At 63.3% G+C, this 115,343-nt stretch carries 100 protein-coding genes and 1 tRNA gene (1 of these 101 running past the window's edge); 71 read left to right on the top strand and 30 right to left on the bottom strand.

Annotated features, from left to right (window positions below; genetic code table 11):
• Together A6723_RS03615 and A6723_RS03620 are read left to right on the top strand one after the other, a co-directional pair.
• A partial coding sequence (locus tag A6723_RS03615; RefSeq protein ID WP_065348180.1) for an IS30-like element ISPpu17 family transposase occupies positions 1-858 on the top strand: 858 nt, incomplete at its 5' end.
• Positions 859-932: 74 nt separating this feature from the next.
• Positions 933-2,219 carry an OmpP1/FadL family transporter gene (locus tag A6723_RS03620; protein ID WP_020302086.1) on the top strand — a complete coding sequence of 429 codons (1,287 nt, stop codon included), beginning with the start codon at positions 933-935 and terminating at the stop codon, positions 2,217-2,219.
• 60 nt (positions 2,220-2,279) lie between these two features.
• Here the strand turns inward: A6723_RS03620 and A6723_RS31080 are convergent, their stop codons facing one another.
• Both A6723_RS31080 and A6723_RS03625 read right to left on the bottom strand, forming a co-directional pair.
• A complete protein-coding gene (locus A6723_RS31080; RefSeq protein ID WP_175405522.1) occupies positions 2,280-2,909 on the bottom strand; it encodes a hypothetical protein in 630 nt (209 codons plus the stop codon).
• 92 nt (positions 2,910-3,001) lie between these two features.
• A complete protein-coding gene (locus tag A6723_RS03625; RefSeq protein WP_054910718.1) occupies positions 3,002-3,313 on the bottom strand; it encodes a hypothetical protein in 312 nt (103 codons plus the stop codon).
• 424 nt (positions 3,314-3,737) lie between these two features.
• On the opposite strand from A6723_RS03625, the gene A6723_RS03630 reads away from it, so the two are divergent.
• The 20 genes from A6723_RS03630 (at position 3,738) to A6723_RS03725 (ending at position 27,494) form a co-directional block, all read left to right on the top strand.
• The gene (locus A6723_RS03630) at positions 3,738-6,068 is read left to right on the top strand and encodes an LTA synthase family protein (RefSeq protein ID WP_065348181.1); all 2,331 of its coding nucleotides are present in this window, start codon (positions 3,738-3,740) and stop codon (positions 6,066-6,068) included.
• 283 nt (positions 6,069-6,351) lie between these two features.
• Complete coding sequence (locus tag A6723_RS03635; protein ID WP_024762237.1) at positions 6,352-7,125, top strand: ABC transporter ATP-binding protein; 774 nt, start codon at positions 6,352-6,354, stop codon at positions 7,123-7,125.
• Between the two features lie 14 nt (positions 7,126-7,139).
• A complete protein-coding gene (locus A6723_RS03640) occupies positions 7,140-7,892 on the top strand; it encodes an ABC transporter substrate-binding protein (RefSeq protein ID WP_024762236.1) in 753 nt (250 codons plus the stop codon).
• A 55-nt stretch (positions 7,893-7,947) separates the two neighbouring features.
• Positions 7,948-8,643 carry an ABC transporter permease gene (locus A6723_RS03645; protein WP_054910720.1) on the top strand — a complete coding sequence of 232 codons (696 nt, stop codon included), beginning with the start codon at positions 7,948-7,950 and terminating at the stop codon, positions 8,641-8,643.
• Entirely contained in the window at positions 8,640-9,332 is a 693-nt protein-coding gene (locus A6723_RS03650) for an ABC transporter permease (RefSeq protein ID WP_024762234.1), read from the top strand. The genes A6723_RS03645 and A6723_RS03650 overlap by 4 nt, the downstream gene beginning before the upstream one ends.
• Before the next feature lie 66 nt (positions 9,333-9,398).
• Positions 9,399-10,619, top strand: a complete 1,221-nt coding sequence (locus A6723_RS03655) for a methyltransferase (protein WP_054910721.1) — start codon at positions 9,399-9,401, stop codon at positions 10,617-10,619.
• Positions 10,620-11,008: 389 nt separating this feature from the next.
• Positions 11,009-11,482, top strand: a complete 474-nt coding sequence (locus A6723_RS03660) for a MarR family winged helix-turn-helix transcriptional regulator (RefSeq protein WP_024762232.1) — start codon at positions 11,009-11,011, stop codon at positions 11,480-11,482.
• A gap of 2 nt (positions 11,483-11,484) precedes the next feature.
• Positions 11,485-12,966 carry an efflux transporter outer membrane subunit gene (locus tag A6723_RS03665; protein WP_054910722.1) on the top strand — a complete coding sequence of 494 codons (1,482 nt, stop codon included), beginning with the start codon at positions 11,485-11,487 and terminating at the stop codon, positions 12,964-12,966.
• A gap of 14 nt (positions 12,967-12,980) precedes the next feature.
• On the top strand, positions 12,981-14,165 hold the full coding sequence (locus tag A6723_RS03670; protein WP_054910723.1) for an efflux RND transporter periplasmic adaptor subunit: 1,185 nt from the start codon (positions 12,981-12,983) through the stop codon (positions 14,163-14,165).
• A 13-nt stretch (positions 14,166-14,178) separates the two neighbouring features.
• Positions 14,179-15,717 (top strand): DHA2 family efflux MFS transporter permease subunit, encoded by a 1,539-nt coding sequence (locus A6723_RS03675; RefSeq protein WP_054910724.1) that lies wholly within the window; start codon positions 14,179-14,181, stop codon positions 15,715-15,717.
• 75 nt (positions 15,718-15,792) lie between these two features.
• A tRNA-Thr gene (locus tag A6723_RS03680) sits at positions 15,793-15,868 on the top strand.
• 333 nt (positions 15,869-16,201) lie between these two features.
• Positions 16,202-17,176: a glycosyltransferase family 2 protein gene (locus A6723_RS03685; RefSeq protein ID WP_054910725.1), complete on the top strand. Its 975-nt coding sequence runs from the start codon at positions 16,202-16,204 to the stop codon at positions 17,174-17,176.
• Between the two features lie 4 nt (positions 17,177-17,180).
• Positions 17,181-18,239, top strand: a complete 1,059-nt coding sequence (gene rfbB, locus A6723_RS03690; RefSeq protein ID WP_054910726.1) for a dTDP-glucose 4,6-dehydratase — start codon at positions 17,181-17,183, stop codon at positions 18,237-18,239.
• Complete coding sequence (gene rfbD, locus A6723_RS03695) at positions 18,236-19,144, top strand: dTDP-4-dehydrorhamnose reductase (RefSeq protein WP_054910727.1); 909 nt, start codon at positions 18,236-18,238, stop codon at positions 19,142-19,144. The genes rfbB and rfbD overlap by 4 nt, the downstream gene beginning before the upstream one ends.
• Positions 19,141-20,022 carry a glucose-1-phosphate thymidylyltransferase RfbA gene (gene rfbA, locus A6723_RS03700; protein ID WP_054910728.1) on the top strand — a complete coding sequence of 294 codons (882 nt, stop codon included), beginning with the start codon at positions 19,141-19,143 and terminating at the stop codon, positions 20,020-20,022. The genes rfbD and rfbA overlap by 4 nt, the downstream gene beginning before the upstream one ends.
• Entirely contained in the window at positions 20,022-20,579 is a 558-nt protein-coding gene (rfbC, locus tag A6723_RS03705) for a dTDP-4-dehydrorhamnose 3,5-epimerase (protein ID WP_054910729.1), read from the top strand. Before rfbA ends, rfbC begins: the two co-directional genes overlap by 1 nt.
• Positions 20,579-21,397, top strand: a complete 819-nt coding sequence (locus A6723_RS03710) for an ABC transporter permease (RefSeq protein ID WP_054910730.1) — start codon at positions 20,579-20,581, stop codon at positions 21,395-21,397. The genes rfbC and A6723_RS03710 overlap by 1 nt, the downstream gene beginning before the upstream one ends.
• The gene (locus A6723_RS03715) at positions 21,387-22,697 is read left to right on the top strand and encodes an ABC transporter ATP-binding protein (RefSeq protein WP_054910731.1); all 1,311 of its coding nucleotides are present in this window, start codon (positions 21,387-21,389) and stop codon (positions 22,695-22,697) included. The genes A6723_RS03710 and A6723_RS03715 overlap by 11 nt, the downstream gene beginning before the upstream one ends.
• The gene (locus A6723_RS03720) at positions 22,694-26,407 is read left to right on the top strand and encodes a glycosyltransferase (RefSeq protein ID WP_054910732.1); all 3,714 of its coding nucleotides are present in this window, start codon (positions 22,694-22,696) and stop codon (positions 26,405-26,407) included. The genes A6723_RS03715 and A6723_RS03720 overlap by 4 nt, the downstream gene beginning before the upstream one ends.
• Positions 26,408-26,417: 10 nt before the next feature.
• Positions 26,418-27,494, top strand: a complete 1,077-nt coding sequence (locus A6723_RS03725) for a glycosyltransferase family 1 protein (protein ID WP_054910733.1) — start codon at positions 26,418-26,420, stop codon at positions 27,492-27,494.
• On the opposite strand, the gene A6723_RS03730 is transcribed toward A6723_RS03725, so the two are convergent.
• Positions 27,491-28,552, bottom strand: coding sequence for a hypothetical protein (locus A6723_RS03730; protein ID WP_054910734.1), 1,062 nt, complete (start codon positions 28,550-28,552; stop codon positions 27,491-27,493). The genes A6723_RS03725 and A6723_RS03730 overlap by 4 nt on opposite strands.
• A gap of 68 nt (positions 28,553-28,620) precedes the next feature.
• Between A6723_RS03730 and A6723_RS03735 the strand changes: the two genes are divergently transcribed.
• The 15 genes from A6723_RS03735 (at position 28,621) to A6723_RS03800 (ending at position 46,625) form a co-directional block, all read left to right on the top strand.
• Positions 28,621-30,423, top strand: coding sequence for an ATP-binding protein (locus A6723_RS03735; protein WP_054910735.1), 1,803 nt, complete (start codon positions 28,621-28,623; stop codon positions 30,421-30,423).
• Positions 30,420-31,805 (top strand): sigma-54 dependent transcriptional regulator, encoded by a 1,386-nt coding sequence (locus A6723_RS03740; protein WP_054910736.1) that lies wholly within the window; start codon positions 30,420-30,422, stop codon positions 31,803-31,805. The genes A6723_RS03735 and A6723_RS03740 overlap by 4 nt, the downstream gene beginning before the upstream one ends.
• A 130-nt stretch (positions 31,806-31,935) precedes the next feature.
• The gene (locus tag A6723_RS03745) at positions 31,936-33,357 is read left to right on the top strand and encodes a UbiA family prenyltransferase (RefSeq protein ID WP_054910737.1); all 1,422 of its coding nucleotides are present in this window, start codon (positions 31,936-31,938) and stop codon (positions 33,355-33,357) included.
• On the top strand, positions 33,357-34,679 hold the full coding sequence (locus A6723_RS03750; RefSeq protein WP_054910738.1) for an FAD-binding oxidoreductase: 1,323 nt from the start codon (positions 33,357-33,359) through the stop codon (positions 34,677-34,679). Before A6723_RS03745 ends, A6723_RS03750 begins: the two co-directional genes overlap by 1 nt.
• Positions 34,676-35,416 carry an SDR family oxidoreductase gene (locus A6723_RS03755; protein ID WP_054910739.1) on the top strand — a complete coding sequence of 247 codons (741 nt, stop codon included), beginning with the start codon at positions 34,676-34,678 and terminating at the stop codon, positions 35,414-35,416. The genes A6723_RS03750 and A6723_RS03755 overlap by 4 nt, the downstream gene beginning before the upstream one ends.
• Before the next feature lie 203 nt (positions 35,417-35,619).
• Positions 35,620-36,294 (top strand): hypothetical protein, encoded by a 675-nt coding sequence (locus A6723_RS03760; protein ID WP_054910740.1) that lies wholly within the window; start codon positions 35,620-35,622, stop codon positions 36,292-36,294.
• A gap of 17 nt (positions 36,295-36,311) precedes the next feature.
• Positions 36,312-37,058, top strand: coding sequence for an NAD(P)-dependent oxidoreductase (locus A6723_RS03765; protein WP_256235561.1), 747 nt, complete (start codon positions 36,312-36,314; stop codon positions 37,056-37,058).
• 15 nt (positions 37,059-37,073) lie between these two features.
• Positions 37,074-37,268: a hypothetical protein gene (locus tag A6723_RS32330; RefSeq protein ID WP_256235563.1), complete on the top strand. Its 195-nt coding sequence runs from the start codon at positions 37,074-37,076 to the stop codon at positions 37,266-37,268.
• 30 nt (positions 37,269-37,298) lie between these two features.
• Complete coding sequence (locus A6723_RS03770; protein ID WP_256235565.1) at positions 37,299-38,426, top strand: NAD(P)/FAD-dependent oxidoreductase; 1,128 nt, start codon at positions 37,299-37,301, stop codon at positions 38,424-38,426.
• Between the two features lie 74 nt (positions 38,427-38,500).
• Positions 38,501-38,920 carry a GtrA family protein gene (locus A6723_RS03775; protein ID WP_054910741.1) on the top strand — a complete coding sequence of 140 codons (420 nt, stop codon included), beginning with the start codon at positions 38,501-38,503 and terminating at the stop codon, positions 38,918-38,920.
• Between the two features lie 673 nt (positions 38,921-39,593).
• Positions 39,594-41,045: an arginine-ornithine antiporter gene (gene arcD, locus A6723_RS03780; protein ID WP_054908064.1), complete on the top strand. Its 1,452-nt coding sequence runs from the start codon at positions 39,594-39,596 to the stop codon at positions 41,043-41,045.
• Between the two features lie 16 nt (positions 41,046-41,061).
• The gene (gene arcA / locus A6723_RS03785; RefSeq protein ID WP_045215707.1) at positions 41,062-42,318 is read left to right on the top strand and encodes an arginine deiminase; all 1,257 of its coding nucleotides are present in this window, start codon (positions 41,062-41,064) and stop codon (positions 42,316-42,318) included.
• Between the two features lie 126 nt (positions 42,319-42,444).
• Complete coding sequence (locus A6723_RS03790; RefSeq protein WP_054908065.1) at positions 42,445-43,455, top strand: ornithine carbamoyltransferase; 1,011 nt, start codon at positions 42,445-42,447, stop codon at positions 43,453-43,455.
• Between the two features lie 72 nt (positions 43,456-43,527).
• On the top strand, positions 43,528-44,460 hold the full coding sequence (gene arcC / locus A6723_RS03795) for a carbamate kinase (RefSeq protein ID WP_054908066.1): 933 nt from the start codon (positions 43,528-43,530) through the stop codon (positions 44,458-44,460).
• 266 nt (positions 44,461-44,726) lie between these two features.
• Complete coding sequence (locus tag A6723_RS03800) at positions 44,727-46,625, top strand: beta-ketoacyl synthase (protein ID WP_054908067.1); 1,899 nt, start codon at positions 44,727-44,729, stop codon at positions 46,623-46,625.
• Between the two features lie 169 nt (positions 46,626-46,794).
• Here A6723_RS03800 and A6723_RS03805 read toward each other — a convergent pair whose 3' ends face one another.
• Positions 46,795-47,619 (bottom strand): HDOD domain-containing protein, encoded by an 825-nt coding sequence (locus A6723_RS03805; protein ID WP_139092894.1) that lies wholly within the window; start codon positions 47,617-47,619, stop codon positions 46,795-46,797.
• Positions 47,620-47,812: 193 nt separating this feature from the next.
• Here A6723_RS03805 and A6723_RS03810 point away from each other — a divergent pair, with 193 nt between their 5' ends.
• Together A6723_RS03810 and A6723_RS03815 are read left to right on the top strand one after the other, a co-directional pair.
• Positions 47,813-48,352, top strand: coding sequence for a type 1 glutamine amidotransferase domain-containing protein (locus A6723_RS03810; RefSeq protein WP_054908068.1), 540 nt, complete (start codon positions 47,813-47,815; stop codon positions 48,350-48,352).
• 81 nt (positions 48,353-48,433) lie between these two features.
• Complete coding sequence (locus A6723_RS03815; protein ID WP_054908069.1) at positions 48,434-49,630, top strand: class I SAM-dependent rRNA methyltransferase; 1,197 nt, start codon at positions 48,434-48,436, stop codon at positions 49,628-49,630.
• Positions 49,631-49,753: 123 nt separating this feature from the next.
• Here A6723_RS03815 and A6723_RS03820 read toward each other — a convergent pair whose 3' ends face one another.
• The gene (locus A6723_RS03820; RefSeq protein WP_054908070.1) at positions 49,754-50,083 is read right to left on the bottom strand and encodes a hypothetical protein; all 330 of its coding nucleotides are present in this window, start codon (positions 50,081-50,083) and stop codon (positions 49,754-49,756) included.
• A gap of 376 nt (positions 50,084-50,459) precedes the next feature.
• Between A6723_RS03820 and ilvD the strand changes: the two genes are divergently transcribed.
• Positions 50,460-52,298 (top strand): dihydroxy-acid dehydratase, encoded by a 1,839-nt coding sequence (gene ilvD / locus A6723_RS03825; RefSeq protein WP_054908071.1) that lies wholly within the window; start codon positions 50,460-50,462, stop codon positions 52,296-52,298.
• Positions 52,299-52,362: 64 nt separating this feature from the next.
• On the opposite strand, the gene A6723_RS03830 is transcribed toward ilvD, so the two are convergent.
• A complete protein-coding gene (locus tag A6723_RS03830) occupies positions 52,363-52,824 on the bottom strand; it encodes a prepilin-type N-terminal cleavage/methylation domain-containing protein (protein WP_054908072.1) in 462 nt (153 codons plus the stop codon).
• A 268-nt stretch (positions 52,825-53,092) separates the two neighbouring features.
• On the opposite strand from A6723_RS03830, the gene A6723_RS03835 reads away from it, so the two are divergent.
• Positions 53,093-54,484: a nucleobase:cation symporter-2 family protein gene (locus A6723_RS03835; RefSeq protein WP_054908073.1), complete on the top strand. Its 1,392-nt coding sequence runs from the start codon at positions 53,093-53,095 to the stop codon at positions 54,482-54,484.
• A 49-nt stretch (positions 54,485-54,533) separates the two neighbouring features.
• On the top strand, positions 54,534-55,001 hold the full coding sequence (locus tag A6723_RS03840) for a metallophosphoesterase family protein (protein ID WP_139092890.1): 468 nt from the start codon (positions 54,534-54,536) through the stop codon (positions 54,999-55,001).
• Positions 55,002-55,207: 206 nt separating this feature from the next.
• On the opposite strand, the gene A6723_RS03845 is transcribed toward A6723_RS03840, so the two are convergent.
• Positions 55,208-56,581, bottom strand: a complete 1,374-nt coding sequence (locus A6723_RS03845) for a GTPase/DUF3482 domain-containing protein (protein WP_054908074.1) — start codon at positions 56,579-56,581, stop codon at positions 55,208-55,210.
• Positions 56,574-57,950, bottom strand: coding sequence for a DUF2868 domain-containing protein (locus tag A6723_RS03850; protein WP_082450605.1), 1,377 nt, complete (start codon positions 57,948-57,950; stop codon positions 56,574-56,576). Before A6723_RS03850 ends, A6723_RS03845 begins: the two co-directional genes overlap by 8 nt.
• 179 nt (positions 57,951-58,129) lie before the next feature.
• On the opposite strand from A6723_RS03850, the gene A6723_RS03855 reads away from it, so the two are divergent.
• From A6723_RS03855 to A6723_RS03865, 3 genes are read left to right on the top strand one after another with little or no spacing between them, the layout of a single operon-like run.
• Complete coding sequence (locus A6723_RS03855; protein WP_054908075.1) at positions 58,130-59,152, top strand: hypothetical protein; 1,023 nt, start codon at positions 58,130-58,132, stop codon at positions 59,150-59,152.
• A complete protein-coding gene (locus tag A6723_RS03860; RefSeq protein ID WP_054908076.1) occupies positions 59,149-60,216 on the top strand; it encodes a hypothetical protein in 1,068 nt (355 codons plus the stop codon). The genes A6723_RS03855 and A6723_RS03860 overlap by 4 nt, the downstream gene beginning before the upstream one ends.
• Positions 60,217-60,236: 20 nt before the next feature.
• Positions 60,237-60,749: a dihydrofolate reductase gene (locus A6723_RS03865; RefSeq protein ID WP_054908077.1), complete on the top strand. Its 513-nt coding sequence runs from the start codon at positions 60,237-60,239 to the stop codon at positions 60,747-60,749.
• Positions 60,750-61,004: 255 nt separating this feature from the next.
• On the opposite strand, the gene A6723_RS03870 is transcribed toward A6723_RS03865, so the two are convergent.
• On the bottom strand, positions 61,005-62,795 hold the full coding sequence (locus tag A6723_RS03870; RefSeq protein ID WP_054908078.1) for an acyl-CoA dehydrogenase C-terminal domain-containing protein: 1,791 nt from the start codon (positions 62,793-62,795) through the stop codon (positions 61,005-61,007).
• A 2-nt stretch (positions 62,796-62,797) separates the two neighbouring features.
• A complete protein-coding gene (locus tag A6723_RS03875; RefSeq protein ID WP_054908079.1) occupies positions 62,798-64,033 on the bottom strand; it encodes a 3-hydroxyacyl-CoA dehydrogenase in 1,236 nt (411 codons plus the stop codon).
• Between the two features lie 104 nt (positions 64,034-64,137).
• On the opposite strand from A6723_RS03875, the gene A6723_RS03880 reads away from it, so the two are divergent.
• Complete coding sequence (locus tag A6723_RS03880; RefSeq protein ID WP_054908080.1) at positions 64,138-65,037, top strand: LysR family transcriptional regulator; 900 nt, start codon at positions 64,138-64,140, stop codon at positions 65,035-65,037.
• A gap of 214 nt (positions 65,038-65,251) precedes the next feature.
• On the opposite strand, the gene A6723_RS03885 is transcribed toward A6723_RS03880, so the two are convergent.
• The 5 genes from A6723_RS03885 to hslO form a co-directional block, all read right to left on the bottom strand.
• The gene (locus A6723_RS03885) at positions 65,252-65,854 is read right to left on the bottom strand and encodes a nitroreductase family protein (RefSeq protein WP_054908081.1); all 603 of its coding nucleotides are present in this window, start codon (positions 65,852-65,854) and stop codon (positions 65,252-65,254) included.
• Between the two features lie 145 nt (positions 65,855-65,999).
• Complete coding sequence (locus A6723_RS03890; RefSeq protein WP_054908082.1) at positions 66,000-67,499, bottom strand: NAD(P)/FAD-dependent oxidoreductase; 1,500 nt, start codon at positions 67,497-67,499, stop codon at positions 66,000-66,002.
• 134 nt (positions 67,500-67,633) lie between these two features.
• Positions 67,634-69,559: an ATP-dependent DNA helicase RecQ gene (locus A6723_RS03895; RefSeq protein ID WP_054908083.1), complete on the bottom strand. Its 1,926-nt coding sequence runs from the start codon at positions 69,557-69,559 to the stop codon at positions 67,634-67,636.
• A 244-nt stretch (positions 69,560-69,803) separates the two neighbouring features.
• Complete coding sequence (locus tag A6723_RS03900) at positions 69,804-71,345, bottom strand: phosphoenolpyruvate carboxykinase (protein WP_054908084.1); 1,542 nt, start codon at positions 71,343-71,345, stop codon at positions 69,804-69,806.
• 168 nt (positions 71,346-71,513) lie between these two features.
• Positions 71,514-72,407, bottom strand: a complete 894-nt coding sequence (gene hslO, locus A6723_RS03905) for an Hsp33 family molecular chaperone HslO (protein ID WP_054908085.1) — start codon at positions 72,405-72,407, stop codon at positions 71,514-71,516.
• 118 nt (positions 72,408-72,525) lie between these two features.
• Here hslO and A6723_RS03910 point away from each other — a divergent pair, with 118 nt between their 5' ends.
• Positions 72,526-73,326 (top strand): phosphatase PAP2 family protein, encoded by an 801-nt coding sequence (locus tag A6723_RS03910; RefSeq protein ID WP_054908086.1) that lies wholly within the window; start codon positions 72,526-72,528, stop codon positions 73,324-73,326.
• A gap of 46 nt (positions 73,327-73,372) precedes the next feature.
• On the opposite strand, the gene A6723_RS03915 is transcribed toward A6723_RS03910, so the two are convergent.
• Entirely contained in the window at positions 73,373-73,765 is a 393-nt protein-coding gene (locus A6723_RS03915) for an RNA-binding S4 domain-containing protein (RefSeq protein ID WP_045215645.1), read from the bottom strand.
• 134 nt (positions 73,766-73,899) lie between these two features.
• On the opposite strand from A6723_RS03915, the gene A6723_RS03920 reads away from it, so the two are divergent.
• The 3 genes from A6723_RS03920 to A6723_RS03930 all read left to right on the top strand — a co-directional run bounded on the left by A6723_RS03920 (position 73,900) and on the right by A6723_RS03930 (position 76,577).
• The gene (locus A6723_RS03920) at positions 73,900-74,343 is read left to right on the top strand and encodes an ATP-dependent zinc protease (protein ID WP_256233677.1); all 444 of its coding nucleotides are present in this window, start codon (positions 73,900-73,902) and stop codon (positions 74,341-74,343) included.
• On the top strand, positions 74,340-75,245 hold the full coding sequence (rimK, locus tag A6723_RS03925; protein ID WP_038803545.1) for a 30S ribosomal protein S6--L-glutamate ligase: 906 nt from the start codon (positions 74,340-74,342) through the stop codon (positions 75,243-75,245). The genes A6723_RS03920 and rimK overlap by 4 nt, the downstream gene beginning before the upstream one ends.
• 402 nt (positions 75,246-75,647) lie before the next feature.
• Complete coding sequence (locus tag A6723_RS03930; protein WP_054908088.1) at positions 75,648-76,577, top strand: LD-carboxypeptidase; 930 nt, start codon at positions 75,648-75,650, stop codon at positions 76,575-76,577.
• 138 nt (positions 76,578-76,715) lie between these two features.
• Here A6723_RS03930 and A6723_RS03935 read toward each other — a convergent pair whose 3' ends face one another.
• Together A6723_RS03935 and ompR are read right to left on the bottom strand one after the other, a co-directional pair.
• Positions 76,716-78,035 (bottom strand): ATP-binding protein, encoded by a 1,320-nt coding sequence (locus tag A6723_RS03935; protein ID WP_054908089.1) that lies wholly within the window; start codon positions 78,033-78,035, stop codon positions 76,716-76,718.
• Between the two features lie 117 nt (positions 78,036-78,152).
• Positions 78,153-78,893 (bottom strand): two-component system response regulator OmpR, encoded by a 741-nt coding sequence (gene ompR / locus A6723_RS03940; protein ID WP_054908090.1) that lies wholly within the window; start codon positions 78,891-78,893, stop codon positions 78,153-78,155.
• 223 nt (positions 78,894-79,116) lie between these two features.
• Between ompR and A6723_RS03945 the strand changes: the two genes are divergently transcribed.
• The 4 genes from A6723_RS03945 (at position 79,117) to A6723_RS03960 (ending at position 84,013) form a co-directional block, all read left to right on the top strand.
• Positions 79,117-81,456 carry a Tex family protein gene (locus A6723_RS03945; RefSeq protein WP_054908091.1) on the top strand — a complete coding sequence of 780 codons (2,340 nt, stop codon included), beginning with the start codon at positions 79,117-79,119 and terminating at the stop codon, positions 81,454-81,456.
• 36 nt (positions 81,457-81,492) lie between these two features.
• Positions 81,493-81,855, top strand: coding sequence for a PaaI family thioesterase (locus A6723_RS03950; RefSeq protein ID WP_371914040.1), 363 nt, complete (start codon positions 81,493-81,495; stop codon positions 81,853-81,855).
• Between the two features lie 166 nt (positions 81,856-82,021).
• Complete coding sequence (gshA, locus tag A6723_RS03955; protein ID WP_054908093.1) at positions 82,022-83,608, top strand: glutamate--cysteine ligase; 1,587 nt, start codon at positions 82,022-82,024, stop codon at positions 83,606-83,608.
• A gap of 138 nt (positions 83,609-83,746) precedes the next feature.
• Positions 83,747-84,013 carry a hypothetical protein gene (locus tag A6723_RS03960; protein WP_054908094.1) on the top strand — a complete coding sequence of 89 codons (267 nt, stop codon included), beginning with the start codon at positions 83,747-83,749 and terminating at the stop codon, positions 84,011-84,013.
• Here the strand turns inward: A6723_RS03960 and argA are convergent, their stop codons facing one another.
• Entirely contained in the window at positions 84,014-85,312 is a 1,299-nt protein-coding gene (gene argA, locus A6723_RS03965; RefSeq protein ID WP_024762181.1) for an amino-acid N-acetyltransferase, read from the bottom strand.
• Between the two features lie 170 nt (positions 85,313-85,482).
• Positions 85,483-86,622: an acetylornithine deacetylase gene (gene argE / locus A6723_RS03970; RefSeq protein ID WP_054908095.1), complete on the bottom strand. Its 1,140-nt coding sequence runs from the start codon at positions 86,620-86,622 to the stop codon at positions 85,483-85,485.
• Between the two features lie 187 nt (positions 86,623-86,809).
• Between argE and A6723_RS03975 the strand changes: the two genes are divergently transcribed.
• Positions 86,810-88,174, top strand: coding sequence for an inorganic triphosphatase (locus A6723_RS03975; RefSeq protein WP_054908096.1), 1,365 nt, complete (start codon positions 86,810-86,812; stop codon positions 88,172-88,174).
• Between the two features lie 55 nt (positions 88,175-88,229).
• Positions 88,230-90,014 (top strand): GspE/PulE family protein, encoded by a 1,785-nt coding sequence (locus tag A6723_RS03980; RefSeq protein WP_065348183.1) that lies wholly within the window; start codon positions 88,230-88,232, stop codon positions 90,012-90,014.
• Between the two features lie 22 nt (positions 90,015-90,036).
• On the opposite strand, the gene A6723_RS03985 is transcribed toward A6723_RS03980, so the two are convergent.
• Complete coding sequence (locus A6723_RS03985) at positions 90,037-91,260, bottom strand: glycosyltransferase family 4 protein (RefSeq protein ID WP_054908100.1); 1,224 nt, start codon at positions 91,258-91,260, stop codon at positions 90,037-90,039.
• 302 nt (positions 91,261-91,562) lie between these two features.
• Here A6723_RS03985 and A6723_RS03990 point away from each other — a divergent pair, with 302 nt between their 5' ends.
• Both A6723_RS03990 and A6723_RS03995 read left to right on the top strand, forming a co-directional pair.
• On the top strand, positions 91,563-92,489 hold the full coding sequence (locus tag A6723_RS03990; protein WP_054908101.1) for an SPFH domain-containing protein: 927 nt from the start codon (positions 91,563-91,565) through the stop codon (positions 92,487-92,489).
• Positions 92,489-92,935, top strand: coding sequence for an NfeD family protein (locus tag A6723_RS03995; RefSeq protein WP_054908102.1), 447 nt, complete (start codon positions 92,489-92,491; stop codon positions 92,933-92,935). Before A6723_RS03990 ends, A6723_RS03995 begins: the two co-directional genes overlap by 1 nt.
• 131 nt (positions 92,936-93,066) lie before the next feature.
• Here the strand turns inward: A6723_RS03995 and lgt are convergent, their stop codons facing one another.
• Both lgt and A6723_RS04005 read right to left on the bottom strand, forming a co-directional pair.
• On the bottom strand, positions 93,067-93,867 hold the full coding sequence (gene lgt / locus A6723_RS04000; RefSeq protein WP_054908103.1) for a prolipoprotein diacylglyceryl transferase: 801 nt from the start codon (positions 93,865-93,867) through the stop codon (positions 93,067-93,069).
• 20 nt (positions 93,868-93,887) lie between these two features.
• Positions 93,888-94,670 carry a sulfite exporter TauE/SafE family protein gene (locus A6723_RS04005; protein ID WP_054908104.1) on the bottom strand — a complete coding sequence of 261 codons (783 nt, stop codon included), beginning with the start codon at positions 94,668-94,670 and terminating at the stop codon, positions 93,888-93,890.
• Between the two features lie 114 nt (positions 94,671-94,784).
• Here A6723_RS04005 and A6723_RS04010 point away from each other — a divergent pair, with 114 nt between their 5' ends.
• Positions 94,785-95,531, top strand: coding sequence for an NRDE family protein (locus tag A6723_RS04010; RefSeq protein ID WP_054908105.1), 747 nt, complete (start codon positions 94,785-94,787; stop codon positions 95,529-95,531).
• Here A6723_RS04010 and A6723_RS04015 read toward each other — a convergent pair.
• The 3 genes from A6723_RS04015 to A6723_RS04025 form a co-directional block, all read right to left on the bottom strand.
• Positions 95,528-96,553, bottom strand: a complete 1,026-nt coding sequence (locus A6723_RS04015; protein ID WP_054908106.1) for a sensor domain-containing diguanylate cyclase — start codon at positions 96,551-96,553, stop codon at positions 95,528-95,530. The genes A6723_RS04010 and A6723_RS04015 overlap by 4 nt on opposite strands.
• 85 nt (positions 96,554-96,638) lie before the next feature.
• Entirely contained in the window at positions 96,639-98,918 is a 2,280-nt protein-coding gene (ptsP, locus tag A6723_RS04020; protein WP_024762172.1) for a phosphoenolpyruvate--protein phosphotransferase, read from the bottom strand.
• Between the two features lie 30 nt (positions 98,919-98,948).
• Complete coding sequence (locus A6723_RS04025; RefSeq protein WP_017520843.1) at positions 98,949-99,428, bottom strand: RNA pyrophosphohydrolase; 480 nt, start codon at positions 99,426-99,428, stop codon at positions 98,949-98,951.
• Between the two features lie 147 nt (positions 99,429-99,575).
• On the opposite strand from A6723_RS04025, the gene A6723_RS04030 reads away from it, so the two are divergent.
• Together A6723_RS04030 and A6723_RS04035 are read left to right on the top strand one after the other, a co-directional pair.
• On the top strand, positions 99,576-100,229 hold the full coding sequence (locus A6723_RS04030; RefSeq protein ID WP_054908107.1) for an HAD family phosphatase: 654 nt from the start codon (positions 99,576-99,578) through the stop codon (positions 100,227-100,229).
• A 29-nt stretch (positions 100,230-100,258) separates the two neighbouring features.
• Positions 100,259-100,792, top strand: a complete 534-nt coding sequence (locus A6723_RS04035; RefSeq protein WP_054908108.1) for a hypothetical protein — start codon at positions 100,259-100,261, stop codon at positions 100,790-100,792.
• 22 nt (positions 100,793-100,814) lie between these two features.
• Here the strand turns inward: A6723_RS04035 and A6723_RS04040 are convergent, their stop codons facing one another.
• The 3 genes from A6723_RS04040 to ilvA form a co-directional block, all read right to left on the bottom strand.
• A complete protein-coding gene (locus A6723_RS04040; RefSeq protein WP_054908109.1) occupies positions 100,815-101,282 on the bottom strand; it encodes a DUF2269 domain-containing protein in 468 nt (155 codons plus the stop codon).
• 10 nt (positions 101,283-101,292) lie between these two features.
• A complete protein-coding gene (locus A6723_RS04045; protein WP_054908110.1) occupies positions 101,293-101,760 on the bottom strand; it encodes a DUF2269 domain-containing protein in 468 nt (155 codons plus the stop codon).
• A gap of 68 nt (positions 101,761-101,828) precedes the next feature.
• Positions 101,829-103,355: a threonine ammonia-lyase, biosynthetic gene (gene ilvA / locus A6723_RS04050; RefSeq protein WP_139092895.1), complete on the bottom strand. Its 1,527-nt coding sequence runs from the start codon at positions 103,353-103,355 to the stop codon at positions 101,829-101,831.
• Positions 103,356-103,545: 190 nt separating this feature from the next.
• On the opposite strand from ilvA, the gene rpiA reads away from it, so the two are divergent.
• From rpiA to A6723_RS04065, 3 genes are all read left to right on the top strand, one after another.
• Positions 103,546-104,217 (top strand): ribose-5-phosphate isomerase RpiA, encoded by a 672-nt coding sequence (gene rpiA / locus A6723_RS04055; protein WP_024762169.1) that lies wholly within the window; start codon positions 103,546-103,548, stop codon positions 104,215-104,217.
• A 91-nt stretch (positions 104,218-104,308) separates the two neighbouring features.
• Positions 104,309-104,641 (top strand): YegP family protein, encoded by a 333-nt coding sequence (locus tag A6723_RS04060; protein ID WP_054908112.1) that lies wholly within the window; start codon positions 104,309-104,311, stop codon positions 104,639-104,641.
• A 213-nt stretch (positions 104,642-104,854) separates the two neighbouring features.
• A complete protein-coding gene (locus A6723_RS04065) occupies positions 104,855-106,798 on the top strand; it encodes an autotransporter outer membrane beta-barrel domain-containing protein (RefSeq protein ID WP_054908113.1) in 1,944 nt (647 codons plus the stop codon).
• Between the two features lie 21 nt (positions 106,799-106,819).
• Here A6723_RS04065 and A6723_RS04070 read toward each other — a convergent pair whose 3' ends face one another.
• Entirely contained in the window at positions 106,820-107,743 is a 924-nt protein-coding gene (locus tag A6723_RS04070; RefSeq protein ID WP_054908114.1) for an SdiA-regulated domain-containing protein, read from the bottom strand.
• 149 nt (positions 107,744-107,892) lie between these two features.
• Here A6723_RS04070 and A6723_RS04075 point away from each other — a divergent pair, with 149 nt between their 5' ends.
• From A6723_RS04075 to A6723_RS04105, 7 genes are all read left to right on the top strand, one after another.
• Complete coding sequence (locus A6723_RS04075) at positions 107,893-108,909, top strand: AraC family transcriptional regulator (protein WP_054908115.1); 1,017 nt, start codon at positions 107,893-107,895, stop codon at positions 108,907-108,909.
• A 404-nt stretch (positions 108,910-109,313) separates the two neighbouring features.
• Positions 109,314-110,363 carry an ABC transporter ATP-binding protein gene (locus tag A6723_RS04080; protein WP_054908116.1) on the top strand — a complete coding sequence of 350 codons (1,050 nt, stop codon included), beginning with the start codon at positions 109,314-109,316 and terminating at the stop codon, positions 110,361-110,363.
• Positions 110,360-111,274, top strand: coding sequence for an ABC transporter permease (locus A6723_RS04085; protein WP_054908117.1), 915 nt, complete (start codon positions 110,360-110,362; stop codon positions 111,272-111,274). Before A6723_RS04080 ends, A6723_RS04085 begins: the two co-directional genes overlap by 4 nt.
• Positions 111,271-112,059 carry an ABC transporter permease gene (locus A6723_RS04090; RefSeq protein WP_045215587.1) on the top strand — a complete coding sequence of 263 codons (789 nt, stop codon included), beginning with the start codon at positions 111,271-111,273 and terminating at the stop codon, positions 112,057-112,059. Before A6723_RS04085 ends, A6723_RS04090 begins: the two co-directional genes overlap by 4 nt.
• Positions 112,060-112,102: 43 nt before the next feature.
• Positions 112,103-113,152 carry an extracellular solute-binding protein gene (locus tag A6723_RS04095; RefSeq protein WP_054908118.1) on the top strand — a complete coding sequence of 350 codons (1,050 nt, stop codon included), beginning with the start codon at positions 112,103-112,105 and terminating at the stop codon, positions 113,150-113,152.
• Positions 113,153-113,539: 387 nt separating this feature from the next.
• On the top strand, positions 113,540-114,925 hold the full coding sequence (locus A6723_RS04100) for an APC family permease (protein WP_054908119.1): 1,386 nt from the start codon (positions 113,540-113,542) through the stop codon (positions 114,923-114,925).
• 189 nt (positions 114,926-115,114) lie between these two features.
• Positions 115,115-115,343 carry the start of a histone deacetylase family protein gene (locus A6723_RS04105; RefSeq protein WP_045215578.1) on the top strand. It continues 803 nt past the right edge of the window, so the window shows 229 of its 1,032 coding nt (coding positions 1-229); it begins with the start codon at positions 115,115-115,117; its stop codon lies off the right edge, out of view.

A 115,343-nucleotide genomic window follows, 5' to 3' on the forward strand; every position in this document is an offset into this window, starting at 1 on the left:
CATCCCTCGACGATCAGTCGCGAGGTTCGCCGCAACAGCACCCAGAATATCTACAAGGCTGTTTCTGCGGCCCATGAAAGTGATGCTCGTCGAGCGGGTGCGCGCAAGTTTTGCAAGCCGGCGACATGGCTCAGCCATCATCTCCCGGTGTGGCTCAAGCATGGCATGAGTCCGGAGCAGATCGCCCAGCGGTTGAAGCAGGAGCAGCCAAGCCGGGCGGTCAGCCATGAGTGGATTTATCGGTTCATTGCCGCCGAACAGCGCGCCGGTGGTGAGCTTTATACCTATCTGCGACATCGCCGAAAGCGCTACCGGAAACGCTATGGAAGCCACGATCGGCGCGGGCAGCTGCGTAATCGCGTGTCAATCAGTGAACGCCCAGCCGAGGTCGAAAGCCGCGAGCGCCTGGGGGACTGGGAGGGCGATACGGTACATGGACTGGGCGGTAACCTGGTGACCCTGGTTGATCGCAAAAGCGGCTATCTGAGCGCCTATCCGGTCAAGCGCAGAACGCGCCGGCAGGTAACGCGGGCGATCAATCTGATGCTTCAGGGCCATGCCGCTCACACGCTGACGCTGGATAACGGAAGGGAGTTTGCCGGGCATGAACGCATCGCGCTACGGAGCCAGTGCCAGGTCTTTTTTGCAGACCCCTATTCATCCTGGCAACGTGGCACCAATGAAAACACCAACGGTCTGCTCCGCCAGTATTTCCCCAAGGGCAGCGACTTCAGCAAGCTGACCGTCGAAGCCGTCAATCGGACAGTAGCGAGGATCAATCTACGCCCGCGCAAGCGCTTGGGCTGGAAGACGCCGTACGAAGTGCATACAGGGGTGAGCGTTGCACTTATGTGTTGAATTCAGGCAGGCTATGGCGTTGCGAGCATTTTATTGGTAATTTCGTCGGCGCTGACCACCAAGGATTAATAATAATGAAAAAAGTGCTTCTCAAGAACACCATCGGTTTCGCTGTGGCCGTGGCATCCACTCAACTCTTCGCCGCTGGATTCGCTCTTAACGAACAAAGCATCAGCGGGATGGGCACTGGTTTTGCCGGCCGCTCTTCTTCTGCCGATGACGCCAGCACTGTATTTGGTAACCCAGCCGGTATGGCACGCCTTAAGCGGGAACAAGTGACCGTAGGCGCGGCTGCCATTCTCGCCAAGTCAGATATCAGCAGAGACGGCAGCAATTCCCCAGGCGGCAGCTTCGATGGCGACATGGTTCCCACCGTTGGCGTACCGATGGGCTATTACGTCAAGCCAATTGATGATCAATGGGCGGTCGGATTTGGTATTTACGCACCGTTCGGCCTGGCCACCGATTATGAAAACGGATTTGCCGGCCGTTACTTCGGTAGCTACAGCAAAGTTTCGGTTGTGACTCTGCAGCCGACCGTCAGCTACGCCTTCAATGACAAGATTTCGATCGGTTTCGGTCCGACCATCAACCGTATTGACGGCACATTGAAGTCTGATGTCCGCAGCAACTTTGCTGGTACGAACGACGGCGAAGTGAAAATCAGCGGGGACGACACTGCCGTTGGCTACAACATCGGCGTCATGATCCAGGCCACTGACAGCACGCGTCTAGGTCTAACCTACCACTCGATGGTTGATTACAAGCTCGACGGCAAAACAAGGATCACTGGTGCTCCGTTCAGCGTTTTCAGTGGCACCAAGTTTGATGCCTCACTGAAAATCAAGACCCCTGAGTCCGTGGATTTCTCGGTTACCCACGAGCTGACCGACGACGTGACCCTTTACGTCGGCAGCACCTGGACCCGCTGGAGCCGCCTGGAGGACATCACAGTCAACAATAGTGGCGTACCTGCGCAGTTGGGCGGCAGCTCTGGCGCAATTGGCACTATCAGTGAGCCACAGAACTGGCACGACACTTGGGCCCACGCCATCGGTGCTAGCTACAAGGTCAACAAAGAATGGACTCTGCGTACCGGCCTCTCGGTCGACCAGTCGCCTACCAACAACGAAGATCGTTCGCCACGGATCCCGACCGGCGACCGCACCGTGTTCAGCCTTGGTGCTGGCTGGAGCCCAACCGAAGACATCACTGTCGACATGGCATACTCCTACCTGATGGAGGAAGACGTTAAAGTCAGCAGCTCGAAGCCTCTTGCCCCAGGTGTAAACACCACCTACAACGCCAAGTATGAAAACAGCGCACACGGCCTCGGCCTCGGCCTGACCTATCGCTTCTAAGCGTTAGTTGGTCTAACAAAAGCCCCAGCCATGTGCTGGGGCTTTTTTTAATCCTTTGGCTTAGGCTTGAAACGAATTGGCTTCTGAACCAGGGACTAGCGGAAATTGAGTCAATTGTCCGGTCTCACCTGGTTGTGCGCTTGGCAATGCTTCCATCTTCCCGCTGGTTAAGCCCCGACTGAGCGAGAGGAAAAGGGCAGTTGGGGCGCCATTTCTTGGTCCTCGGCAAATAGGTATTCCCAGGGAGCGACGACATTGACCGACCGATCCTTTTGTAAATGCGCCGCCGAGCAAGGCCGCGACCTCTGAGTCTTTAATTTTGCCCAGTAACGCAATGCGTTCGGCCGTCCAGACCTTATGGTGCCGCTTGATCCCCAACTTCTTTCGAAGTATTGAAAGTGTGGTTGATGAGTAGCCAAACCTGGCCACCAAATCACGATCGGCTACCTTCCCAAGCAAGGACAACATTTCTTCGGGGTACTTAGGCACATTTACACTCGAAATGCCCCGGGCTTTGCGCTCTTTCTTCAGGTAGTGCAGGGTGAAACCGAACTCAGTGGATAGGTCCTGATCAGATCGCACCCCCAGCTGACTGACCAGCTCCTGCGGCAATTTTACTATCTCGCGTTTTTTTGCGTTGGGCGTTTGAGTTGGTGTGGTTGCAGGCTTAACCGTGGAGGCTATGCCCATTTTTTTTCGAAGTGCACAGACGGTTGCGAAGTAAAGCGGCCTTCATGGCAACCTCCTTGTCTTTAGGAAAGAATCAGTCCCGTCTCCACGCTTCAGCGGTCGTAGGTTTTCCCACCCGTAGAAACCAAATACAAGGAGCGAGAGTAGGGCAGACGAGCCAGTATCGTTGTGTTGTTCACAACAGCGGCCATTGTGAAGCCGCGGCACAGAAGGCTAACGCCACCCTGAATGCGCTCACACATTGCGTCGGCGCTATCGATGAAATTCGTCTTGTTCAAACGAAGCATGATGACTGTACGCCCTTCGGGCACTGCGCCGATTGGCGGCACCACGAAGATCGTGATCTGGGTGTAGATGGCAATCGCAACGATCACCACAATCGCTAAGCCGATGAGCTTCTTCATGGAGACCTCCGTGTCCGCAAGAGGCATTCTGCCATTACAAAATCACCAACGTCATCAACTGAACGCTTGAAGCGATTACAAGGTCACCCGCACAAAAGTGAGTAGATTTGTGAGTAGAAACCATCCGACAAATGGCTGAACCCTACAGCCATGCTGCCCATAGAGAATTGTTCGATTCCGTCCCTGGCACCAAGCCTTCCGAAAAGCCCCTGAAATCGCGAGATTTCAGGGGCTTTTTCATTCCCGTCCGAACAAGTCACTCCCTCGCCCCGGCACGCCCCCGCGATTCGTATCGAATGTTTGCCTAAGTACAGTGTCTACTGGCGCATAGCACACCGATCTTTCAGAATCATGACCATCCGGACGATTTCCACACTTTGAGTGGGATACCCTCCGGGATTCGATGTTTGGTAGCGGAGTCACTGTGCGCAAACTCATTAGCTGGTGGAATTCCCGGGGCAACCTGGTTTCTCTGTCTGCCCTTTTCCTGCTGATCCCGCTGATCGGCCGCTACAGCCTTGGCTGGGGCTCCCCGCTGGGCTACCTGTCGGACCTGGCACTCGGCACACTGCTGGTCGTCGCGCTGCATAATCGACGACTGTTCATCGCGATTCCGGTGATGCTGGTCTGGGCGCTGTCGGTGATCGGCACCGCCGAACTGGTCAGCGCCGTGGGCCGTATGCCCGCACCGGAAGACCTGCACTTCCTTGCCGACCCGACCTTCGTCGCCAACTCCACCGAGGGCGGTGGTCTCAACCACCTGCACCTGGCGATCCTGATCGGCGCCGGCATCCTGCTCAGCGCATTGCTCTGGCGCCGCCGCGAGAAGCCGCTGCCGCGCTACGCCTATGCCGTGCCGGCGGTCCTGCTGGCTAGCCACGCCGCCGTGCAGTACTTCCAGCCCAGCGATGCGGAAATGTGGAAGCAGTTCAACCTGCCGCACCAGCTTGTCTCCCGCGCTGTCACCAGCGGCGAGATGGCCTATCAGGACTGGCGCGACCGCGACCTTCCGGAAGTCCGCCCGGACGTCACCGGCCTGACCCAGCACGATCTCAACGGCACGCCGCTGCTGGCCGGCCGCGGCCAGGCGAAGAACGTGCTGATCATCGCCATGGAAGGTATTCCAGGCGCCTACGTGGCCACCAACCGTGCCGCACTGAGCAGCAGCTACGAAGAATCGATGATGCCGCGCCTGAGCACCTGGGCCGAGCGCGCCATGACCACCCCGGACTACGTAGTGCATAGCCACCAGACCATCCGCGGTCTCTACGCCATGCTCTGCGGCGACTACAGCAAGCTGGACAACGGCACACCCAAGGGCGTCGAGCTGCTGGGCAACCCGACCCGCGCCGCCGAATGCCTGCCGGCGCAGATGCACCAGGCCGGCTTCAGCACCCACTTCCTGCAGGGGGCCGGGCTGCGCTTCATGGCCAAGGACAAGGTCATGCCGGCCATGGGCTTCGACAAAACCCTGGGCCGCGACTGGTTCAAGAAGAAGCCCTACCTGGAGTTCGCCTGGGGCATGGACGACAAGGCCTTCTTCGAAGGGGCACTGGACTATGTCGGCCAGCTGCGCCAGAAGAAACAACCGTGGATGCTCACACTGCTCACCGTCGGCACCCACCAGCCGTATTCGGCCACTCCGGAGTACCTGGCCAAGTACCCGACACCGCGACAGGCGGCCGTCGCCTACCTGGACGACGCCGTCGATGCCTTCCTCAAGGGCCTGGAAGAAAAAGGCGTGCTGAAGGACACCCTGGTGATCGTTACCTCCGACGAATCCCATGGCATCGACAACGTGCGCCTTGCCTCGGCCTGGGGCCTGAACCTGATTCTTGCACCGGAACAGGCCGCGCTGCCGCCCGTGAAGGCCGGCGTCTACGGTCACGTCGACATGGAATCCTCGGTGCTCGACTACTTCGCCATCAAGGCGCCACAGGATATCGCCGGCCGCTCGCTGTTCCGTGAATACTCCAATGGACGGGAGATGGTCTCCTTCACCAACGGCATGCAGCGTTACCACGACGGCAAGGGCAACTTCACCGAGTGCGACTTCCAGCAGGTCTGCCGGCGCTACCAGAGTGACGGCTTCATCGCCGACAGCGCCAAGTTCGTCGGGCGCTACAGTGGCCGCGATGCCCGCCTGATGACCGCTCGCGCCGATATCCTCGACCAGTCGGTGACCAAGGCGCAGTCGGCCCGCGAGTACCAGTTCGCGACCAAGGAACGCATCCGCCTGAAGCCGCAGATCGACAACGAGTACACCGACAACCTGATCGGCGCGCAGTATCTGGAGTTCCCGGCCAACACCCACACCACGGTGAGCCTGAAGATCCGCGCAATCCAGATGGACGCCAATGGAGCGAAAGTGACGCTCAGGACGCGCTCCTTCGAGAAGCCGGTACCGATCGAGATTCCCGAGCTCCCGCTGGTCAAGCGCAACCAGCCGCTGGAAGTAACCTTCGGCTTCGATAACGAGGAAGCGCGCAAGGCGTTCTCCTTCCACCTGCTGGCCGAAGGCAAGGGCATCATCGAGATCACCGATTTCCACGTGCTGACGCAACCGCGCAAATCCTCGATCAATGCGACCGAGGCTGGCGGTACCGGCCTGGCCGACGCCAAGCCATTGCCGATCCCGCGCCTGTCCGGGCATCCGAACCTGATGGCCAGCCAGCCACCGGAATCCCAGGACGACATCACGCCCGCCGAGGCGGTGGAAGATCCGAGCCCGCAACTACGGCAGATGATGCAGTGATCCGAACCGGCGGCCCAGAGGCCGCCGGACTTTTACTGGCCGGTACAAACTGGCACTATCCCGCCCCCGCGCCACCATCGGACGCCCTCATCCGGCGCGCCTAGTTCAGCCCAGGCGACAACGCCGAGCGGCAATGCGACAACTTGCCACTACAGCCGACGACCGCGGCAGATAGGCGCTTGGCGCACTCCGGAGTGCATGTTAGGTTGCCCCTCGCCAGGATGGCCCCGATTCTGCAGTGACCTGCTGCGAAAGCGTCCGAATAACAATAGAGGAGCCCCCAATGGCCACGGCCATACCCGCACTGGAAATCCGTAACCTGCACAAGCGTTACGGTGACCTGGAAGTGCTCAAAGGCATTTCCCTGACCGCCCGCGACGGCGATGTGATTTCCATTCTCGGCTCCTCCGGTTCCGGTAAATCCACGTTCCTGCGTTGCATCAACCTGCTGGAGAACCCCCACCAGGGCCAGATCCTGGTCGCCGGTGAAGAACTCAAGCTGAAGAAATCCAAGGACGGCTCGCTGGTCGCCTCGGACGGCAAGCAGATCAATCGCCTGCGCAGCGAACTGGGCTTCGTCTTCCAGAACTTCAACCTCTGGCCGCACATGAGCATCCTCGACAACATCATCGAGGCGCCACGCCGTGTGCTGGGCAAGACCAAGGCCGAGGCCACCGAGATCGCCGAGGCCCTGCTGGCCAAGGTCGGCATCTCCGACAAGCGCCACAGCTTCCCCGCACAGCTTTCCGGCGGCCAGCAGCAGCGCGCCGCCATCGCCCGTACGCTGGCGATGCAACCCAAGGTCATCCTCTTCGACGAGCCGACTTCGGCACTGGACCCGGAAATGGTCCAGGAAGTGCTTAACGTAATCCGCGCGCTTGCCGAGGAGGGTCGCACCATGCTGCTGGTGACCCACGAAATGAACTTTGCCCGCCAGGTTTCCAGCGAGGTGGTGTTCCTCCACCAGGGCCTGGTAGAAGAGCAGGGACCGCCGCAGCAGGTATTTGACAACCCGCAATCGGCACGCTGTAAACAATTCATGTCCAGCCACCGCTAACGGAGCATCACTGCATGAACAACTATAAGAAGATCGTTCTGGCTATCGCGGCCACCTTTGCACTGGGGAGCCAGGCCATCGCCGCGGACAAACTGCGCATCGGTACCGAAGGCGCCTACCCGCCCTTCAACGGTATCGACGCCAGCGGCCAGGTCGTCGGTTTCGACCTCGACATCGGCAAGGCGCTGTGCGCCAAGATGAAGACCGAATGCGAAGTCGTCACTTCGGACTGGGACGGCATCATTCCGGCCCTGAACGCCAAGAAGTTCGACTTCATCGTCGCTTCCATGTCGATCACCGACGAGCGCAAGCAGGCAGTCGACTTCACCAACCCCTACTACACCAACAAGCTGCAGTTCGTGGCGCCCAAGTCCACCGACTTCAAGACCGACAAGGGCTACCTGAAAGGCAAGGTGATCGGTGCGCAGCGCGCGACCATCGCTGGCACCTGGCTCGAGGACAACATGTCCGACGTCGTCACCATCAAGCTGTACGACACCCAGGAAAATGCCTACCTCGATCTGTCCTCGGGCCGCCTCGACGGCGTGCTGGCCGACAAGTTCGTGCAGTACGACTGGCTGAAGAGCGACGCCGGCAAGGACTTCGAGTTCAAGGGCGAGCCGGTATTCGACAACGACAAGATCGGCATCGCCGTACGCAAGGGCGACCCGCTGCGCGAGAAGCTGAACGCCGCTCTGAAGGAAATCGTCGACGACGGTACCTACAAGAAGATCAACGACAAGTACTTCCCCTTCAGCATCTACTGATGCACGTGCCGCGCCGCCCTTGCCGGGCGGCGCGCGCCTTCAGGCGTGACTCCCCATGATTTTCGACCTGCACGGCTTTGGCGATCAGTTGATCGCCGGCACCTGGATGACGCTCAAGCTCTCGCTCGCCGCAGTCTGCGTGGGACTGGTCCTCGGCCTGCTCGGCGCCGTCGCCAAGACCTCGAACAACAGCTTCCTGCGCATGCTCGGCGGCTTCTACACCACCGTGGTGCGCGGCGTACCCGAGACGCTCTGGGTACTGATGATCTATTTCGGCACCGTGGCCGGCCTGAACGCCATCGGTGACCTGTTCGGCTACCCCGAATTCGCCCTGTCGCCCTTCGCCGCCGGCACCTGTGCCCTGGGCCTGTGCTTCGGCGCCTACGCCACCGAGGTGTTCCGTGGCGCGCTACTAGCGATTCCCAAGGGCCACCGCGAAGCCGGCCAGGCGCTGGGGCTCTCCGCCCCGCGCATCTTCTGGCGTATCGTGCTGCCGCAAGTGTGGCGCGTGGCGCTGCCGGGCCTGGGCAACCTCTATCTGATTCTGCTGAAGGACACCGCGCTGGTCTCGCTGATCACCCTCGACGAAATCATGCGCAAGGCCCAGGTCGCTTCCAACGCGACCAAGGAACCCTTCACCTTCTACATGACTGCGGCCTTCATCTACCTGGGCCTGACCGTCTTCATCATGGCCGCCCTGCACTTCCTTGAGCGTCGCGCCGGCCGCGGCTTCGTGAGGAACGAGCTATGACCGATCTCGAGCTGATCCTCAAATGGCTGCCGAAGATGCTCCAGGGCGCCACCCTGACCCTGGAGCTGCTGGCCATCGCCGTGGTAGCCGGCCTGTGCCTCGCCGTACCGCTGGGCATCGCCCGCGCCTCGCGGCACTGGTACGTGCGCGCCGTGCCCTACGCCTACATCTTCTTCTTCCGCGGCACACCGCTGCTGCTGCAGCTGTTCATCGTCTACTACGGCTTCGCCCAGTTCGAAAGCGTGCGCAAGGGGCCGCTCTGGCCATACCTGCGCGACCCGTACTGGTGCGCCCTGCTGACCATGACCCTGCACACGGCCGCCTACATCGCCGAAATCCTACGGGGCGCCATCCACGCCATCCCGGTGGGTGAAGTAGAGGCGGCCCGCGCGCTGGGCATGTCCCGCCGCCAGGCGCTGTTCCACATCATCCTGCCGCGCGCCGCGCGCATCGCCATGCCGGCCTACAGCAACGAGGTGATCCTCATGCTCAAGGCCAGCGCCGTGGTCTACACCGTGACCCTGTTCGACATCATGGGCATGACCCGCACCATCATCGCGCGCACCTACGAGGCCATGCTGTTCTTCTGCCTCGCCGGGGTGTTCTACCTGGTCATCACCCTCCTGCTGACCCGCATCTTCCGCCTGCTGGAACGCTGGCTGAAGGTCGACTCCATGCAAGGCCGCTGACCGGCGCGCCGCTCCCCCACGGGGTCGCTATAATGCGCGCCCCGTGGCTTTCTCCCGCTTCGCACCGTGCTCCCGAACGACACTCCCCTGACCGGCCCCGACCTGCTCCAGCGCTTCCTGGCTCTGGATGCCTACCTGCTGGAGCACCAGGCGCTATGGCGGCCCAAACCGTTCACGGCGCTGGAGCTGCCTTGGGAGCACGAGCACCCCGAACTGGCCACCTGGCTGCGCAATCGCAGTCTCGAAGACGCCGATACGGTGCACAACGCGCCGCAGCAACTCGACGCCCCCGCCCCCTTCCCCACGTTGGCTGCCAGGGCCGCCGAACTGTCCGTCGTCGGCGCGCTCCCGGCAACGCCTATGGGGAAGCTGCCGAACCTGCTGACGGTCGATGTACCCGGCCGCAAGTGGCAGCAGATCGAAGCCTTCGCCAGCTGCCTGCACTTCACCGAGGCGCCGCAGCAATGGCTCGACTGGTGCGCCGGCAAAGGTCATCTGGGCCGCCTGCTGGCCCGCGACGGCAAGCCACTGTTGAGCCTGGAATTCGACAGTGCACTGGTTGAAGATGGCCAGCGCCTGAGTGATCGGCTTCAGTTGCAGGCCCGGCATCACCAGCAGGACGTGCTCGCCCCGAACGCTCACGAGCACCTCCAAGCCGGGCACACTGCCGTCGCCCTGCACGCCTGCGGCGACCTGCACGTGCGCCTGTTGCAGCTCGCCAGCACTCACGGCTGCCGCCAGCTTGCGGTTGCACCCTGCTGCTACAACCGCATCGATAGCGAACACTACCAGCCGCTCTCAAACGCCGCGCAAAGCTCCACGCTCCGACTCTCGCGCGAAGACCTCCGCCTGCCGCTGGCCGAAACCGTGACCGCCGGTGCCCGCGTGCGCCGTCAGCGCGATGCTTCGATGGCACGTCGACTGGCATTCGACCTGCTGCAGCGGGAGGTCCGCGACAGTGACGACTACCTGCCCGTCCCGCCCGTATCACCGACCTGGCTGGACAAATCCTTCGCCGATTACTGTCGTGATCTCGCCGCGCTCAAGGGCCTCCACCTGCCTGCCGTGGTCGACTGGCTCCATTTGGAGGCCCGAGGCTGGCAGCGACTGGCCCAAGTCCGCAACCTCGAACTGGTGCGCGGACTGTTCCGCCGGCCCATGGAGCTCTGGCTGCTGCTCGACCGCGCCTTATTCCTCGAGGAGCAGGGCTATCGCGCCACCCTGGGCGCCTTCTGCGCCACGCGAATGACCCCGCGCAACCTGCTGTTGCTGGCTGAACGCATCTGAGACGGGCGTTCCAGAGCTTCACCCACAGGCCCTGTGGATAACTCTGTTCGTAACCCAGGAAAAACGCCACCTTCCTTACCGGCCAGACCGTCTCGCTGCGATCTGATCATTTTCTGTACACGAAAAATAATTCTTTAGAAAACAGAAACTTACGAACTTTCGTGATTGCCATCACAAGGCATATGCGATTTGTGCCCTAAAGCTTTCTCCGTTGTGCATAAAGAGCCGCCAAGGTCGTAGGAAATCAACCATCCCTGTTGCCAATCACGTCCCAATTGCGCTTCGTCGAACGGATTGTTGCGCAATCGCGACAATCGCACCTTGTCAATCGCTGCCTAGGCAGTATCATTTCGAAACATTTCACTGCCTAAGCAGCTATCTGTTTTGACATGAATCACTACGACGTCGCGGACTTTCCGTTCAAAGGCTCCATCGGCCAGTTGCTGGGCGCCACCGCCATCCTCAAGGATCGCCTGCTGGACAAGCACCTGGCGCACCTGGACATCACCGCCGCGCAGTTCAAGGTGCTGTTCTTCATCGGCAACGACCGCGCCAACACCCCGGCCGAGCTGTGCCGCGAGCTGTCGATCGACAGCGGCTCCATGACCCGCATGCTCGACCGCCTGTCGCGCAAGGACCTGCTGCTGCGCCAGCCCTGTCCCAACGATCGCCGCAGCGTGCGCCTGAGCCTGAGCGCTGCGGGCCAGGCGGTGAACGACGAGGCGCCGCGCATCGCTGCCGCGGCCATGAACGAACTGGTCGGCGGACTTTCCAGCGACGAACTGCAGACCCTCACCGGCCTGCTCGACAAGATCCTGCGCGCCCACGGCGCCGCGGCCAGCTGCCCGGCGCAGGAGAAGTGAAGATGAAACCTCCTCGTATTGCCCTGCTGCCGGCGGCCGTGTTCGCTACCGTGCTCGGCCTTGCAGGCTGCGCCAACTATTCGGGCCTGAGCGCCAGTGGCAAGGCCGTTGATCCCGCCAGCCTGAAGGCCGGCGTCAGTCTCGACGGAACTCCGCTGTCGCCCGCCGCCTGGCCCAGCGAACGCTGGTGGACCGGCCTGGGCGATGCGCAACTGGACAGCCTGATCGACGAAGCCCTGCGTGGCACCCCGGACCTGCAAATCGCCGACGCCCGCGCCCGCCAGGCCACAGCGGCCGCCCAGGCGCAGGACGCCGAGCGCATGCCCAGCGTGAAGGGCACTGCCAGTTATGCCGGCATCCGCGCGCCGGAAAGCGTCCTGCCGGCGCCGACCGGCGGTCGCTACTCGGCGGTGAAATACCTGTCGGCGAGCTTCAGTTACGACCTCGACCTGTGGGGCGGTCAGCGCGATGCCTGGGAGGCCGCACTCGGCCAGGCCAACGCCGCCGAAGTCGACCGCCAGGCCGCATCGATCACCCTTTCCACCAACGTCGCCCGTGCCTACAGCGAACTGGCCCACGCCTTCGTTGCGCGCGACCTGGCCCGCGACGAGCTGGACCGCTCCCAGCATCTCTTCCAGCTCAGCCAGAAGCGCATGGACGCGGGCCTCGACAGCAAGGTTCAGTTGCAACAGACGCAAACCCAGGTCGCCAGCGCCAAGCAGCAATTGGCAGCGGCGGAACAGGACATCGCCAGCGATCGCATCGCCCTGGCCGTCCTGCTCGGCCAGGGCCCGGACCGCGGCCAGGAACTGCAGCGCCCGCAGGAGCTCAAGCCTGGCGCGCTGACCCTGCCGTCGAACCTGCCGGCTGAACTGCTGGGCCGCCGCCCGGACATCGTTGCCGCACGCTGGCGCGTCGAAGCCGCGTCGAAAAGCATCGATTCGGCGAAGACCGAGTTCTATCCCAACCTGAACCTGGGCGCGATGGTCGGCCTGGCTGCCTTGCACACCAGCGACGTATTGAAGGCGCCGAGCCGCTTCTTCCAGATAGCCCCGGCAATCTCCCTGCCGATCTTCGACGGCGGCCGCCTGCGCGCCAACCTCGCCGGGAAAGACGCCGACTACGACCTGGCTGTCGCCCAGTACAACAAGACCCTGGTCAATGCCTTGGGCGAAGTCACCGACGACCTCGGCAAGCTGCGCTCGCTGGAGCAGCAGATCGACGACCAGCGCGATGCCCGCGACATCGCCAAATCCAACTTCGACCTGGCCATGCGCCGTTATGGCGAAGGTGTCGGCAACTACCTCGACGCCCTCAGCGTGCAACAACAGTTGCTCCTCGCCGAACGCCAACTGGCCAGCCTGGACGCCCAGCGCATCGACCTCTCGGTGCAACTGATCCAGGCCCTGGGCGGTGGCTATCAGCCCGACACCACTTCCACTCCCGCCCCGCTCGCCCAGGCGAACGCGGCCGCCGCGCACTGAACGAGGCACCCGACATGAGCACCGCAACGCAAGAAACCCCGAGCAGCAATCCCAAGCGCAAGCGCTGGCTGCTGATCCTGCTCGCCGTCGTCATCCTGGCCGGCCTCGCCAGCGTCGCCTGGGAAATCCTCTACGGCCGCTGGCACGAAGACACCGACGATGCGTACGTGAACGGCAACATCGTGCAGATCACCCCGCAGATCACCGGCACCGTAGTCAGCATCGGCGCCGATGACGGCGACCTGGTGCACAAGGGCCAGGTACTGGTGAAATTCGACCCCAGCGATGCCGACATCGCCCTGCAGCAGGCTGAAGCCAATCTCGCGCGTACCGTTCGCCAGGTGCGTGGGCTGTTCAGCAACGTCGACGGCTACAAGGCCGACGTGGCCGCCAAGAAAGTCGCCCTGACCAAGGCCGAGGCGGACTTCAAGCGCCGCCAGCACCTGGCCAGCGACGGCGCCATCTCCCAGGAAGAACTGGCCCACGCCCGCGACGCGCTGGACACGGCGCGCAGCTCGCTGACCACCTCCGAACAGCAACTGGACACCAATCGCGCGCTGGTCGACGACACCGTGATTGCTTCCCACCCTGACGTGAAGGCTGCCGCTGCCAAGCTGCGCCAGGCGTACCTGGACGATGCACGTGCGGTGATCATCGCGCCGGTCACCGGCTACGTCGCCAAGCGCACCGTGCAGGTCGGCCAGCGCGTGCAGCCGGGCGCCGCGCTGATGGCGGTGATTCCGCTGGACCAGGTGTGGATCGACGCCAACTTCAAGGAAACCCAACTCAAGCACATGCGCATCGGCCAGCCGGTAGAGATCCGCTCGGATCTTTACGGCAGCGAAGTGAAGTACTCCGGCACCGTCGACAGCCTCGGCGTCGGCACCGGCAGCGCCTTCTCCCTGCTGCCGGCGCAGAACGCCACCGGCAACTGGATCAAGATCGTCCAGCGCGTACCCGTGCGCATCCGCGTCAACGCCGAGGAGCTGGCGAAGAATCCCCTGCGCATCGGCCTGTCCATGGACGTCAACGTCAGCCTGCACGACCAGAGTGGCCCCGCTCTAGCCCAGCAGGCGCCGCACGAGGCGGTGTTCTCCACCGACATCTACCAGGAACAATTGGCCTCCGCGGACCAGCTGATCGAGAAGCTGATCCAGGCCAACCTGGCCGACGCCAGCCACAGCACCGCGCAGCGCTGATCCGACCGCCGCCATGAGCCAGCAGAACAGCAGCAGTTTCAGCCCACCCAGCCTGGTCATGGCCACCATCGGCCTATCGCTGGCGACCTTCATGCAGGTGCTCGACACCACTATCGCCAACGTCGCCTTGCCGACCATCTCCGGCAACCTAGGGGTCAGCTCCGAGCAGGGCACCTGGGTCATCACCTCGTTCGCGGTGAGCAACGCCATCGCCCTGCCGCTGACCGGCTGGCTCAGCCGGAAGATCGGCGAAGTGCGGCTGTTCATCGCCGCCACCCTGCTCTTCGTGATTGCCTCGTTCCTCTGCGGCGTCGCGCAGCAGATGGGCATGCTGGTGGGCTTCCGTGCCATCCAGGGCTTCGTTGCCGGGCCGCTCTACCCGATTACCCAGACCCTGCTGATCTCCATCTATCCCCCAGCGAAACGGGGGATGGCACTGGCACTGCTGGCGATGGTGACGGTGGTAGCGCCCATTGCCGGGCCCATCCTCGGCGGCTGGATCACCGACAGCTACAGCTGGCCGTGGATCTTCTTCATCAACGTGCCCATCGGCCTGTTCGCCGCCATGGTCGTCTACCAGCAACTGCGCGCCCGCCCGGTCGTGATCAAGCACGCGCCGATGGACTACATGGGCCTGGCGATGCTGGTGATCGGCGTCGGGGCGTTGCAAATCGTGCTCGACAAGGGCAATGACCTGGACTGGTTCGAATCCGGCTTTATCATCGGTGGCACGGTCATCGCGGTGATCGCCCTGGCGGTCTTCGTGATCTGGGAGCTGACCGACAAGCACCCGATCGTCAATCTGCGACTGTTCGTGCACCGCAACTTCACGGTAGGAACCATGGCACTGGTTGGCGGCTACGCCGGCTTCTTCGGCATGAACCTGCTGCTGCCGCAGTGGCTGCAAACGCAGATGGGTTACACCGCTACCTGGGCGGGCCTGGCGGCAGCGCCGATCGGCATCCTGCCGGTCTTCCTGTCGCCGCTCGTCGGCCGCTACGCGAACAATTTCGATCTTCGCCTGCTGGCAGGCCTGGCCTTCCTGGCGATGGCGGCGACCTGCTTCATGCGCGCCGACTTCACCACTGACGTCGACTACATGCACATCGCCCTGGTGCAACTGTTCATGGGCCTTGGCGTGGCATTCTTCTTCATGCCGATCCTGAGCATCCTGCTCTCCGACCTGCCGCCGGACCAGATCGCCGACGGCTCGGGCCTGGCGACCTTCCTGCGGACCCTCGCCGGCAGCTTCGCCGCGTCCCTCACCACCTGGATCTGGAACCGCCGCGCCACCATGCACCACGCCTACCTGACCGAGAACATCAGCCAGTACGACCCGGCCACCCGCGCCACCGTCGAACAACTGGGCGGACCCGGCCAGCACAGCGCCGCCCTGCTCGAACGCATGGTGGAAAGCCAGGCCTACATGATCAGCACCATCGATTACTTCACGCTGCTCGGCTGGCTGTTCCTCGCCATGCTGGTCATCATCTGCCTGGCTAAGCCACCCTTCGGCGCCAAGCCCGGCGCGGCGACGGCCGGAGGACACTGACAGAAACTGTCGGATCAGTCTGACAAATCAGTGGTTTACACAAAGGTTGGCATGGCTATAATGGCCGCCCTCCTTGCCGGTATAGCTCAGCTGGTAGAGCAACTGACTTGTAATCAGTAGGTCCCGGGTTCGACTCCTGGTGCCGGCACCATTATCCCCCCTCGCGTATTCCTTCCTCTCGCTCCTCGGCCGGAAGCCTCAGGCCATGCAGCCTGTCGGCCACGAAACTTTTTCGGCCGAACGTACTCCAAACTCCCCTTGGTAGCTCCCTCCATTTCGCATGGCACTCACAAATTGAGGTAAACATGCGCCTTGTAGGACTATTCTGAGTTCAGATGCAGATTTACTACCCGAGCGCGATACATATAATGGCCGGCTCCTTCAATTTCCCGCCCAGGCTGCGAGCCAACTCGTGCCAGTCAGTGAACACTGATCATGGATGTCGGAACCGTAGAAACCGGATGGATCCGCCGGAGGCCCAGCGTTGACGTTTTCCACCTTCTCTCTGAGCAGGACAGCGCCTAGTGCAGAAGTCGTCCCCAAGAACGTCGCCATTCTCATGTCGACGTTCAATGGCGAAGCTTTTCTCGCAGAACAGCTGGACTCTCTGATCGCCCAGACCCATCCGCACTGGACGATCTACGCATCGGACGACGGCTCCTGCGATGCCACCCTAACCATCCTTCAGGACTATCGTTCTCGCCTGGGCGAAGATCGCCTGGTTATCGTGCAAGGTCCTCATCGGGGCTTCGCCGCCAATTTCCTTAGCCTGCTGCGGCGGGACGACCTTCAGTCGCGCTATTTCGCCTTCTGCGACCAGGACGATTTCTGGAACCCCGATCATCTGGAACGGGGAATCGCTTGGCTGCAAAACGTGGCTATCGATCTTCCGGCACTGTACTGTTCGCGCACTCGCCTGATTGATGTCCGGGGCAACCCGATCGGCCTCTCGCCGCTGTTCTGCCGTCCGCCCTCGTTCGAAAACGCTCTCGTCCAGAGCATCGCTGGCGGTAATACCATGCTGTTCAATGACGCCACGCGTGAATTGCTCCGACAGACGCCTAGCGACGAACACATCATTTCCCATGACTGGTGGGCCTATCTGCTGGTGACCGGTTGCGGCGGAGTCGTCGCCTACGAGAGCGAGCCAACCGTTGGCTATCGGCAGCACGAAAAGAACTTGGTGGGCTCCAATGCGGGGGTGCTTGAGCGCGCGACCCGCGTTCGGAAAATGTTCCAGGGGACCTTCCGCAGCTGGATGGACGCCAACCTCCATGCCCTGGCTCACTTTCGCAATCGCCTCACCCCTCATAACCGGCAGACTCTGCAGCTTTTCGAAGAGGCTCGGGCTGCTGGACTCGCCCGCCGCCTGCAGTTGATCAGGCAGTCCGGCGTACACAGGCAATCACTCTCAGGAACGCTCGGCCTGGCTGCAGCGGCCATTCTCCAAAGGATCTGACCCCATGACTCTCCTTGTTACCGGCAGCGCCGGCTTCATTGGCGCCAACTTCGTTCTGGACTGGCTGGCAGGCCATAATGAAAAAGTCATCAGCCTCGATAAGCTGACCTATGCCGGCAACCGCCAGAATCTGGCGAGCCTCGATTCGGACGCACGCCACCTGTTCGTACAGGGAGATATCGGTGACCACGACCTGGTATCGCGCCTGCTAGCCGACCATCAGCCACGCGCCGTGCTGAATTTTGCTGCAGAGTCCCATGTCGACCGCTCCATTCACGGCCCAGAAGACTTCATCCAGACCAACATCGTCGGCACCTTTCGCCTCCTGGAAGCAGTCCGCAGCTACTGGAGCGGACTCGCCGATGCCGACAAAGGCGCATTCCGCTTCCTGCATGTCTCGACCGACGAAGTCTACGGCTCCCTCGGACCGAACGACCCAGCCTTCCGCGAAAGCAACAAGTACGAGCCCAACAGCCCCTACTCGGCCTCCAAGGCAGCATCCGACCATCTGGTTCGCGCCTACCACCACACCTACGGCTTGCCCGTCCTGACCACCAACTGCTCCAACAATTACGGGCCCTATCACTTCCCGGAGAAGCTGATTCCGCTGGTCATTCACAATGCCCTTTCAGGCAAAGCCCTACCCATCTATGGCGATGGCCAGCAGGTGCGCGACTGGCTCTATGTGAAAGATCATTGCGCCGCCATTCGTCGGGTTCTGGAAGCGGGGCAACTGGGAGAGACGTACAACATCGGCGGCTGGAACGAAAAAGCCAATATCGACGTCGTCCACACCCTGTGCGACATCCTCGACCAGGAAAAGCCCCGTGCCGACGGGCGGAGCTATCGCGAACAGATCACCTTTGTCAAAGATCGCCCTGGTCATGACCGCCGCTATGCCATCGATGCCACCCGACTCGAGCGCGAGTTGAGCTGGAAGCCGGCAGAGACCTTCGAAACCGGTATCCGCAAGACCGTACGCTGGTACCTGGATAACGCCGACTGGGTCAGCAATGTCACGAGCGGCGCCTATCGCGAGTGGGTGGGTACGCAGTACGCATGAAAAAAATTCTTCTGTTGGGCGCCAACGGACAGGTCGGCTGGGAACTCCAGCGCGCCCTGTCCCCACTGGCGCAACTGGTAGTCTGTGACCGCAACAAGGCCGACCTTGGTGATCTCCCCGGCCTGGAACAGTTGATTGCCGCTGAAGGAGCGGATGTCATCGTCAACGCCGGCGCCTATACCGCCGTCGACAAAGCTGAAAGCGACGCCGAGAACGCGCGCCAAGTCAACGCCGACGCTGTTGGTGTAATGGCCCGCGCTGCGCGGGAAGCGAACGCCTGGCTGGTTCATTATTCGACGGATTACGTATTCGACGGCAGTGGCGATACGCCCTTCGACGAAGACGCCCAAACCGGGCCGCTTGGCGTCTACGGCCAGACCAAGCTGGAAGGCGAAATCGCCATCCGTGAAAGTGGCTGCCGCCATCTGATATTCCGCACCAGCTGGGTCTATGCCACCCGCGGCGCGAACTTTGCCAAGACCATGCTGCGCCTGGCCAAGGAACGCGATGAGCTTCGAGTGATTGCAGACCAATTTGGCGCCCCGACCAGTGCGGAGCTGATTGCGGATATCACTGCGCTGGCACTGCAGCGTCTTGTACACGACAGCGAACTCATTGCCTGTGCCAGTGGCACCTACCACCTGGTAGCCTCAGGTGAGACCAGCTGGCACGGTTATGCACAGTTCGTCATTGGCGAGGCCATCCGGCTCGGCATCGACTTGCGGGCAACGCCCGAGCACGTCGCACCGATCGCGACCAGCGAATATCCGCTACCCGCCAAGCGCCCGGCGAACTCCCGCCTGGCCAACGACAAGCTGCAACGTACTTTCGACGTGCGACTCCCTCACTGGGAATACCACGCGCAACGCATGATCAGAGAATTGGTCGATCAGGGAGCAATATGAAGCGCAAAGGAATTATTCTCGCCGGCGGATCCGGTACCCGTCTGCACCCAGCAACCCTGGCAATCTCCAAGCAGTTGCTGCCGGTCTATGACAAACCGATGATCTACTACCCGCTGAGCACCCTCATGCTGGCAGGCATTCGCGACATCCTGATCATATCGACACCACAGGACACCCCGCGCTTCGAGCAATTGCTGAGCGACGGAGAACGCTGGGGCCTGAACCTGCAATACGCGGTTCAGCCGTCGCCCGACGGCCTCGCCCAGGCGTTCCTGATTGGCGAGGAATTCATCGGCAACGATTCTTGTGCGCTCGTACTGGGCGACAACATCTACCACGGCCACGAATTCCAGGAACTACTGTTGAGCGCGATGAAGCGCACCACCGGTGCCAGCGTCTTCGCCTACCACGTCCACGACCCCGAGCGTTATGGTGTGGTTGAGTTCAATGGCGACGGCAAGGCGATCAGCCTGGAAGAGAAGCCCGCAAAGCCCAAGTCTAGCTATGCCGTTACTGGTCTGTACTTCTACGACAATCAGGTCGTCGATATCGCCAAGAGCATCAAACCTTCAGCCCGCGGCGAACTCGAAATTACCGACGTCAATCGCCTGTATTTGGAGCGCAACGAACTGTCCGTCGAGATCATGGGCCGCGGTTACGCTTGGCTGGATACCGGCACTCACGACTCGCTCCTGGAGGCCAGTCACTTCATCGCCACCCTGGAGAACCGCCAGGGCCTGAAGGTCGCTTGCCCGGAAGAGATCGCATTCCGCCAGAAATGGATCAGCGCCGAGCAACTTGAAGCCCTTGCCGCACCACTGAGCAAGAACGGTTACGGCCAATACCTGAAACGCCTGCTGGTTGAGACTGTTTACTGATGAAAGCTACCCGCCTCGCAATTCCGGAAGTTGTACTCCTTGAGCCCAAGGTATTTGGTGACGATCGAGGCTTCTTTTTCGAAAGCTTCAATCACCAGCAATTCGAGAAAGCGATCGATCGCACGGTTAAATTCGTTCAGGACAACCATTCGCGATCTGCCCGAGGCGTGTTACGTGGCCTGCATTATCAGATCCAGAACCCACAGGGAAAACTGGTCCGCGTAGTGAGCGGCGAAGTCCTGGATATCGCCGTCGATATGCGCCACTCCTCAGCCACTTTTGGTAAATGGGTGGGTGCGCTGTTGAGCGCGGAAAACAAGCATCAACTGTGGGTCCCTGAGGGATTTGCACACGGTTTTGTAGTGTTCTCCGATTCTGCGGACTTTCTCTACAAGACCACTGACTACTACATGCCGCAGCATGAGTGCTGCCTAGCCTGGAACGATGCGGAGGTGAACGTGGACTGGATGCTCGAAAAACTGGGTGGCACGGTGCCGCAACTTTCGGAAAAAGATCAGAAGGGCCTGCCATTCGCGGCGGCGGAGGCCTATGCGTAATGCGCCATTACAGCATTGCGCCCTCAGAGATTGCACGCTCGCTCTGGCGTAACCGCAGCTTGATTCTACAATTGACCCGGCGGGAAATTGCGGGCCGCTATAAGGGCTCCTTCTTCGGCACGTTCTGGTCATTCTTCAACCCGATTCTGATGTTGACTGTCTATACCTTCGTCTTCAGCGTGGTCTTCAAGGCTCGCTGGGGAGGAAGTGGGGCATCCAAATCCGAGTTCGCGTTGATCCTGTTCGCCGGCCTCATCATTTTCAATATATTTTCCGAAACCTTTACCAAAGCGCCAAACATTATTCTCTACAGCACAAACTACGTTAAGAAAATCATCTTCCCCTTAGAGATACTCCCGGTCGTTTCCTTGGCTACCGCCATGTTCCATGGCCTCGTCAGCCTCCTCGTCTGGCTTATCTTCCATTCGATTATTTTTGGGATGCCTCACCCAGAAGCGCTCTACTTCCCATTAGTTATCCTGCCGCTGATATTGGCCACGCTGGGTCTGTCCTGGCTACTGGCTTCAGCTGGCGTATATCTGCGGGACGTATCACAAGTAATCGGAATTCTGACGACTGCACTGATGTTCCTTTCGCCCATCTTTTATCCGCTGTCATCACTGCCCGCTGAGTTGCAACCGTTGTTCCTGATCAATCCTCTGACCTCGACCATCGAGCAATCTCGTGCTGTGCTCATTTTTGGCCAGCAACCGAACTGGCAGGGCTTGGGCATCTCCATGCTGATTTCCTGCGTCATTCTTTGGCTGGGATTTGCTTGGTTCCAGAAAACGCGCAAGGGGTTCGCCGATGTCCTCTGAAGTAGCGATCAGCATCAAGAACCTGAGCAAGTGTTATCAGATATATGATACACCGCGAGATCGCCTTAAGCAGTTCGTACTTCCGCGCCTGACTGGATCAGGCAAACAGTACTTTCGTGAGTTCTGGGCACTTCAGGACATCACATTGGATATTCGCCGAGGGGAAACCTTGGGCATCCTCGGCCGTAACGGTGCGGGTAAGTCGACACTTCTGCAGATAATTTGCGGCACTCTCTCGCAAACCCAGGGCAGCGTTGACGTCAATGGCCGAATTGCCGCGCTGCTCGAACTGGGCGCCGGCTTCAACCCCGACTTCACCGGCCGCGAAAACGTTTACTTGAACGGCAACGTTCTAGGCTTGAGTACCGAAGACATCGATCAGCGCTTCGCCGAAATCGAGGCCTTTGCCGACATCGGCAACTTCATCGATCAACCCGTAAAGTCTTACTCCAGCGGCATGTATGTTCGACTGGCGTTTGCCGTGCAAGCTTGCGTTGACCCGGAGATACTCATCGTCGATGAGGCTCTTTCCGTTGGCGATATCGGCTTCCAGTACAAATGCTTCAAACGCATGGAAGCGCTACGCAAGAAGGGAGTGACCATCATCATGGTCACTCACTCCACGGGAAGCATTCTGGACTACGCCGACCGTTGCATAGTTCTCGATGGCGGACGTATCACTACCAACACCACCGACGTCCTATCCGCCGTCCTGGCCTACGAAAAAGGAATGCTGAGCCAGCAGAAAAGCGAGGTCACTCCAGAGACCACCGATGACAGCCCGCCATGCCAACTGGACACCGCTCATCTTCGCCAACTGCAGGATACGGAAACCAATAAAGAGCTCAACGAAAAGCGTTTTGGCTCAGCCCGCGCCATTATCCGCCGCCTGGAAGTTATCAAGTCTGACGGCAAGAGTCTGGCTGAAGAGCCCATTCTAAGGAGCGGCGAGGAAGTGACCTTCCGCATCACGCTAATGGCGGCGGAGCCTATAAGCGAGGCAATACTTGGGATTTCCATTTCCCGGAGCCAGGGCGCGGACATCTGGGGAGACAATAATCTGAACGCTGGATACACCTTGAACCTCGCCTCCGGGACCCAGATAGTCGAGTACTCGGCAAAGCTTCCCATAAGCCAAGGTGACTATCTCATTCACTGTGGCTTGGCCTGCATCAAGCAGGGTGAACGTGAAGAGCTAGACCAGCGACGGCCAATGCAACAGATAAAGTTCTGGTCAGCTCGCAACCAAGTTGGTGTGGTCTTCTCTCCAATCAAGGTCAGCCAGGACATTGGTGCATGATTGCGATATTCCTTCCTCCCTATCCATTCAGGGGGCTGCCCGCACCATACCTCTGGGTATTCTACCGATTCCTCACTCAAGTGGACGAACCACTGTACTTCATCACTGGTGAGGAATATCTAGATCTTTCGGGCAATGCCCAACGCTGGGAACACTCAGACGACGCAATCCAACGTCTTGGCTATAAAATCCCGACAGCAGAAGTTTTTGAGCGCCACTCCTTTCACCTCCTTCGTGAGGGTGTGTTCGAAGAACTGCTCACTAAACATTACGGCAACCCTATTCAGGTTTTTCGCGAGTTCCTGACCCAAAATATCCCACCGCTAGGTCATGAACTAGCGCAGGCGTTGGACCATGAGCCCGAACTGGAAGCGGTCATAACCTGGTGTAATTGCCCGACACTGGAGCATCTTGCTGAGCAGCGCGGTATTCCTGTCCTGCATCTGGAACTGGGACCGCTTCGAAGCCCGCACTATCTGAATACCGCTTATCTGGACTTTTGCGGCGTCAACGGAAACACCGAATGCCAGAGGCGATTCGAAGCTCTGGGTGAACCGCTGGACATTGAAGCTACGACGGCAGAGCTGCTTCGCTACTTCGTGCGCTCAGCCGGGAAACATGAAGAAAACACGGACCTCAATCCCGTCCAGGTTGGAGTTGCACTTCAAGTAGAAGATGACTCCAACCTGATCGCCTTTTCCAACGGCTACGATAACAGCAGCCTGATCAGTCACGTGAAAATCTCCCACCTGGGGGAGCCTATTCTAGTTCGCGCCCATCCAGGCAGCTTGTTCAACTTGGACACACAAAAGCTGATTGTCGATTATTCACCTGATTCTGCCTGCTTTTTAGAGCGCATAGAGAAGCTAGTCACAATCAATTCAAGCGTCGGCTTGGAAGCTTTACTGCGCGACAAGGACGTACACGCCGTGGGCGACAGCTCCTATGGCTTCATTGCCCAACTACCCGTAGCACAGCGAGTAGCGGCGTTGTCTTTCTACCTCTTCGGCTATCTGGTACCACAGGAACTGATATTCGACCTTGGCTACCTACGCATGCGCCTGGGCACTCGCGACGAGCAAAATATCATTAGGAGCCATATTGCTTATTACTCAGGCAATAAAGGCAAATACACGGACGCCCCGGCGAGTCTAAAGCAAATGATCGAATTCGAAATTTATCGAGAAAAACTGGAGAAGCTGAAGCTTACCGAGACGGAACTCAAGCTCAAAGGCGACTTTTTGGAGGATGAAGTCCGGCGCCTGAAATACGAGATGGAGCGGTTGGCACGAATAGAGGGCGAACTTAATCTTAAAGGCGAGCAATTGGAAAGCGAAGTTCAACGCTTGGGAAACGAGTTGAAAAAAAGCCGTCACGCTCAGAACACCCAGCAATCCAGCGATCTACAAGCTATTCGCGACCTGCAAGCAAAACTCTCCGAGCGCGAGCAACAGCAACAGCTACTGACGGATCAGCTGAATCGGGCGCAAGGCCAGATAGTTGAAATTCTTAGCAGCAATAGCTGGAAACTCAGCGCCCCGGTTCGCTTGGCAGGTCGCACGGTGCTACGTGTACGCCGGTTTGCCCAAGCCTACCAACTGGCGCGCAGCCGCTATGCATCACCTAAGTTGCTATTCAACAAGACGCTAGCTGTTTATCGATCCGAAGGCATTCCTGGCGTGCGCTTACGCTTACGCCAATTGTTGGTCAGACATTACCAACCAGCTCACCAGAGTGATGTAGTCACTGCACGAAAGCACCAGCGCTCAGCCGAAGTTCACCGCTTGGACTCTCCCGTAGACATCATCGTGTGCGTGCACAATGCACTCGACGATGTCCGGCACTGCCTGGAATCTGTAGCTCGCTACACCCTTTCTCCATATAACCTGATCCTTGTCGACGATGGTAGCGGTGCAGAAACCCAGGCTTATTTGTCAAAGTATGCTACCGAGCAAGGGGCCACTCTCCACCGCAATGACACGGCAGGCGGCTACACCCGAGCCGCCAACTGCGGTCTTCGACTCTCGACGGCGAACTATGTGGTACTGCTTAACAGCGACACAATCGTGTCTCCGTACTGGCTGGAAAGGCTGGTTCGTTGTGCGCAATACGACTCGCGCACCGGTATCGTCGGCCCGCTCAGCAACACTGCCTCATGGCAATCAGTGCCGAAGATCTTCGACGAGGCTGGTGACTGGACCGACAATCCACTCCCCGAGGGTGTCAGCATTCAGGACTTCGCCAACGAGGTTGCTCGCGAGGCGCATGGGATATATCCAGAAGTTGGTTTCATCAATGGATTCTGCTTCCTGATCAATCGCGAACTGATCAACGAGATCGGTCTGTTCGACGAAGAGACTTTCGCCAAAGGCTACGGCGAAGAGAACGACTATTGCCTCCGTGCGGCCGCCGCCGGGTGGAAACTGGCAATTGCCGACGACGCCTACGTATTCCATGCCCAATCCAAAAGCTACTCTCATGACCGGCGCAAGGAGCTGGCAGCCTCTGCCGGGGTCAAATTGGCGGATAAGCACGGCCAGGCGGCTATCAATAGTCAACTGAGTATCACCGCGCCTCATCTGGCCTTGGAGTACATCCGTCAACGCGCGGCGCTCATAGATGGCAAACAGGCAACCCGGGCGCGGACGGAAAAGTTCCAGGGTAAGCGCATGCTCTTCGTGCTGCCCGCTCGAACGGCTGGTGGTGGCGGTAACATCATTCTGCTGGAGGCCGATCGCCTTCGGCGATTGGGCATTGACGCGCATATCGTCAACCTGTCCAGCAATCGCGATATTTTCCTGGACAGCTATCCAGATAACACACTGCCCATGCATTTCGTGGATAGCCCTGGCGCCGTTGCCGAGCTGGCCATGAACTTCGATGCGGTCGTTGCGACCTTGTACCTGACGGTCGAATGGCTCGCGCCGCTAGCCAAGCGCGCCAACGCGCCCAAAATCGTTTACTACATACAGGACTATGAGCCTGACTTTTTCTCGGCGAACCATCCGGAGCATGCCCGGGCGCTGCAGAGCTACTCACTCGTCCCCACCGCAAAGTTGATTACCAAGACACAGTGGAACCGCCAGACGCTGGAGGCGAAATGCGGTCAAACCGCCAGCGTCATCGGTATAGATTACGACGATGAACAGTATTTCCCCGCCCGTATCTTCCAGCCGACCGGTACCGTGGTTCGTGTAGCAGCCATGCTAAGACCGAACACCCCCAGGCGTGCACCAGAGCTGACTGCTCGCGTACTGAAGCAACTCAAGCAGCAATTGGGGGCACGTATTTCCCTGCATGTTTTCGGAAGCAACGCCAGCGATCCGGACTACCAGGCACTCGATTTCGACGTAGAGCACGAGAACCTCGGGGAATGCTCGCCCGAGGCGGTTGCGGAGCTTCTACGCCGTACCGACGTATTTCTTGATCTCTCTTCATTTCAAGCGATGGGCCTTACAGCTCTGGAGGCAATGGCATGCGGCGCCGCCGTCGTGGCACCGATCAACGGCGGGCCAACTGAGTTCATCCAATCCGGTGTGAACGGATTGCTGGTCGACACCCAGGATGAGCAAGCATGCCTGAAGGCAGCCACTAACCTGATCAATGACTTTGGGTTGCGCAATCACATTCGCAGTCAGGCTGTTGGCGTCACCCGCCACTATCCCGAGGCTGTACTCGAAAACCTGCTAACTGCCGTATTTGCCTCCTGAAGAGTCTGAGATGCCTACGAACCCACTTAAAATACACGTTCTGTTCGAAAGCTCTGATGATGGAAAGCCGCACGGCTGCAGCCTGATTCGCCTGCTCAGGCCCTTCTCTCATCCCAATCTAGCCAAGGCGGTCGAGCTGACTTACAGCACGGAGCTTCCGAACTTCCGCCCAGATGTCGTAATCATCGAGCGTCTTTGGATACATCGCATGGATACGCTCTCTTTGCTGAGCTGTATTCGTGCGCTGAAGTCGCAGGGCACCTGCGTCATCTATGAATCCGATGATGACTTGCTGCACGTTCATCTCCGAATTGGCGACCGCAACTGGCCCAGCGCGGACCAGCGCAATCACCTGCGATTACTAGCCCGCGAAGCAGATGGCATTATCGTATCGACTCAACCACTGGCCGAAACACTGAGACCGTTGAATTCGCAGGTACAAATCGTGCCCAACACTTTGGACGAGCAACTCTTCCCTGTTGCTCGCCAAATCGACCCGGCCTCAGCACGCCTGAAGTTTGGCTATATGGGGACTTTCACTCACCTGGAAGACTTGGCCTACATCGCCAACCCCATCAAATCGCTCATATGCGAATTGAATCACTCTATCGAGTTCGAAATTGTCGGGATTGGCGATGAGCGCGCGATTGGGAACATATTCAAGAACACGCCGGTATCCATAAAGTACGTTCCTGTTGAATGCGTGGGTTACGACCAATTCTGCAGTTGGATGGCGAACAATCTTGATTGGAATTTCGGCATAGCGCCGCTGCTGCAATCCAAATTCTCCGACTCGAAATCGGATATCAAGTTCCTTGACTACTCCATTCTCGGCATTCCAGGCATCTACTCGGACGTAAAAGCGTACAACGGAACAGTACAACATGAAGTTAACGGGCTGCTGTCAGCCAATGACAATGAAAGCTGGCTGAACAATCTGCGGCGCATGGCCACCGACGCGGGAATGAGGGAAGCTCTCGCACTGCAAGCACAAATCGATGTCAGGGCACAACGGACGTTGGCCACTCAAGCCCATCGCTTCCTCGATGCGGTAAATACGATTCGCCAGCAATCGAAAGCAGCCTAGCCATGGAGCCGCGATAGCATTTGCCGGCTCCGCAGGGCCAACGTTCGCAATGGGGCGGTGATACGCCAACTGCTTGAGAGACGGTACTCTTCCACCAAATCTCTCAAGCGCGCGCACTCCCGGGAGAGGCGCTGAACCTCTCCCTTATCTTCTTCATTCCCTTCCTGGGCCGATTTGTAGCGCAATGCAGTGATGCACGCCTCATCCTGCTCGCGTCTCAATAGATCCAGTCGGATTGCTGCAAACTGGTCGGCAGTTATCGTGCACGGCCCACTGGCCCGGCGCAAATGAACATAGAACTCACCAGGCCCGCTTTCGGTCTCTATCAAATCCAACTCAATCAAACCGAGGAATCTGAGTTCGCGTAGCAAGCGTTCGAAAGAAGCGGGCGCGAAGACCCAGCAATGCACATCAAAATACTGGTCAGGCATCTTCTCAACACGCGCCAACCACGTCTCGTAACCTTGCGCTAGATCGCCGCTGGGCCGGATACTGGCCGGGTCCACTCCAACGTTGAAACCTGAGGTCGGGCTACCATTCAAGTATTGCCTGGCGTAGAGCGATTCATGCTCGAACATCTGCCCGACTGAAGGCTTCTTTCGCTCCTGGCGATAAGCCTCCAGCACATCTCCAAGCGATGTGTTGGGTCGGAAAAAATCGAAGCAGCCACGCTTGTCCGGCACAGCCATGCTCAGCACGCCCGATTCATTCAATGCCTTGGAGCATCCCTGCAGAAATCGAATGAGATCGGGTATGTGCTCTACATTGTGCGACGACACAATGAAATCCAACTGCCCGGCCAGTCCCGCACTCTCAACCAGTTGATGGAGCTCGGAAGAGCTTCCCAGCAAGTCGACAGGCTCAATGTCCTGGATCTTATCGCGAGGGACGTTCGGGTCGGACTGGGCCCTTCGGCGCAACTCGTCGTACTCGAAGACATCCAGGACCAGAGTGCTATATCCCTCACGCTTTGGCACGATCGGGTTGAACCAGGGGCCGATCTCCACTCCACGGCCAGACTGCAACAAGTGCTTGGTGATTCTTTGCTTGCGATCCAAACTTCGTCCTCCTGGATAACGTCGCGCCTCGCCTGAGGGTGCAATCGTTTCGAACGCTCGAGTGGTGAATGAAGACTAAATCCCCATTGCATGTGCGCACTTGGCTGGCAATCGGAGCCGTACTGGTGGTCAGTTTTTGGCCGCTACGCCACTTTGCGGAACGTTACTACAGTGGCCGCCTTGCCGAACAGAACCAGCAGACGCTTGACCTCTACGTCGCCAACCTCCTAGGAACCTTACGCCGCTATGAAGACTTGCCACCGATCCTTGGTGAGCTACCGACCCTGCATAGCGCATTGAAGGAGCCTGTCAGCGCCTCGGCAATGGAAGCAGCAAATCTAGAATTAGCAAGGATTCGTCAACGCACTGGTGCTGACGTCATTTACCTGATGCGTCCCGATGGACTCACGCAAGTTGCGTCGAATTGGAATCAGTCCGACAGCTTTGTCGGCCGTAACTTTTCCTTTCGGCCCTATTTCAAGGAAGCCCTTCAAGGGAGACCCGCCCGCTTCTTCGGCCTGGGCACGACATCGAACCGACGCGGCTATTACTTTGCCAGCGAGGTGCGCGAAGGCACTCAATTACTGGGTGTCCTGGTGGTCAAGCTAGACCTCGAGCACATGGAGCAACTGTGGGGCAACACTCCAGAACAGCTTCTGGTATCCGACAGCAACGGAGTCGTCATCCTGTCCTCCAATAGCGCCTGGCGCTTCCGAACCAGTCGCCCCTTGTCACCCGCCAAACAGCGCGAGATCGCGGAAAATATTCCTTATCCGGTGCTTGATCCACTACCGCTCAAGATCGACCAACGCCGCTGGGTCAGCCAGAGCCGCCACCTACCAGAGACCGGCTGGACGGTCAGCATCTATACCCCGCGCACCCAGATTGACGCGCCGGTACGCAGCGTCTTGCTGATCGGGGCGGCAACACTGATAGCACTCTTGCTGCTTCTGTCGTTGCTGACCATCAGCCGTCGCCACTACCTGGAGCGCATTGCCCTGGAAGCCCACGCCAAGCATGAACTGGAGCTACGCGTACAAGAGCGCACGCAAGAGTTGGAGGGCGCCAACACGCGCCTGCAGGAAGAGGTCAGAAGCCGCGAACAGGCGCAACGCGAACTGATGCACGCTCAGGATGAAGTGGTGCAGGCTGGAAAACTCACCGCCTTGGGGACCATGTCTGCCAGCATCAGCCACGAGCTTAACCAGCCTCTGGCGGCTATCCGCAGTTATGCGGACAACGCTCGCGTGCTGCTCGATCACCAGCGCTTCGACGACGCCCGTGGCAATCTCGAACAGATTGGCGAGCTGACCGGACGCATGGCCTCGATTATTGGCCATCTAAAGGCCTACGCTCGCGGTGCCCGACGAGCACGCGAGAGCGTGGCGCTGCAACCCGCAATCAATGACGTACTGGCGCTAGTTGCACAGCGTCGTCAAGCGATGAACGTCGAGCTGCTGAGGGATCTTCCCGACGCCGCAATCTGGGTACAGGCAGGCGAGACGCGACTGCGGCAAATTCTCTCCAATCTTATTTCCAACGCCCTCGACGCCCTGGCCGAGAAGGGATTGCCCAGGCGTATCTGGCTAACCGCCGAGCAGACGCCCGAGCGCATTATCCTATCCCTGCACGACAACGGCCCAGGATTCTCCGAAGAAGCCCTGACCCATGCGAGAGAGCCCTTCTTCACTACCAAGACCAGCGCTAAAGGCCTGGGCCTGGGACTGGCCATCTGCGACACCCTGCTGCGCACGCTGGGCGGGCATCTTGAATTGGGGAATCACCCCGAGGGCGGTGCTCTCGTACAATTGCACCTGTTGCCGGGCATTCCCGGTGTGACCCTGACGCCGCAAGAGGAAACCCGCGCATGAGCTCGGCCGAGCCGTTCGACTCCACTACCCAGGTACTGCTGGTCGATGACGATCCGCACCTGCGCAAGGCTCTCTGCCAGACTCTCGACCTAGCCGGCTTCAAGGTGGTAGCCCTGAGCGACGCGCGGCAGATCGCCCCACAGCAATCACGGGACTGGCCTGGGGTGATCGTCAGTGACATCCGCATGCCGGGAATCGATGGTTTGCAGTTGCTGGAACAACTGCATGCACAGGACTCCGAACTACCGGTCATCCTGATCACCGGCCATGGGGATGTTCCTCTTGCCGTGAAGTCCATGCGCTCAGGCGCCTACGACTTCCTGGAAAAACCATTCCCCAGCGATGCGCTACTCGATAGCGTGCGCCGCGCACTTGACGTTCGCCGACTGGTGCTGGAGAACCGCAGCCTGCGCCTGGCGTTGAGCGAGCAGAAGGAGGTGCGTGGCCGACTGGTCGGCCAGTCCGCGCCGATGCAACGTCTGCAACAGCAAGTCTCGTCGCTCGCAGCGATACACGCAGATGTACTGATCCTCGGTGAAACCGGCTCCGGCAAGGAAGTAGTCGCCCGGGCCCTTCATGACCTGTCGAGCCGCCGCAGCGGTCCATTCGTTGCCATCAACGCCGGAGCACTTGCCGAGTCGGTCGTCGAAAGCGAATTGTTTGGCCACGAGCAGGGAGCCTTTACCGGCGCGCAGAAGCGCCGCATCGGCAAGTTCGAGTTCGCCAACGGCGGCACCCTGTTCCTCGACGAAATCGAGAGCATGAGCCTTGACGTTCAGGTGAAGCTACTGCGACTGCTACAGGAGCGTACTGTCGAGCGCCTAGGCTCCAACCAACTCATCCCACTGGATATCCGCATCATCGCGGCAACCAAGGAAGACCTGCGCCTGGCATCCGAGGAGGGCCGTTTCCGCGCAGACCTCTACTATCGCCTGAACGTGGCCAGCTTACGTATTCCACCGCTCCGCGAGCGCGGAGAGGACATCTTGCTGCTATTCCAGTACTTCGCTGAACGCGGCGCAGAACGCCACGGCCTACGCGCCCGCCCGATAGAGTCGGCACAACGCGCGCAACTGCTTGCATACAGCTGGCCAGGTAATGTCCGAGAGCTTCAAAACGCCGCCGAGCGCTATGCCCTCGGGCTGGATCTGGGCCTTGAACCCGATGTCGCTGGAGACTCACTACTGAATCCGGGGCGGGGCCTAAGCGAGCAGGTAGAGGCGTTTGAACGATCGCTGATCGCGTCGGAGATGGGCCGCCCGCACAATTCCCTTCGCAGCCTGGCCGAGGCGCTCGGGCTGCCGCGCAAAACCTTGCACGACAAGCTACGCAAGCATGGGCTGCTGCTTAACTCAAGCGACAACGACGACCGCGAAGCCTGAAAACGGCAGAGCATCTGAATACGGCTTTTGCTGCATGGCTTCAGACGTTACTATCCGCAAGTTCTGAAATGTCTTACATCTCTAGGGGCTTTCGTCTCTTTTGCATATGGACTTGTTGAGGTAGCAGTAAGTGTCAGCCCCCCTGGTCATCGATCTTGATGGCACCCTCATCCACAGCGACCTACTGCTTGAATCGGGCCTCAGCTTTCTAAAGCTCCATCCTCTGAAAGCTCTGGCACCAGTGCGCTGGCTGGCTCAAGGGAAAGCGAACCTCAAATGCCGCCTGGCCCATATGGCGCCGCTCGACGTGTCCGTACTACCGTACAACGAGGACGTGCTCGAGTTGATTCGCAAGGAAAAGCAGAACGGCCGACGGATCATTCTCGCGACGGCGAGCCATCGCAGCTATGCACAGCGGATTGCCGATCACTTGGGCATATTCGACCAGGTAATGGCTACAGACGAAGGCACCAATCTGTCTGCCGAACGCAAGCGCGACGCACTGGTCGCAGAGTTCGGCATGCAGGGCTTCGATTATGCCGGCAACTCGTCGGATGACCTGCCGGTATGGCAGGCTGCGCGGCGCGCCTATGTGGTTAACTCCAACGGCAAGATCAGTCGCCTTGCTCACGACCATGGCAATGTAGAAATCGAAATCAAGCGGGAGAGCCAGATTGCCCGGGCCTGGCTAAAAGCCCTGCGTCTTCACCAGTGGGCAAAGAATGCGTTGATTTTCGTGCCATTGCTGGCTAGCCACCGCCTGCTTGAGCCTCAACTGCTGTTCAATGGCCTGCTGGCATTCCTGTTCTTTGGCCTCTGCGCATCCAGTGTGTACATCCTGAACGACCTGCTCGATCTGGAAGATGATCGCCACCACGCCACAAAACGCTGCCGTCCATTTGCCAGCGGAGCTCTCTCGATCCAGAGCGGGCTGCTCGCCTTTCCGACCCTGCTACTTATCGGATTCCTGGGTTCAGCATTATTGCTGCCATGGAAATTCGGCTTGGCACTGGCCGCTTACTACCTATTGACCCTGGCCTACTCCTTCTGGCTCAAGCGCAGAATGGCGGTAGACGTCATCGTCCTGGCGATGCTCTACACCTCGCGCATCATCGCCGGCACCTTCGCCTTTGAGGTGAAGCTGACTTTCTGGATGCTGGCCTTTTCGATGTTCATCTTCCTCAGCCTGGCCCTGGTAAAGCGCTATGCCGAGCTTCGCGAGGCAAGGATGAAAGGCAAGAGTCAGAAGACGCGGGGACGTGGCTACTACCCCGATGACCTGGAAATGATCTCCTCTCTGGGGGCTGCATCGGGGTACCTGTCAGTCATGGTCCTTGCTCTCTATATCCAGGACACCAACACGGCCGCTATGTACCATTTCCCGCAATTGATATGGCTCGCCTGCCCATTGCTGCTGTTCTGGATAACACGCGTCTGGATGCTGACCCACCGCGGCATGATGCATGACGACCCCGTGGTATTTGCAATCAAGGATCGCGCCAGCCTGGTAATTGGTGCGTGCTTCGCCTTGATTTTCTGGGTTGCTGCCTGATGTCCCGTGAGCTCGCTTCCTGGGGGCGCTATCCGTACCTCCCCCAACAACGGCACCCGTGCTCCTGGCAAAGCGAACTGCCTTCGCTTCTGAACCGACTGGCGAAACACCCATTGGGCACCTTGCCCTATGGAAATGGCCGCAGCTACGGCGACAGTTGCCTGGCCTCCAGTGGAGAGTTGCTGCAAACCCGACAACTAGACCGACTGATATCCGCCGACTGGGAAAACGGAGTCATCCTGGCCGAAGCGGGTATCACTTTGGCCGAGATTCTCGCCGTCGCTGTTCCTCGAGGCTGGTTTCTACCGGTCACGCCGGGCACCAAGTTCGTCACCCTTGGCGGCGCCATTGCGAATGACGTGCACGGCAAGAATCATCACGTGCGCGGCACCTTTGGCCGCCACATACAACGTCTGTCCCTGCTGCGCTCCGACCAGAAGGAAGCATTGGTCTGCTCTGCACAGGAAAACACCGAGCTGTTTCGAGCCACTATCGGCGGCCTGGGGCTTAGCGGGGTGATTGTCTGGGCAGAATTGCAGTTGATGCCGATTGCATCGACCCAGATAGACAGCGTAAACGTGCGATTCGACTCCCTTGGTGAGTTCTTCTCGCTCTCCGAGGAGTTTGATCGCACCCACGAGTACACCGTCGCCTGGATCGACTGCCTGGCGCGCGGAAACTCCGCTGGACGGGGAGTATTCTCCGTCGGCAACCACGCCCCCGAGGGCCAATTGCAGTTTGATGGACGAGCTCGCTTGAGCGTCCCTGTCACGCCCCCTGTCACCCTCATGAACAGCCTGAGCCTCCATCTGTTCAACAACGCCTATTTCCATCTCCACAAGCCAGGGCGCCATGGTTCCAGAGGCAGCTACGACCCATTCTTCTATCCTCTGGACAGCATCCTGCACTGGAATCGGATCTACGGGCGTCGAGGCTTCCAGCAGTATCAATGCGTCATTCCCGAGGATGTAGCCGAGCCCGCGATGCGCGAAATACTTTCCAGCATCGCCGCCAGCGGGCGCGGCTCCTTCCTAGCCGTGATGAAGCGCTGCGGTGCAGTGACCTCTCCGGGCCTGATGTCATTCCCCATGCCCGGAGTCTCCCTGGCCCTGGACTTTCCCCAGCATCCGGATCTCGACCGAGTCCTGTTCCGTCGCCTCGACCAACTCGTCCGCCAAGCCGGAGGGCGCCTGTATCCAGCCAAGGACGCACACATGGCTGGCGATGACTTCCGCGCGTTCTATCCGGCCTGGCAACAGGTAGAGGCCCTTCGCGACCCGGCTTTTCTCTCACACTTCTGGACACGCGTGACCCAAGCATGAAGAACATCCTGATCATTGGCGCCAACTCTGCCATCGCCGTCGCTTGCGCGCGCCAATGGGCACTGGAGCCAGCCTGCTTTTTCCTGGTGGCTCGCAACGTCGAAAAACTGGATCAGGTGGCCGCCGATTTGCGCGCGCGCGGGGCCAGTCAGGTGCAGACCTGCGCCTTGGATCTGAACGATCTGCCCGCTCACGAAGGCATGCTAGCGGAAGCTTTTGCCAATCTGGGCCGCGTTGACGTATGCCTGATTGCACATGGCACTCTGCCGGACCAGGCAGCCTGCCAGCGAGACGTGGAAGTCGCTCTGCGGGAGTTTTCCAGCAATGGCCTGAGCGTGATAGCGCTGTTGACCCGACTGGCTAATCGCATGGAAGAGCAGCACACCGGAACACTGGCCGTGATTTCTTCGGTAGCTGGCGACCGCGGTCGTCCCTCGAACTACCTGTATGGCACTGCCAAGGCTGCCGTCAGCACCTTCTGTGAAGGCCTGCGGGCGCGTATGTTCAAGGTAGGTGTACATGTGCTGACAATAAAGCCGGGCTTTGTCGATACCCCTATGACCCAAGGACTGCCGCTGCCCAAGGCGCTGGTGGCAACACCGGAACAGGTGGGAGGCGATATCGTCCGCGCGATAGGAAAGAAGAAGGACTGTATTTATACCCCTACCTTCTGGATCGGCATCATGTTCATCATCAAGAACATCCCCAATGCAATATTTAAAAGATTGTCCCTGTAGTGCAAAAAATAGCATAGGCCGCCACCTCTCCGAAGATAATTGCCGTACTCTTCTGGCTCGGCGCGATACTGACGATCGTTAAAAAGCACCTCAAAGCAACGACGGAGTAGCGCATTACAATCCTCAGCCTGAGCGCTCTCGCCGGGCTATGCCTCACGGCAGGCCTGAGTGTCGCACTCGGGGCACCGCAGATACTCAGCCCATTGGGCGATGGCGTTCGTTATTTCATTATTCCGTACGCTCTGAGCTTCTTCGTCATTTTTATCAGCCAGCCCCGTAGGCCTTATCTGGCCGTCATCATTCTCCTCCCGCTGGCTGCAACAGCTTTCTTGCTGTTCAGCGCGGTAGATCGTGGAGAGTTTCAATGGAAGGCTTTTGCCCGCTTCTCCGAGAAGGCTCCAGACATTCTGATTCCAGTCGCCCCTAGAGTGCAGATTTTCCCTGGCTGGGAAGGACGCTCCGGTCGACCTGTCGCCGCCGCAACCCCCTACGAAATCGACATTAATCATGTACGGCTTACCGGGCTGCAGCGTCGACAAGATATCCACGAGCTAGAGGCGACCGAGTCGGATAATCAGATCAGCTTCGAGCTGCCACAATGCATCGGCATTCGCTATGTGGGCGTCGTCGTCGAGACCACTAGATCGCAGGCCGGCGATATACAGGTTTATTGGGGACAAGACTTTCAGTTCACGGAGGAAAGCTCCTTCCGTCGCGCCTACCCCGCAGGCCCGGTAAAGGCACAGCTGGCTTTCAGAAAGTCTCGTAGCGATAACAGCCTGCGCATTGATCTTTCTGAAGCGCCAGGGAGTATCAGGCTGAATCGAATTCAAGCGAACTGCCTCGATAGCTTGGCCGAGCCCCAGACAGCCCACTGATTCAGGTTTCGATTTTCATGAATGAAACGCAGCAAGCCATGCAGAAAAAGATCCTCATCCCCGGTGGAGCCGGCCTGGTCGGCCAGAATCTGGTCGACCAGCTCAAGGAGCGCGGTTACACCAACCTGGTCATCCTCGACAAGCACCGCGCAAACCTCGATATCCTGCGCAGCCTCCACCCGGAGCTGACCATCGAGTACGCCGACCTTGCCGCGCCCGGCGATTGGGAAAAGCACTTCGAGGGTGCCGATACCGTCGTCATGCTGCAGGCCCAGATCGGCGATCCGAATCCAGAGCCATTCGTGCGCAACAACATCACCTCGACCGAGCGCATCCTCGAGCTGATCCAGCGCTACGAAATTCCCTATACCGTCCACATCAGTTCCTCGGTGGTGGAGTCGGTCGCCGACGACCACTACACCAACACCAAGAAGGAGCAGGAGCGCATCGTCGTGGAAAGCGGGATCAACTGCGTGGTGCTGCGCCCGACCCTGATGTTCGGCTGGTTCGACTGCAAGCACCTGGGCTGGCTGTCGCGTTTCATGCAGAAGGTTCCGTTATTCCCGATCCTCGGAGATGGCCGTCTCATGCGCCAGCCGCTGTATGCCGGCGACTTCAGCAGCATCATCGTCAGCTGCATCGAGTCACGCATCGCCGGCCAGGTTTACAACATCACCGGGCTGGAAGAAGTCGACTACATCGATATCATCCGCACGATACGCAACACCACTGATGCCAAGTGCATGCTGCTGAAGATTCCCTAAGGGCTCTTCTACGTATTGCTGAAGATCTGGGCACTGTTCGACAAGAACCCGCCCTTCACTGCTGATCAACTCAAGGCCCTGGTGGCCCGCGACGAATTCCAGGTGATCGACTGGCCCGGCATCTTCAAGGTGAAGCCGACGCCATTCGCAAAGGCCGTGGAAGAAACGTTCAAGCACCCTACCTACAGCAAGGTCGTAGTGGATTTCTGATGAAGGACAATCAACGCATCGCCGTGCTCGGTGATCTTCGAGGCTGACGACCGTGCCGACGGCATGACCGCGCATTTCGACTTTGGCGGCCTTTCCATCGAGCGCTACTACCACTTCCATTGCATCTCCGATCATGCCTTCCTCCAGGTGCTGGATGAGCTAGGCCTGTCTGACCGCATGAACTGGGTCGAAACCAAGATGGGCTACTGGTACCAGGACAAGGTGCAGCCGTGGGGGAACCCGATCGCGCTGCTGAAGTTCTCCGGCCTGAGCTTCCTCGCCAAGTTCCGCTACGGCCTGCATGCGTTCCTGTCGACCAAGCGCAATAACTGGAAGCCGCTGGACCACGTCGAGGCCACGGGCCGGACCAAGCGCTTGGTCGGGGCGGAAGCCTACGAAGTGCTATGGCGCCGCCTGTTCGACTACAAGTTCTACGATTACACCAGCAACCTCTCGGCAGCCTGGATCTGGAGCCGTATTCGCCGCATCGGGCGCTCGCGCTACAGCCTGTTCAAGGAGAAGCTGGGTTATCTGGAAGGCGGCTCCGAAACGCTGTTGCACGGCCTGCGGGACTACATCCAGAAAAACGGCGGAGAATTCCGCCTGGCTACGCCGGTCAGCAAGGTGCTGATGGAAGACGGCAATATTCACGGTGTCGAGGCTGCTGGCGAACAACACGCCTTCGACAAGGTGATCAGCACCCTCCCGATGCCCTATGTTCCACGCCTGATGCCGGACTTGCCCGAGGCTACCCTCAAGGCCTTCGGCTCGGCGAACAACATCGCCGTGGTCTGCGTCATCGCCAAGCTGCACAAGGCCGTCACTGAGAACTTCTGGCTCAACACCAACGATCCCGATATGGATATCCCGGGACTTGTGGAGTACAGCAACCTGCGTCCGCTGGATGAGCACATCGTCTATGTACCCTTCTACATGCCCGGCGAGCATCCGAAATTCCAGGAACCGGACCAGGCCTTCCTGGACAAAGTGAAACGCTACCTGCAGAAGATCAACCCGCAGCTGGCCGACTCCGACTTCCTCGAACTGCGCGCCAGCCGTTACCGCTACGCCCAGCCTATCTGCGACCCTGGTTACCTGGAGCACCTGCCGCCGGGTGAGCTTCCCGTTGAAGGCCTGTGGGCCGCCGATACCTCCTAATACTACCCGGAAGATCGTGGGATCTCCGAGAGCATCGATTTCGGCCGCAAGATGGCGATCCAGGCCGCCGCCAAATGATCAGGCACTTTCTTACCCGACAGTTCCTGACTTTCATTGGCGTCGGCGTGACGGCCACCCTGGCCAACTGGTGTACGCGCTACGCTCCCAGCCAGGAGCTGAACTACTCGCTGTCGGTGCTGCTGGCCTATCTGGTGGGGATCAGCGCAGCATTCCTGCTCAATCGTCGCTTCGTGTTTCCGGGCTCGCCCCGGCCGATCGCCGCGCAGGCCAGGGAGTTTCTGCTGATCAACGTGGCCTTCATGCCCGTGGTCTGGGTATCCGCCCTGGGCTTCCGCTACATGCTTTGCCAGATGGGCCTGGAAGCCATCGCCGATGGCCTGGCTCACGCGCTCTCGCTGGCGGTTCCTGCGTTCGGTACTTTCCTGCTTTACAAGTTCTTCACCTTTGCCGGTCCCAAGACACAGGAAAGATAAGCGCTGCACACTGCATCCACGCCTAACGCGGATGCGGTGCCCTCTCCCGGCAGTGGCGGAATTTCCGCCGACGACACCGACGCCTGAGCAAGAATCCGCCTATAGCACCCTCTGCGACCAAGAGCGAACAGCGCTGCAGAGCGCTCTGACGTAGCCTTCCGCCCTGGCACACACCTTGCTCTGCGACCTCGGTGCGATTGCCTTGTGCATCGCATCTCGCGGCGTGCCTGTCACGTCGCCCCACCGGGCCACGAACCCAGTGGTGTCCTTCGGGCTTCTTGCCATCTCGCGCCTTCTATTCGCAAGGCGCATCGCCGGGTGCAGTGATCCTGCCCCGGCCAATTTCCTCCCCCCTCTTCATCGTTCAGGACTTTCCTACATAACGGTCCTACGCACGCCTGCCGCTTAGGAATCAAGAGCTACGGCGCATTCCGCTTGGCCCTCTGCATTTGACTGCCATTCTGCGGTCATGAAAGCGCGCTCAAATCTTCACGAAATCCCCTCTAAATCGGGCACTAATGCAAAACCTCTCCTATGGTTTATCCGGGGTGGGCAGAGCAGGAAGTACTGCCCGATACATTGGATAGCAAGCTATTGACCTGAATCAGGGGCGACCCCCAGGGACAGGCGCCTAATAGCGTCACTCTCCAACTTCCTATAGGGAGATTCTTAAATGTCGCAAGAAAGCAGCCAAAAACTACGACTCGGCGCGCTGACAGCCCTGGTCGTAGGATCCATGATCGGCGGGGGCATTTTCTCCCTTCCGCAAAACATGGCGGCCAGTGCAGACGTCGGCGCCATCCTCATCGGCTGGGCCATCACCGCGGTCGGCATGCTGACCCTGGCCTTCGTCTTCCAGACTCTGGCCAACCGCAAACCCCAACTTGACGGCGGTGTGTACGCCTACGCCAAGGCCGGTTTCGGTGACTACATGGGCTTCTCCTCGGCCTGGGGTTACTGGATCAGCGCCTGGCTCGGCAACGTCGGTTACTTCCTTCTGCTGTTCAGCACCCTGGGCTACTTCTTCCCGGTCTTCGGCAAGGGCGACACCGTCGCGGCGATCGTCTGCGCGTCGATCCTCTTGTGGGCCCTGCACTTCCTGGTGCTGCGCGGGATCAAGGAAGCGGCGTTCATCAACACCATCACCACGGTGGCGAAGATCGTCCCGCTGTTCCTGTTCATCCTGATCTGCCTGTTCGCCTTCAAGCTGGACATCTTCACCGCGGACATCTGGGGCAAGAGCAATCCTGACCTGGGCAGCGTGATGAACCAGGTGCGCAACATGATGCTGGTCACCGTCTGGGTGTTCATCGGTATCGAAGGCGCGAGCATCTTCTCCTCCCGTGCGGAAAAACGCTCGGACGTCGGTAAAGCCACCGTGATCGGCTTCATCACCGTCCTGCTGCTGCTGGTACTGGTGAACGTGCTGTCCATGGGCGTGATGACCCAACCGGAACTGGCCAAGCTGCAGAACCCGTCGATGGCGCTGGTGCTGGAGCACGTGGTCGGTCACTGGGGCGCGGTCCTGATCAGCGTCGGCCTGCTGATCTCCCTGCTGGGTGCCCTGCTCTCCTGGGTACTGCTGTGCGCCGAGATCATGTTCGCCGCCGCCAAGGACCACACCATGCCGGAGTTCCTCCGCAAGGAGAACGCCAACCAGGTGCCGGCCAACGCCCTGTGGCTGACCAACATCTGCGTGCAGGTCTTCCTGGTCATCGTGTTCTTCACCTCCGGCAGCGCCGATGGTGGCATGGACCCGTACACCAAGATGCTGCTGCTGGCCACCTCGATGATCCTCATCCCTTACTTCTGGTCCGCGGCCTACGGCCTGCTGCTGGCGGTCAAAGGCGAGACCTACGAGACCGACTCGGCCGACCGCACCAAAGACCTGATCATCGCCGGTATCTCGGTCATCTACGCCATCTGGCTGATCTACGCCGGTGGCCTGAAGTACCTGCTGCTGTCGGCGCTGCTGTATGCGCCGGGGGTAATCCTCTTCGCAAAGGCGAAACGTGAAGTGGGCCAACCCATCTTCACCAATATCGAGAAGCTGATCTTCGCTGGCGTTGTCATCGGCGCCCTGATCGCGGCGTACGGCCTCTACGACGGCTTCCTCACTCTGTAACTCCTGGAGACATCTCATGAGCACGGAAAAAACCAAACTTGGCGTCCATTCTGAAGCTGGCAAACTACGCAAAGTGATGGTCTGCTCGCCCGGACTCGCCCACCAACGCCTGACCCCGAGCAACTGCGACGAGTTGCTGTTCGACGACGTTATCTGGGTGAACCAGGCGAAGCGTGACCACTTCGATTTCGTCACCAAGATGCGCGAGCGTGGCATCGACGTCCTCGAAATGCACAACCTGCTGACCGAGACCGTCCAGAATCCCGAAGCCCTCAAGTGGATCCTCGATCGCAAGATCACCAACGACAGCGTTGGCGTCGGCCTGACCCAGGAACTGCGCGGCTGGCTGGAAAGCCTGGAGCCTCGCAAACTGGCGGAATTCCTCATCGGTGGCGTGGCCTCCGATGACATCCCGGAAAGCGAAGGCGCCAAGGCGCTGAAGATGTACCGCGACTACCTCGGCCACTCCAGCTTCCTGCTGCCGCCGCTGCCCAACACCCAGTTCACCCGTGACACCACCTGCTGGATCTACGGCGGTGTGACCCTGAACCCGATGTACTGGCCGGCGCGACGTCAGGAAACCCTGCTGACAACCGCGATCTACAAGTTCCACCCGGAATTCACCAACGCCGAATTCGAAGTCTGGTACGGCGATCCGGACAAGGACCACGGCATGTCCACCCTCGAAGGCGGCGACGTCATGCCCATCGGCAACGGTGTCGTCCTGATCGGTATGGGTGAGCGCTCTTCCCGCCAAGCCATCGGCCAGGTTGCCCAGGCACTGTTCGCCAAGGGCGCAGCGGAGAAAGTCATCGTTGCCGGCCTGCCCAAGTCCCGCGCCGCGATGCACCTGGACACCGTCTTCACCTTCTGCGACCGCGACCTGGTCACCGTCTTCCCGGAAGTGGTGAAAGAGATCGTTGCCTTCACCCTGCGTCCGGACGAGAAGAGCCCCTACGGCATCAACGTCCAGCGCGAAGACAAGGACTTCATGACCGTCGTCGCCGAGAGCCTGGGCCTGAAAAAACTGCGCGTCGTCGAAACCGGCGGCAACAGCTTCGCTGCCGAGCGCGAGCAGTGGGACGACGGCAACAACGTGGTCTGCCTGGAGCCGGGCGTGGTGGTCGGTTATGACCGCAACACCTACACCAACACCCTGCTGCGCAAGGCCGGTGTGGAAGTCATCACCATCAGCGCCGGCGAACTGGGCCGGGGCCGTGGCGGCGGTCACTGCATGACCTGCCCGATCATCCGCGACCCGATCGACTATTGATTCGCCCGACTATCACTCACAGAGCGCATTGATCTGAAAAAGGCGGCCCTAGCCGGGGCCGCCTGCCCCGCCAGCCACGAGCTGTACTGACGAGGCCTAGCTTTCCATCCCACAAGGAGAACGAACATGGCTTTCAATATGCACAACCGCAACCTGCTCAGCCTGATGCACCACAGCACTCGCGAGTTGCGCTATCTGCTCGACCTGTCCCGCGACCTGAAACGCGCCAAGTACACCGGTACCGAGCAACAGCACCTGAAAGGCAACAACATTGCGCTGATCTTCGAGAAAACCTCGACCCGCACCCGTTGCGCCTTCGAAGTCGCCGCCTATGACCAGGGTGCCAACGTCACCTACATCGACCCGAACTCCTCGCAGATCGGCCACAAGGAGTCGATGAAGGACACCGCCCGCGTACTGGGCCGCATGTACGACGCCATCGAATACCGTGGCTTCAAGCAGGAAATCGTCGAGGAACTCGCCAAGTACGCCGGCGTACCGGTGTTCAACGGCCTCACCGACGAGTACCACCCGACCCAGATGCTGGCCGATGTGCTGACCATGCGTGAGCACAGCGACAAGCCGCTGCACGACATCAGCTACGCCTACCTGGGCGACGCCCGCAACAACATGGGTAACTCCCTGCTGCTGATCGGCGCCAAGCTCGGCATGGACGTGCGCATCGCCGCCCCGAAAGAACTGTGGCCGACCGACGAGCACGTTGCCGCCTGCAAGAAATTCGCGGAAGAAAGCGGTGCGAAAATCACCATCACCGAAGACCCGAAAGTGGCAGTCAAAGGCGTGGACTTCATCCACACCGACGTCTGGGTCTCCATGGGTGAGCCGGTGGAAGCCTGGGGCGAACGCATCACCGAGCTGCTGCCGTACCAGGTCAACATGGACATGATGAAAGCTGCCGGCAACCCGCGCGTGAAGTTCATGCACTGCCTGCCCGCCTTCCACAACAGCGAAACCAAGGTCGGCAAGGAAATCGCCGCCAAGTACCCGAACCTGAAGAACGGCATCGAAGTGACCGAAGACGTCTTCGAATCCCCGTACAACATTGCCTTCGAGCAAGCGGAAAACCGCATGCACACCATCAAGGCAATCCTCGTATCGACCCTCGCCGACATGTAATGCCGGGCCGCCCCGGGGCCGCGCCCAAGCGCCGGCCCCGGGCGCGTTTCCACTCTTTCGGAGGTACTGAATATGCGTATCGTCGTCGCATTGGGCGGTAATGCCCTGCTGCGTCGTGGCGAGCCCATGACTGCTGACAATCAACGCTTGAACGTTCGGATCGCCGCCGAACAGATTTCCAAGGTCGCTCCCGGCAACGAGCTGGTAATCGCCCACGGCAACGGCCCGCAGGTCGGCCTCCTGGCCCTGCAGGGCGCCGCCTACGACAAGGTTGCACCCTATCCGCTGGACGTCCTCGGCGCTGAAACCGAAGGCATGATCGGCTACATGATCGAACAGGAAATGGGCAACCTGCTGCCGTTCGAAGTACCGTTCGCCACCATCCTCACCCAGGTCGAAGTGGACGCCAAAGACCCGGCCTTCCAGAACCCGACCAAGCCCATCGGCCCGGTCTATTCCAAGGAAGAAGCCGAAGCCCTGGCCAAGGAGAAAGGCTGGAGCATCGCCCCCGACGGCGACAAGTTCCGCCGCGTGGTCGCCAGCCCCCGTCCGAAGCGCATCTTCGAGATCCGCCCGGTCAAGTGGCTGCTGGAGAAAGGCACCATCGTCATCTGTGCAGGCGGTGGCGGCATCCCGACCATGTACGACGAATCCGGCAAGAAGCTTTCCGGCGTCGAAGCCGTGATCGACAAGGACCTGTGCTCCTCACTGCTGGCCCAGGAGCTGTCGGCTGACATCCTGATCATCGCCACCGACGTGGACGCTGCCTACATCGACTGGGGCAAACCGACTCAGAAAGGCATCGCCCAGGCTCACCCGGACGAACTGGAACGCCTCGGCTTCGCCGCCGGCTCCATGGGTCCGAAGGTCATGGCAGCCATCGAGTTTGCCCGCGCCACCGGCAAGGATGCAGTGATCGGCTCGCTGGAAAACATCGTCGCCATCACCAAAGGCGAATCCGGCACCCGCGTCAGCACCAAAAAGGCTGGCATCGAGTACCGCTAAGACCTGTCCTCAGCAAAGGCAACATCGAACCGGGAGCCCTCATGGCTCCCGTTTTCGTTCAAGGACCCTGCGCGATCTGCCCGGAAACTCGTCGCCTACTTCCGACAATTCCTGGCGCAAGCGTGACTCGGCAGTCATCATCCTCGTCAGCTAAAGCATTCGAATCACTAGAAGCCACCGCCTGGCTTTGTGCCACCGGGCCGCGCCTCCATGCGCAACTGGCGCCCAGCCGCACAAGATGCACTTGCTGAAGGAGTTTCCGAGAGATGTCTCGACTACCGGTCATCGTTGGTTTTGGTGGATATAACGCGGCAGGCCGCAGTTCCTTCCACCATGGGTTCCGCCGCACCGTCCTCGAATCCATGGAGCCCGCCGCCCGCCAGGAAACCCTCGCCGGCCTCGCGGTGATGATGAAGCTGGTGAAAGTCGTCGACGGCCAGTATCAGGATGCCGACGGCAACGCCCTCGATCTGGCCGCCATCGAACAACGCTTCGCCGAGCAGATTCGCCAGTCCACCCTGATCCGCCGTATCGAGTTGCAATACCTCGACGTCGACGCCGCGCATTGCCACAAAAGCCTGACCGTCAACGCCGCCGGCGCCCCGCTGACCTTTACCACCCTGCGCAAGCAACTGCCCGAGCCGCTGCCCGCCAACTGGTCGGTGGAAGAGACCGAAGGCAGCGAAGTCCGCGTCACCCTGCACGACAGTTGCGAATTCAAGGTCGACAGCTACCGCGCGCTACCGGTGAAATCCGCCGGCCAGTTGCCCACCGGCTTCGAGCCGGGCGAGCTGTACAACTCCCGCTTCCATCCGCGCGGCCTGCAGATGTCCGTGGTCGCCGCCACCGACGCAGTGCGCTCCACCGGCATCGACTGGCAGACCATCTGCAACGCGGTGCAGCCCGACGAGATCGCCGTGTTCTCCAGCAGCATCATGAGCCAGCTGGACGAAAACGGCTTCGGCGGCCTGCTGCAATCGCGCCTGCGCGGCCATCGCGTTTCGGCCAAGCAGTTGCCGCTGGGCTTCAACAGCATGCCCACCGACTTCATCAACGCCTACGTACTCGGCAGCGTCGGCATGACTGGCAGCGTGACCGGCGCCTGCGCGACCTTCCTCTATAACCTGCAGAAAGGCATCGACGTCATCACCACCGGCCAGGCCCGTGTGGCCATCGTCGGCAACGCCGAGGCGCCGATCACCTCGGAGATCATCGAGGGCTACGCCGCCATGGGTGCGCTGGCCACCGAGGAAGGCCTGCGCCTGATCGAGGGCCGCGACGATGTCGACTTCCGCCGCGCCAGCCGCCCGTTCGGCGACAACTGTGGCTTCTCCCTGGCCGAGTCCGCGCAGTACGTGGTGCTGATGGACGACGCCCTGGCCCTGGAGCTGGGCGCCGAGATCCACGGTTCGGTGCCGGACGTGTTCATCAACGCCGACGGCTTCAAGAAGTCCATCTCCGCCCCCGGCCCGGGCAACTACCTGACCATGGCCAAGGCCGTGGCCGCCGCCGCGCAGATCGTGGGCGAGAAAAGCGTGCGCCAGCACAGCTTCGTCCACGCCCACGGCTCCAGCACCCCGGCCAACCGCGTGACCGAGTCGGAAATCCTCGACCGCGTCGCCACCGCCTTCGGCATCAGCGACTGGCCGATCACCGCGGTGAAAGCCTTCGTCGGCCACTCCCTGGCCACCGCCAGCGCCGACCAGCTGATCTCGGCGCTGGGCACCTTCCGCTACGGCGTCATCCCCGGCATCAAGACCGTCGACAAGTTCGCCGACGACGTCTTCAAGGACCACATCGCCCTGTCCAGCAGCGATGTGCGCCGCGACGACCTGGAAGTCTGCTTCATCAACTCCAAGGGTTTCGGCGGCAACAACGCCACCGGCGTGCTGCTGTCCCCGGCCGTCACCGAGAAGATGCTGCGCAAACGCCACGGCGATGCTGCCTTCAACGACTACCAGGCGCGCCGCGAAGCCACCCGCGCCGTCGCCCGCCAGTACGATGAAGCCGCGACCCAGGGCCGCTTCGACATCATCTATAACTTCGGCAACGACATGATCGACGAACAGGCCATCGAGATCAGCGATCAGGGCATCCAGGTCCCCGGCTTCAGCCAGACCATTGCCTACAAGAAGGATGAGCGCTTCAGCGACATGATCGACTGATCGCCGACGTTGAACGAAAAAGCCGGGCAGATGCCCGGCTTTTTTGTGCCTGACGATTCACTCGGTGTGGTCGAGGCCTGTAGGAGCGAGCTTGCTCGCGAACCGCACAACACCGTCGTCACCAGCAAAACCCGTTCGCGAGCAAGCTCGCTCCTACACCTGGCTCCGATCAGTACGTCCCCTGCCCCACGCCCAACTCGAGAATGCTGCCCTTCAGGTTCTCGAAGTCGTACTCGGTCAGCCCGACGTAATCCAGCACCAGCGCGCGCACGCTTTCCCACTCGTGGTCCTCGGTCTGGTTGCCCAGCACACGGTAGGAACCACAGATGTGCTCGGCCATCTTGAGGATTGCCAACAGGTTCTTCAGCTGGGTGTCGCGGGAATTGTCGTCACTGAAGATCGACAGCGCGTTGTGGTGGTTGGCGATGGCCTCGCAGACGTGTTCCGGCAGGCGCCACGAGCGTGCCGTGAAGTAGCCGACCACCGCATGATTGGTGTTCAGTACGCGGTTCTCGGTGTCGACCACGCGGCGTTCGTCACTGGCGCTGGCGTAGGCCTCTTCCAGCACCGCCATGTAGTTGGGGAAACGCTTGAGCATCAGCGGGATGCCGCAGTTGTGGAACAACCCCAGCGCGTATGCCTCGTCCACCGACTCGTAGCCAATGCGCTTGGCCAGGGTCAGGCAGCTCATGGCCACGTCCTGCGCGGTATCCCAGAAGCGATTAAGGGTGACGATGGTGTCGTCGGTCATCTCGCCCTTGATCGACTGGGCGTTGATCAGGTTGATCACCGAACGGCTGCCCAGCAGGTTCACCGCACGCTGGATCGAAGTGATGCGATTGGCCAGGCCGAAGAACGGCGAGTTCACCAGCTTCAGCAGCGCACCGGACAGCCCCGGGTCCTGGCTGATCAGCTTGGCGATCGCCTTCAGGTCCGGATTGGGCATGAACTGCTCCATCTGCAGGTCAACCATGATCTGCGGCTGCGGCGGCACGCTGATGCCCTGCAGGGCCTGACGGATCTGTTCGGCGGAGAGTTCTTGGGACATGAAGGCGCGGACTGGAAAGTTGACGGGGCGCACAGTTTACCCAGAGCAACGCATTCTGGAACTGCCGTTTTAGACTGAACTTTCATCGGCTGCTGTGTCGGAACCTTTACACCCAAGCGGAAGAAATGGGAGACACGCCATGAGCAAGACACTCAAAGGCAAGACCGTCGCCATCCTGGTCACCGATGGTTTCGAACAGGTCGAACTGACCGGCCCGCGCGAGGCGCTAGAGGAGGCCGGCGCCAAGGTGAAGATCCTCTCCGACAGCACCGACAAGGTGCGCGGCTGGAACCACGACAAGCCGGCGGACAACTTCAAGGTCGACGGCACCTTCGAGACCGCCCGCATCGATGACTATGACGCGGTGCTGCTACCCGGCGGCGTGATCAACGCCGACCAGATCCGCAACCTGCCCAAGGCCCAGGAAATCGTGCAGAAGGCCAGCGAGGCCGGCAAACCCATCGCCGTGATCTGCCACGGCGCCTGGTTGCTGGTCTCCGCCGGCCTGGTGAAGGGCAAGACGCTGACCAGCTGGAACTCGCTCAAGGACGACATCAACAACGCCGGCGGCCACTGGGTAGACCGCCAGGTGGTCAAGGACGGGCATCTGATCAGCAGCCGCAAGCCCGACGATATCCCCGCCTTCAACAAGCAGCTGATCGAAATCCTCGCCGCCTGATCCGATCAAAAGCGCGTGCGCCCGGCTCCGGCGGCGCACGCTGCTGCGCTATAATCCCGCTCTTTTGCCGGAGCCTTCCCCATGACCCTGCCCAGCCTGCGTCTGAAAGCCAACGCCGAGCGCCGCCTGCGCGCCGGCCACCTGTGGGTCTACAGCAACGAGGTGGACGTCGCCGCCACCCCGCTGAACGGCTTCGGCGCCGGCGAACAGGCCATCCTCGAAATGGCCAACGGCAAGCCGCTGGGCATCGTCGCGATGAGCCCGAACAACCTCATCTGCGCCCGACTGATTTCCCGCGATACCAAGCACGTTCTCGACAAATCGCTACTGGTTCACCGCCTGAACGTCGCCCTGAGCCTGCGCGATCGCCTGTTCGACAAGCCCTTCTACCGCCTCGTCTACGGTGACTCCGACCTGCTGCCGGGCCTGGTGGTAGACCGTTTCGGCGACGTACTGGTAGTCCAGCTCGCCTCGGCGACCATGGAGAAGCACCGCGACGACGTACTCGCCGCCCTGCTGCAGGTGCTCAAGCCCAGCGCCGTGCTGTGGAAGAACGACTCCAGCGCCCGCGATGCCGAAGGCCTTGAGCGCTACGTCGAGAACGCCTACGGCGAAGTCCCCGAATGGGTCGGCCTGGAAGAGAACGGCGTGAAGTTCGAAGCTCCGGTTCTGGCTGGCCAGAAGACCGGCTGGTTCTACGACCACCGCATGAACCGCGCCCGCCTGCAGCCCTATGTGCAGGGCAAGCGCGTACTCGATCTGTTCAGCTACATCGGCGGCTGGGGCATCCAGGCCGCCGCCTTCGGCGCCAGCGAAGTGATGTGCGTCGACGCCTCCGGCTTCGCCCTGGATGGTGTGGAACGCAACGCCACCCTCAACGGCCTGGCCGAGAAAGTCGCCTGCGTGGAAGGTGACGTATTCGACGCCCTGCGCGAGCTGAAGGCCGCCGACGAGCGCTTCGACGTGATCGTTGCCGACCCGCCCGCCTTCATCAAGCGCAAGAAGGACCTGAAGAACGGCGAGGCCGCCTACCGCCGCCTCAACGAACAGGCCATGCGCCTGCTGTCCAAGGACGGCGTGCTGGTCAGCGCCTCCTGCTCGATGCACCTGCCCGAGGACGACCTGCAGAACATCCTGCTGGGTAGCGCCCGCCACCTGGACCGCAACATCCAGTTGCTCGAGCGCGGCGGCCAGGGCCCGGACCATCCGGTTCACCTGGCGATCCCGGAAACCCGCTACATCAAGAGCCTGACCGTGCGCCTGCTGCCTAACGGCTAAGACGGTACAGCACGAAAACGGGGCGCCTCCTCTCGGGATGCGCCCCGTTTTTCGTTTCAACGGCGGATGGCGGATAACGCGTGGGGCGTTATGCGCCCTACGAGATAAGGTCCCTCACCTCCTTCACTTCACCGGCATCAGCGAATCCGCCTCACTGATCACCGCCTTGCCGGTGCTGCGCTGGAACAGGCACAACTCGCGACCCTGCTTGCCCTTCATGTGCGCCTGCGGACTCTTCTTTTCAGGGTATAGGCCTCCAATCATCAGCGCCGTGTAGCCCACGCTGTCGTCGAACAGCACCGGCGCGCCCAGCACCTTCTTGTTCTGTAGATGGCTCAGCGCCAGGCAGGCTTCGCGCTGCTGCTTGTCCTGCGCTTGCCAGGCCGCATCGGACGAGGCCTGCACGCTGCCAACGAAGAGCGCGGCCAGTAGGGCGACGGGGAGGATTCTCATGGGGTTGCTCCTTCAACGAACGGGATCGAAAAGCGTCAATGGCCATTCTGACCACGCCAGCGCGGCGAAAGTCTATGGCCCGCGCCGACCACCAGCCTTTCCCTGGCGGCAAGGCCCGGCGTAGAATCCGGCTCATTCCTGCCATTTATCCCCCGGCGGGCCTGTGAGCCCCGGCCGAGCAGGCGGTGACCCCGCCAAGCCCCGCGCCGACCTCGCCCATGCAAGGCCATCTGCTGTTTGCATCCGGTGCGTACCGCGCTCACGATACGACTTAGAGTCTGCTCAAGGTCTCGCCGGCCAGCGCCATCCGCTGCACGCCGCCGCACAGAAGACCCGGATCGACTCCCACCGTGCACCTGAGCCGCAGGAACCTGTCATGCCCGATTACCGTTCGAAAACCTCCACCCACGGCCGCAACATGGCCGGCGCCCGCGCCCTGTGGCGCGCCACAGGGATGAAGGACGAAGACTTCAAGAAGCCGATCATCGCCATCGCCAACTCCTTCACCCAGTTCGTGCCCGGCCACGTGCACCTGAAGGACCTGGGCCAGCTGGTCGCCCGCGAGATCGAAAAACACGGCGGCGTGGCCAAGGAATTCAACACCATCGCCGTGGACGACGGCATCGCCATGGGCCATGACGGCATGCTCTATTCCCTGCCGTCGCGCGAGATCATCGCCGACTCTGTGGAATACATGGTCAACGCCCACTGCGCCGACGCCATCGTCTGCATCTCCAACTGCGACAAGATCACCCCCGGCATGCTGATGGCCGCCCTGCGCCTGAACATCCCGGTGGTGTTCGTCTCCGGCGGCCCGATGGAAGCCGGCAAGACCAAGCTGGCCAATCACGGCCTGGACCTGGTGGATGCCATGGTCGTCGCCGCCGACGACTCCTGCTCCGACGAGAAGGTCGCCGAGTACGAGCGCAGCGCCTGCCCGACCTGCGGCTCCTGCTCCGGCATGTTCACCGCCAACTCGATGAACTGCCTGACCGAAGCCCTGGGCCTGTCCCTGCCGGGCAACGGTTCGACCCTGGCCACCCACGCCGACCGCGAGCAGCTGTTCCTGCGCGCCGGCCGCCTGGCCGTCGAGTTGTGCCAGCGCTACTACGGCGAAGGCGACGAGTCCGTGCTGCCGCGCAATGTCGCCAGCTTCAAGGCGTTCGAAAACGCCATGACCCTGGACATCGCCATGGGCGGTTCGACCAATACCATCCTGCACCTGCTGGCCGCCGCCCAGGAGGCGGAGATCGCCTTCGACCTGCGCGACATCGATCGCCTGTCGCGCAAGGTGCCGCAGCTGTGCAAAGTCGCGCCGAACATCCAGAAGTACCACATGGAAGACGTGCACCGCGCCGGCGGTATTTTCTCCATCCTCGGTGAACTGGCCCGTGGCGGCCTGCTGCACACCGACGTGCCGACCGTGCACAGCCCAAGCATGGCCGACGCCATCGCCGAGTGGGACATCACTCAGACCCAGGACGAGAAGGTCCACACCTTCTTCAAGGCCGGCCCCGCTGGCATCCCGACCCAGGTGGCGTTCAGCCAGAGCACCCGCTGGGACACCCTGGATGACGACCGCGCCGAAGGCTGCATCCGCAGCGTCGAGCACGCCTATTCCCAGGAAGGTGGCCTGGCCGTGCTGTACGGCAACATCGCCCTCGACGGCTGCGTGGTGAAGACCGCCGGCGTGGACGAATCCATCCACGTGTTCGAAGGCCGCGCAAAAATCTTCGAAAGCCAGGACGGCGCCGTGAAGGGCATCCTCGCCGACGAAGTGAAGCCGGGCGACATCGCGATCATCCGCTACGAAGGCCCGAAAGGCGGCCCGGGCATGCAGGAAATGCTGTACCCGACCAGCTACCTGAAGTCCAAGGGCCTGGGCAAGGACTGCGCCCTGCTCACCGACGGTCGCTTCTCCGGCGGCACCTCCGGCCTGTCCATCGGCCACGCCTCGCCGGAAGCTGCCGCAGGCGGCGCCATCGGCCTGGTGCAGGACGGCGACAAGGTGCTGATCGACATCCCCAACCGCAGCATCAACCTGCTGGTGAGCGATGAAGAACTGGCCACCCGCCGCGCCGAGCAGGACAAGAAAGGCTGGAAGCCAGCCCAGCCGCGCGCGCGCAAGGTGAGCACTGCGCTGAAGGCCTACGCCCTGCTCGCCACCAGCGCCGACAAGGGCGCAGTGCGCGACAAGGCCCTGCTGGACGGTTGAGTCTGGTAGTGACATGAAAAAGCCCGGCGAATGCCGGGCTTTTTTATTGATGTGGCGCGGTGGCTTATGACTTGGTTGCCGAGACCTTAGGACAGTCGCCCGAGCCGGGTTTGAGGCCGCGATCCGCATTGCAGATGGTACCTTTCTCCTCCCAAGCGACCGAACTCTCTCCCTGGGTCTTGGTAGGAGTGAGCTCTATCTTGAGTGCATTTCCATCCGCGTCCGTGGCTGCAGTCGAGGCTTTTATCACACCCTTTTCCACCGCATAGTCGCCGGCAATGTTGGACGTCGCGGTAAAGCTCTTCGGAATCCCGTAATCACCCGCCTTGCAGTCGTCTGCCTTGCCCGTTTCGGAGATACAAAGGCTCACCGCAGTTTTGACGGCGGACAGCTCTGCCTTGGCTGCAGCAGCCCTTGAGCGCGATGAATAATCCGAATACAGCGGCAAGGAAACCGAAGCCAGAATCCCGATGATCGCGACCACGATCATCAACTCGATCAGGGTGAAACCTTGTTGTTTAACCATCTGCGTGTCCCTCTGATTGCGCCGGATACCCGAATGGCTCCGGATGCATTCCAGTGAAGCCACGCCAACGGGTTAAAACATTCAGAGACGTCCGCACAGCCGGTTGAAAATTCGGCGCTTTTTCGCGGAGAGAACACTTCCGAGGTGCCACTGCACAGGCGCGCCGTAGGAATGAAGACTTCCCCATTCATCCCTCCTTGCCTCATGGCACTGTGCGATCCCGCTCCGGGCCAGTAAAATCGCGCTCTTTTTTCCCGGACCGCCGCCCATGAGCTCCCTCGAGAACCCGTCCGCCGCCAACAACCAGCCCGACCTGGTCTACGGCCTGGAAGACCGCCCCGCCCTGCCCATCGCCCTGCTCGCGGCGCTGCAGCACCTGCTGGCGATCATCGTGCCGATCGTCACCCCCGGCCTGCTGATCTGCCAGGCGCTGGGCGTGTCGCCGCGCGACACCAACCTGATCGTGTCGATGTCGCTGGTGATCTCCGGCATCGCCACCTTCGTCCAGTGCAAGCGCTTCGGACCGTTCGGCGCGGGGCTGTTGATCGTCCAGGGCACCAGCTTCAACTTCGTCGGCCCGCTGATCGCCGGCGGGGCGCTGATGGTGAAGAACGGTACGCCGGTGGAAGCGGTGATGGCGGCGATCTTCGGCGTGGTCATGGCCGGCTCCTTCGTCGAAATGGGCGTATCGCGCATCCTGCCCTTCGTGAAGCGCCTGATCACCCCGCTGGTCACCGGCATCGTGGTGCTGATGATCGGCCTCACCCTGATCAAGGTCGGCCTGATCAGCATGGGCGGCGGCTTCTCCGCCATGGCCAACGGCACCTTCGCCAATGGCGAAAACCTGATGCTGTCGGGCCTGGTGCTGGCGATCATCGTCATCCTCAACCGCATCCCGGTGGTGTGGATGCGCAGCGGTGCCATCGTCATCGCCCTGGCCGTGGGCTATGCGCTGGCCGGCTACCTGGGCCGCCTGGACTTCACCGGCATGCACGAAGCGCCGGCCTTCCAGGTCCCGGTGCCGCTGCACTTCGGCCTGGGCTTCTCCTGGAGCCTGTTCATCCCGATGCTGGTGATCTACCTGGTCACCTCGCTGGAAGCCATCGGCGACGTCACCGCCACCAGCAAGATCTCCAAGCAACCGGTCGAAGGCCCGCTGTGGATGCAGCGCATCAAGGGCGGGGTGCTGGTGAACGGCGCCAACTCGCTGCTGGCCGGCCTGTTCAACACCTTCCCCAGCTCGGTGTTCGCGCAGAACAACGGCGTGATCCAGCTGACTGGCGTCGCCAGCCGCCACGTCGGCCTGTGGATCGCCGCGATGCTCATCGTGCTTGGCCTGTTCCCCAGCGTCGCCGGGGTGATCCAGGCCGTGCCGGAACCGGTGCTCGGCGGCGCGGTAATGGTGATGTTCGGCGCGGTTGCCGCCTCGGGCATCAACATCCTCGCCGGCACCCATCTGGACCGCCGCGCGCTGCTGATCATCGCCGTCAGCCTGGCGCTGGGCCTGGGCATTTCGCAGGTGCCGGAGTTCCTCGCGCACATGCCCCACGCGATCCGCAACGTGCTGGAATCCGGCGTCGCCACCGGCGGCATCTGCGCGCTGCTGCTGAACTGGTTCCTGCCCGAGTCCGACGCCGCCAAGGCCTCGCACAACGGCTGATCCGCCACGACGCCACCTTCGGGTGGCGTCGTCGTTTATGCTCCCTGGCATGAACACTTCCCTGCGCATCGGCGTCATCGCCGACACCCACGGCCTGCTGCGCCCCGAAGCGCTGGCGGCGCTGCGGGGCTGCCAGCGCATCCTGCACCTGGGCGATATCGGCCCCGCCTCGCTACTCGATCAACTCCGCGAGCTCGCCCCGCTGGACGTGGTGCGCGGCAATAACGACACCGACGACTGGGCTGGTGCGTTGCCCGAGACGCTGCTGCTGGAGCTGGGTGGGCTGCGGCTCTACCTGATCCACGATCTCAAGCAATTAGTCATCGATCCGGCGGCTGAAGGCATCGATGTGGTGCTCGCGGGGCATTCGCACAAGCCATTGAATGAAGTGCGAGACGGAGTGCTGTACCTGAATCCGGGCAGCGCGGGGCCGAGGCGGTTCAAGTTGCCGATTGCGTTGGCGATTCTGGAGATTGTCGACGGGCAGCCAAAGGTGGAGATGGTTTCGCTCGTCTGAGAGCGTTCGCGAGCAAGCTCGCTCCTACAGGTAAATTCGGCGCTCATGCCTTGCCCTCACCCCAGCCCTCTCCCAGAGGGAGAGGGGGCAGATCGTACCGGCTGATACTGTTGGTTCTCCCTGCACCGTTCGGTCCCCTCTCCCTCTGGGAGAGGGTTAGGGTGAGGGGGCGCCAGCCATGTCGATTTCGCAAATTGACGATGGGCTTATGGTTCGAGCAACTGGGCCGCCAACTGCGCCACCGCCTCCTGTCGCTCGGTCTTCTCCGAACGCCGCTTGCTATTGAGACCCGACCACTCCGGATGCGCCCGCGCCTTGCGCAGGGCATCGGGTAGCTTGCCCTCGCGCCATTGCTTGTCCTCCGGCGATTGCAGGTGGATTGCCTCCACCGCCGCATGCCCGCGAGTCTGCAAGGCCGCCAGCAGTTGCCGCTGCCGCAGCGCCAGCAGACGCAGCACGCTGTCGTCCACCGACAACTCGCGGCTGCCCTTGAGCTTGCCCAGCAGGCGCTGGCCGTAATGGCCGACGGTCTGCCAGGCACCGCCGGCGAGGGCGCCCAGCGCAGTCGCCGCACCCAGCGTCAGGCCGCCCACCAGCAGATCGATCCCCGCTCCCGCCGCCGCACCGGCCGCGACTCCACCGCCGAGGCGAATGCCCAGTTGGCGCAGGGTTTCCGGGTTGAACAGGTCATCGCCCCAGCGGCCGTCCATCAACGGCAGGTCAGCCGCGCGGGCGTCGTCCTTGCGGAAGGCGTAGAGGCTGAGCAGCGCCTTCACGCAGCTGTCTTCGCGCTTGCGTACCTGGTTGCGCAACGTTTCAGTGGCGGCGCGCATGGCGGCATCGCCTGCCGGCACCAATTGGCGGCAGGCGGCGACATCCACCAGCAATTCGGCGATCAACCGCGCACCGGCCTCGCGGCGGGCGACAGCTTGTGCTTCGTGATCGGCCACCAGTCGATCCAGTTGCGGGCGCGCACGCTCCATCAACAGAGCAAGGCTTTCGTAGAGGCGGCGCTCACCGTCCAGCGGCGGCGCCACGCTGTCGAAGCGCACCAGCGCGTGCAGGCCGAGACGGGACAGCGCCTCGCGCCACTGCTCTTCGCGGTGCTGCGGGCTGGCGACGAAATTGAGCACCGGGAGCAACGGCCGGGCGCAGGCGGCCAGTACCGCCAGTTCGTCGCGGTACTTGGCCAGTACCGGCTCGCGGGCGTCGATCACGTAGAGGCCGGCGTCGGAGGCGAGCAACTGGCGCAGCACCTTGGCTTCCTGCTCGAAACGGCCGCGGGCTTCGCTACCGTCGAGGAAACGACGGAGTTTCTCCGGGCCATCCAGGCGCTCGCCGGGGCGCTCAAGGCCGTCGAGGAAATCGCGCAGGGCGATGGCGTCTTCCAGGCCCGGCGTGTCGTACAGCTCCAGCAGCGGCTCACCATCGACCGACAGACGTGCGCCTTCCACATGCCGCGTGGTACTGGGGCGATGGGAGACTTCGCCGAAGCCCACATCACGGGTCAGGGTCCGCAGCAGCGAGGTCTTGCCGACGTTGGTGTGGCCGACCACGGCCAGTTTCAGCGCATCAGTCATGCCCAGTCTCCAGCCAACCCAGCGGGGATGCCGAGGTGTGAGGCAAATTCAGCCGCTCGATGCCGGCGTGCCAATCGCCCAGGCGCTCGGCGTCCAGCGCTTCGCCCGGCGGCGCCTGCAGCAGCCAGACGCGAGTGGCGGCGGCGCAACGCGACAGTTCGGCGATCAACGCCAGGGTGCCGCGATCCGGCGAGCGGCGCGGGTCGCAGGCGATCACCAGGCGCGCTGACGGGTAGCGCGTCAGCTGCTCCAGCAGGCGGCGGCGCTGGGTACCGTCGTCGAGGTCGCCGGCATTGGCAATCCCTGCCGGCAGCTTCGGCGGCCAGTTGGGTCGGTCCAGCAGCTCGATGGAGACCAGCAGCGCGCCATCGGCAGTGGACACCGGCAACTGCGCTTGTGGCTCGACCAGCTCATCCGGTGCGGCATCGCTGACACCCAGCCGTTCGCTGGCGGGCATCAGGCGTTCGCGCAGCAGGGCGTAGCCGGGCAGCGAGACATCCAGCGCCAGCTGCGCGCGCCCGCGCTTCCAGCGCCACAGGCAGAGCAGCCAGAGCGCGCCGCGCAGCAGCACGCCATACACCAGCAGGATGCCCACCAGCCAACCGGCCCAGGCATGGCGAGCGTTTTCGCTGGCCACCAGGGCATCGCCACTCGCACGCACCAGTTCGGAGTCGGGCTGCGGGAAGCCGAGCAGCGACGGCAGCGCGCCGAGGCCGTGGGTCAGCGCAATGAAGGTATCGCCACCGAGGATCGTGGTCTCCCAGACGAAGCCGTAGCGCCGCGTCGCCAGCAGCGCCAGCATCACGCCCAGCGCACTGCTCAGCGCGACGAACCACAGGCCGTGGACCAGCAGGCCGAGCGCCCAGCGCGTGAGCTTCTGGCGATCCAACAGCACCAGCAACGCCGGCGCGAGCTGCGCCGCATGGGCATCGCGGGCGAGCTTGCCGCTCAGCCACAGCCACAGGCGCCCAAGCGCGCCGGCCGCCTCACCGCCGGCGAAGAAGGCCAGCGTCCAGCCAATGAGGGTAATCAGGTGCAGGCCGAGCAGGCTGGCCAGGGCCCAGAACACGTTGACCGGGCGCTGTCCGTCGCCCAGCGCGGCGAAGGCCAGGCCGCCGCCGGTGAACAGCGCCAGCGCCAGCAGCAGGTAGATCGACAGGCGCGCACCCTGGCTCCAGGTGCGCAAGGCGGCGCGCTGGCCATCGCGCTCGGCCAGCAGCAGCGCGCGGTGCTGAAGGCGCTGTGCGAGGTCGCCACCGCCAACGATGGCGCGGCGATTGGCCTCGCTGTCTTCCAGGGGACCAACCTGTTCCTCGCGCAGGCGCACGGCCTCGCACAGCCACAGGGATTGGAGGGCGGACTCGCTCACGGGTTCTCCGACAATCGGTATTCGCCAGCAAGGATAACCGCTGCTCGCCGTGGCGTCCCGGCGCCGCCGGTAACACCCTGCATCGTCAACCAAACCAAGGAGGGGCTCTCGCCAGGCGCGGGCGGGCTCAGACTCAGCCGATAGCACTGCCCCTATAAAAACAACAATGAGGCCTCGCCATGCTGCGCTCGCTGCTCAGTGCCTTGCCCCTGCTGCTCGCCGCCACCACCGCGGCGGCCGTGGAAACACCGCCGGTACGCCCTTCCGACTGGGGCCCGGACACCCCGCTGATGCAGGCCGTGCCGCCGCGCCAGCTGGACGCCAGTGTTAGCGCCCGGCAGTCCGCCAGCAATACCTCGCAACTGTGGATTAGCCAGACCGACTTCCGCCTGCACGACGACATCGGCTTCTTCATCCGCAAGATGCTGATCCAGATGAGCCCGGTGGCCGGCGCGGGCACGCCGCTGATGCTCGACGACCCGAAGTCCATGGTCGCGCGCATCCAGGCCGGGGACATCTTTGTCGCCGACGCCACCCTCGCCAGCCTGCTCAACGAAGAGCTGCGCAATGCCAATGCGCCAGTGCGTAACCTGAAACTCAGCACCCGCGCCGATGGCCAGGAAGTCCACGGCGAACTGCTGCGCAAGGGGCGTTGGCGGCCACTGCGGATGGTTACCGGGATCGAGCAGGCCGGCCCGCTGAAAGTGGCGCTGGTGCCGCAGCGGATCTACGTCGACAACGTGGACGTCACGCCCTCGCTGAGCGCCGCGTCCATCGAGATGTCCGAGGTGCTGCAACTGCACACCGCGCACATGCAGCTGATCGGCAACCGCATCCTGGTCGACCTCGACGGCCTGTTCCCGCCGCCGCGCCTGGACTTCACCGTGCGCAGCCTGAAGCTCGCCGATGGCGGCATGGACCTGCTGCTGGGCAGCGAGCTGGCCGAGCTGAAATGGCCGCAGCTCAAGGCGCCGAAAAGCTACATGTTCATCGAGGGCGGCGACATCAAGATGGCGCGGACCATCCTGGTGAAGGCCTACGCGCTGTTCACCAGCCTGAGCCCCGATGCCCCGCTGCTGTTCAACCTCTACGACTACCGGCGCCAGCTGCAGTACGGCGAAATCCGCCTGCGCGAGGACGGCATGGTGCATATCGCCGTCTCGCCGGTGAAGGCGCCCGCCCCGGAGGAGAAAGCCCTATGAGAACCCTCCTCGCTTCCTTGCTCCTGCTGGCGTTTGCCGGCAACGCCGCCGCCGAGAGCGCCATCGACAAGCAGCAGCGCGAACTGGGCGTGCTGCGCCAGGGCTGGTTCCAGCAGACGCCGCCGGCAGCGGACTTCAAGGCCAGCCGGCCGGGCGGCCTGCGCGACTCCGGCCAGGACGGCGTGGGCATCCTGCTGAACAACGTGGACCTCTATTTCCAGGGCGGCATCGGCTTCCACAGCCCGCAGCTCAAGGGCTGGCTGGTGCCGCTCAAGGCCGGCGAGCCCATCGACTTCGACCGCCCCCAGGACATGCGCATCAACGTCTCCGAGGGCGAGGTGATCCTCAGCCCCGAGCAGCTCGCCAACCTGTTCAACCAGCACATCCTCGATTACCCGGAGACCATGCTGCGCGGCTTCCAGCTGAGCGTCGAAGGCGACCGCCTGCTGGTCTCCGGCGAGGTCCAGCCGCTGGGCGTCGGGCCCTGGCTGCCGTTGCGGCTTTCCGGCACGGTGAAGCTCGACGGCGACAACCTCGACTACCGACCCGACAGCGTGAAGGTGCTCGGCGTGCCCAGCTACGGCGCCATGAGCCTGGTCGGCCTGCGCCTGGATTCGCTGGTGACCCTGGAGCGGCCCGGCGCGGTGCTGCAGGACAACGTGATGCACCTGAACTACCACCAGGTCTTCCCGCTGGTGGGCATCGATGGCCGCGTCGAATCCAGCTGGCTGGACGCCAAGGGACTGCACCTGAAGTTCGCGCCCAAGCCCGGCGCCGCTTCGCTGGCCTTCGAACCGCCGCGCCAGGCAGGGCCGTCCTATATCTGGCTGCAATCGGGGGACCTGAAGATCTTCGAGATCCTCATCACCTACTCGCAAGTGCTGCTCAAGGCCGAGCGGCCCGAGCAGACGCTGTCGTTCAACCTCAAGGACTATCGCAAGGTGCTCTCCACCGGCATCACCCAGGTCAACGAGGACGGCACCTTCTTCATGCGCGTTCCGCCAGCCGCCGGCCCCGCCGAGGGTGAGCGGCTGGTATCCTCTGGCACTGGGAGTTCCCACTGATGTTCAGCACTGGAGTCACGATGTCCGAAGCCCTGCCCCTGGCGATGATCGCCGCCCTTGCCGACAACCGTGTGATCGGCGTCGACAACCGCCTGCCCTGGCACCTGCCGCAGGACCTCAAGCACTTCAAGGCGATGACCCTGGGCAAGCCGGTGATCATGGGCCGCAAGACCTGGGATTCGCTGGGCCGCCCGCTGCCGGGCCGGCTGAACATCGTGGTCACCCGCCAGTCCGGACTGAAGCTGGAAGGCGCGGAAGTCTTCACCAGCCTCGACGCCGCCCTTGAGCGCGCCGCCGAATGGGCGAAGCAGGAAGAGGCCGAGGAACTGATGCTGATCGGCGGCGCGCAGCTGTATGGCGAGGCGCTGGAACGTGCCGAGCGGCTGTATCTGACCCGCGTGGGGTTGAGCCCAGCGGGTGATGCGCACTTCCCCGAAGTGGATGAAGCGCACTGGCACCTGGCTTCGAGCATCGAGCATGACGCCGAGGGCGAGACTCCGGCTTATGCGTTCGAGGTGTGGGAGCGGGCTTGATTGCTCAGCGTATTCAGAGCCCCTTCACCCCAGCCCTCTCCCAGAGGGAGAGGGAGCAGAATGTGCCGAGATGAATTCTGCGTTCCCTGGCCCCTCCGGCTCACTCAAAGCTTTCAAAGCGCACTGAACAGTCCCCTCTCCCTCTGAGCGGGGCGCGCAGCCAGGGTTAGGGTGAGGGAACGCCCAACTCCGAACCCACAAAGAAAAACGCCGCCCCGGGTCGCCCGGCGCGGCGTTTTTATTTACCTCAAGCCATCAGAACGCAAAGTGCTCCGCGTCCAGCCCCATCAGACAATCCGCCCCGCCCAGCAGCGCCTCGCGGTGCATGCTGGCGCGCGGCAGGATGCGCTTGATGTAGAACTCCGCGCTGGCGAGCTTGGCGCGGTAGAAGTCCGCGTCGCCCTCGCCGGCCGCCAGCTTCGCCTGGGCCACGCCGGCGGCCTGTACCCACAGGCCCGCCAGTAGCACGTAGGAGCAGTACTGCAGGAAGTCCACCGAGGTGGCGCCGATTTCCTGCGGGTCGCGCTGGCAGGCGGCGATCACTTCGCTGGTCAGGCTGCGCCATTCCAGCAGGCGTTGACGCACGGCTTCTGCCAGGCCGGCCAGTTCGGTACGGGCTCCCGCAGTCTCGCAGGCAGCCGCCAGCTCGCCGATCAACGCATTCAACTCCGTACCGCCGTCGCCCAGCAGCTTGCGACGGATCAGGTCGAGCGCCTGGATGCCGTTGGTGCCTTCGTAGATCTGGGTGATGCGGCTATCGCGCATCAGCTGCTCCATGCCCCACTCGCGGATGTAGCCGTGGCCGCCGTAGACCTGCACGCCGAGGCTGGATACCTCCTGGCCGACGTCGGTGAAGAACGACTTCACGATGGGGATCAGCAGCGCCGCGCGCTTGCTCGCGGCCTTGCGAGCGTCGGCCTCGGGATGGCCATGCTCCAGGTCCAGCTCCCGTGCGCAGAGCGCCGACACCATCCGGCAGCCCTCGGTCAGGGTCTTCTGGGTCAGCAGCATGCGCCGCACGTCCGGGTGGACGATGATCGGATCGGCGGCCTTGGACGGCTCCGCGGCGCCTGTCAGCGCGCGCGACTGCAGGCGTTCGCGAGCGTAGGCCAGCGCGCCTTGGCAGGAGCGCTCGGCGATGCCCAGGCCCTGCAGGCCGACCTGGAAGCGCGCGTCGTTCATCATGGTGAACATGCACGCCAACCCCTGGTTGGTCTGGCCGATCAGCCAGCCGGTGGCGCCGTCGAAGTTCATCACGCAGGTGGACGCACCCTTGATGCCCATCTTGTGTTCGATGGCGCCGCAGCTCAGGGAGTTGCGCGCACCTGGCGTGCCGTCGGCATTGGCGATGAACTTGGGTACGAGGAACAGGCTGATGCCCTTCACCCCGGCCGGCGCATCCGGCAGGCGCGCCAGCACCAGATGGACGATGTTCTCCGACAGGTCCTGTTCGCCGCCGCTGATGAAGATCTTGCTGCCGCTGACGCTGTAGGAGCCGTCAGCCTGCGGCTCGGCGCGGGTGCGCAGCAGCGCGAGGTCGGTGCCGGCCTGCGGCTCGGTGAGGCACATGGTGCCGGTCCACACGCCACTGACCATCTTCGCCAGGTAGTCGCGCTGAAGCTCCGGCGCGCCGTGCTTGTACAGCGCCAGCACCGCGCCCTCGGTCAGCCCGGAATAGACGCGGAAGGACAGCGAGGCAGCCATCAGCATCTCGTGGAAGCTGGCCGAAACCATCTGCGGGAAGCCCTGGCCACCGAACTCGGTCGGCCCGGTCATGCTCGCCCAGCCGTTGTCGCAGTACTGCTTGTACGCGTCGCGGAAGCCGTCCGGCGTGGTGACTTCGCCATTGAGCAAGGTCGCGCCCTGCTCGTCGCTGTTGCGGTTCAGCGGTGCGACCACTTCGCCGGTGTAGCGCGCGCCCTCTTCCAGCACGCCGTCGATCAGCTCGCGGTCGAGGCCGTTGCCCAGCAGCTCGCAGTGGGCGCTGACGTCGAACAGTTCGTGTAGGACGAAGCGCATGTCGCGCAAGGGTGCCTGGTAACTCATGTTCAATGCTCCTGTTTGACGTCGGCGAAGCGGCCATTGGCGGCGGCCAGGCGCTCGATCAGCGCGGCCGGCTGCCAGTGCGCGCCGTGCTCGCCGGCCAGGTCACGCAGGCGCGCCAGCACGCTCTGCAGGCCCTGGGCATCGGCCCAGGCCATTGGGCCGGACTTTTCCTTGGGGAAGCCATAACCATTGAGGTAAACAGTGTCGATGTCGGCGCTGGTGGAGGCGATGCCTTCGTCGAGGATCTTCGCGCCTTCGTTGACCAGGGCCAGCAGGCAGCGCTCGAGGATTTCCTCGGCACCGATATCGCGGCGGGCGTAGCCCAGGCGCTCGGATTCGCGCACCACCAGGGCGTCGACTTCCGGGTCATGCTCGGCCTGGCGGCTGCCCGGCTCGTAGTGATAGAAGCCGTTGCCGCTCTTCTGGCCGAAGCGGCCCATCTCGCACAGGCGGTTATCCACTTGCACGGTCGGCGCGTCCTGGCCCTTGCCGGCCAACTCGCGGGCGCGCCATTCGAGGTCGATGCCGACCACATCGAACATGCGGAACGGCCCCATGGCGAAACCGAAGCTTTGGATCGCCGCGTCCACCTGGTGCGGCAGCGAGCCTTCAAGGATCAACCGGCGCGATTCCTGGACGTACTTCTCCAGCATGCGGTTGCCGATGAAGCCGTGGCAGTTGCCGGCCACCACGCTGACCTTGCCCATGCGCTCGCCCAGTTCCAGCGCCGCTTCCAGCACGGCGGGCGCAGTCTTCGCACCGCGCACGATCTCCAGCAGCTTCATGATGTGCGCCGGGCTGAAGAAGTGCAGGCCGAGCACCTGGGACGGCCGCGAGGTCACCGCGGCGATGGCGTCGACGTCCAGGTAGGAGGTGTTGGAGGCCAGGATCGCCGAGGGTTTCAGCGCCGCGTCCAGCTCGCGGAAGATCGACTGCTTGAGTTCGAGGTTCTCGTATACCGCCTCGATCACCAGGTCCACTTCGCGGATCGCCGCGTAGTTCGCCACCTGCGAGATACGCGCGCGGCGGCGCGCCGCCTCGGCCTCGTCGATGCGGCCCTGGCGGACGTTGTGGGCGTAGGTGTCGGCCACGGCGCCGAGGGCCTGGGTCAGCATCTGCGGGTTGTTGTCCAGCCACAGGACCTGCACGCCGGCGTTCGCCAGGCACATGGCAATGCCCCGGCCCATGGTGCCGGCGCCGATGACGGCGGCGCTGGCGATGCGGATGTTCTGGCTCATGTTGTTCCTCTTGTCAGCCTGAAACGCTCGTTTGAAGACCACTCACCTTAGGGAAGGCGGTACTATTTTTGAAATTTTGAGTTGTGATAAGTGGCATTCAGCCGATGAATATGAATACGTTCGACCTCAACCTGCTGCGGGTGCTGGACGCGCTGCTGCGCGAGCGCAACGTCTCGCGCGCGGCTGAGCGCCTGTCACTGAGCCAGCCCGCGGTGAGCAACGCGCTGAACCGCCTGCGCGAGCTGCTCGATGATCCGCTGCTGGTGCGTGTCGGCCGGGCGATGCAGCCGACGCCCCGGGCGCTGGAGCTGGAAGCGCCGATCCGCGATGCGCTGCAGCGCATCGGCCAGAGCCTGGCCGGCGGCGACACCTTCGACCCCGCGCGCAGCCGCCAGCGCTTCACGATGGCGCTGACCGACTATGTGGAAGCGCTGTGCATGCCGCACCTGCTCGAAAGTCTGGGCAGCGCGGCGCCGGGCATGGGCCTGAGCATCCAGCACCTGACACCGACGCTACCGGCGGAGGCGCTGGACAAGGGCAACCTAGACCTCGTGCTGGGGCGCTTCGAAGAGTTGCCGGCGCGCTTCCAGCGTCGGCCGTGGGCGAGCGAAACGCTGCGCCTGCTGGCCCGGCGCGGGCATCCGCAGGTGAATGGAGGGATCGATCTGCAGACCTTCCTCGGTCAGCGGCACCTGTGGGTTTCCGGCGGGCAGACCAAGGGCATGGTCGACCAGTGGCTGGCCAGCCAGGGACTCAAGCGGGAGATCGCCTACACCACGCCCAACTACCTGCAGGCGGCGCACCTGGTGGCCAGCACCGATCTGCTGACGGTGCTGCCAACACGGCTCGCCACCTATTTCGCGGAACTGCTGCCGTTGCAGGTGCTGGAGCTGCCGTTCGATGTAGGGCAGTTCCACCTGGAGCTGGTGTACCTCGCCCAGCGCGAGCGGGATGCGGCGTTGCAGTGGTTGGTCGAGCGGATCATCGAGGCGGCGCCGGATTGAGGGCGGGGCACGCAAATGTGAACCTTGCGCCCGGGGGCTACCCTCACCCCCGCCCTCTCCCAGAGGGAGAGGGAGCTGTCCGCACCGGCTGATGGCACGGTTACAGCCGGCACGCTCCAGTCCCCTCTCCCTCTGGGAGAGGGTTAGGGCGAGGGAAGGGCGGGCGGTGTGCAGAAGAAAGCAGAAACGCGCCCGGAGGCGCGTTTTGTGGGGATCAGAAGCGATCGCGAACGATCGTCTCTTCCAGCGGCAGACGACCGATGCGCGGCTTGGCTTCCACCGCCTGTTTACCGACGGCGATCATCAGGCCGATGGCATGGCTGGCCGGCAGGTTGATCAGCTTGCCCACGGCGTCGAAGTCGAAACCGACCATCGGTACGCTGTCCAGGCCACGGCCACGGGCTGCGAGCATCAGGGTCTGGGCCACCAGGCCGCAGCTGCGCATGGCTTCGTCGCGCTGGGTCTGCGGCTTGCCTCTGTAGTAGCCGTCGATGGCGCCGACCATGTAGTTCTTCACTTCGACCGGGGCGCCGTCCCACACGCGCTCGGCGTTCTGCTCCCAGCTATCGACCTGCGCACAGACGATCACCAGCATCGAAGCCTCGGTCATCTGCACCTGGTCCCAGCCCGCCGCGCGGATCTGCGCGCGCAGTTGCGGGTCACTGACTTCCACCAGGCGCACGTGCTGCAGGTTGAAGGAAGTGGGCGCGAGCAGCGCCTGTTGCAGCAGGTCGTCCTTCTCTTCACGGCTCATCACGTAGGAAGTATCGAAACCGCGGATGGAACGGCGGCTGCGGATGGCGTCTTCGATCAGCATGGAAAATCCTCTGGCTGGCATGGGCGGGAATGGCGCGCATGGTAAGCCGAGAGGCGGCCGCGTTGCAGAGCGGCATATCGATAATGTCTATCCGATGCCTCGATAGAACGAGGCCCGCCAGGACCGGCGGGCTCCGACGCGAGGGTCAGCTCTCCAGCGCTTCCACCGGCGCAGCCGTGGTTTGGCGCTGCTTGGGTGAGGTGAAGGTCAGGTAGCCGTCCTCGACCTTGCCGAAACGCAGCAGGGCCAGGTCCAGCGCGTAGTTCTGGTAGAGCTTCCACGGCGTGCGGTCGCCCTGCTTGGGCATGCGGTCGGCGGCACGCTGGATGTAGCCGGAATTGAGGTTGAGGAAGGGTTCTTCCTTCACCGATCCGTCGGTCTGGCGCGGCGTGCACTGGCGCATGCCGATGGCGTCCAGGTGGTTGATCAGACGGCAGAAGTACTCGCTGGACAGGTCGGCCTTGAGCGTCCAGCTGGCATTGGTGTAGCCGACGATGGCGGCGAGGTTGGGCAGGTCGCGCAGCATGATGCCGCGGTAGCCCATGCTCTGGGTGACCTCGAAGGGCTTGCCGTCGATGGCCAGTTCGGCACCGCCGAACATCACCAGGTCCAGCCCGGTGGCGGTGACGATGACGTCCGCCTCCAGCACCTGCCCGGACTTCAGCACGATGCCCTTTTCGCTGAAGCGCTCGATATGGTCGGTGACCACGGAGGCGCGGCCCTGGCGCAGCACCTTGAACAGGTCGCCGTCCGGCACGCAGCACACGCGCTCATCCCACGGCTTGTAGCGCGGGCTGAAGTGGCGCATGTCGAAGTCCTTGCCCAGCTGCAGGTTGGCCAGCTTGAGCATCAACTTGCGCACCGCGCCGGGGAACATTTTGGAGGCCATGAAGAAGATCATCTGCATGGTCACGTTGCGCGCCCGCGCCTGGCGATACACCCATTTCTCCGGCAGGAAGTTGCGCAGGAAGTTGGAGATCGGGTCCTTCGCCGGCAGGGTGATCACATACGACGGCGAGCGCTGCAGCATGGTGACGTGGGCAGCCTTGTCGGTCAGCGAAGGGATCAGCGTGACGGCGGTGGCACCGCTGCCGATCACCACGATGCGCTTGCCGCTGTAGTCGAAATTCTCCGGCCACAGCTGCGGGTGGATGACCTGCCCGCCAAAGCTTTCGCGGCCCGGGAAGTCCGGGGTGTAGCCGGCGTCGTAGCGGTAGTAGCCGGTGCACATGAAGAGGAATTGCGCACTCATGCGCACGGGCTCCTCTTCGTCGCCGCGCTGCACGCTGAGGTTCCAGCGCGCGGTGTTGCTGTCCCAGTCGGCCTTGAGCACGCGGTGGCGGTAGCGCACCTTGTCCTCGACGCGGTACTCGCGGGCGGTTTCGCGGATGTAGTTGAGGATCGACGGGCCGTCTGCGATGGCCTTGGGATCGGTCCAGGGCTTGAAGTTGTAGCCCAGGGTGTACATGTCCGAGTCGGAGCGGATGCCCGGGTAGCGGAACAGGTCCCAGGTGCCACCCATGGCCTCGCGGCCTTCGAGGATGGCGTAGGACTTGCCAGGGCATTGCTTCTGCAGGTGACAGGCGGCGCCAATGCCGGACAGGCCGGCGCCGATGATCAGTACATCCAGGTGCTCGACGGACATGCTTGGGGCTCCTCGGCCGTTAGGCAGGCAGTGCCTGGTGAGTCTAGGAGGAATTTCCTCCCCTCACCCTACAAGCAGCCCGGGCGGCATCACGCCGACCTTTAGTCGTGCGTGGCGCCGCCGAATTCAGGCGTTCAGAGCTGCGCCTGTACCCAGTCGCGCACCTGGGCGTAGGGGTAGTCTTCCAGCGTGGCGTAGCCCGGCAATCCACGCGCGCGCATGCGGGTGAAGGCCGGCACGCTGATGCCACAGAGGAAGCGCGTGATGCAGTCGGCGCTGGGCGCAGTACCTCGGGCACTGCGGTACTTCTCCAGGAAGGCGTCGCATCGGTTGTGCAGCGACTGGCCATCCAGAGCCGGCAGTGCAGGCGGCTCCGGCAGGCGGGCGACATGGCCGGCGCACACCGAACAGTGACCACACTGGCGCGGCGCCTGCTGGTCGCCGAAGTACTGGGCGAGGCGCCAGCTCAGGCAGTCCGAGCTGCCCAGCAGATCGAGCATGGCGCCGATGCGGGCGATCTCGCTTTCCTCGTGGCGCTTGAAGTAACCGTGCAGCTCCTCGCTCAACTTATCCACAACGAAGGAGGCGTCACGCACCGAGTACACCTCGGTCATCTGCTTGCTCTCCAGCTCCACCCAGCCGCGCTCCTGGAAGTAATCCAGCGCCTTCACCACCCGTGAGCGCTCGGCGCCATGGCGGCTGTAGAGCGTGTCGAAATCCAGGGTCGCCCAGGTTCGCGCGCGGGCCGAAGTGGTGAGGATGGCTTCGACGAACTGCCGCCGCTCACCCTCAAAGTGGCTCAGCAGTGCAGAGGAATCGATCAGCAGCTTGTAGCGATATTCGGCGAAATAGGCGAAGCGTGGCGCGATGATGCCGCGCAGCTCCAGCTGCACCAACAGCGTCTTGAGCGGCAGCTGGCGGATGTTCGACTGGTCCGACAGCGGCACCAGCATGGTTTCCCATTGGCCATTCGGCGCCTGGCGGATTTCCTCCAGTACGTTGCGGATACCCTCGCGCTCGGGTGTGTCACCGTAGACGAAGTTCTCCAGCACGTTGAGGCTGTCGCGGTTGGCCAGCACCAGGCATTCCGAGCGCTGGCCGTCGCGCCCGGCGCGGCCGATTTCCTGGCTGTAGTTCTCCAGCGACTTGGGCAAGTCGTAGTGCACCACCTGGCGGATGTCGCTCTTGTCGATGCCCATGCCAAAGGCGATGGTGGCGACGATGCAGTTCAGCCGGCCCTCCATGAAGCGGCGCTGGATGCCCTCGCGCTCCGGGTGTTCCATCCCGGCGTGGTAGGCAAAGGCGGGAATACCGCGCTCGGCCAGATGCGCGGCGATCTCCTCGGCGGTCTTTTGCTGGGTGACGTAGACGATGGCCGGCCTGCCCGGACGCTCGCGCAGCCACTCCACCAGCCGGGCACGGCGAGCAGCGCTGGAGATCGGCTCCACCTGCAATTCCAGGTTTGCACGGTAGAAGCCGGTGGTGACCACGTCGCTCTCGGCGATGGCGAACTTGCTGCGCATGTCGGCGATCACCGCCGGTGTCGCCGTGGCAGTGAGCAGCAGCACCTGGGGAATGCGGAACTGCTTCTGGTAGTCCGGCAGCTTCAGGTAATCGGGGCGGAAGTTGTGGCCCCACTCCGAGATGCAGTGCGCCTCGTCCACCACCAGCAGGGAAATCGGCACCTCGCTGATGAAGTGGCGGAAGCGCTCGTTCTTCAGGCGCTCGACCGAAATCATCAGCACCTTCAGCTCGCCGCTACGCGCGCGGGCCATGGTCTGTGCGGTCTGCTCGCGGCTCTGCGCCGAATCGATGCTCGCGGCGGCGATGCCGTGGCGGGCGAGGAAGGCGAGCTGGTCCTGCATCAGCGCCAGCAGCGGCGAGACCACCAGTGTCAGCTGCGGCAGCAGCAGCGCCGGCAGCTGGTAGCACAGCGACTTGCCCGAGCCGGTGGGGAAGATCGCGGCAGCCGAACGCCCGGCAAGCACAGCGCTGACCGCCGCCTCCTGGCCGGGGCGGAACTGGCGAAAGCCGAAGACGCGTTCGAGGGTGTCGTGCATTAGGGAGTACTCCATTACCTATCATGCGAAACCCATGCTAGGGACATGGATTGTAGGAGCGAGCTTGCTCGCGAACAGCCCAACTCCGGTTCGCGAGGCCGAATCCGTTCCCTACGGCTGACGGCATTCCCCACATCCCTGTGGGTCACAAGCTCGCTCCTACGAAGAGCACCTCGGAGCAGGACCGTTCCCAGGCACCAATGAAAAAGCCGCCCGAAGGCGGCTCTTTCCAGAACAGGCTCACTTACAGCTGCGGGCCGGCGTTCTTGATGGCGTCGCTCACGTCGAACTTCTTGAAGTTCTCGATGAACTTGCTGGCCAGGCCCTTGGCGGCTTCGTCGTAGGCAGCCTTGTCTTCCCAGGTGTTGCGCGGGTTGAGCAGGTTGGTCTCGACGCCCGGAACGACCTTCGGTACGTCCAGGTTGATGATGTCCAGGTGCTCGGTCTCGGCACCGATCAGAGCGCCGCTCTGGATGGCAGCGATCACGCCACGGGTGGTCGGGATGTTGAAGCGCTTGCCGACGCCGTAGCCACCGCCGGTCCAGCCGGTGTTGACCAGGTAGACCTTGGAACCGAAGGCCTGGATGCGCTTGATCAGCAGTTCGGCGTAAACACCGGCCGGGCGCGGGAAGAAGGGTGCGCCGAAGCAGGTGGAGAAGGTCGACTTGATGCCGCCGCCCGAACCCATTTCGGTGGAACCGACCAGCGCGGTGTAGCCGGACAGGAAGTGGTAGGCCGCCTGCTCGTTGTTCAGGATCGACACCGGCGGCAGAACGCCGGTCAGGTCGCAGGTCAGGAAGATCACGGCATTGGGCTCGCCGCCGAGGTTCTTCTCGGAACGCTTCTCGACGTTTTCCAGCGGGTAGGCCGCGCGGGAGTTCTGGGTCAGGCTGTCATCGGCGTAGTTCGGGGTGCGGTTTTCGTCGAGGACGACGTTTTCCAGCACCGCGCCGAACTTGATGGCTTTCCAGATGACCGGCTCGTTCTTCTCGGACAGGTCAATGCACTTGGCGTAGCAGCCGCCTTCGATGTTGAAGACAACGCCTTCGCCCCAACCGTGCTCGTCGTCGCCGATCAGGTAGCGGCTTTCGTCGGCGGACAGGGTGGTCTTGCCGGTGCCGGACAGGCCGAAGAACAGGGTCACGTCGCCGGCTTCACCGATGTTGGCGGCGCAGTGCATCGGCAGCACGTCTTTTTCCGGCAGCAGGTAGTTCTGCACGCCGAACATGGCCTTCTTCATTTCACCGGCGTAGCGCATGCCGGCGATCAGCACTTTCTTCTGCGCGAAGTTGAGGATCACGCAGCCATCGGAGTTGGTGCCGTCACGCTCGGGCACGCACTCGAAGTTGGCGACGTTGAGCACCTGCCACTCTTCGCGGCCGGCCGGGTTGTACTGCTCGGGCTCGATGAACAGCGCGCGGCCGAACAGGTTCTGCCAGGCAGTGGCGGTGGTCATCTTGACGGCCAGGTAGTGATCCGCGGCGGAACCTACATGAACGTGGGAGACGAAGTGTTCCTGGGCGTTATTGAACGCCTGGACACGGTCCCACAGGGCATCGAACTTGTCGGCCGGGAACGGACGGTTGATGGCGCCCCATGCGATGGAATCCTTGCTGCCCGGCTCTTCGACGATGAAACGGTCGGCAGGCGAGCGGCCGGTGCGGTGGCCGGTTTTCACGACCAGCGAGCCGTTGTCGGCGAGTTCGCCTTCGCCGCGGCGAATGGCTTCTTCAACCAGTTGGGCAACGCTGATATCGGTGTAAACGGCTTTGTTGGCTTGCGTCATGTGGGTCCCCGTCGGCCGAAGCCGAGTCCTCCAAACATTGCGTAGTGACTTCTGATTCCCACTACCGCGGAAAAAAGTCGCGGGATTATGCCAGAAAAGAACTGTTCTCGTGCAGCCTCTGATCCGGCGATAGCGCCATTGGTTCGTCTATCGGACAAATCGAAGCGGTCAATGGCGAGTTTCTGACGGCGTCTGGCTTCCGCCGCCCGAGAACAGCTGGGCAACGTCGGAGCCATCGAAACGGTAGCGCTGGTTGCAGAACTGGCAGTCGATGACGATTTCGCCATCCTCTTCGGCCAGCAGACGCTCGGCGTCTTCCTGCCCAAGACTGACCAGCGCATTGGCCGAGCGTTCCCGAGAGCAGCTGCAGCGGAACACCAGCGGCTGCGCCTCGAACAGGCGCACGTCGTCTTCGTGGTACAGGCGATGCAGCACGGTGGGGTTGTCCAGGCCCAGCAGCTCCTCGGCGGTGAGGGTGTCGGCCAGGGTGGTGACGTGCTGCCAGCTGGCTTCGCGCGACTCGGTGTCGAGCTGGCGGTCCGCCGGCAACTGCTGCAGCAGCAAGCCACGGGCGCGGCGGCTGTCGGCGTTGAGCCAGAAGCGGGTCGGCAACTGCTCGGAGGTGGCGAAATAGGTCGACAGGCAGTCGGCCAGGGTCGCGCCCTCCAGCGGCACGATGCCCTGGTAGCGCTTGCCGTTCTTCGGATCGACGGTGAGCGTCAGCACGCCATGGGGCATCAGCTCGGCGAGGCCGGCGGTATCGCCGATGGCCTCGGCGTCGTAGCGGGCAAGGCCACGCACTTCGCGAGCACTGGAACACTCCACCATCAGCAGCGGAACAGCGCCACTGGAGCGCGCCTGCAGCACCAGCAGGCCGTCGAACTTGAGGGTGCCGCAAAGTAGCGCGGCCGCGGCTAGCATTTCTCCCAGCAACTGGGCGACCGGCTGCGGATAGGGGTGCTTGGCCAGCACTTCGGCATAACTGCGGTCGAGCTCCACCAGCTCACCGCGAACATCGGTGTTGTCAAACAGGAAACGCTGACTTTGATCGATCTGAGACATGCTGGGCACAACGCTGCGATAGGCACAAATAAATGACAAGTTGATGGCAAAGGCCTATAAAGCGCGCTTTGTCGTATCCGGCAACCCGGAACCGTTGTCAGAAGGGGGAATCGATTTTATGGACAAAACCACGCCGTTCCAAGCCACCTGGTCCTGGAAGCCCTTCATCGCCTGTCACCTGATGGCCCTCGCCCTGCTCCTGCTGTGGCTCTGGGAGCCCTCCCGGTCGGCGATGGATCTGTTCGACTTCAGCCTGTTCAGCCTGCTCAACCAGCCGCTGGCGACCAACGAAGCCTGGCGCCTGACCTGGGCCGTGGCCAGCACCCGGCCGTTCGACCTGCTGGTCGGGATAATCCTGCTGCTGCTGATGATCCGTGGCGACTGGATCTTCAAGGCGACCCAGGTCCGCGCGGCGACCTTCGGCTTTCTATGTGCAGCGCTGGTGCTGGTGGTGGTGCGCATCCTCTACGCCAAGATCGCCCACAAGCTGGGCTGGCAGCATGCGAGCATTTCCAGCATTGCGCCGGATGCCGTGCGCCTGGAGCACTTCTTCCCGCAGTGGGAGGACACGCCCTTCGAGGTGAAGGACGAGTCGGCCCGCAGTTTCCCTGGCGACCACGCCTCGGTGCTGCTGATCTGGGCGCTGTTCCTCACCCTGTTCGCCCGCACCGCGCTGCAATGGGTGGTGGTCTGGAGCCTCGCGCTGCTGTTCATGCTGCCGCGCCTGGTAGCCGGTGCCCATTGGGGCCAGGACGACTACATTGGCGGCGTGCAGATGGCCCTGGTGGCCCTGGCCTGGGGCTGCTTCACGCCCTTCGCCGCCGTGGGCAGCGCCGCGCTGGTGCGCTGGACCGACCCGCTGTTCCGCCTGGCTGCGAAAGTCCCGCTGCTCAACCGCCTGAGCGTCGTCACCGCCTGACGAGCGGATGCCCCCCGGCGAGGCGCCTGCGGCCCTCGCCGGCTGCTCACTCCTGATCGCGGAAGCTGAATAACTGGCGGCGCTGCTTCTTGGTCGGCCGCCCGTCGGTCTGCACGCCCAGTGCGCCAGCCTTGCGCATCGCCGAGGCATCCTCGCGGCGCTTCACGCTGTCGGCGGTCTCCTCGTAGAGCAACTGCGCCTCAGGCGCGCCACGACGCACCATCGACAGCGCCTTCACCACGACGGTGCGCTCGTCGAAGCCGGTGCGGATCACGTATTCCTCGCCAACCTTGGGCTCCTTGCCCGGCTTGCAGCGCTCGCCCCGGCAATGCACCTTGCCACCGTCGATGGCCTCCTTGGCCAGGGAGCGGGTCTTGTAGAAGCGCGCCGCCCACAGCCACTTGTCCAGGCGGACCTTGTCGTCGTCTTTCTCGCTCACGTCACAACCTCGTCATGTGGGCCTGCGAGTGTACCGCGCACCCCGCTGGCGGGGCACAACCGGCCTGACTAGAATGCCGGCAAACGCCGGGGACGCCTGCCTTGAAGACTTTCGACCAGCTGTCGGTAATTGGTCTGCGCGAATGGATCGCCCTGCCCGAACTGGGCATGGTCGGCCTGCGCGCGAAGATCGACACCGGCGCCAGCACTTCCACCCTGCATGCCAGCGACATCGTGCCGTTCCAGCGTGGCGGCCAGGACTGGGTACGCTTCATCGCCCACCTGGGCACCCAGGTGCAGCGCCGCCACCGCTGCGAAGCACCGGTGGTGACGATGAAGACCATCAAGAGCTCCAACGGCCAGGCCCAGACCCGCTACGTGATCCGTACATTGCTGGCCCTCGGTGATCGCGCCTGGTCGGTGGAGTTCACCCTGGCCTGCCGCAAGACCATGCGCTACCGCGTGCTGCTAGGCTCCAAGGCGCTGGTCCACGGCCAGCTCGTGGTCAACCCCGGCCTCACCTACGTACAAGACAAACCCCTCATCATGGTTCCCGCCGCCCTTCCAGGTGATCAATGAAAATTGCTGTGCTGTCGCGCAATCCGCGCCTGTATTCCACCCGTCGGCTGGTGGAGGCCGGGCAGCAACGCGGCCACGAGATGGTGGTGATCGACACCCTCCGCGCCTACATGAACATCGCCAGCCACAAGCCGCAGATCCACTACCGCGGCAAGCCGCTGGAGGGTTTCGACGCGGTAATCCCGCGCATCGGCGCCTCGGTCACCTTCTACGGCTGCGCGGTGCTGCGCCAGTTCGAGATGATGGGGGTATTCCCGCTCAACGAATCCGTAGCCATCGCCCGCTCCCGCGACAAGCTGCGTTCGCTGCAGTTGCTCTCGCGCAAGGGCATCGGCCTGCCGGTGACCGGCTTCGCCCATTCCCCCGATGACGTGCCGGACCTGATCGAGATGGTCGGCGGCGCACCGCTGGTGATCAAGCTGCTCGAAGGCACCCAGGGCATCGGCGTAGTGCTCTGCGAGACGGAAAAGGCCGCCGAATCCGTGCTGGAGGCCTTCATGGGGCTCAAGCACAACATCATGGTGCAGGAATACATCAAGGAAGCCGGCGGCGCCGACATCCGCTGCTTCGTGGTGGGCGACAAGGTGATCGCCTCGATGAAGCGCCAGGCGGCGGCCGGCGAGTTCCGCTCAAATCTGCACCGCGGCGGGAGCGCCAGCCTGATCAAGATCACCCCGGAAGAGCGCATGACCGCCATCCGCGCCGCCAAGGTGATGGGCCTGCACGTGGCTGGCGTCGACATCCTGCGCTCCAACCATGGGCCGCTGGTGATGGAGGTGAACTCCTCGCCGGGTCTGGAAGGCATCGAGACCACCACCGGCAAGGACATTGCCGGGGTCATCATCGAGTACCTGGAGAAGAATGGCGGGCCGCATCTGGCGCGGACCAAGGGCAAGGGGTGAGCCGGGGCTTTCGCGACGCCTGCGTTGCGCCGGCGAACGCCAGGACAAGGATGGCCTGGCAGGGGCCCAGAGAAGCACATAGTCACGACAGGGATGCCAGGAACAAGATCCCATGAAGTTCATCAGCACAACATGGGGCTTCCTCCTCACCCCAGCCCTCTCCCACAGGGAGAGGGGGCCGTCCGTGCCGGCTGACATCGCGGCTTAACCCTGCGCAGATCAGTTCCCTCTCCCTCAGGAGCGGGGCGCGTAGCCAGGGTTAGGGTGAGGGGCCGCATGGCAGCCAAATCAGCATGAAGCACCGAGCCCCCGAAGTTCCAGCCCCAAGCTTCATTGCCCCACGGAACCCTTCGCGAGCAAGCTCGTTCCTACAAGCTCTCCTGCAGTAACCGGATGACAGACATGCCCGCTTCCCGCCCCCACACCGAACTCAAATGGTCGCCCATCGAAGACCCCGTCGCGCTGGTCGCGCCGGCCTCCGCCATCGCTGAGGAAGTGCTGGAAGCGACTCTGCGCCAGTTGGAGGTGCAGGGCATCGACTACCACCTGGGCGAACACGCCGACGCACGCTACCGCTACCTGGCCGGCACGCCGGAGCAACGCCTGGAAGACTTCCACGCCGCCTTCGAACTGGATGGCGTCAGCGCCGTCTGGTGCCTGCGCGGCGGCTATGGTTGTGGACAACTCATCCCCCAGCTGGACTGGCAGCGCATCCAGGCCGCCTCGCCGCGCCCGCTGATCGGCTTCTCGGACATTTCCATCCTGCTCAGCGCCTTCCACCGCCAGGGCCTGCCGGCGATCCACGGGATGGTCGCCACCGGGCTCGGCCTGCAGCCGCTGAGCGCCCCCAATGAACAGCGCGAACGCCTGGCATCGCTGGCATCGATCAGCCACGTACTGGCGGGCGGCCCCGGCAAGCTGGCGGTTCAGCACCTCGCCGGGCCGAAACTCGCCGTAGAGGGCGAATTGATCGGCGGCAACCTCACCGCACTGGCTTGCATGGCCGGCACCGCTGGCGCGCTGTACGTGCCGGACGGCGCGATCCTGATCCTCGAGGACGTCGGCGAGCCCTACTACCGCATCGAGCGCAGCCTCTGGCAGCTACTCAACAGCCTGAACGGCGCGCGCCTGGGCGCGATCTGCCTCGGCACCTTCACCGATTGTCCGCGCAAGGGCGTGGCCCACAGCCTGGAGGAGATCTTCGCCGAGTACGCCGCGACGCTGGGTGTCCCGCTCTATCACGGCCTGCCCAGCGGCCACGGCGCACACAACCGCGCCTGGCCCTATGGGCGCCGGGCGGTGCTGGAAGGAAAGTCCCTGCGCTGGGATTAAAGTCTGTTCACGATCTCGCGAGCTAGAGCAGAACAAGGCGACGACAGCTGAGAAAGCGGGGTTGACGGCAGTCAACGAGCACTTCTCGGCTGGCCTCAACGCCGTTATGCCGACGCGCAGCAGATCGCAAGCAGGCTCTTAATGCGCGTCGCGCGGCAGCAGCAGGCCCAGCGGCAGGCAGACACGCGCCTCCACCCCGCCACCCTCGCGGTTGCGCAGCTCGATGCTGCCGCCGTGCTGTTCGGCGATACGCTTGACGATGGCCAGCCCCAGGCCGGTGCCCTTGCCGCCGCGTGCCTTATCGCCGCGGAAGAAGGGGTTGAAGATGTTGTCCAGTTCCTGCGGATCGACGCCCGCGCCCCGGTCCAGCACGCTGAGCACCACATAGGGCGCGCCGCCGCCGCCGGCGACATGGGCCGCCACTTCGACCTTGCCGCCGCCGTGGTTGAGGCCGTTTTCGATCAGGTTGCCCAGCAGGCGCTTGATCGAGACGCGGCGGAAGCGGAACAGCGGCAGCGTCTCCAGGCACAACCGCACGCGGTTGCCGGTCTGGTTGAAGGCATCGGCCACCTCGCGGATGAGGTCGGCGAGGTCGCCCTCTTCCACTGATTCGTCGCGGCCGTCACGGATGAAGGCGAGGAACTGATCGAGGATCGCGTCCATGTCCTCGATGTCGCGGACCATGTCCTCGACCATCTCGCGGTCACTTTCCGGCATCAGCTCCAGTGACAGGCGCAAACGCGTCAGCGGCGTGCGCAGATCATGGGACACACCGGCCAGCATCAGCTCACGCTCTCTTCCCGCCTGCTCGACGTCATCGGCCATCTGGTTGAAGGCACGATACACCTCGGCCATCTCGCTGGGCGTTTCCGCCCCCAATGGCAGGCGCACGCTGCGCCCCTTGCCGAACTCGCGGGAGGCGAACACCAGGCGCTTGAGCGGCTGGCTGAGCAGGCGCACGAAAATCCAGGCGGCAGCCGTGGACAGCAGGCCAATGCCCAGGAACCAACCCAGCACGCTCCAGATCTGCTGGCCACGCAGCGGGTGCGGATAGAGCGGCACGCCGATCCAGCCGTCACCCAGGGTCGGCGCACGCACCCAGAGCATCGACGGATGATGGATACGCAGGCGCGTCTCGGTATCGATGCCCAGTTCCATGCGCATCTGCCGCTGGAAGATTTCCGTGTACGGCCAGTGCACTTCCTCCGGCTGCCCCTGCTCGTGGGGCGCCCACTTCAGCCCGGCGGACTGGGCGATGGCCTCGCGCGATTTCTCGTCGGCCGCCCAGTAGGCGCGCACGGTGAGCGCCGCGCCATGGCTGTACTGGCGGTCGACCAGCATGTCTTCGTTCATCAGCAGGTAGACCAGGGTCAGCGCCTTGGAGAACAGCACGACGATGAGCACCAGCCAGAGGGTGCGGGCGAAGAAGCTTTGCGGGAACCAGAGGGGTGTTTTCAAGAACGGACTACCAGGGAACACGAATTGTAGGAGCGAGCTTGCTCGCGAACCCGCATCGGCGCGAGGCATTGTTCGCGAGCAAGAACGAGGGCGTCCCCCTCGCTCCTACAGGTTGAATCACTTGCGCGCGGAGCCATCCGGCACGAATACGTAGCCCACGCCCCAGACGGTCTGGATGTAGCGCGGCTTCGACGGATCGGGCTCGATCAGCCGGCGCAGGCGGGAAATCTGCACGTCGATGGAGCGCTCCAGGGCGTCCCATTCGCGGCCGCGGGCCAGGTTCATCAGCTTGTCACGGGTCAGCGGCTCGCGGGCATGTTGTACCAGGGCCTTGAGCACGGCGAACTCACCGGTGGTGAGCATGTGCACTTCCTCGCCCTTCTTCAGCTCGCGGGTCGCCAGGTGCAATTCGTAGTCGCCGAAGGTGACGATCTCGTCCTCACCCGCCGGCGCGCCCGGCACCAGCGGCGCCTGGCGGCGCAGCACGGCCTTGATCCGCGCCAGCAATTCGCGCGGGTTGAATGGCTTGGCCAGGTAATCGTCGGCGCCCTGTTCCAGGCCCGAGATACGGCTCGACTCATCGCCCTTGGCGGTGAGCATGATGATCGGGATCTGGTTGTTCGACTCGCGCAGGCGCTTGCACGCCGAGAGGCCATCCTCGCCCGGCATCATCAGGTCCAGCACCACCAGCTGGAACAGCTCGCGGGCCAGCAGACGGTCCATCTGCTCGGTGTTTTCGACGGCGCGGACACGGTAACCCTGCTCATCGAGGAAGCGTTCCAGCAGACGGCGCAGGCGCGCGTCGTCATCGACCACGAGGATCTTTTCGCCTTCGGGCAGGGTGGCAGCGTTGCTCATGGAAACTCCCAGAATCTGATTCGGCGGGCATTATCGCCCAGCAGCCGCGCATCACGGCTTGTCCATTGTTAGCAGATTTTTCCCCGACCAGCCGCCCACCCGGTGAAATTGTCGTGGGTATAATGCGGCGCTTTTGCGGCGGGGCGTTGTCACAGAGCCTGTCGTGAGGCCGGGAACCCCGGTCCTGACGTCCCGTAATTCGATTGTTTTGTCAGGTGGATTCATGGACAGCATCAACACCCGTATCGCCGAAGAGCTTTCCGCACTGCCCTCCGGCCGCGTTCAACCGCAGCAAGTCGCCGCTGCCGTCGCCCTGCTCGACGAAGGCTCCACCGTCCCCTTCATCGCCCGCTACCGGAAAGAAGTCACCGGCAGCCTGGATGACACCCAGCTGCGCATGCTCGAAGAGCGCCTGCGCTACCTGCGCGAACTGGACGAGCGCCGTGGCGCGATTCTCGCCAGCATCGAGGAACAGGGCAAGCTGACCCCGGAACTGGCCCGTGAGATCAACCTGGCCGACACCAAGACCCGCCTCGAAGACCTCTACCTGCCCTATAAGCAGAAGCGCCGCACCAAGGGCCAGATCGCCCTGGAAGCCGGCCTGGGCGAACTGGCCGACGCGCTGTTCGCCGACCCGAGCCTGACCCCGGAAACCGAGGCCGCGCGCTTCGTCGATGCCGAGAAGGGCTTCGCCGACACCAAGGCCGTGCTCGAGGGCGCCAAGTACATCCTTATGGAACGCTTCGCCGAGGACGCCACGCTGCTCGACCGCCTGCGCAGCTTCCTCAAGGACAACGCCACCCTGACCGCGCGCATGGTGCCGGGCAAGGAAACCGAAGGCGCCAAGTTCAGCGACTACTTCGAGCACGACGAACCGCTGAAGAACGCCCCGTCGCACCGTGCACTGGCGATCTTCCGTGGCCGCAACGAGGGCATCCTCAGCGTCGCCCTGAAGGTCGGCGAAGAGCTGCCGGGCACCTCCCACCCTTGCGAGATCATGATTGGCGAGCGCTTCGGCATCGCCAACCAGGGCCGCGCAGCAGACAAGTGGCTCTCCGAAGTGGTGCGCTGGACCTGGAAGGTCAAGCTCTACACCCACCTGGAAACCGACCTGCTGGGCGAGCTGCGCGAAGGCGCCGACCTCGAGGCGATCAACGTCTTCGCCCGCAACCTGCACGACCTGCTGCTGGCCGCCCCGGCCGGCCCGCGCGCCACCCTGGGCCTGGACCCGGGCCTGCGCACCGGCGTGAAGGTCGCCGTGGTCGATGCCACCGGCAAGCTGCTGGACACCGCCACCGTCTACCCGCACGTGCCGAAGAACCAGTGGGACCAGACCATCGCCGTGCTCGCCGCACTGTGCGCCAAGCACCAGGTGGAGCTGATCGCCATTGGCAACGGCACTGCCAGCCGCGAAACCGACAAGCTGGCCGCCGAATTGATCAAGAAATACCCAGCCCTCAAGTGCACCAAGATCATGGTCAGCGAGGCCGGCGCTTCGGTGTACTCGGCGTCCGAGCTGGCCGCCAGGGAATTCCCGGAGCTGGACGTATCGCTGCGCGGCGCCGTCTCCATCGCACGCCGCCTGCAGGACCCGCTGGCCGAGTTGGTGAAGATCGAACCGAAGTCCATTGGCGTCGGCCAGTACCAGCACGACGTCTCCCAACTGCAGCTCGCACGCAGCCTGGACGCGGTGGTGGAAGACTGCGTGAACGCCGTCGGCGTGGACGTCAACACCGCTTCCGCCGCCCTGCTGGCGCGCATCTCCGGCCTGAACAGCACCCTGGCGCAGAACATCGTCTCGCACCGCGATGCCAACGGCGCCTTCAAGACCCGCGACGAGCTGAAGAAAGTCAGCCGCCTGGGCGAGAAGACCTTCGAGCAGGCCGCAGGCTTCCTCCGCGTGATGAACGGCGACAACCCGCTGGATGCGTCCGCCGTGCACCCGGAAACCTACCCGCTGGTACAGCGCATCGCCGCCGACACCGGCCGCGACGTGCGCTCGCTGATCGGCGACTCGGGCTTCCTCAAGCGCCTGGACCCGAAGAAGTTCACCGACGAGCAGTTCGGCCTGCCCACCGTCACCGACATCCTCAAGGAACTCGACAAGCCCGGCCGCGACCCGCGCCCGGAGTTCAAGACCGCCGAGTTCCAGGAAGGCGTCGAGAGCCTGAAGGACCTCACCCCCGGCATGGTGCTCGAAGGCGTGGTGACCAACGTCACCAACTTCGGCGCCTTCGTCGACATCGGCGTCCACCAGGACGGCCTGGTGCACATCTCCGCGCTGTCGGAGAAGTTCGTCAAGGACCCGTACGAAGTGGTCAAGGCCGGTGACATCGTCAAGGTCAAGGTCATGGAAGTGGACATCCCGCGCAACCGCGTCGGCCTGTCCATGCGCATGAGCGACACCCCCGGCGAGAAGGTCGACGGCCCGCGTGGCGGCGGCCGGCCCGGCAACGGCGCGCCGCGTGGCGAGCGCAGCGCTCCGCGCCAGCAGGAGAAGGCCCCGGCGAACAATGCCATGGCCTCGCTGTTCGCCAACGCCAAGCAACTGAAGAAGAAGTAAGGAAGGTCCATGAGCGAGATGCCCGCCCGCGAGCTGATGATCAGCCGCTTCAGCGACACCCTTGGCGTACAGCCGATCCGTGTCGCCGACGGCGAAGCCGAGGTGCTGCTGCCGATGGCCGAGCACCTGCGCAATCGCGGCAACGTCATGCACGGCGGCGCACTCTTCACGCTGATGGACATGACCATGGGCCTGGCCTGCTCCAGCGTCCATGGTTTCGACCGACAGAGCGTCACCCTGGAATGCAAGATCAACTACATCCGCGCGGTCGCCGAGGGCGAAGTGCGCTGTGTGGCGAAGGTCCTGCATGCCGGGCGACGCACGCTGGTAGTGGAAGCCGACATCCACCAGGGCGACAAGCTGGTCGCCAAGGGACAAGGCACCTTCGCCCAGCTGTAATTCGCGCCGCGACAACTGACCTATGCTGTACGCCGGAGCCCCGGATTTGCGGGCGCCGGCACAGCGCCTCGATGAAGCCAGGCGACCACGCCGGTTGTGTTCTCCCCTTGTAGACCGCCCAGTCCACCCCCATAGTGGGGCGATTGCCGTGTGAAGGACTTCCAACTTGAGCGACCAACTTTCCCGCCGCCTGGCCCTGCTGGGCGATGCCGCCAACCTGTCCCTGCTCACCCAGTGCCTGCACGGTATCGAGCGCGAATGCCTGCGCGTCGACGAGCGCGGCAAGCTTGCCCTGACCCCGCATCCGCGCGCCCTGGGCTCGGCGTTGACCAACCCGCAGATCACCACCGACTACTCCGAGTCGCTGCTGGAGTTCATCACGCCGACCTCCACCAGCGTCGAAAAGACCCTGGACGAACTGGGAGAAATCCACCGATTCGCCAGCGGCAAGCTCGACGGCGAATACCTGTGGAGCCCATCCATGCCCTGCGAGCTGCCGGATGAAGAGACCATCCCGATCGCCCGCTACGGCAGCTCGCACATCGGCCGCCTGAAGTACGTCTACCGCAAGGGCCTGGCCCTGCGTTACGGCAAGACCATGCAGTGCATCGCCGGCATCCATTACAACTTCTCCCTGCCCGAGGGCATCTGGGAGCTGCTGCGCCAGGACGAAGGCAGCGAGAAGAGCGCGCGGGACTTCCAGTCGCATCGCTACATCGCGATGATCCGCAACTTCCGCCGCTACAGCTGGCTGCTGATGTACCTGTTCGGCGCCTCTCCGGCGCTGGACGCCGGCTTCCTGCGCGGCCGCCCGCACGGCCTGGAGGCCTTCGACGAGCACACGCTCTACCTGCCCTACGCCACCAGCCTGCGCATGAGCGACCTGGGCTACCAGAACAACGCCCAGGCCGGCCTGACGCCCTGCTACAACGACCTGGACAGCTACATCGACAGCCTGCGCCGCGCGGTGAGCACGCCATACGCGCCGTACGAGAAGGTCGGCACCAAGGTCGATGGCGAGTGGGTGCAGCTCAACACCAACATCCTGCAGATCGAGAACGAGTACTACTCGAGCATCCGCCCGAAACGCGTCACCTACACCGGCGAGCGCCCGATCCAGGCGCTGATGGCCCGTGGCGTGCAGTACGTCGAGGCGCGCTGTCTGGACATCAACCCCTTCCTGCCGCTGGGCATCGACGTCACCGAAGCGCGCTTCCTCGACGCCTTCCTGCTCTACTGCGCGCTGTCCGACAGCCCGCCGCTGGGCGGTTGCGAGTGCGGCGCGGCCACCAGCAACTTCCTCAAGGTGGTCAAGGAAGGTCGTCGCCCCGGCCTGAAGCTGGAGCGCGGTGGCCAGCAGCTTGAGATGAAGGACTGGGCGAACGCCCTGCTCGACGGCATCGCACCGATCATCGAACTGCTCGACCGCGCCAACGGCACGGGCCTGCACGCGCAGAGCCTGGCCGAGCAGCGCGCCAAGGTTGCCGACGCCAGCCTGACGCCGTCGGCGAAGGTCCTGGCGGAGATGCGCGAACGCGGCGAGAGCTTCGAGGCCTTCGCCCTGCGCTACAGCCGCCAGCATGCCGCCACCCTGCAGGGTGAACCGCTGTCGGCCGAGGAGCAGGCGCGCTTCGAGAGCATGGCCAGCGAATCCCTGGCCGAACAGGCGGAGCTGGAGAAGCAGCCCGAAGGCGATTTCGACACCTTCGTCGCCGCGTATCAGGCGAGCATCCTGGGCCTGCTCAGCGTCTGACGGTGCAAGAAATCGCTGACACGCGGCTCATAGAGTTCTGATCGGCAACCTGCGAGGGCGGGGGGAGAATCCTCCCTCCCTGCGGATCGCCCCGGCCCGGCCGGCGCGATCCGCGCAAGACCTCGCAGGAACGCGCGCATGTCCCCCCACTCCCCCTCCTGGACACTCCACCAGCTGGAAGTCGCCTACCGGCAAGGCTACCTGGAAGCGCTGCTCGGCCGCGCCCCGCGCTGTCCGCTGCATGACATTCTGGCGGCCAGCTGGGAAGCCGGCTGGCGCGACGGCGGTGAGCGACTGCGCCAGCGGCAGCAGAAGGAACAGGCCGGGCCCGGCGCAGAGCCAGGCCCGACGTCACGACTGAGCGTGCAGATCAGGCATTCGGTGTCCGGCAACGAGCGGATCTGATCAGAGCGTCTTCTCGAACACCTGGGAATTGCGCTGGTAGTTGTACAGCGACGCCCGCGCCGCCGGCAGGCGCTCCACGCTGCTGGGCTGGAAGCCGCGCTCACGGAACCAGTGGGCCGTGCGGGTGGTGAGCACATAAAGGGTTTTCAGTCCCAGGTTGCGCGCGCGCTGTTCGATGCGCTCCAGCAGGTCGTCGCCGCGTCCGCCGTGGCGGTACTCCGGATTCACCGCCAGGCATGCCAGCTCGCCCGCGTCGGAATCGGCAATGGGATAGAGCGCCGCGCAGGCGATGATCAGCCCTTCGCGCTCGACGATGCTGAACTGCTCGATCTCGCGCTCCAGTACCTCGCGGGAGCGACGTACCAGGATGCCCTGCTCTTCCAGCGGACGGATCAGCTCCAGCAATCCACCCACGTCCTCGATGCCCGCTTCGCGCAGTTGTTCGAACTGTTCCTGCGCCACCAGGGTGCCATTGCCAGTGCGGGTGAACAGCTCGGACAGCAACGAGCCATCCTCGGTGTAGCTGACAATATGGCTGCGCCGCACACCTGCGCGGCAGGCCTGGGCGGCGGCATCGAGCAACTCGCCCTGATAACTCGACCCGAGGCGTTCCAGGTGCGCAGGCACCTGCTGCGGGCGCAACTCGCGCACCAGCTTGCCGGCCTCATCCATCAGGCCGCGCTCGGCCCCATAGAGAATCAGTTTGTCCGCGCCCAGGTCGATGGCCGCGCGCATGGCCACGTCCTCGCAGGCGAGGTTGAAGATTTCCCCGGTGGGTGAGTAACCCAGCGGCGAGAGCAGTACGATGCTGCGCTCGTCGAGCTGGCGATTGATGCCCTTGCGGTCGATCCGGCGGACTTCGCCGGTGTGGTGGTAGTCGATGCCATCGACCACGCCGATCGGCCGTGCGGTGACGAAGTTGCCCGAGGTCACGCGCATGCGCGAGCCCTGCATGGGCGAGGCGGCCATATCCATCGACAAGCGTGCCTCGATGGTGATGCGCAGGCTGCCCACCGCGTCGATCACGCAGCCCAGGGTCGGCGCATCGGTCACCCGCAGGCCGCGATGGAAGCGCGGCGCCAGCCCGTGCTGGGCCAGACGCGCCTCGATCTGCGGACGCGAGCCGTGCACCAGCACCAGGCGTACACCCAGGCTGTGCAGCAGCACCAGGTCGTGGACGATATTGCCGAAATTGGGGTCTTCGACGCCCTCGCCGGGGAGCATCACCACGAAGGTGCAGTCCCGGTGCGAGTTGATGTAGGGCGAGGCGTGGCGCAGCCAGTTGACGTAGTCGTGCATTGCTTGAAAAGCCTGTCGTTCGAGTGGGCGGAAATCTGTCGGATGCGGCCGAAAGGCGGCCAGTGGCGGCGCGGTTATCGTCGTCGCAGGAACATCGACAGGTTTCTCCTCTTGGGTACGTTGGGCCCGCTTTCCGGGCGCTCTACAGGCAACTGCCTATGCAGGGCTCTCTATAGACAGTAATGACGGATCAATCCGCGTAGCAACGCTACGGTCGGCTCGATGCGGTCCAGTTCAAGGTGTTCATCGGGCTGGTGGGCGCAGGCGATGTCGCCGGGGCCCAGCACCAGGGTCTGGCAGCCGAGCTGCTGAAGATACGGTGCTTCGGTGCCAAAGGCTACCGCTTCCGCCGTGTGCCCGGTCAGACTTTCGGCGAGTCGCACCAGCTCACTCTGCGCCGGCTCCTCGAAGGGCGGCACGGCAGGGAAAAGCGGTGCGTAATCGATTTTCACGGCGTGGCGCTCGGCAACCGGCTGCAGCCGCTCGCGAATGCTCTGGCGCAGGGCTTCCGGGGCCATTCCCGGCAGCGGGCGCAGGTCGAATTCCAGGGCGCACTGGCCGCAGATGCGGTTGGGGTTGTCGCCGCCGTGGATGCAGCCCAGGTTGAGCGTCGGCTGCGGCACGCTGAACTGCGGGTTGTTGAACTCCTGCTGCCACTGGCTGCGCAGGCTCTGTAACTCGCCCATCACTGCCTGCATCGCCTCCAGCGCACTGCGTCCCAGGCTCGGGTCGGAGGAATGGCCGCTCTGCCCGAGAATGTCGATGCGCTCCATCATCACACCCTTGTGCAGGCGGATCGGCTTGAGGTTGGTCGGCTCGCCGATCACCGCGGCGCGCCCCAACGGCCGCCCCGCGTCGGCCAGCGCACGGGCACCGGCCATGGAGCTTTCCTCGTCACAGGTGGCGAGGATGATCAGCGGCTGCCTGAACGGCTGCTCCAGCAGCGGCAACAGCGCTTCGATGACCAGGGCGAAGAAGCCCTTCATGTCGCAGGCGCCCAGGCCGAACCAGCGCCCGTCGCGTTCATCCAGGCCCAGCGGGTCGCTTTTCCACAGGGCCTCGTCATAGGGCACGGTATCGGTGTGCCCGGCCAGCACCAGCCCGCCGGGGCCGCTGCCCAGGGTCGCGATCAGGTTGAACTTGCCCGGTGACACCGGCTGCATCTCGCAGGCGAATCCCAGGTCCACCAGCCAGTTGCCGAGCAACTCGACCACCGGGCGATTGGACTGGTCCAGCGCGGGCTGGGTACAGCTGACGGAAGGAACCGCGATCAGCTCGGCAAAGCGTTGTTTCAGGGGCGGCAACGGCATGGCGTCCTCCGAAGATGTGTTCCCACTATGGACCATGCCACGCTACGGTAAAACCTCGCGGCGCCCGGCAGGAATGCCGAAGTCCTGTAGACTGCATGACTTTGAAGTCTTTTTCGCGCCCGTCGTTCCGTCCTTCCTACAGCAGGTCGGGAATCCGGGCGCGGCCGCTCTGACCCGGACCCCCGCCATGCAGAAAGAAACCGAAATCAAACTGCGCGCCAGCCGCGAGACCCTCGAAGCCCTGCGCGAGCATCCCGCACTGAAGAAGCGCAACAAATCCGGCTGGGAGCCCCGCGAGCTGTTCAACCAGTACTACGACACCCCGGGCCGCGACCTGGCCCGCGCCCGCGTGGCGCTGCGCATGCGCAAGGACGGCGAGCAGTTCATCCAGACCCTGAAGACCCGCGGCCAGAGCATCGCCGGCCTGTCCGAGCGTAACGAATGGGACTGGTACCTGGAGAAGAACAAGCTTGATATCAAGAAGCTTGACGACCAGTGCTGGCCAGCCGCCCTGGCGGACCTGGACAAGAAGACCCTGAAGCCGATCTTCAGCACCGACTTCACCCGCCAGCGCGCCGAGATCGCCTGGGGCCGCGGCAAAGCCAAGGTGGTGATCGAGGCCGCGCTGGACCTGGGCAAGGTCGTCGCCGGCAAGCAGGAAGAGGAAATCTGCGAACTGGAGCTGGAACTGCGCCAGGGCGAGCCCGAAGCGCTGCTGGACCTGGCCATCGAACTGGCCGCCGACCTCGCGCTGATGCCCTGCGACATCAGCAAGGCCGAGCGCGGCTACCGCCTGTTCGACCCGGCCAGCTACAGCGTGCAACCCGATACCCAGAAGCTGCTGCATGAAACCCCGCTGGACGGCGCCTTCGCCGCGCTGTCCTGGTCGCTGTTGGGCAGCAGCCAGCGCCTGGCCGAGCAATATCGCTTCAATGGCCACTGGAGCCTGCTGGAAAGCTGGCTGCAGCAACTGGTCGACCTGCGCTCCCTGCTCGGCAGTCTTGGCCAGGCCGTACCGCGCGCCACCACTCGCGAACTGCGTACTGCTCTCGACGCGCTGATCGCCGACTGGCAGCCGCGCCTCGAGCAGGGCCGCCACGACGAAGCCGTGCGCCAACAGATGCCGGCAGTCTTCCGCGAGGAACTGGCGAATGTGCGCTGGGGTCAGTTCTCCCTGAGCGCCTCTCGCTGGCTGCTGGGCAAGGCCTGGACCACCGAGCGCAACGACCGCGCCAATCGCCTGGGCGGCTCCGCCGTCGGCAAGTGGCTGCAGCGCACCCTGGCCGAAGAAGCCCAGGCCATGCCACTGCAACGCGCCCAGCATTTGCCCGAGGTACTCGCCGACCAGCTGCCGCGCCTGCAGCGCATGCTGGTCTGGCTGCGCCTGGCGCGCAGCGTGCTGGAGCTGCCGGAAACCGATCGCCTCTACGGCGAACTGGCCAAGCTGCAGGAGCTGCTCGCCACTCCCGACGCCGAGGGGCGCCTGGATGCCCTCGCGGCCCAGGCCCATACTGTGCTGACCCTCAAGCCGTGGAAGGCGCTTTTGAAATAAGCTGGCCCGGCGACGTCGCGGGCCTGTCGACCCGCCATTGAAGTAGGGAGTCTGCATGTCCGTCTTTGCCCCTTCCGCCCAGGATCGTCCGCTCGACCTGGGCGACATCCTGCGCGAGCTGGTCACCCAGGGCCGGGTCGCCCAGGATGACGCCGAACAGTGCCTGGCGATCCGCCGCAGTGCGGTGAAGAACCAGCAGCACCCACTGGAGTTCCTCGCCGCGCAGCAGGTCGAGGATCGTCAGCGGCCGGGGCGCAAGCTGGACCTGGATGCGCTGGTGAGGTGGCTGGCGGACTTCTCCGGGCAGCCCTACCTGCGTATCGACCCGCTGAAGATCGATGTCGCGGCGGTCACGCCGCTGATGTCGTACGCCTTCGCCCAGCGCCACCATATCCTCGCGGTCGCAGTAGCGCCGGACGAAGTCACCATCGCCAGCGCACAGCCCTTCGTGCACGCCTGGGAGAGCAACCTCACCCACGTCCTCAAGCGCCCGATCAAACGCGTGGTGGCCAACCCCGCGGACATCCAGCGCTTCACCGTCGAGTTCTACCGCCTCGCCAAGTCCGTGACCGGCGCCAGCTCGGCGGACCAGAAGATCAGCGGGGTCGGCAACTTCGAACAGTTGCTCAACCTGGGCGCGAGCGACCAGGAGCCCGATGCCAACGACGCGCACATCGTCACCATCGTCGACTGGCTGTTCCAGTACGCCTTCCAGCAGCGCGCCAGCGATATCCATATCGAACCGCGGCGCGAGCAGGGCACAGTGCGCTTCCGCATCGACGGCGTACTGCACAACGTCTACCAGTTCCCACCGCAGGTCAGCATGGCGGTGGTCAGCCGCCTGAAGTCCCTGGGGCGCATGAACGTCGCCGAGAAGCGCAAGCCGCAGGACGGCCGGGTGAAGACCAAGACGCCGGAAGGCGCCGAGGTGGAGCTGCGCCTGTCGACGCTGCCCACGGCCTTCGGCGAGAAGATGGTGATGCGGATCTTCGACCCCGAGGTGCTGCTCAAGAGCTTCGATCAGCTCGGCTTCTCCCCCGACGACCTGCGCCGCTGGGAGAGCATGACCAGCCAGCCCAATGGCATCATCCTGGTCACCGGGCCCACCGGTTCGGGCAAGACCACCACGCTCTACACCACGCTCAAGCAGCTTGCCACGGATGAAGTGAACCTCTGCACCATCGAGGACCCGATCGAGATGATCGAGCCCTCGTTCAACCAGATGCAGGTGCAGCACAACATCGACCTGACCTTCGCCAGCGGCGTGCGCGCCCTGCTGCGGCAGGACCCGGACATCATCATGGTCGGCGAGATCCGCGACCTGGAGACCGCCGAGATGGCGATCCAGGCGGCGCTCACCGGCCACCTGGTGCTCTCCACGCTGCACACCAACGACTCGCCCACCGCCATCACCCGCCTGCTGGAACTGGGCGTGCCCTACTACCTGATCCGCGCCACCGTGCTCGGCGTCATGGCCCAGCGCCTGGTGCGCACGCTCTGCCCGCACTGCAAGGCGCCGATGGAGCTGCACGAGGAAGACTGGCAGGAAGTCACCCGCCCGTGGAACGCTCCGCTGCCCACCGGTGCGCAGCAGGCCGTCGGCTGCCTGGAATGCCGCGACACCGGCTACCGCGGACGCGCCGGCGTGTACGAGATCATGCTGCTGACGGAGTCGCTGAAGGAGCTGATCACCGCTGACACCGACCTCATCCCGCTGCGCCGCCAGGCCTTCAAGGAAGGCATGCGCAGCCTGCGGCTGTCCGGCGCGCAGAAGGTTGCGGCGGGCCTGACGACCATCGAGGAAGTCATGCGGGTGACCCCGCAGAGCGAGCAGAAATAGCCCCTCTGGACGCCACCCAGCCTCAGCCTTGAGCCCGCGCAGGGTCCATGGCCATCTCCAGCAGACGACGATAGGCGCTGACCCCGCTGCGGGTGTCAAAGCGCTGCGCAGTGAGACGGGCCATCTGGCGCAAGCCGGCATGCGCCGACGGATTGTGCAGGACCTCGAGCACTCGCTCGGCCAGGTCGTCGACGGCGAAGAAGTCCACCAGATAGCCATTCTCGCGATCGCGAACCACCTCGCGGACCGGTGCCGTGTCGGAAGCGACCAGCAGGCAGCCGCACGCCATGGCCTCGAGCATCGACCACGACAGGACGAAGGGGTAGGTCAGGTAGACGTGTGCACAGGAAACCTGCAGCGCTTTCACATAGGTGGCATAGGGAACCTTGCCAAGGAAGTGCACGCGTGAGCGGTCCAGCCTCACCTCCTCGAGCATGCGCGTGCGCCAGTTGGGCGCCCCCTGGGGAGGCATTCCGTAGCTCACCTCGTCGCCCCCCAGTATCAGGACCTGTGCCCGCGGGTGGCGGTCGAGAATCTGCGGCAACGCGCGCATGAAGATGTGGAAGCCCCGATAGGGTTCCAGATTGCGGGCCACGTAAGTCACCACGGGATCGCCAGCCCTGAGCACCTGCCCGGAGGGTAGGCGCAAGGAACCTCGCGGGTCCGGGCGCAGCATATCGAGGGGAATACCTTCGTGAGCCACCTGGATTTTCTCCCGGTATGCCAGCGGATGCAGGCCGCGCTGCCACGGGGTGGGACTGATGCCCAGGTCGCAATGCTCCAGGTTCAGCAGGTGCAGGGCATTGCGCGTCCGGCTGCGAGCACACTTGTCGAAACTCGACGGAAACTCCGGGTCGAAGTTGATATCCGCCCCTTCCATGGCGCCGTAGTACTCGCAGAAGTGCACCAGCGGAACATCCGGGTAGACGTCCTTGGCATACAAGGTTTCTCCCCAGCCCGGGTGCGCCAGGATCACGTCCGGGCGATAGCCAGTGCCGCGCAGTTGCAGCAACAGCCTGGCTACCTGCTGACCATGCAGGACGGCATCCTCGACGGTATACAGATAGTGGTGGATCTGCGGGGAAACCGCCCGGCTGGGGCTGTAGCGCAGCGTACGTACCCCCGGCACACCCCGTGCCGTATCACGGGCAATAGCCAGCAGCTGGCAGCGACTGTCCTTGAGCAGACCATGTGCCAGGTGGAGGAACTGGCCAGGAAAGTTCTGGTGGATGAGCAACAATTTCACGACAACACCTGCTCCATGAGTCCCGCACGCCGCGCATCGATGGATAGATTGCGATGGAGCCGGGCGGGACCAACCTCCGCGCTGGTAGGATGATCCGAAGGGTGTGCAGAGTCCGCTGTCCGTGCCGCCGCGCTCAATCAGAAGTCTGGAAGCAGGAGCACGGATATTTCTTAATGCTCCCTCTCACTGGCGAAATCCCGGGAAGTTGCGGGAACTATGCTTATCCAGTCGGCCGGCTCTGCAGCCTTATACTGATGCCCTGCAGCAAACCCGTCCGTCTTGCACCACAAGGAGTTCTTCACATGGAAATCGGCAGTGTTGCCCTGCTCTTCGTCATCCTCGCCATCGTCATCGTCCTCATGGGGTTCAAGGTCGTTCCCCAGGGCTTCGAATGGACCATCGAGCGCTTCGGTCGCTATACCGTCACGCTCAAGCCGGGCCTGAGCATCATCATTCCGGTGGTGGATCGCGTCGGCCAGAAGATCAACATGATGGAACGCGTGCTGGACATCCCGCCGCAGGAAGCGATCAGCGCCGACAACGCCATCGTCGAGATCGACGCGGTGTGCTTCTACCAGGTCGTGGACGCGGCACGCGCCGCTTATGAGGTCAGCGGGCTGGAAAACGCCGTGCGCAACCTGGTGATGACCAACATCCGCACCGTGCTCGGCTCCATGGAGCTGGACCATATGCTCAGCCAGCGCGACTCGATCAACGAGCGCCTGCTGCGCACCGTCGATGAAGCCACCGCGCCCTGGGGCCTGAAAGTCACCCGTATCGAGATCAAGGACATCAGCCCGCCGGCCGACCTGGTGGAAGCGATGAGCGGGCAGATGCGTGCCGAGCGCCTCAAGCGCGCACAGATTCTCGAAGCCGAAGGCAAGCGCGCCGCCGACATTCTTACCGCCGAAGGTGAGAAGCAGGCACAGATCCTCAAGGCCGAAGGCCAGCGCCAGGCTGCCTTCCTCGAAGCCGAGGCCCGCGAGCGCCAGGCCGAGGCCGAAGCCAAGGCGACCCAGGTGGTTTCCGAGGCCATCGCCACCGGCAACGTGCAGGCGATCAACTACTTCGTCGCGCAGAAGTACGTCGACGCACTGGGCAAGCTGGCCAGCTCGAACAACAGCAAGATCGTGCTGATGCCGCTGGAAGCCAGCCAGGTGATCGGCTCGGTCGCCGGCATCGGCGAGATCGTCAAGGCCACCTTCGGCGACACCAAGGGCCGTAGCTGATGGCCGCCTTTCTCCAGAACCTCGGTTTCTGGGACTGGCTGGGCCTGGGCATCGTCCTGCTGATCCTGGAAATCTTCGGCGCCGGCGGCTACCTGCTGTGGATCGGCATCGCCGCCGCGCTCACCGGCGTACTGTCCTTCCTTGTACCGGGGCTCGACTGGGTCTGGCAGTGCCTGGCTTTCGGCGTGCTGGCGATCCTCACCGCGCTGTACTGGTGGAACCACCAGCGCATCAACAAGCGCACGGCCGAACCGTCCAGCCTGAACCGTCGCGGCAGCGAACTGGTGGGCCGACAGTTCGCCCTGCATGACGCCATCGTCGGCGGGCGCGGCAAGGTCCGCGTCGGCGACAGCGTCTGGCTGGTCAGCGGACCGGACCTGCCCGTTGGCGCGCAGGTGCGCGTGACTGGGCAGGATGGTGTTCTGTTGCTGGTGGAACCCGTCTGAGCCAGTGCCTGTAGGAGCGAGCTTGCTCGCGAACCAAACCCCGCAGCGGAGTCTGTTCGCGAGCAAGCTCGCTCCTACAAAGCCCAATGAAAAAGCCCGCCAATCGGCGGGCTTTTTCATTCAGGCAATGCTCAGCTCGCGGCCGGCTGCGCCGGGGCGCGGCGATAGGCCCAGACCATCAGCGCGATGCCGCCCAGGACCATCGGTACGCACAGCACCTGGCCCATGGTCAGCCAGCCCCACGCCAGGTAGCCCAACTGGGCATCCGGCACGCGGACGAACTCGACGATGAAGCGGAAGATGCCGTAGCACAGCACGAACAGGCCAGACACCGAGGCAGTCGGGCGCGGCTTGCGGGTGAACAGCCAGAGCACGACGAACAACGCCACGCCTTCCAGCGCGAACTGGTACAGCTGCGACGGGTGGCGCGGTTCCGGGCCGCCGGTGGGGAAGACCATCGCCCAGGGCACGTCGGTCACCTTGCCCCACAGCTCGCCGTTGATGAAGTTGCCGATGCGCCCGGCGCCCAGGCCGATCGGCACCAGCGGCGCGATCAGGTCCATCAGCTGGAAGAAGCTCTTGTTGTTGCGCTTGCCGAACCACCAGGTGGCCAGCATCACGCCGATCAGCCCGCCGTGGAACGACATGCCGCCCTTCCACACCTCGAAGATCAGCGTCGGGTTGGCGATGTACTCGTCCAGGTTGTAGAACAGCACGTAGCCCAGGCGACCGCCCAGGACCACGCCGCACGCCACCCAGAACACCAGGTCGGAGAGCTTCTCCTTGGTCCAGGTCGGGTCGAACTCCTTCAGTTTGCGCGAGGCCAGCAGCCAGGCGCCGCCGATGCCGATCAGGTACATCAGGCCGTACCAGTGGATTTTCAGCGGCCCGAGCGCTACGGCAACCGGGTCGATCTGTGGATAAGGCAGCATCCGCTTCTCCTAGCAGGAACTCAGATCAGAAAACTCAAACCCACGCTGAACAGCAGCAGGGCAAACAAACGCTTCAGGACCTTGGCCGGCAGGCGATGCGCCAGCCGCGCCCCGATGCGGGCAAAGAACATACTGGTAACGGCGATGCCCAGCAGCGCCGGCAGGTAGACGAAGCCCAGGCTCAGCTCCGGCAGCTTGTCGTTGTGCCAGCCGACGGCGATGAAGGATATCGCGCCAGCGATGGCGATCGGCAGGCCGCACGCCGAAGAAGTCGCAACCGCCTGTTGCATGGAGACGCCACGCCAGGACAGAAACGGCACAGTCAGCGAACCGCCGCCGATGCCGAAGATCGCCGAAGCCCAGCCCACCACGCCGCCCGCCACGCCAAGGCCGAAGCGGCCCGGCAGGTCGCGCTCGCCCTTGGGCTGGAGCCCGAGGGCCATCTGGATCGACACCAGGATGGCGAAGGTACCGATGATCTTCTGCAGCACCGGCCCCTGGATCTTCGACGCGGTCAACGCGCCCAGCGCGCTGCCGACCAGGATACCGACGGTCATCCAGGCGAACACCCGCCAGCGCACGGCGCCACGGCGGTGGTGTTCGAGAATCGAATTGATCGACGTGAAGATGATGGTCGCCAGCGAAGTCCCGACCGCCATCTGGGTCAGCACATCGGGCGAGAAGCCGTGGGCAGTGAAGCTGAACACCAGGGCCGGAACGATGATCAACCCACCGCCGACGCCGAACAGGCCGGCGAGCACGCCAGCACAGGCGCCAAGCACCAGGTAGAGCACGAACTCCATGGGCAACCTCGGGCAACAAAGCGGGCATGGTAGCCGAAGGCTCCAGGGCGCTCCAGCCACTCCGGGACATCGGCGGATGTTGATAGACTGCCGGCACACTACGGAGTTCGACCCATGTGCCTGATCGTCTTCGCCTGGCGCCCCGAGCACGCCACGCCCCTGATCGTCGCGGCCAACCGCGATGAATTCTATGCCCGCCCGACCCTGCCGCTGGCGGCCTGGGAGGAGTATCCCGGCATATATGCCGGCCGCGACCTGGAGGCCGGCGGCACCTGGATGGGAGTGGCCGCGGGTGGGCGATTCGCCGCCCTGACCAACGTGCGCGATCCCGGCCAGCCGATCGGCCCGCGTTCCCGTGGCGAGCTGGTAGCGGATTTCCTGCAAGGCCGGCAGTCGCCGCTGGAATACCTGCAGCAGGTTGCCCGCCGCGCTTCGGACTACAGCGGCTTCAACCTGCTGGTCGGCGACAGTGCGCAACTGTGCTACTTCAATCCCCGCGTCGGCCCGCCTGTGGCGGTGGCTCCGGGGGTGCACGGACTGTCCAATGCAGCGCTGGACACGCCCTGGCCCAAGCTTCTTACCGCGCGTGAGGGTCTGGAGGCAGCGTTGGAGAAGCCTGATACCGGCTCCCTGGTCGCGCTACTGACGGACAATAGCCAGCCCAGTGAAGCCGAGTTGCCGGATACCGGCGTCGGCCTGGCCACCGAGCGCCTGCTGTCCAGCGTGTTCATCGCCAGCCCGAACTACGGCACCCGTGCCAGCACCGCGCTGATCGTCCACGCGGACGGCCGTCGCGAGCTGCTCGAACACAGCTTTGGTCCCAGTGGCGCACGCCTGGGCGAGGTTTCCCTCATCGTCTAGCAGACGACGATACAGTCGCGCTGACGCTTGGCGCGGTAGAGCGCGTCATCCAGGCGGCGCAGCATCGCCATCAGGTCCTCGCCGGGCTGCATCTGGGTCACGGCGAAGCTGGCGGTGAGCTGGGTCGGCAACGAAACATCCGCCCGGCGCAGGCTCAAGCGCAGGCGCTCGGCCAGCTCCCGTGCCGCCTCGGCATCGGTCTCGGGCAGCAGCACGATGAACTCCTCGCCACCCCAGCGGGCAAAGCAATCCTCTTCACGCAGGCGCCGCCGTACCACCTCGGCGACCGCGACGAGCACGCGATCGCCGGCCTGGTGGCCGAGGCTGTCGTTGATGCGCTTGAAGTGGTCGAGGTCGAACATCATCAGCGAACAGCCGTGGCCATGGCGCTGCAAGCGCTGCCATTCGGCGTGCAACTGTTGCTCGAAGCGCCGCCGGTTGGCGATCTGGGTCAGCGGGTCGATCTCGGAAAGGCGCAGCGCCACCGCGGCCTGCTCGGCCAGTGCCTGGTTGGCCTGGCGCAAAGCCTCGGTGCGGGTCTGTACCAGAAACTCCAGGCTCAGGTTGAGCTGGTGCAGTTCGTGGTTCTTGTCCTGCAGCGCCAGCTCCGCCAGCTTGCGTTCGTGGATGTTGCGGTGTGCGCCGATCATCCGCGTTGGCTTGCCGTCCCCGTCGAACTCGAAGAAGCGCCCGTGATCGCTGACCCACAGGTAGCTGCCGTCCAGGCAGCGGCAGCGATACTCCTCGCGGTAGACGCCGCTGCGACCCTGCACGTAGGCATCGAAGGCGAACATGACCCGGCCGAAATCCTCGGGATGGATGATCTCGTGCCAGGTAGCGACGTTTTCCGGGAGGCTGTCGGGGTCGTAGCCGAGCATGGCGTACCAGCTCGGGCTGCGGGTGACGTGGTTGCTGCGGATGTCCCAGTCCCAGATGCCGTCGCTGACGATGCTCAGGGCATAGCGCAGGGTACGGGCGCTGCTATCGGCCTCCGTGCAAGGCGTGACGTCGAGCTCTTCCATAAGCTTCGTCCTGGCCGGCGTGCCGGCCGTGTCATCGTCTGACCTTCCGGAAATGCACGGCTCCGGAAGGCGGCTTTCGCTGGCGTCAGGCCTGGATGGTCGCCGCCGGGTTGATCACGCGGCCCAGGCCGAGATTGCGCAGGGCCAGGTGCAGCGAGCTGTGGATGACCTGAGGGTTGTCGAAGGTCATCAGTTGGCCGAGCAGCTCGCGGGCCTTGGACAGGGTCATCTGGCGCAGCAGCCATTTCACCTTCGGCAGGTTGGTGGCGTTCATCGACAGCGAATCGAAGCCCATGGCCATCAGCAGTACGGCAGCCGCCGGATCGCCGGCCATTTCGCCGCAGATGCTCACCGGCTTGCCTTCGTCGTGCGCACCATTGACCACGATCCGCAGTGCTTGCAGCACGGCCGGGTGCAGGTAGTCGTAGAGATCGGCAACCCGTGGGTTGTTGCGGTCGACCGCCAGCAGGTACTGGGTCAGGTCGTTGGAACCGACCGAAACGAAGTCCACCTGACGCGCCAGCTCACGTATCTGGTACACCGCAGCTGGAATCTCAATCATCATGCCGATCGGCGGCATGGGAATATCCACGCCCTCGTCGCGCACTTCGCCCCAGGCGCGGTGGATCAGGTGCAGCGCCTCTTCCAGCTCATGGGTGCCGGAGATCATCGGCAGCAGGATGCGCAGGTTGTCCAGGCCCTCACTGGCCTTGAGCATGGCGCGGGTCTGCACCAGGAAGATTTCCGGGTGGTCGAGGGTGACGCGGATGCCGCGCCAGCCGAGGAAGGGGTTGTCTTCCTTGATCGGGAAGTAGGACAGCGCCTTGTCGCCGCCGATGTCCAGGGTGCGCATGGTCACCGGCAGCGGGTGGAAGGCGGAGAGCTGCTCGCGGTAAATGGCGAGCTGCTCCTTCTCGCTGGGGAAGCGGTCGTTGATCATGAACGGCACTTCGGTGCGGTACAGGCCGACGCCTTCTGCGCCGCGCTCCTGGGCGCGCGCCACGTCCGCCAGCAGGCCGGTGTTGACCCACAGCGGCATGCGGTGGCCGTCCAGCGTCTCGCAGGGCAGCTCGCGCAGCGCGGCCAGACCCTTGCTCAGCTCCTTCTCTTCGGCGACCACTTCGCCGTACTGCTTGACCAGCTGCGGCGACGGGTTGGTGTAGATCTCGCCGTGGTAGCCGTCGACAATCAGGTCGATGCCGTCGACCTTGGAGTACGGCAGGTCGACCGCGCCCATGACCGTGGGAATACCCATGGCGCGAGCGAGAATGGCCACATGGGAGTTGCCCGAGCCGAGTACTGAGATCAGACCCACCAGCTTGCCCTCGGGCACTTCGCCGAGCATCGCCGGCGACAGCTCCTCGCTGACGATGATGGTCTGGTCCGGATAGGTCAGTGTCTGCTTACGCTCTTCCTGCAGGTAGGCGAGGATGCGCCGGCCGATGTCCTTGACGTCGGAGGCGCGCTCGCGCAGGTAGGCGTCGTCCATCAGCTCGAAGCGCTGCACGTGCTCCATGACCACCTGGCGCAGGGCGCCCTGGGCCCATTGGCCGGTGCGGATGATGCGTTTGACTTCGAGGCCGATGGAGGCGTCGTCGAGCATCATCAGGTAGACGTCGAACAGCGCGCGCTCTTCCTTGCGCAGCTGGGTGGCGAGCTTGCTGGAGAGGTTGCGCATGTCTTCGCGGACCGACTCCAGCGCCTGCTTGAAGCGCTCGATTTCGGCCTCGACGTCGTCGATGGGTTTGTCCGGGACGACTTCCAGGTCGGCCGGCGGCAGCACCACCACAGCCTTGCCCACGGCCACGCCAGGAGCGCCGGGAACGCCGACGAACTTGGCTTCGCTGATGCCCTTGCCCATCTTGCCCAGGCCGCGGATCGAACCGGTGGCCTCGGCGTGGGCGATGACGCCGGCGAGCTGCGCACTCATGGTGACGAGGAAGGCTTCCTCGCCTTCGTCGAACTGGCGCTTTTCCTTCTGCTGCACGACCAGAACGCCCATCACCCGACGGTGGTGGATGATCGGTGCGCCGAGGAAGGAGGCGTAGCGCTCCTCGCCGGTCTCGGCGAAGTAGCGGTAGCGGGGGTGTTCGGAGGCGTTCTCGAGGTTCAGCGGCTCCTCGCGGGTACCGACCAGGCCAACCAGGCCCTCGTTGGGCGCCATGCTGACCTTGCCGATGGAGCGCTTGTTCAGGCCTTCGGTGGCCATCAGCACGAAGCGGTTGCTCTCCGGGTCCAGCAGGTAGACCGAGCACACCTGGGTGCCCATCGCCTCCTTCACGCGCTGCACGATGATGCCCAGCGCCGCCTTGAGGTCCTTGGCGGAGTTCACTTCCTGGACGATCTTACGCAGCGTGTTGAGCATGGCTCGGGGTCTAACTCCTTGAACTTCGTGCTAGTCGCGCGCCAGCAGGCGCGGTGCCAATTCCTTCAGAGCCCGGCGGTAGACCTCGCGTTTGAAGGTCACGACCTGGCCCAGCGGGTACCAGTAGCTCACCCATTTCCAGCCGTCGAATTCGGGCTTGCCGGTCACGTCCATGCGTACCCGGCTTTCCTCGCCGGTCAGGCGCAGCAGGAACCACTTCTGTTTCTGCCCGATGCACAACGGCTGGCTGTTGGTACGCACCAGTCGTTGCGGCAGGCGGTAACGCAGCCAGCCCCGGGTACAGGCGAGGATCTTGACGTCCTGCTCTTCCAGGCCGACTTCTTCGTTCAGTTCGCGGTACAGCGCTTCCTCAGGGGTTTCGCGGGCGTTGATGCCACCCTGGGGAAATTGCCAGGCTTCCTGGTTGATGCGCCGTGCCCACAGGACCTGTCCGACATCGTTGCAAAGGATGATGCCGACATTGGGGCGAAAACCATCGGGATCGATCACGGCGGTACATCCTCGAAATCGCGTGTGCCCGCATTGTTCCACAAAGCTTGTGACAGCGGCAACGCGGGCTGCGGCGTCCTGTGCTGGGTGGGCAAAAGCCGTTACTCTAGGCGACTTTTCGGTATTGGCAACTGACGGTAATCCAACGTGCGACTGGCTCTCTTCGATCTCGACAACACCCTCCTGGCCGGCGACAGCGACCATAGCTGGGGCGAATGGCTGTGCCAGCGCGGACTGGTGGACGCTGGCGAGTACCAGGCGCGCAACGACGCCTTTTATGCCGACTACGTCGCCGGCACCCTCGACGTGTTCGCCTACCAGGCGTTCACCCAGGCCATTCTCGGCCGCACCGGCCTGGCGCAGCTGGCCATCTGGCATCGCCAGTTCATGGAAGAGGTGATCGAGCCCATCGTCCTGGCCAAGGGTGAAGCGCTGCTGGCCGAACACCGCGCTGCCGGTGACAAGCTGGTGATCATTACCGCCACCAATCGTTTCATCACCGGCCCCATCGCCGAGCGCCTCGGCGTCGAGACGCTGATCGCCACCGAATGCGAAATGCAGGATGGTCTCTACACCGGCCGCACCTGCGACGTCCCCTGCTTCCAGGGCGGCAAGGTGACACGCCTGAACAGCTGGCTCGAGGAATCCGGCCTGACACTGCACGACGCGTACTTCTACAGCGACTCGCGCAACGACCTGCCGCTGCTCGAGCAGGTCGCCAACCCGGTGGCCGTCGACCCGGACGACACCCTGCGCGCCACCGCCATCGAGCGCGGCTGGCCGGTGATCAGCCTGCGCTGACTCGCAGCAGCCAGACAAGGGGCTAAGAGATGAAGCGCAGACTGGTTCTTCTACTTGCCATGCTGGCGCTGCCAGCTTGCAGTACCAGCCCCTACTTGCACCCCGAATCGGAGTCGGGCCAGCCCCGCAGCATCGACAGAACGTGCCCCGGCGCCCAGCAGGCGCTGCAGTATTTCAATGCGGACCATTCGGAAAGCCTGCTCGTCTATGTGGCATTACCTATCGGGAGCCAGTCCGAAGGCACCGAGTTGAGACTCTTCACCTGGCGCTACGGCAAACCTGGCGCGAAACCTGCCAGGATCAGTGCCGACTCTCCTGATGTCGATCTGGTGCTGCCCTCAGGAGAGCGCCGAACTGTTCGCGCTTCTTTGCTGGAAAACGGTTTCCAGAGCAACGACCCACGGATCACCAACCGATCCCGCGGCACCAAGCTGTATGACGGTAATCTGGATGAATTCATCCTGCTCCTGCCTGTCATCAGGATGAATGGCGAAGCTCTCGATATCCGCCCCATCCACTTTCACAAGACACAATCCCGCTATGCCTCCGTGTTCAATTGCTGAAAAACGACCGGGCGAGCTTGTCCTAAAACGACTTGTTGACCATCAGGTGGAAGATCGCCAGGAAGGCCAGGAACGCCGGCCAGCCGAGGGCGAACCACCAGCGCATATAGAGGAAGGCTTGCGGCGGCAGCGCCGTGCCTTCCCGATGCGCCGTTTCGGCCATGTCGCGTACGCGGATCTGCAGCCAGACCACCGGCAGCCAGCAGGCACCGGCAAACACATACAGCCCAAGGCTCCACAGCAGCCAGCCCGAACCCAGCGGCCAGCCGGCCATATGCGCCATGGCTATGCCGCTCAGCGGCTGGAAGACCGCCGTGGTGGCGATGAACAGCCAATCCGCCGTGACCAGATGGCGGAAGGTGATGCGGATCGCTTGCAGATTGCCGCTGCGCCACGCGCGCCAGCTGTAGTAGGCCGAGCCCAGCCCGGTGCCGAACAGCAGTGTGGAGGACAGGATGTGCAGGGTCTTGAGCAGCAGGTAGAGGTTCACGCAGCGGGCATCACACCGGCTTGCTGATCATCAGCACCAGGATGGCGACCACGCACAGCAGCGCCAGTGCAAAGAAGGCCAGACCGAACTTCCACTGCCGTGCCGCGCTGGCGGCGATTGGCTCGCCACTGCCCTGTGCCGCCAGTGCCAGGTCGCGGATCCGCCACAGGCGGGTGGTGAACAATAGCCAGAAGATCGTCGCAACGATCAGCAGGCTGGCACTGCCCAGCAGCCAGGTCTGCCCCAGCGGCCAGCCAATGGTCTGCACCATGCGATAACCGGTGACCGGCAGGCTGGCGACGCTGCCGGCGACCAGCACCCAGCCGATCAGGCCGATGCGCTGCAGCGCCTTGGCGATCAACCCGGCGTCGCCGCTCCGCCAGCTGCGCCAGCCGTACCAGGCCAGGCCGATGATGGCCAGGAACGGCAGCACCGCGGCGATGCCGTGGAGGATGCGGAAGGTCTGCAGGCTTTCCATTTCAAGTCCCTGTGATCGATGCGGCTTTACGACAAGCCTAGCAGCAGTCGCGCCGCCTCTGCCTGACCTCAGCCGAGGAACAGGCGATAGGCCGGGTTGTCCGTTTCGTCCCAGTAGGGGTAACCGATCTCTTCCAGCGCGGCCGACACCAGGTGGCGTTCGTCTTCCGGCACCTGCAGGCCCGCCACCACGCGACCGTCGGCGGCGCCGTGGTTGCGGTAGTGGAACAGGGTGATGTTCCAGCGGCCACCCAGGCGGTTGAGGAAGTTGAACAGCGCACCGGGACGCTCGGGGAATTCGAAACGGAACACCTGCTCGCCCGAGACCCGCGGCGAATGGCCGCCGACCATATGGCGGATGTGCAGCTTGGCCAGTTCGTTGTCGGTCAGGTCCAGCACCGGGAAGCCCTGCTCCTGCAGCTGCTGCACCAGCGCCGCGCGCGGGTCGTTCTCCGGGTGCGTCTGCACGCCGACGAAGATGTGCGCTTCGCTGTCGGTGTTGTAGCGGTAGTTGAACTCGGTGATCTGGCGCTTGCCGATAGCCTCGCAGAAGGCCTTGAAGCTGCCCGGGCGCTCCGGGATGGTCACGGCGATGATCGCTTCGCGCTTCTCGCCCAGTTCGGCGCGCTCGGCCACGTGGCGCAGGCGGTCGAAGTTGATGTTGGCGCCCGAATCGATGGCGACCAGGGTCTCGCCCTTCACGCCTTCGCGCTCGACGTACCTCTTGATCCCGGCCACCGCCAGCGCGCCGGCCGGCTCGGTGATGGAACGGGTGTCGTCGTAGATGTCCTTGATCGCCGCGCAGATCTCGTCGGTGCTGACGGTGATCACTTCATCGACGTAGTCCTTGCACAGCTCGAAGTTGTGCTTGCCGATCTGCGCCACGGCGACGCCGTCGGCGAACAGCCCGACCTGGCCGAGCACCACGCGCTCGCCGGCGGCCATGGCGGCCTGCAGGCAATTGGAGTCGTCCGGCTCGACGCCGATGACCTTGATCTCCGGGCGCAGGTATTTGACGTACGCGGCGATGCCGGCGATCAGGCCGCCGCCGCCGACAGGCACGAAGATCGCGTCGATGCGGCCCGGGTTCTGGCGGAGGATTTCCATGGCCACGGTGCCCTGGCCGGCGATCACGTCCGGATCGTCGTAGGGGTGGATGTAGACGTAGCCCTTCTCTTCCACCAGCTTGAGCGAATGCGCCAGCGCATCGGGGAAGGCATCGCCGTGCAGCACGGCCTTGCCGCCGCGGGCGCGTACGCCCTGGACCTTCAGCTCCGGCGTGGTGCGCGGCATCACGATGGTCGCCTTGATGCCCAGCTCGCGGGCGGCCAGCGCCACGCCCTGGGCGTGGTTGCCGGCGGAGGCGGTGACGACGCCGCGGGCGAGTTCTTCCGGGCTCAGCTGCGCCAGCTTGTTGTAGGCGCCGCGAATCTTGAAGGAGAACACCGGCTGCAGGTCTTCGCGCTTGAGCAGAATCTGGTTGCCCAGGCGCTCGGAGAGCTGGCGGGCGGGCTGCAGGGGCGTTTCCACGGCAACGTCGTAGACACGCGAGGTGAGGATCTTCTTGACGTAGTGTTCGAGCATCGGAAGGGCTATATCGGCGGCTTTTCGAGGAACCGCGAGTCTACTCCAGCCGGCGCGGCGCGGGCCACCGAACAATCCGCGCGGAAACGACCATAACAGTTGCCCGGCGGCGCAACACCGGCGCGTCATCGGCCGCTATAATCCGCCCACTCGAACTTTCTCCGGCGCCCTTGCGCCCTTCCAGGTAAGAAGACCCTTCGCCATGAACCAGGATCAGCTCAAGCAGGCTGTGGCCCAGGCCGCCGTCGACCACATCCTTCCGCACCTCGACAGCAAGAGCATCGTTGGCGTCGGCACCGGCTCCACTGCCAACTTCTTCATCGACCTGCTGGCCCAGCACAAGGCCGAGTTCGACGGCGCCGTGGCCAGCTCCGAAGCCACCGCCCAGCGCCTGAAGGGCCACGGCATCCCGGTCTACGACCTGAACACGGTCAGCGAGCTGGAGTTCTACGTTGACGGCGCCGACGAGACCAACGAGCGCCTGGAACTGATCAAGGGCGGCGGCGCGGCGCTGACCCGCGAGAAGATCGTCGCTGCAGTGGCCCGGAAGTTCATCTGCATCGCCGACGGCAGCAAGCTGGTGCCGATCCTCGGCGAGTTCCCGCTGCCGGTGGAAGTCATCCCCATGGCCCGCAGCCACGTCGCCCGCCAACTGGTGAAGCTGGGCGGCGACCCGGTGTACCGCGAGGGCGTGCTGACTGACAATGGCAACATCATCCTCGACGTGCACAACCTGCGCATCGACAGCCCGGTTCAACTGGAAGAGGCGATCAACAACATCGTCGGCGTGGTCACCAACGGCCTGTTCGCCGCCCGCCCGGCCGACCTGCTGCTGCTGGGAACCGCCGAAGGCGTGAAGACCCTCAAGGTTTGACACCCTCAGGCGCCATCCGCCGGATGGCGCCTTCCAGAGCCTCTGCTGCCGTCTACGCTGGGATGACCTCAAGCCCCAACGGAGACGCAGCATGGCCGCCAAATACCATCTGAAGAAGGCCAGCGATGGCCAGTTCCACTTCAATCTGCACGCCAGCAACGGCGAAATCGTCCTGACCAGCGAGCTGTACAAGGCCAAGACCTCGGCCATGGACGGCATCGAATCGGTGCGCAAGAACTCGCAGCGCGAAGGCGCCTTCGAGGTCAAGGTCGCCGCCAACGACAAGCACTACTTCGTGCTCAAGGCCACCAACGGCCAGGTCGTCGGGCAGAGCCAGATGTACGCCAGCAAGGCCACCGCCGATGCCGGCGTAGCGGCGGTCAAGCGTTACGCGGGGGATGCGCCAATCAGTGACGACACCTGATCGCGCACCGTTTCGGTGAGCGTCTTCACACAGCCGCCTTGCACGGCCGGCACAGTCGCCGGCCGTGTATCAACATTGTTACAGTGGCGCGACAACCTCGGTCACTGACGCGTCAAATTCCGCCCATCTCCGGCGAACCGGCCTGCATCCTGCTTTCCTCCGGCGCACGCATCGAAGACCGATGCGATTCCAATCGACACAGAGGAAAGTGCCGTGTTCAAACCTTTAGCCGTTGCGGTCAGCCTGGGGTGCGCCGCGTTTTCGATCGACGCCAGCGCCTATGAGTACGGGGATTACGCCGAGGACACCCTCGACACCCTGATCAACGATTACCCCGGCCGTTACCGTGGCACCGCCAGCTTCGCCGGCGCCACCGCGCTCATGCAGTCGCGCCTGGGCTTCGGCTACCAGACGCAGATCCAGGACTTCACCTGGGCCGGCAACCGCAGCTCGCAGAACGTCATCGCCAGTGCCCCAGGCAGCAGCGGCCAGTACGTGGTGCTGGGCGCCCACTACGACACCTACTACGGCCGCCCCACCCTGCAGGGCCTGGACGACAACGGCTCAGGCGCAGCCGTACTGACCGAGATCGCCCGCAACCTGGGCGGCATCGAACTGGAGAACGGCCTGGAGGTGGTCGGCTTCGGCGCCGAGGAAGAAGGCCTGCGCGGCTCGCGCGCCTACGTCGCCTCGCTCACTGACGAACAACGCAGCAACCTGCTGGGCATGATCAACCTCGACAGCCTGATCACCGGCGACAAGATGTACGCCCACGCCGGCTTCAACAGCGTCGACAACCCCGCGCTGGGCGCCTACCGCGATCAGTTGCTGCGTATCGCCCAGGAGCTGAAGATCCCGCTGTTCACCAACCCCGGCCTGAACGAGGAATATCCCGCGGGTACCGGTTGCTGCAGCGACGGGGAAAGCTTCGAGGGCCTGAACGTCCCGGTGCTGTTCATCGAAGCCACCAACTGGGAACTGGGCGACCTGGACGGCTACGAACAGACCGACAACCCCGCCATCCCCGGCGGTGCCACCTGGCACAATCCGGCGCTGGACAACGAGCAGGTACTCACTGGCGCCTTCGGCCAGGAGCGCATCGACCAGCGCCTGCGTGACTTCTCGCGCCTGCTCACGCGCCTGGTGCTGGAATTGACCAACGCCGACCTGCTCGCCTCCACCGCCTCCGGCGGCGCCATGGCGCGGCAGATGGAAGACCAGCTGCAGCGCCAGCACCTGGCCCTCACCCGTCTGCATGACCGCCGCTGGCTGAGCCTGCTGGGCAGCTCGCGCCCGGTCGGCAGCTTCGACGGCGCCGTTGGCGTGGAAGGTGAAACCACCCCCGAGAGCGGCTTCGATATGCCCGGCGACCCGCGCTCGCACCGCGCCGGGGTGAACCTGCTGGGGGATTATCGCGCCAGCGAGGCACTGACCGTTGGCGGCAGCCTGAGCTTCCAGCGCAGCCGCGACAACCTCGACCACAGTGCACGACTGGAAGCGGAAACCTGGCAGCTCGGCCTCTACGGCCTGTTCAACGACGGCGGCCCGGCCTGGCTGGGCGGCGAGCTGAGCGCCGGCTACGCGGACTTCGACAGCAAGCGCGCGGTGTACCTGAAGGCAAAGAACGGCCCGGTGCTGCTCGACCAGCGCATCGACGGCGACACCAACGCCTGGTTCTGGGGCGCGCGGGTCGACGGCGGTTACGACTTCCACATCGCCGGCATCAAGACCGGGCCACAAGGCGGCCTGGACTATGTGCACTACAAGATCGACGACTTCAACGAGGATGACGACCTGCGCACCGCGCTGGGCTACGAGAAGCAGGACTATGACTCGGTCGAAGCCAGCCTTGGCTGGGGCCTGCGCGGCGAGCTGCCGCTGGGTAACCGCATGGCCGTGCAGCCGTACGCCAGCGTGCGCTGGGTGAAGGAGTTGGCCGACGGTCGCCTGGACGACATCGCGCTGACCGCCCTGGGCGATGGCCGCACTCGCGTCGCCGACCTGGGCGGCGTGGACAAGGACTTCGGCCGCGCCCAGGCCGGCGCCCTGCTGGCGGTCACCGAGCAGTTGGGCGTGTTTGCCGAGGCCAACTCGCGCTTCGCCCACAGCGAGGGCAGCCAGGCGTCCTATTCCCTCGGCGTGCAGTGGCAGTTCTGATCGCAGGACAGCGAGGCGCCTTCAGTGCGCCTCGCGTTTCTTGAATACGTAGAAGAGATTGGGCTCGCTCACCAGGTACAGCGTGCCCTGGTCATCCATGGCGATACCTTCGGCCTGCGGCACGCTGCGACGCAGGCCGCTCATGCCGCGCAGTAGCGACAGCGAACTGATCGGCTCACCATCGGCGCTCAGCTCCAATACCAGCCGGGACTCGTCGGACAGCGCCAGCAGGTGGCCGCTGCGCTCGTCGTACTGCAGGCTGGAAAGATCGCGGACGAACAGGTTGCGGTTGTGCTGGAGGTCTTCCACCACGTGGACGGCGATGGGCTGCTCGGACTGCTCGTAAGGGAAGCCGCGCACTTCATAGATATGCACAGGCTTGCGCTCCTTGGCGACGAACAGCCGCTTGCCGACCGAGTCGTAGGCCAGCCCCTCGAAGCCACTGTTGCCGCCGCGCCCCAGGGCCAGGGCGAGTTGCTGGGCGTCTTCGATGCGCAACTCCCTGGTGTCGTCGCCGAGTTCGACGCGGATCAGGCGCTGGTGGGTTTCGTCGGTGATCACATAGACGTTGCGGCTGATGTATTCGATGGCCTCGGTGTCGCCGAAACCGTGCAGCTCGATCTTGCGCAGCACTTTGCCTTCGAGTGACAGCTCGACGAGCTCGTTCTGCTTGTTGGTGACGGTGAAGAGCGTCTGCCGGTCCGGGTCGTAGGTCAGCGCCGAGACATTTTCCTCCAGCCCCTCGATCGGCTGCGCTTCCAGTACGACGCGGTAGTCGGGCAGCCAGATGGACTTGTCCTGCCACAGCGCAGCATGGCGCCACTCGTTGAACTTGAACCAGGCGCGCTCGTAGACGCGGAAGCTCTGACCCAGCGCGAGCAGCAAGGCCAAGGCGAGCAGCGCCAGCAGCAGGAACAGACGACGGGGCTTGAGCAAACGACGCATGGAGGACTCGGGGTGGGGTTGGCGTGGCAGATTGGCAGCAGCGCCTGAAGCCAAACTTAAAGGCCACCAGAGCTTGCGGGCAGGCTAGAGTCAGGTTAGCGCAAGTCTGTCCTGTGATTCTTTTGCAAGAGGCTGCAAGAGGCGTATCAATGGCCCAGCATCTGCTCCCCGAACAACGCCAGCAGGCGACCCTGCACACCGTGGTGCTGGCGACCGAGGTGCTGCACCACGCCGGCGTGCCGCGCCCGAAGCTGCTGGAAGGCAGCGGCATCGGCGAGGCAGACCTGCTGACGCCGGAAAAGCTGATCACCCACGCCCAGGAGCTGCGCGTCTTCGCCAACGCCCTGAACTGCCACCACGACCCGGCGCTGGGCCTCTACCTGGGCCTGCGCATGCATGTCTCGGCTTACGGAATCCTGGGTTACAGCATGCTCGCCAGCCGCACCCTGCGCGATGCGCTGCAACTGGCGCTGTCCTTTCCCGAGCTGCTGGGCACCTACTTCCGCCTGGCACTCACGCCGCAGGGCGACGAGGTGCACCTGACCGCCGACGGCTACCGCTATGCCCCTGAGCTGACGGTGTTCAACACCGAGTTGTGCCTGACCTCGCTGCTGACGGTGATCCGCGACCTGCTCGGCGAATCGGTGCGCCCGCGCCGGTTGCTGCTCGCCTACCGCCCGCCGCTGCACGCGGAGACCTACACCGAGCGCCTCGGCTGCCCGGTGGATTTCGGCGCGCCAACCAGCGCCCTGTGCTTCAGTCCCGCCCTGCTGGATCGCCCGCTGCCACTGGCCGACCCGGTCAGCTGCCACAACGGCGTGCAGCAGTGCCTGCGGATGAGCGCGACGCTCAGCAGCCGCGGCGACATGATCGACCAGTTGCGCGAGCACCTGGCCAGCCACCTGCACGACACCGCCAGCCTGGACACCGTGGCGCGCCACCTGCACCGCTCCACCCGCACCCTGCGCCGCCACCTGCAGCAGCAGAACACCAGTTATCAACAGGTGCTCGATGAAGTGCGCTTCGACCGTGCGCGGCAGTTGCTCAAGGACACCGACCTGCCGATCTATCTGATTGCCGAGCAGTTGGGCTACAGCGAAACGGCCAGCTTCCGGCATGCCTTCCAGCGCTGGAGCGGGGCGAGTCCGAGCTTGTATCGAGGCTGATGCCCAGTCGCTCTTCGTAGGATGGCGTGGAGCGAAGCGATACCCATCAGCCCAGCACCTACAGCATGGGTATCGCCTAGGCTCCACCCATCCCACAACCTGGGGCGGTGCGAACTCGAACCCAGGCTTCAGCTGTCACCCACAGCACCGGCAGAGATGGATGGAACGGCGATTTCGATCCCGTTCGCGAGCAAGCTCGCTCCTACAAAATCGGCATCCCGCTGACGCCCGAAATCCAGCATTGCAGGGCGCATTTTCAACTTGGCCTGATTTATCCCTTATTGGCCTGATCTATCGTTCTGCGCATCCCGGCGCTTGGTCATTATCAATCCGCAGCTAGGTGAAACGGCCCTAGAAACCGTAAAACCTCAACAATAACAACTGCTTAACTGCATGGTACAAGCATGACCAGCGCGATCACCATCGAGCGGATATGCATGGAGTTCGGTACACCCGGACAAGGCCTCAAGGCCCTGGACGACGTGTCACTGGAAATCCGCGCCAACGAGTTCTTCACCCTCCTCGGCCCGTCGGGCTGCGGCAAGACCACCTTGCTGCGACTGATCGCCGGCTTCGAACAACCCTCCTCCGGCAGCATTCGCCTTTACGGCGACGCGATGGAAGGCCTTCCGCCCTTCCGCCGCCCGGTCAACACCGTCTTCCAGAGCTACGCCCTGTTCCCGCACATGACCGTGGCGGAGAACATCGCCTTCGGCCTGGAAATGCAGGGCAAGCAGCGCAGCGACATCGATGCCACCGTGCAGAAGATGCTCGACCTGGTGCGCCTGCCCGACGTCGGCAAGCGCCGCGCCGACCAGCTCTCCGGCGGCCAGCAACAGCGCATCGCCCTGGCCCGCGCACTGGCCAGCAGGCCCAAGGTGCTGCTGCTCGACGAATCCCTCTCGGCACTCGACTTGAAGCTGCGCAAGGAAATGCAGATCGAGCTCAAGCGCCTGCAGCACGAGACCGGCATCACCTTCATCTTCGTCACCCACGACCAGGAAGAAGCGCTGACCATGTCCGACCGCATCGCGGTAATGAGCCGCGGCAAGGTCATGCAGATCGGCACGCCCACCGAGATCTACGAGGCGCCGGTCAACCGCCTGGTCGCCGACTTCATCGGCGAGACCAATTTCCTCGAAGGCGAATCCAGCGGCGACAGCGTGCGCCTGGCCGATGGCCAGATGCTCCCGGCCGCCACCACCCTGCCCGGCAAGGTGACCCTGGCGATCCGCCCGGAACGCACCGAGCTCGCGCAGGACGGCCAGCTCGAAGGCGTGGTGGAGAACATCGTCTACGTCGGCACCGATACCGTGTACCACCTCAATGTCGCCGGTCAGGGCGGCTTCCGCGTACGTCAGCAGAACCGCGACGGCGCTCTTTCCACCCACGCGCCCGGCGCGCGGGTGCGGGTCCGCATTCCCGCCACCGCCATCCGGGTGCTGGCCGAATGAGTACACTGCGCGCACAAGCGGAACGCAAATCGCTGTTCAAGCGCCTGGCCCTGACCAGCCCGGCGATGATCATGCTGATAGTGTTCCTCGTCCTGCCGCTGGGCATCATGTTCGCCGTGTCGGTCCAGGCACCGGGGGACTACGGCGGCGTCAAATGGGGCCAGCACACCGTCGAGGCCTACATCAACTTCCTCTGGGAGCGCGACCTGGACGACAGCCTGTCGTTCAACGCCGACTACCTGGGCATCTTCCAGCGCTCGTTCTGGCTGTCGATCCTGACCACCCTGGGCTGCGTGCTGATCGGCTTCCCCACCGCGCTGTACCTGGCGCTGCAGGACGAACGCCGGCGCAACCTGCTGCTGTTCCTGGTCACCGTGCCGTTCTGGACCAACCTGTTGGTGCGGGTCTATGCCTGGATGCTGCTGCTGCGCAACGGCGGGCTGATCGACGAAGGCCTGCACGGGCTGGGCTTCTCCAACGCGTCGCTGGGCATTCTCTACACCGACAACGCGGTGATCATCGGGCTGCTCTACACCTACCTGCCGTTCATGGTCCTGCCCATCTACACCAGCCTTGAGAAGATGGACTGGCGCCTGGTGGAGGCGGCCTTCGACCTGGGCGCCAACCGCTGGAAGGCGCTGAAGCGGATCATCATCCCGCTGGCCATGCCCGGCATCGTCGCCGGCTGCATCCTGGTGTTCATCCCCTCGCTGGGCAGCTACATCATTCCCGAGCTGCTGGGAGGCGGTAAGTCGCTGATGATCGGCAACCTGATCCAGCTGCAGTTCGGCACGGCGCACAACTGGCCGTTCGGCGCGGCGCTGTCCTTCGCCCTGCTGGCCTTCGTGCTGCTGGCGATGCTGATCTACAGCATGCGGTTCAAACAGGGCGCGGCGGGAGGTCATCCATGAAGTCGGCCAACCCGCTCTGGCGGTTCACCGGAGTCCGGCCCGCTGCCTGGCTGTTCTTCGCCTTCCTCTATATCCCGATCTTCGTGCTGGTGGTGCTGAGCTTCAACAGCGGCCAGTCGGCCACGCTGTGGGAAAGCTTCAGCCTGAAGTGGTACTCGGTGGTGGCGGACGACCCGGAAATCCTCCGCGCAGCGAAGAACTCGCTGATCGTCGCAACCCTGGCCACCGTCGTTGCCACCACGCTGGCAACACTCGCGGCGCTGGGCATGCGCGGTCGCTCGTTCCGCGGGCAGACGCTGATGAGCGGCGTGCTGGGCCTGCCGCTGCTGGTGCCGGAGATCGTTACCGCCGTGGCGACGCTGATGTTCTTCGCCTTCATCGGCCTGAAGCTGTCGCTGTTCACCATCCTGCTGGCGCACATCGTGTTCTGCATTCCCTTCGCCTACCTGCCGATCCGCGCCCGTCTCGAAGGCATGGACCCACGGCTGGCGGAAGCGGCGGCGGACCTGTATGCCTCGCCGTGGAAGACCTTCTGGAAGGTGACCTTCCCGCTGCTGACGCCGGGGATCGTGTCCGGGGCGATGCTGGCGTTCATCATCTCGATGGACGACTTCGTCATCACCTACTTCGTCGCCGGTGCCGGGGCCACCACCCTGCCGGTGTACATCTTCAGCTCCATCCGAATGGGGATTTCCCCGAAGATCAACGCCATATCTTCAATAATACTGTTGATTTCCATCGCGTTCGTTGCGTTGTCGTACTACGTCGGCCAGCGTCGCCGCTGACCTCCTGCCGCCAATCAAAACAACATTGCAAGGAGCTTCACCGATGAAATTCCGCCGTACCCCCATCGCCCGCACGCTCGTCGCCGCCAGCCTGCTGCTGGCCGGCAGCGCCCATGCCGACGGCACCCTGCACTTCGCCAACTGGTCCGACTACTTCCCGCCGGAACTGTTGAAGAAGTTCGAGAAGGACACCGGTATCCACGCCACCCTGGATTCCTACGACAGCAACGAAACCCTGCTGGCCAAGCTGAAGGCCGGCGGCGGCGCCTACGACGTGGTCGTGCCGTCGGACAGTTTCATCGAGATCTTCGTCAAGGAAGGCCTGCTGCAGAAGCTCGACAAGTCGCAGCTGCCGAACCTGGCCAACCTCAAGGACAAGTTCAAGACCCTGACCTACGACCCGGGCCACGACTACTCCGTGCCCTACCTGTGGGGCACCACCGGCTACAGCTACGACAGCGCCAAGGTGCCCGGTGGCAAGCTGGATGAGAGCTGGAAGCCGTTCTTCGAGCCGCCAGCGGAGCTCAAAGGCAAGGTCGTGGCACTCAACTCCATCGAGGAACTCTATGCTCCCGCGTCCTACTACCTGGGGATCGACGAGTGCACCGAGGACCCGAAAGAGGCGGCGAAGATCCAGGACCTGCTGCTCAAGCAGAAACCCATGCTGGCCATGTACAACAGCGACGGCACCATTGAGCGCATGGCCGCCGGCGAAGTCTCCATGCACCAGCAATGGAACGGCGCGTTCCACCGCGCCCACGCCCAGCGTGCCAGCCTGGTCTATGTCTATCCGAAGGAAGGCGTGCGCCTGTTCATCGACAACCTGACCATTCCCAAGGACGCCACCAACATCAAGGAGGCCCACGCCTTCCTGAACTGGATGATGCAGCCTGAGAACATTGCCCTGGCCTCCAACTTCGCCAAGTACAACAACGCGATCGAGGGCTCGGACAAGTTCATGGACAAGGAACTGTTCGATGACCCGGCGATCAACACCCCGGCAGACAAGCTGGATCGCCTGAAACCCTTCAAGCTCTGCTCGCCGAAAGCGCTGCAACTGCGCTCCAAGGTCTGGACCAAGCTGAAGAAATGACCCACAGGTCACCCGGCGCGGCGGTGCGCGCCGGGTGACACTGACAGCCATTTTGGCCATTTCGATCCCTTTTTGACCCTTTGCAGGGTTCTGCCCGGTGACCTCGGTTGCTAGAGTCGGGCGGCTCGCGCAGGGAGCGGCTGGAAAGGCGGCCAGCCCCGGTGCCATCACTGATGGCGCAGGGATTTCCCGAGGGAACGCGAGCGCGTTATCCACAAGAACAAATGCCCCGAGAACGCCCATGACCAGCTTTTGCGTCACCCTGCAGCAAACACCCTCATTCCTCGCGCGTCGTCATCGCTGCGGCTGAGCCGTAAACCGATGACGTCAGGACGGCCACCGAACGCCGCCCGCCCGCAAGACAACAACAATCGCGAGGATTCCCCCATGGCCAGCCAACACAGCGCCAGCACAGCTCACACCCAACAGGGCACCCCGGCCAACGCCGACGCCCGCCTGAAACGCGTCCTGGGCCTGCCCGCCCTGGTCTTCTTCGGCCTGGTCTACATGGTCCCGCTGACCATGTTCACAACCTACGGCGTGGTCACCGAGATGACCGGCGGCCGTACTGCCAGCGCCTACCTGATCACCCTGCTGGCGATGCTGTTCACCGCCGCTTCGTACAGCTTCATGGTGCGCAAGTATCCGATCTCGGGTTCTGCGTATTCCTACACCAGCCTGAGCTTCGGCCCGGTGGTCGGCTTCCTGTCCGGCTGGTCGCTGCTGCTCGACTACCTGTTCCTGCCGATGATCAACTACCTGCTCATCGGCCTGTTCATGAACATCGCCTTCCCGGAAATCCCGGCCTGGGTGTTCGTGGTCGCCTCCATCGCCCTGGTGACCGTGCTCAACGTGGTCGGCATCAGCCAGGTGGCCGGCATGAGCAACGTCATCGTCGGCGCGCAATTGGTGTTCATCGTGGTGTTCGTGATCATGTCGATCAAGACACTGGCCGGCGGCGCGACGATCGACTTCAGCCTGCCCTTCGTCGGTGACGGCACCCAGCCAGGGTTCGCCCCGCTGATGGCCGGCGCCGCGGTGTTGTGCCTGTCGTTCCTGGGCTTCGACGCGGTCTCGACCATGGCCGAGGAAACCCGCGACGCCCGCCGCGACATCCCCCGCGCGATCATCATCACCACCGTCATCGCCGGCCTGATGTTCACCCTGCTGGCGATCATCAGCCAGCTGGTGTTCCCCGGCAGCGTGTTCCAGAACGCCGACTCGGCGGCCAACGAAGTGATGCTCAAGGCCGGCGGCCAGTTCCTCGGCAACTTCTTCACCTCCGCCTACATCGCCGGCTGCATCGGCTCGGCGCTGGCGTCCCAGGCCTCGGTGTCGCGCATCATCTTCACCATGGGCCGCGACGGCATCCTGCCGCGCAGCCTGTTCGGCACCCTGCACGCGCGCTTCCAGACCCCGGTGGTGGCAATCCTCGTGGTGTCGGCGATCTCCCTGCTGGCAGTGGTGCTGGACCTGACCACCCTCGCCTCGATGATCAGCTTCGGTGCGCTGGTGGCCTTCTCCGTGGTCAACCTGGCGGTGATCCGCACCTACCTGGGCGTGGAGCGCCGCCGCGGCGCGAAGAACGTCCTGCTGTACGGCGCCATCCCCTTCATCGGCCTGTGCCTGACGCTGTGGCTGTGGACCAGCCTGTCGCAGATGACCCTGATCGTGGGCCTGAGCTGGTTTGCCGTCGGCTTCGCCTACCTGGCGGTGCATACCGGCGGCTTCCGCCGCAAGGCACCGAGTGTGAATTTCGAGGAAAACGCCTGAAAGCCCGTTGACGATCTCGCGAGCTAGAGCAGAACAAGGCGAAATCGGTCGAGGGAGCGGAATTTACACGCAGTAAATGAGCATCCCGAGACCGATTTCAACGCAGTTATGCCGACGCGCAGCAGATCGTAGACAGGCCGAGATAACCGGAACCTAACCGGGCGCCTTGTGCGCCCTCAGGAGCGCGTGATGTTGACGATCTACACCGACGACCATCGCTTGCACCACGGTCAGCACGAGCTGATCGGCGGCCAGTTCACCCCCTGCTTCGAAAAGCCCAGCCGCGCCGACATGGTGCTGGACCGGGCCAAGGCGGTGAAACTGGGCGATATCCAGGCCCCGCGTGATTTCGGCCTGGACCCCATCCTGAGGGTGCACAGCGAAGGCTTCGTGCGGTTCCTGCAACACGCCTGGCGTG

The sequence above is a fragment of the Pseudomonas sp. AU11447 genome (assembly GCF_001672555.2).
GTDB classification, from domain to species: Bacteria; Pseudomonadota; Gammaproteobacteria; order Pseudomonadales; family Pseudomonadaceae; genus Pseudomonas; species Pseudomonas nitroreducens.

Bases quoted from the DNA above. Each gene is read 5' to 3' on its own strand.
- A6723_RS03620 (WP_020302086.1), top strand. From the start codon at position 933: ATGAAAAAAGTGCTTCTCAAGAACACCATCGGTTTCGCTGTGGCCGTG.
- A6723_RS31080 (WP_175405522.1), bottom strand. From the start codon at position 2,909: ATGGGCATAGCCTCCACGGTTAAGCCTGCAACCACACCAACTCAAACG.
- A6723_RS03625 (WP_054910718.1), bottom strand. From the start codon at position 3,313: ATGAAGAAGCTCATCGGCTTAGCGATTGTGGTGATCGTTGCGATTGCC.
- A6723_RS03635 (WP_024762237.1), top strand. From the start codon at position 6,352: ATGGCCACGGCCATACCCGCACTGGAAATCCGTAACCTGCACAAGCGT.
- A6723_RS03640 (WP_024762236.1), top strand. From the start codon at position 7,140: ATGAACAACTATAAGAAGATCGTTCTGGCTATCGCGGCCACCTTTGCA.
- A6723_RS03645 (WP_054910720.1), top strand. From the start codon at position 7,948: ATGATTTTCGACCTGCACGGCTTTGGCGATCAGTTGATCGCCGGCACC.
- A6723_RS03650 (WP_024762234.1), top strand. From the start codon at position 8,640: ATGACCGATCTCGAGCTGATCCTCAAATGGCTGCCGAAGATGCTCCAG.
- A6723_RS03660 (WP_024762232.1), top strand. From the start codon at position 11,009: ATGAATCACTACGACGTCGCGGACTTTCCGTTCAAAGGCTCCATCGGC.
- A6723_RS03665 (WP_054910722.1), top strand. From the start codon at position 11,485: ATGAAACCTCCTCGTATTGCCCTGCTGCCGGCGGCCGTGTTCGCTACC.
- A6723_RS03670 (WP_054910723.1), top strand. From the start codon at position 12,981: ATGAGCACCGCAACGCAAGAAACCCCGAGCAGCAATCCCAAGCGCAAG.
- A6723_RS03675 (WP_054910724.1), top strand. From the start codon at position 14,179: ATGAGCCAGCAGAACAGCAGCAGTTTCAGCCCACCCAGCCTGGTCATG.
- rfbB (WP_054910726.1), top strand. From the start codon at position 17,181: ATGACTCTCCTTGTTACCGGCAGCGCCGGCTTCATTGGCGCCAACTTC.
- rfbD (WP_054910727.1), top strand. From the start codon at position 18,236: ATGAAAAAAATTCTTCTGTTGGGCGCCAACGGACAGGTCGGCTGGGAA.
- rfbA (WP_054910728.1), top strand. From the start codon at position 19,141: ATGAAGCGCAAAGGAATTATTCTCGCCGGCGGATCCGGTACCCGTCTG.
- rfbC (WP_054910729.1), top strand. From the start codon at position 20,022: ATGAAAGCTACCCGCCTCGCAATTCCGGAAGTTGTACTCCTTGAGCCC.
- A6723_RS03710 (WP_054910730.1), top strand. From the start codon at position 20,579: ATGCGCCATTACAGCATTGCGCCCTCAGAGATTGCACGCTCGCTCTGG.
- A6723_RS03715 (WP_054910731.1), top strand. From the start codon at position 21,387: ATGTCCTCTGAAGTAGCGATCAGCATCAAGAACCTGAGCAAGTGTTAT.
- A6723_RS03720 (WP_054910732.1), top strand. From the start codon at position 22,694: ATGATTGCGATATTCCTTCCTCCCTATCCATTCAGGGGGCTGCCCGCA.
- A6723_RS03725 (WP_054910733.1), top strand. From the start codon at position 26,418: ATGCCTACGAACCCACTTAAAATACACGTTCTGTTCGAAAGCTCTGAT.
- A6723_RS03735 (WP_054910735.1), top strand. From the start codon at position 28,621: ATGAAGACTAAATCCCCATTGCATGTGCGCACTTGGCTGGCAATCGGA.
- A6723_RS03740 (WP_054910736.1), top strand. From the start codon at position 30,420: ATGAGCTCGGCCGAGCCGTTCGACTCCACTACCCAGGTACTGCTGGTC.
- A6723_RS03750 (WP_054910738.1), top strand. From the start codon at position 33,357: ATGTCCCGTGAGCTCGCTTCCTGGGGGCGCTATCCGTACCTCCCCCAA.
- A6723_RS03755 (WP_054910739.1), top strand. From the start codon at position 34,676: ATGAAGAACATCCTGATCATTGGCGCCAACTCTGCCATCGCCGTCGCT.
- A6723_RS03765 (WP_256235561.1), top strand. From the start codon at position 36,312: ATGAATGAAACGCAGCAAGCCATGCAGAAAAAGATCCTCATCCCCGGT.
- A6723_RS03775 (WP_054910741.1), top strand. From the start codon at position 38,501: ATGATCAGGCACTTTCTTACCCGACAGTTCCTGACTTTCATTGGCGTC.
- arcD (WP_054908064.1), top strand. From the start codon at position 39,594: ATGTCGCAAGAAAGCAGCCAAAAACTACGACTCGGCGCGCTGACAGCC.
- arcA (WP_045215707.1), top strand. From the start codon at position 41,062: ATGAGCACGGAAAAAACCAAACTTGGCGTCCATTCTGAAGCTGGCAAA.
- A6723_RS03790 (WP_054908065.1), top strand. From the start codon at position 42,445: ATGGCTTTCAATATGCACAACCGCAACCTGCTCAGCCTGATGCACCAC.
- arcC (WP_054908066.1), top strand. From the start codon at position 43,528: ATGCGTATCGTCGTCGCATTGGGCGGTAATGCCCTGCTGCGTCGTGGC.
- A6723_RS03800 (WP_054908067.1), top strand. From the start codon at position 44,727: ATGTCTCGACTACCGGTCATCGTTGGTTTTGGTGGATATAACGCGGCA.
- A6723_RS03810 (WP_054908068.1), top strand. From the start codon at position 47,813: ATGAGCAAGACACTCAAAGGCAAGACCGTCGCCATCCTGGTCACCGAT.
- A6723_RS03815 (WP_054908069.1), top strand. From the start codon at position 48,434: ATGACCCTGCCCAGCCTGCGTCTGAAAGCCAACGCCGAGCGCCGCCTG.
- A6723_RS03820 (WP_054908070.1), bottom strand. From the start codon at position 50,083: ATGAGAATCCTCCCCGTCGCCCTACTGGCCGCGCTCTTCGTTGGCAGC.
- ilvD (WP_054908071.1), top strand. From the start codon at position 50,460: ATGCCCGATTACCGTTCGAAAACCTCCACCCACGGCCGCAACATGGCC.
- A6723_RS03830 (WP_054908072.1), bottom strand. From the start codon at position 52,824: ATGGTTAAACAACAAGGTTTCACCCTGATCGAGTTGATGATCGTGGTC.
- A6723_RS03835 (WP_054908073.1), top strand. From the start codon at position 53,093: ATGAGCTCCCTCGAGAACCCGTCCGCCGCCAACAACCAGCCCGACCTG.
- A6723_RS03840 (WP_139092890.1), top strand. From the start codon at position 54,534: ATGAACACTTCCCTGCGCATCGGCGTCATCGCCGACACCCACGGCCTG.
- A6723_RS03845 (WP_054908074.1), bottom strand. From the start codon at position 56,581: ATGACTGATGCGCTGAAACTGGCCGTGGTCGGCCACACCAACGTCGGC.
- A6723_RS03855 (WP_054908075.1), top strand. From the start codon at position 58,130: ATGCTGCGCTCGCTGCTCAGTGCCTTGCCCCTGCTGCTCGCCGCCACC.
- A6723_RS03860 (WP_054908076.1), top strand. From the start codon at position 59,149: ATGAGAACCCTCCTCGCTTCCTTGCTCCTGCTGGCGTTTGCCGGCAAC.
- A6723_RS03865 (WP_054908077.1), top strand. From the start codon at position 60,237: ATGTCCGAAGCCCTGCCCCTGGCGATGATCGCCGCCCTTGCCGACAAC.
- A6723_RS03870 (WP_054908078.1), bottom strand. From the start codon at position 62,795: ATGAGTTACCAGGCACCCTTGCGCGACATGCGCTTCGTCCTACACGAA.
- A6723_RS03875 (WP_054908079.1), bottom strand. From the start codon at position 64,033: ATGAGCCAGAACATCCGCATCGCCAGCGCCGCCGTCATCGGCGCCGGC.
- A6723_RS03880 (WP_054908080.1), top strand. From the start codon at position 64,138: ATGAATATGAATACGTTCGACCTCAACCTGCTGCGGGTGCTGGACGCG.
- A6723_RS03885 (WP_054908081.1), bottom strand. From the start codon at position 65,854: ATGCTGATCGAAGACGCCATCCGCAGCCGCCGTTCCATCCGCGGTTTC.
- A6723_RS03890 (WP_054908082.1), bottom strand. From the start codon at position 67,499: ATGTCCGTCGAGCACCTGGATGTACTGATCATCGGCGCCGGCCTGTCC.
- A6723_RS03895 (WP_054908083.1), bottom strand. From the start codon at position 69,559: ATGCACGACACCCTCGAACGCGTCTTCGGCTTTCGCCAGTTCCGCCCC.
- A6723_RS03900 (WP_054908084.1), bottom strand. From the start codon at position 71,345: ATGACGCAAGCCAACAAAGCCGTTTACACCGATATCAGCGTTGCCCAA.
- hslO (WP_054908085.1), bottom strand. From the start codon at position 72,407: ATGTCTCAGATCGATCAAAGTCAGCGTTTCCTGTTTGACAACACCGAT.
- A6723_RS03910 (WP_054908086.1), top strand. From the start codon at position 72,526: ATGGACAAAACCACGCCGTTCCAAGCCACCTGGTCCTGGAAGCCCTTC.
- rimK (WP_038803545.1), top strand. From the start codon at position 74,340: ATGAAAATTGCTGTGCTGTCGCGCAATCCGCGCCTGTATTCCACCCGT.
- A6723_RS03930 (WP_054908088.1), top strand. From the start codon at position 75,648: ATGCCCGCTTCCCGCCCCCACACCGAACTCAAATGGTCGCCCATCGAA.
- ompR (WP_054908090.1), bottom strand. From the start codon at position 78,893: ATGAGCAACGCTGCCACCCTGCCCGAAGGCGAAAAGATCCTCGTGGTC.
- A6723_RS03945 (WP_054908091.1), top strand. From the start codon at position 79,117: ATGGACAGCATCAACACCCGTATCGCCGAAGAGCTTTCCGCACTGCCC.
- A6723_RS03950 (WP_371914040.1), top strand. From the start codon at position 81,493: ATGATCAGCCGCTTCAGCGACACCCTTGGCGTACAGCCGATCCGTGTC.
- A6723_RS03960 (WP_054908094.1), top strand. From the start codon at position 83,747: ATGTCCCCCCACTCCCCCTCCTGGACACTCCACCAGCTGGAAGTCGCC.
- argA (WP_024762181.1), bottom strand. From the start codon at position 85,312: ATGCACGACTACGTCAACTGGCTGCGCCACGCCTCGCCCTACATCAAC.
- argE (WP_054908095.1), bottom strand. From the start codon at position 86,622: ATGCCGTTGCCGCCCCTGAAACAACGCTTTGCCGAGCTGATCGCGGTT.
- A6723_RS03975 (WP_054908096.1), top strand. From the start codon at position 86,810: ATGCAGAAAGAAACCGAAATCAAACTGCGCGCCAGCCGCGAGACCCTC.
- A6723_RS03980 (WP_065348183.1), top strand. From the start codon at position 88,230: ATGTCCGTCTTTGCCCCTTCCGCCCAGGATCGTCCGCTCGACCTGGGC.
- A6723_RS03990 (WP_054908101.1), top strand. From the start codon at position 91,563: ATGGAAATCGGCAGTGTTGCCCTGCTCTTCGTCATCCTCGCCATCGTC.
- A6723_RS03995 (WP_054908102.1), top strand. From the start codon at position 92,489: ATGGCCGCCTTTCTCCAGAACCTCGGTTTCTGGGACTGGCTGGGCCTG.
- lgt (WP_054908103.1), bottom strand. From the start codon at position 93,867: ATGCTGCCTTATCCACAGATCGACCCGGTTGCCGTAGCGCTCGGGCCG.
- A6723_RS04005 (WP_054908104.1), bottom strand. From the start codon at position 94,670: ATGGAGTTCGTGCTCTACCTGGTGCTTGGCGCCTGTGCTGGCGTGCTC.
- A6723_RS04010 (WP_054908105.1), top strand. From the start codon at position 94,785: ATGTGCCTGATCGTCTTCGCCTGGCGCCCCGAGCACGCCACGCCCCTG.
- A6723_RS04015 (WP_054908106.1), bottom strand. From the start codon at position 96,553: ATGGAAGAGCTCGACGTCACGCCTTGCACGGAGGCCGATAGCAGCGCC.
- ptsP (WP_024762172.1), bottom strand. From the start codon at position 98,918: ATGCTCAACACGCTGCGTAAGATCGTCCAGGAAGTGAACTCCGCCAAG.
- A6723_RS04035 (WP_054908108.1), top strand. From the start codon at position 100,259: ATGAAGCGCAGACTGGTTCTTCTACTTGCCATGCTGGCGCTGCCAGCT.
- A6723_RS04045 (WP_054908110.1), bottom strand. From the start codon at position 101,760: ATGGAAAGCCTGCAGACCTTCCGCATCCTCCACGGCATCGCCGCGGTG.
- rpiA (WP_024762169.1), top strand. From the start codon at position 103,546: ATGAACCAGGATCAGCTCAAGCAGGCTGTGGCCCAGGCCGCCGTCGAC.
- A6723_RS04060 (WP_054908112.1), top strand. From the start codon at position 104,309: ATGGCCGCCAAATACCATCTGAAGAAGGCCAGCGATGGCCAGTTCCAC.
- A6723_RS04070 (WP_054908114.1), bottom strand. From the start codon at position 107,743: ATGCGTCGTTTGCTCAAGCCCCGTCGTCTGTTCCTGCTGCTGGCGCTG.
- A6723_RS04075 (WP_054908115.1), top strand. From the start codon at position 107,893: ATGGCCCAGCATCTGCTCCCCGAACAACGCCAGCAGGCGACCCTGCAC.
- A6723_RS04080 (WP_054908116.1), top strand. From the start codon at position 109,314: ATGACCAGCGCGATCACCATCGAGCGGATATGCATGGAGTTCGGTACA.
- A6723_RS04085 (WP_054908117.1), top strand. From the start codon at position 110,360: ATGAGTACACTGCGCGCACAAGCGGAACGCAAATCGCTGTTCAAGCGC.
- A6723_RS04090 (WP_045215587.1), top strand. From the start codon at position 111,271: ATGAAGTCGGCCAACCCGCTCTGGCGGTTCACCGGAGTCCGGCCCGCT.
- A6723_RS04095 (WP_054908118.1), top strand. From the start codon at position 112,103: ATGAAATTCCGCCGTACCCCCATCGCCCGCACGCTCGTCGCCGCCAGC.
- A6723_RS04100 (WP_054908119.1), top strand. From the start codon at position 113,540: ATGGCCAGCCAACACAGCGCCAGCACAGCTCACACCCAACAGGGCACC.